General features: G+C 67.2%; 110 protein-coding genes and 4 tRNA genes (1 of these 114 running past the window's edge). 82 read left to right on the top strand and 32 right to left on the bottom strand.

The genetic code is table 11. The annotated features are described in order from the left end of the window. The first annotated feature begins 103 nt into the window (after window positions 1-103). From J2W23_RS06125 to J2W23_RS06080, 10 genes are all read left to right on the top strand, one after another. Window positions 104-2,971, top strand: coding sequence for an aconitate hydratase (locus J2W23_RS06125; protein WP_307648026.1), 2,868 nt, complete (start codon window positions 104-106; stop codon window positions 2,969-2,971). Window positions 2,972-2,986: 15 nt separating this feature from the next. Then, complete coding sequence (locus J2W23_RS06120; protein WP_307648025.1) at window positions 2,987-3,448, top strand: metallophosphoesterase family protein; 462 nt, start codon at window positions 2,987-2,989, stop codon at window positions 3,446-3,448. 132 nt (window positions 3,449-3,580) lie between these two features. Next, window positions 3,581-4,417 (top strand): iron uptake transporter permease EfeU, encoded by an 837-nt coding sequence (gene efeU / locus J2W23_RS06115; protein ID WP_307648024.1) that lies wholly within the window; start codon window positions 3,581-3,583, stop codon window positions 4,415-4,417. Between the two features lie 10 nt (window positions 4,418-4,427). Next, window positions 4,428-5,618, top strand: a complete 1,191-nt coding sequence (efeO, locus tag J2W23_RS06110) for an iron uptake system protein EfeO (RefSeq protein WP_307648023.1) — start codon at window positions 4,428-4,430, stop codon at window positions 5,616-5,618. 16 nt (window positions 5,619-5,634) lie between these two features. Further along, window positions 5,635-6,957, top strand: a complete 1,323-nt coding sequence (gene efeB, locus J2W23_RS06105; protein ID WP_307648022.1) for an iron uptake transporter deferrochelatase/peroxidase subunit — start codon at window positions 5,635-5,637, stop codon at window positions 6,955-6,957. A 47-nt stretch (window positions 6,958-7,004) separates the two neighbouring features. Beyond that, window positions 7,005-7,841 (top strand): iron uptake system protein EfeO, encoded by an 837-nt coding sequence (gene efeO, locus J2W23_RS06100; RefSeq protein WP_307648021.1) that lies wholly within the window; start codon window positions 7,005-7,007, stop codon window positions 7,839-7,841. Between the two features lie 171 nt (window positions 7,842-8,012). After that, the gene (locus tag J2W23_RS06095) at window positions 8,013-8,321 is read left to right on the top strand and encodes a FeoA family protein (protein WP_257858508.1); all 309 of its coding nucleotides are present in this window, start codon (window positions 8,013-8,015) and stop codon (window positions 8,319-8,321) included. Then, window positions 8,314-10,209 (top strand): ferrous iron transporter B, encoded by a 1,896-nt coding sequence (gene feoB, locus J2W23_RS06090; protein ID WP_307648020.1) that lies wholly within the window; start codon window positions 8,314-8,316, stop codon window positions 10,207-10,209. The genes J2W23_RS06095 and feoB overlap by 8 nt, the downstream gene beginning before the upstream one ends. Before the next feature lie 34 nt (window positions 10,210-10,243). After that, complete coding sequence (locus J2W23_RS06085) at window positions 10,244-10,528, top strand: DUF6587 family protein (protein WP_176658928.1); 285 nt, start codon at window positions 10,244-10,246, stop codon at window positions 10,526-10,528. A gap of 5 nt (window positions 10,529-10,533) precedes the next feature. Beyond that, complete coding sequence (locus tag J2W23_RS06080; protein ID WP_176658927.1) at window positions 10,534-11,718, top strand: FAD-dependent monooxygenase; 1,185 nt, start codon at window positions 10,534-10,536, stop codon at window positions 11,716-11,718. Between the two features lie 32 nt (window positions 11,719-11,750). Here J2W23_RS06080 and J2W23_RS06075 read toward each other — a convergent pair whose 3' ends face one another. From J2W23_RS06075 to J2W23_RS06040, 8 genes are all read right to left on the bottom strand, one after another. After that, on the bottom strand, window positions 11,751-13,001 hold the full coding sequence (locus tag J2W23_RS06075; RefSeq protein ID WP_307648019.1) for an SMI1/KNR4 family protein: 1,251 nt from the start codon (window positions 12,999-13,001) through the stop codon (window positions 11,751-11,753). A 257-nt stretch (window positions 13,002-13,258) separates the two neighbouring features. Next, window positions 13,259-14,095: a tryptophan 2,3-dioxygenase gene (gene kynA / locus J2W23_RS06070; protein WP_176658925.1), complete on the bottom strand. Its 837-nt coding sequence runs from the start codon at window positions 14,093-14,095 to the stop codon at window positions 13,259-13,261. A 16-nt stretch (window positions 14,096-14,111) separates the two neighbouring features. Then, window positions 14,112-14,597: a hypothetical protein gene (locus tag J2W23_RS06065; protein ID WP_307648018.1), complete on the bottom strand. Its 486-nt coding sequence runs from the start codon at window positions 14,595-14,597 to the stop codon at window positions 14,112-14,114. Window positions 14,598-14,610: 13 nt separating this feature from the next. Continuing rightward, on the bottom strand, window positions 14,611-15,888 hold the full coding sequence (kynU, locus tag J2W23_RS06060) for a kynureninase (RefSeq protein ID WP_307648017.1): 1,278 nt from the start codon (window positions 15,886-15,888) through the stop codon (window positions 14,611-14,613). A gap of 10 nt (window positions 15,889-15,898) precedes the next feature. Continuing rightward, window positions 15,899-16,552 (bottom strand): arylformamidase, encoded by a 654-nt coding sequence (kynB, locus tag J2W23_RS06055; RefSeq protein WP_307648016.1) that lies wholly within the window; start codon window positions 16,550-16,552, stop codon window positions 15,899-15,901. A gap of 75 nt (window positions 16,553-16,627) precedes the next feature. Then, entirely contained in the window at window positions 16,628-16,945 is a 318-nt protein-coding gene (locus tag J2W23_RS06050; protein WP_307648015.1) for a YkgJ family cysteine cluster protein, read from the bottom strand. Between the two features lie 26 nt (window positions 16,946-16,971). Continuing rightward, complete coding sequence (argF, locus tag J2W23_RS06045) at window positions 16,972-17,907, bottom strand: ornithine carbamoyltransferase (protein ID WP_176658920.1); 936 nt, start codon at window positions 17,905-17,907, stop codon at window positions 16,972-16,974. Then, window positions 17,904-19,112: an aspartate aminotransferase family protein gene (locus J2W23_RS06040; RefSeq protein WP_176658919.1), complete on the bottom strand. Its 1,209-nt coding sequence runs from the start codon at window positions 19,110-19,112 to the stop codon at window positions 17,904-17,906. The genes argF and J2W23_RS06040 overlap by 4 nt, the downstream gene beginning before the upstream one ends. A 160-nt stretch (window positions 19,113-19,272) precedes the next feature. Here J2W23_RS06040 and J2W23_RS06035 point away from each other — a divergent pair, with 160 nt between their 5' ends. Beyond that, on the top strand, window positions 19,273-19,677 hold the full coding sequence (locus J2W23_RS06035) for a DUF3579 domain-containing protein (protein WP_176659021.1): 405 nt from the start codon (window positions 19,273-19,275) through the stop codon (window positions 19,675-19,677). Window positions 19,678-19,801: 124 nt separating this feature from the next. Here J2W23_RS06035 and rpsT read toward each other — a convergent pair whose 3' ends face one another. Then, entirely contained in the window at window positions 19,802-20,116 is a 315-nt protein-coding gene (gene rpsT, locus J2W23_RS06030) for a 30S ribosomal protein S20 (RefSeq protein WP_007831346.1), read from the bottom strand. Window positions 20,117-20,233: 117 nt separating this feature from the next. Between rpsT and murJ the strand changes: the two genes are divergently transcribed. The 5 genes from murJ to J2W23_RS06005 all read left to right on the top strand — a co-directional run bounded on the left by murJ (window position 20,234) and on the right by J2W23_RS06005 (window position 24,162). After that, window positions 20,234-21,787: a murein biosynthesis integral membrane protein MurJ gene (gene murJ / locus J2W23_RS06025; protein ID WP_307648013.1), complete on the top strand. Its 1,554-nt coding sequence runs from the start codon at window positions 20,234-20,236 to the stop codon at window positions 21,785-21,787. A gap of 72 nt (window positions 21,788-21,859) precedes the next feature. Continuing rightward, on the top strand, window positions 21,860-22,714 hold the full coding sequence (locus tag J2W23_RS06020; protein ID WP_176658917.1) for a SirB1 family protein: 855 nt from the start codon (window positions 21,860-21,862) through the stop codon (window positions 22,712-22,714). Further along, window positions 22,711-23,160, top strand: coding sequence for a bleomycin resistance protein (locus J2W23_RS06015; protein WP_307648012.1), 450 nt, complete (start codon window positions 22,711-22,713; stop codon window positions 23,158-23,160). Before J2W23_RS06020 ends, J2W23_RS06015 begins: the two co-directional genes overlap by 4 nt. 129 nt (window positions 23,161-23,289) lie before the next feature. Next, window positions 23,290-23,718 (top strand): YciI family protein, encoded by a 429-nt coding sequence (locus J2W23_RS06010; RefSeq protein WP_176658915.1) that lies wholly within the window; start codon window positions 23,290-23,292, stop codon window positions 23,716-23,718. A 27-nt stretch (window positions 23,719-23,745) separates the two neighbouring features. Beyond that, on the top strand, window positions 23,746-24,162 hold the full coding sequence (locus J2W23_RS06005) for a YciI family protein (RefSeq protein WP_307648011.1): 417 nt from the start codon (window positions 23,746-23,748) through the stop codon (window positions 24,160-24,162). A 24-nt stretch (window positions 24,163-24,186) separates the two neighbouring features. On the opposite strand, the gene J2W23_RS06000 is transcribed toward J2W23_RS06005, so the two are convergent. Then, window positions 24,187-25,167, bottom strand: coding sequence for a formylglycine-generating enzyme family protein (locus tag J2W23_RS06000; protein WP_307648010.1), 981 nt, complete (start codon window positions 25,165-25,167; stop codon window positions 24,187-24,189). Window positions 25,168-25,256: 89 nt separating this feature from the next. On the opposite strand from J2W23_RS06000, the gene J2W23_RS05995 reads away from it, so the two are divergent. Further along, window positions 25,257-26,483, top strand: coding sequence for an RNA polymerase sigma factor (locus tag J2W23_RS05995; RefSeq protein ID WP_307648074.1), 1,227 nt, complete (start codon window positions 25,257-25,259; stop codon window positions 26,481-26,483). Between the two features lie 3 nt (window positions 26,484-26,486). On the opposite strand, the gene J2W23_RS05990 is transcribed toward J2W23_RS05995, so the two are convergent. From J2W23_RS05990 to purM, 5 genes are all read right to left on the bottom strand, one after another. Further along, the gene (locus J2W23_RS05990) at window positions 26,487-27,485 is read right to left on the bottom strand and encodes a GlxA family transcriptional regulator (protein ID WP_176658912.1); all 999 of its coding nucleotides are present in this window, start codon (window positions 27,483-27,485) and stop codon (window positions 26,487-26,489) included. Beyond that, window positions 27,452-28,081 carry a DJ-1/PfpI family protein gene (locus J2W23_RS05985; protein WP_307648009.1) on the bottom strand — a complete coding sequence of 210 codons (630 nt, stop codon included), beginning with the start codon at window positions 28,079-28,081 and terminating at the stop codon, window positions 27,452-27,454. The genes J2W23_RS05990 and J2W23_RS05985 overlap by 34 nt, the downstream gene beginning before the upstream one ends. Next, a complete protein-coding gene (locus J2W23_RS05980; protein WP_176658910.1) occupies window positions 28,078-28,644 on the bottom strand; it encodes an isochorismatase family protein in 567 nt (188 codons plus the stop codon). Before J2W23_RS05980 ends, J2W23_RS05985 begins: the two co-directional genes overlap by 4 nt. A gap of 128 nt (window positions 28,645-28,772) precedes the next feature. Beyond that, entirely contained in the window at window positions 28,773-29,858 is a 1,086-nt protein-coding gene (locus J2W23_RS05975) for an AI-2E family transporter (protein ID WP_307648008.1), read from the bottom strand. Between the two features lie 51 nt (window positions 29,859-29,909). Continuing rightward, window positions 29,910-30,950 carry a phosphoribosylformylglycinamidine cyclo-ligase gene (purM, locus tag J2W23_RS05970; protein WP_307648007.1) on the bottom strand — a complete coding sequence of 347 codons (1,041 nt, stop codon included), beginning with the start codon at window positions 30,948-30,950 and terminating at the stop codon, window positions 29,910-29,912. Between the two features lie 133 nt (window positions 30,951-31,083). On the opposite strand from purM, the gene hda reads away from it, so the two are divergent. The 5 genes from hda to J2W23_RS05945 all read left to right on the top strand — a co-directional run bounded on the left by hda (window position 31,084) and on the right by J2W23_RS05945 (window position 35,876). Continuing rightward, window positions 31,084-31,770: a DnaA regulatory inactivator Hda gene (gene hda, locus J2W23_RS05965; RefSeq protein ID WP_041942819.1), complete on the top strand. Its 687-nt coding sequence runs from the start codon at window positions 31,084-31,086 to the stop codon at window positions 31,768-31,770. An 18-nt stretch (window positions 31,771-31,788) separates the two neighbouring features. Further along, entirely contained in the window at window positions 31,789-33,417 is a 1,629-nt protein-coding gene (gene pcnB, locus J2W23_RS05960) for a polynucleotide adenylyltransferase PcnB (protein ID WP_307648006.1), read from the top strand. Then, the gene (folK, locus tag J2W23_RS05955) at window positions 33,414-34,061 is read left to right on the top strand and encodes a 2-amino-4-hydroxy-6-hydroxymethyldihydropteridine diphosphokinase (RefSeq protein ID WP_307648005.1); all 648 of its coding nucleotides are present in this window, start codon (window positions 33,414-33,416) and stop codon (window positions 34,059-34,061) included. The genes pcnB and folK overlap by 4 nt, the downstream gene beginning before the upstream one ends. A gap of 145 nt (window positions 34,062-34,206) precedes the next feature. Continuing rightward, a complete protein-coding gene (locus J2W23_RS05950) occupies window positions 34,207-34,851 on the top strand; it encodes a DUF47 domain-containing protein (RefSeq protein ID WP_012746613.1) in 645 nt (214 codons plus the stop codon). Window positions 34,852-34,865: 14 nt separating this feature from the next. Next, the gene (locus tag J2W23_RS05945; protein ID WP_176658905.1) at window positions 34,866-35,876 is read left to right on the top strand and encodes an inorganic phosphate transporter; all 1,011 of its coding nucleotides are present in this window, start codon (window positions 34,866-34,868) and stop codon (window positions 35,874-35,876) included. Between the two features lie 3 nt (window positions 35,877-35,879). Here the strand turns inward: J2W23_RS05945 and J2W23_RS05940 are convergent, their stop codons facing one another. After that, on the bottom strand, window positions 35,880-36,326 hold the full coding sequence (locus tag J2W23_RS05940) for a hypothetical protein (RefSeq protein ID WP_307648004.1): 447 nt from the start codon (window positions 36,324-36,326) through the stop codon (window positions 35,880-35,882). Next, on the bottom strand, window positions 36,323-36,847 hold the full coding sequence (locus J2W23_RS05935; protein ID WP_176658903.1) for a GNAT family N-acetyltransferase: 525 nt from the start codon (window positions 36,845-36,847) through the stop codon (window positions 36,323-36,325). Before J2W23_RS05935 ends, J2W23_RS05940 begins: the two co-directional genes overlap by 4 nt. A gap of 180 nt (window positions 36,848-37,027) precedes the next feature. Here J2W23_RS05935 and rpsP point away from each other — a divergent pair, with 180 nt between their 5' ends. The 7 genes from rpsP (at window position 37,028) to hisC (ending at window position 42,126) form a co-directional block, all read left to right on the top strand. Next, window positions 37,028-37,291, top strand: coding sequence for a 30S ribosomal protein S16 (gene rpsP / locus J2W23_RS05930; protein ID WP_013540078.1), 264 nt, complete (start codon window positions 37,028-37,030; stop codon window positions 37,289-37,291). A 16-nt stretch (window positions 37,292-37,307) separates the two neighbouring features. Further along, on the top strand, window positions 37,308-37,862 hold the full coding sequence (rimM, locus tag J2W23_RS05925; protein WP_307648003.1) for a ribosome maturation factor RimM: 555 nt from the start codon (window positions 37,308-37,310) through the stop codon (window positions 37,860-37,862). 16 nt (window positions 37,863-37,878) lie between these two features. Then, window positions 37,879-38,625: a tRNA (guanosine(37)-N1)-methyltransferase TrmD gene (gene trmD / locus J2W23_RS05920; RefSeq protein ID WP_307648002.1), complete on the top strand. Its 747-nt coding sequence runs from the start codon at window positions 37,879-37,881 to the stop codon at window positions 38,623-38,625. Window positions 38,626-38,737: 112 nt separating this feature from the next. Then, complete coding sequence (gene rplS / locus J2W23_RS05915) at window positions 38,738-39,121, top strand: 50S ribosomal protein L19 (RefSeq protein WP_176658900.1); 384 nt, start codon at window positions 38,738-38,740, stop codon at window positions 39,119-39,121. A gap of 122 nt (window positions 39,122-39,243) precedes the next feature. Beyond that, complete coding sequence (locus J2W23_RS05910) at window positions 39,244-39,984, top strand: CoA pyrophosphatase (protein ID WP_307648001.1); 741 nt, start codon at window positions 39,244-39,246, stop codon at window positions 39,982-39,984. Window positions 39,985-40,025: 41 nt separating this feature from the next. Continuing rightward, entirely contained in the window at window positions 40,026-41,027 is a 1,002-nt protein-coding gene (locus tag J2W23_RS05905) for a CobD/CbiB family protein (protein WP_176658898.1), read from the top strand. A 10-nt stretch (window positions 41,028-41,037) separates the two neighbouring features. Next, on the top strand, window positions 41,038-42,126 hold the full coding sequence (gene hisC / locus J2W23_RS05900) for a histidinol-phosphate transaminase (RefSeq protein ID WP_307648000.1): 1,089 nt from the start codon (window positions 41,038-41,040) through the stop codon (window positions 42,124-42,126). Here hisC and rsgA read toward each other — a convergent pair. Genes rsgA through J2W23_RS05885 form a run of 3 tightly spaced genes read right to left on the bottom strand, consistent with a single transcriptional unit; the run spans window position 42,120 to window position 44,743 of the window. Then, window positions 42,120-43,079, bottom strand: a complete 960-nt coding sequence (gene rsgA / locus J2W23_RS05895) for a ribosome small subunit-dependent GTPase A (protein WP_307647999.1) — start codon at window positions 43,077-43,079, stop codon at window positions 42,120-42,122. The two genes, hisC and rsgA, sit on opposite strands and share 7 nt — an antisense overlap. A 12-nt stretch (window positions 43,080-43,091) precedes the next feature. After that, a complete protein-coding gene (locus J2W23_RS05890; protein WP_176658895.1) occupies window positions 43,092-43,442 on the bottom strand; it encodes a 4a-hydroxytetrahydrobiopterin dehydratase in 351 nt (116 codons plus the stop codon). A 35-nt stretch (window positions 43,443-43,477) separates the two neighbouring features. Continuing rightward, a complete protein-coding gene (locus J2W23_RS05885) occupies window positions 43,478-44,743 on the bottom strand; it encodes a M48 family metallopeptidase (protein ID WP_307647998.1) in 1,266 nt (421 codons plus the stop codon). Window positions 44,744-44,802: 59 nt separating this feature from the next. On the opposite strand from J2W23_RS05885, the gene orn reads away from it, so the two are divergent. The 6 genes from orn (at window position 44,803) to J2W23_RS05855 (ending at window position 51,528) form a co-directional block, all read left to right on the top strand. Further along, entirely contained in the window at window positions 44,803-45,399 is a 597-nt protein-coding gene (gene orn / locus J2W23_RS05880) for an oligoribonuclease (protein ID WP_307647997.1), read from the top strand. A gap of 250 nt (window positions 45,400-45,649) precedes the next feature. Then, entirely contained in the window at window positions 45,650-47,578 is a 1,929-nt protein-coding gene (locus J2W23_RS05875; RefSeq protein WP_307647996.1) for a DEAD/DEAH box helicase, read from the top strand. Window positions 47,579-47,791: 213 nt separating this feature from the next. Beyond that, complete coding sequence (locus J2W23_RS05870; RefSeq protein ID WP_307647995.1) at window positions 47,792-48,865, top strand: NAD/NADP-dependent octopine/nopaline dehydrogenase family protein; 1,074 nt, start codon at window positions 47,792-47,794, stop codon at window positions 48,863-48,865. After that, the gene (locus J2W23_RS05865; protein WP_307647994.1) at window positions 48,855-49,859 is read left to right on the top strand and encodes a 3-hydroxybutyryl-CoA dehydrogenase; all 1,005 of its coding nucleotides are present in this window, start codon (window positions 48,855-48,857) and stop codon (window positions 49,857-49,859) included. The genes J2W23_RS05870 and J2W23_RS05865 overlap by 11 nt, the downstream gene beginning before the upstream one ends. Continuing rightward, the gene (locus J2W23_RS05860; RefSeq protein ID WP_307647993.1) at window positions 49,856-50,656 is read left to right on the top strand and encodes an alpha/beta fold hydrolase; all 801 of its coding nucleotides are present in this window, start codon (window positions 49,856-49,858) and stop codon (window positions 50,654-50,656) included. The genes J2W23_RS05865 and J2W23_RS05860 overlap by 4 nt, the downstream gene beginning before the upstream one ends. Continuing rightward, window positions 50,653-51,528, top strand: coding sequence for a quinone oxidoreductase family protein (locus J2W23_RS05855; RefSeq protein WP_307647991.1), 876 nt, complete (start codon window positions 50,653-50,655; stop codon window positions 51,526-51,528). Before J2W23_RS05860 ends, J2W23_RS05855 begins: the two co-directional genes overlap by 4 nt. 6 nt (window positions 51,529-51,534) lie before the next feature. On the opposite strand, the gene J2W23_RS05850 is transcribed toward J2W23_RS05855, so the two are convergent. After that, the gene (locus J2W23_RS05850) at window positions 51,535-52,023 is read right to left on the bottom strand and encodes a MarR family winged helix-turn-helix transcriptional regulator (protein ID WP_176658887.1); all 489 of its coding nucleotides are present in this window, start codon (window positions 52,021-52,023) and stop codon (window positions 51,535-51,537) included. Window positions 52,024-52,182: 159 nt separating this feature from the next. On the opposite strand from J2W23_RS05850, the gene J2W23_RS05845 reads away from it, so the two are divergent. The 22 genes from J2W23_RS05845 to J2W23_RS05740 all read left to right on the top strand — a co-directional run bounded on the left by J2W23_RS05845 (window position 52,183) and on the right by J2W23_RS05740 (window position 76,840). Then, window positions 52,183-54,375 carry an indolepyruvate ferredoxin oxidoreductase subunit alpha gene (locus J2W23_RS05845; protein WP_307647990.1) on the top strand — a complete coding sequence of 731 codons (2,193 nt, stop codon included), beginning with the start codon at window positions 52,183-52,185 and terminating at the stop codon, window positions 54,373-54,375. A gap of 4 nt (window positions 54,376-54,379) precedes the next feature. Continuing rightward, entirely contained in the window at window positions 54,380-55,891 is a 1,512-nt protein-coding gene (locus tag J2W23_RS05840; RefSeq protein WP_307647989.1) for an indolepyruvate oxidoreductase subunit beta family protein, read from the top strand. A gap of 21 nt (window positions 55,892-55,912) precedes the next feature. After that, on the top strand, window positions 55,913-56,905 hold the full coding sequence (locus J2W23_RS05835; protein WP_307647988.1) for a PDR/VanB family oxidoreductase: 993 nt from the start codon (window positions 55,913-55,915) through the stop codon (window positions 56,903-56,905). A gap of 19 nt (window positions 56,906-56,924) precedes the next feature. Continuing rightward, window positions 56,925-58,238, top strand: coding sequence for an aromatic ring-hydroxylating dioxygenase subunit alpha (locus J2W23_RS05830; protein WP_307647987.1), 1,314 nt, complete (start codon window positions 56,925-56,927; stop codon window positions 58,236-58,238). Next, window positions 58,238-58,738 carry an aromatic-ring-hydroxylating dioxygenase subunit beta gene (locus tag J2W23_RS05825; RefSeq protein ID WP_307647986.1) on the top strand — a complete coding sequence of 167 codons (501 nt, stop codon included), beginning with the start codon at window positions 58,238-58,240 and terminating at the stop codon, window positions 58,736-58,738. Before J2W23_RS05830 ends, J2W23_RS05825 begins: the two co-directional genes overlap by 1 nt. A 7-nt stretch (window positions 58,739-58,745) precedes the next feature. Beyond that, window positions 58,746-60,371, top strand: coding sequence for an AMP-binding protein (locus J2W23_RS05820; protein ID WP_307647985.1), 1,626 nt, complete (start codon window positions 58,746-58,748; stop codon window positions 60,369-60,371). After that, window positions 60,368-61,540: a thiolase family protein gene (locus J2W23_RS05815; RefSeq protein WP_307647984.1), complete on the top strand. Its 1,173-nt coding sequence runs from the start codon at window positions 60,368-60,370 to the stop codon at window positions 61,538-61,540. The genes J2W23_RS05820 and J2W23_RS05815 overlap by 4 nt, the downstream gene beginning before the upstream one ends. Then, entirely contained in the window at window positions 61,537-62,790 is a 1,254-nt protein-coding gene (locus J2W23_RS05810; RefSeq protein ID WP_307647983.1) for an SDR family NAD(P)-dependent oxidoreductase, read from the top strand. Before J2W23_RS05815 ends, J2W23_RS05810 begins: the two co-directional genes overlap by 4 nt. A 17-nt stretch (window positions 62,791-62,807) precedes the next feature. Continuing rightward, entirely contained in the window at window positions 62,808-63,620 is an 813-nt protein-coding gene (locus tag J2W23_RS05805) for a cyclase family protein (protein WP_307647982.1), read from the top strand. Beyond that, window positions 63,617-64,348 carry an SDR family oxidoreductase gene (locus J2W23_RS05800; protein ID WP_307647981.1) on the top strand — a complete coding sequence of 244 codons (732 nt, stop codon included), beginning with the start codon at window positions 63,617-63,619 and terminating at the stop codon, window positions 64,346-64,348. Before J2W23_RS05805 ends, J2W23_RS05800 begins: the two co-directional genes overlap by 4 nt. 52 nt (window positions 64,349-64,400) lie before the next feature. Next, window positions 64,401-65,570: an ABC transporter substrate-binding protein gene (locus J2W23_RS05795; RefSeq protein WP_307647980.1), complete on the top strand. Its 1,170-nt coding sequence runs from the start codon at window positions 64,401-64,403 to the stop codon at window positions 65,568-65,570. Window positions 65,571-65,604: 34 nt separating this feature from the next. After that, window positions 65,605-66,750 carry an ABC transporter substrate-binding protein gene (locus tag J2W23_RS05790; RefSeq protein WP_307647979.1) on the top strand — a complete coding sequence of 382 codons (1,146 nt, stop codon included), beginning with the start codon at window positions 65,605-65,607 and terminating at the stop codon, window positions 66,748-66,750. Between the two features lie 24 nt (window positions 66,751-66,774). Then, complete coding sequence (locus J2W23_RS05785; protein WP_307647978.1) at window positions 66,775-68,094, top strand: aromatic ring-hydroxylating dioxygenase subunit alpha; 1,320 nt, start codon at window positions 66,775-66,777, stop codon at window positions 68,092-68,094. Further along, window positions 68,091-68,555, top strand: a complete 465-nt coding sequence (locus tag J2W23_RS05780; protein ID WP_307647977.1) for an aromatic-ring-hydroxylating dioxygenase subunit beta — start codon at window positions 68,091-68,093, stop codon at window positions 68,553-68,555. The genes J2W23_RS05785 and J2W23_RS05780 overlap by 4 nt, the downstream gene beginning before the upstream one ends. 40 nt (window positions 68,556-68,595) lie before the next feature. Further along, window positions 68,596-69,759 carry an ABC transporter substrate-binding protein gene (locus J2W23_RS05775; protein ID WP_307647976.1) on the top strand — a complete coding sequence of 388 codons (1,164 nt, stop codon included), beginning with the start codon at window positions 68,596-68,598 and terminating at the stop codon, window positions 69,757-69,759. A gap of 61 nt (window positions 69,760-69,820) precedes the next feature. Beyond that, window positions 69,821-70,876, top strand: a complete 1,056-nt coding sequence (locus J2W23_RS05770) for a branched-chain amino acid ABC transporter permease (RefSeq protein ID WP_176658871.1) — start codon at window positions 69,821-69,823, stop codon at window positions 70,874-70,876. Beyond that, complete coding sequence (locus J2W23_RS05765; protein WP_307647975.1) at window positions 70,873-72,660, top strand: branched-chain amino acid ABC transporter ATP-binding protein/permease; 1,788 nt, start codon at window positions 70,873-70,875, stop codon at window positions 72,658-72,660. Before J2W23_RS05770 ends, J2W23_RS05765 begins: the two co-directional genes overlap by 4 nt. Next, window positions 72,657-73,388, top strand: coding sequence for an ABC transporter ATP-binding protein (locus tag J2W23_RS05760; protein ID WP_093124379.1), 732 nt, complete (start codon window positions 72,657-72,659; stop codon window positions 73,386-73,388). Before J2W23_RS05765 ends, J2W23_RS05760 begins: the two co-directional genes overlap by 4 nt. After that, entirely contained in the window at window positions 73,378-74,964 is a 1,587-nt protein-coding gene (locus J2W23_RS05755; protein WP_307647974.1) for an ATP-dependent acyl-CoA ligase, read from the top strand. Before J2W23_RS05760 ends, J2W23_RS05755 begins: the two co-directional genes overlap by 11 nt. Window positions 74,965-75,069: 105 nt before the next feature. Continuing rightward, window positions 75,070-75,846: an SDR family NAD(P)-dependent oxidoreductase gene (locus J2W23_RS05750; RefSeq protein ID WP_307647973.1), complete on the top strand. Its 777-nt coding sequence runs from the start codon at window positions 75,070-75,072 to the stop codon at window positions 75,844-75,846. Continuing rightward, entirely contained in the window at window positions 75,843-76,373 is a 531-nt protein-coding gene (locus J2W23_RS05745) for a MarR family winged helix-turn-helix transcriptional regulator (protein WP_176658867.1), read from the top strand. Before J2W23_RS05750 ends, J2W23_RS05745 begins: the two co-directional genes overlap by 4 nt. A gap of 2 nt (window positions 76,374-76,375) precedes the next feature. Beyond that, window positions 76,376-76,840 carry an acyl-CoA thioesterase gene (locus J2W23_RS05740; protein WP_307647972.1) on the top strand — a complete coding sequence of 155 codons (465 nt, stop codon included), beginning with the start codon at window positions 76,376-76,378 and terminating at the stop codon, window positions 76,838-76,840. A 3-nt stretch (window positions 76,841-76,843) separates the two neighbouring features. Here J2W23_RS05740 and J2W23_RS05735 read toward each other — a convergent pair whose 3' ends face one another. Beyond that, window positions 76,844-77,227 carry a hypothetical protein gene (locus J2W23_RS05735; RefSeq protein WP_307647971.1) on the bottom strand — a complete coding sequence of 128 codons (384 nt, stop codon included), beginning with the start codon at window positions 77,225-77,227 and terminating at the stop codon, window positions 76,844-76,846. Between the two features lie 152 nt (window positions 77,228-77,379). Between J2W23_RS05735 and J2W23_RS05730 the strand changes: the two genes are divergently transcribed. The 5 genes from J2W23_RS05730 to J2W23_RS05710 all read left to right on the top strand — a co-directional run bounded on the left by J2W23_RS05730 (window position 77,380) and on the right by J2W23_RS05710 (window position 78,996). Next, window positions 77,380-77,583, top strand: coding sequence for a hypothetical protein (locus J2W23_RS05730; protein ID WP_307647970.1), 204 nt, complete (start codon window positions 77,380-77,382; stop codon window positions 77,581-77,583). Window positions 77,584-77,962: 379 nt separating this feature from the next. Continuing rightward, window positions 77,963-78,039, top strand: a tRNA-Arg gene (locus J2W23_RS05725). 34 nt (window positions 78,040-78,073) lie between these two features. Continuing rightward, window positions 78,074-78,271 (top strand): hypothetical protein, encoded by a 198-nt coding sequence (locus J2W23_RS05720; RefSeq protein ID WP_013540118.1) that lies wholly within the window; start codon window positions 78,074-78,076, stop codon window positions 78,269-78,271. Between the two features lie 25 nt (window positions 78,272-78,296). Next, a tRNA-His gene (locus tag J2W23_RS05715) sits at window positions 78,297-78,370 on the top strand. 62 nt (window positions 78,371-78,432) lie between these two features. Then, window positions 78,433-78,996, top strand: coding sequence for an HNH endonuclease (locus tag J2W23_RS05710; RefSeq protein ID WP_307647969.1), 564 nt, complete (start codon window positions 78,433-78,435; stop codon window positions 78,994-78,996). Window positions 78,997-79,085: 89 nt separating this feature from the next. Here J2W23_RS05710 and J2W23_RS05705 read toward each other — a convergent pair whose 3' ends face one another. Continuing rightward, on the bottom strand, window positions 79,086-79,262 hold the full coding sequence (locus J2W23_RS05705; RefSeq protein WP_176658862.1) for a hypothetical protein: 177 nt from the start codon (window positions 79,260-79,262) through the stop codon (window positions 79,086-79,088). 272 nt (window positions 79,263-79,534) lie between these two features. On the opposite strand from J2W23_RS05705, the gene J2W23_RS05700 reads away from it, so the two are divergent. Continuing rightward, complete coding sequence (locus tag J2W23_RS05700) at window positions 79,535-79,942, top strand: hypothetical protein (protein ID WP_176658861.1); 408 nt, start codon at window positions 79,535-79,537, stop codon at window positions 79,940-79,942. Window positions 79,943-80,027: 85 nt separating this feature from the next. On the opposite strand, the gene J2W23_RS05695 is transcribed toward J2W23_RS05700, so the two are convergent. Then, window positions 80,028-80,103 (bottom strand) — tRNA-Lys (locus J2W23_RS05695). A gap of 142 nt (window positions 80,104-80,245) precedes the next feature. Here J2W23_RS05695 and J2W23_RS05690 point away from each other — a divergent pair. Next, window positions 80,246-80,953, top strand: a complete 708-nt coding sequence (locus tag J2W23_RS05690) for an SDR family NAD(P)-dependent oxidoreductase (RefSeq protein WP_307647968.1) — start codon at window positions 80,246-80,248, stop codon at window positions 80,951-80,953. A 49-nt stretch (window positions 80,954-81,002) separates the two neighbouring features. Here the strand turns inward: J2W23_RS05690 and J2W23_RS05685 are convergent. Continuing rightward, a tRNA-Ala gene (locus J2W23_RS05685) sits at window positions 81,003-81,078 on the bottom strand. A gap of 91 nt (window positions 81,079-81,169) precedes the next feature. Here J2W23_RS05685 and J2W23_RS05680 point away from each other — a divergent pair. Next, entirely contained in the window at window positions 81,170-82,036 is an 867-nt protein-coding gene (locus J2W23_RS05680; protein ID WP_176658859.1) for an alpha/beta hydrolase, read from the top strand. Window positions 82,037-82,060: 24 nt separating this feature from the next. On the opposite strand, the gene J2W23_RS05675 is transcribed toward J2W23_RS05680, so the two are convergent. Further along, window positions 82,061-83,038 (bottom strand): GMP reductase, encoded by a 978-nt coding sequence (locus J2W23_RS05675; protein WP_307647967.1) that lies wholly within the window; start codon window positions 83,036-83,038, stop codon window positions 82,061-82,063. 207 nt (window positions 83,039-83,245) lie between these two features. On the opposite strand from J2W23_RS05675, the gene J2W23_RS05670 reads away from it, so the two are divergent. The 3 genes from J2W23_RS05670 (at window position 83,246) to J2W23_RS05660 (ending at window position 91,119) form a co-directional block, all read left to right on the top strand. Further along, window positions 83,246-85,687, top strand: coding sequence for a UvrD-helicase domain-containing protein (locus J2W23_RS05670; RefSeq protein WP_307647966.1), 2,442 nt, complete (start codon window positions 83,246-83,248; stop codon window positions 85,685-85,687). Window positions 85,688-85,795: 108 nt separating this feature from the next. Continuing rightward, the gene (locus J2W23_RS05665) at window positions 85,796-89,635 is read left to right on the top strand and encodes a DUF2339 domain-containing protein (protein WP_307647965.1); all 3,840 of its coding nucleotides are present in this window, start codon (window positions 85,796-85,798) and stop codon (window positions 89,633-89,635) included. Beyond that, window positions 89,632-91,119, top strand: coding sequence for a DUF3999 domain-containing protein (locus tag J2W23_RS05660; RefSeq protein ID WP_307647964.1), 1,488 nt, complete (start codon window positions 89,632-89,634; stop codon window positions 91,117-91,119). The genes J2W23_RS05665 and J2W23_RS05660 overlap by 4 nt, the downstream gene beginning before the upstream one ends. Before the next feature lie 6 nt (window positions 91,120-91,125). Here J2W23_RS05660 and J2W23_RS05655 read toward each other — a convergent pair whose 3' ends face one another. From J2W23_RS05655 to J2W23_RS05645, 3 genes are read right to left on the bottom strand one after another with little or no spacing between them, the layout of a single operon-like run. After that, window positions 91,126-91,968 carry a BPSS1780 family membrane protein gene (locus J2W23_RS05655; protein WP_176658854.1) on the bottom strand — a complete coding sequence of 281 codons (843 nt, stop codon included), beginning with the start codon at window positions 91,966-91,968 and terminating at the stop codon, window positions 91,126-91,128. Window positions 91,969-91,978: 10 nt separating this feature from the next. Continuing rightward, window positions 91,979-93,028, bottom strand: a complete 1,050-nt coding sequence (locus J2W23_RS05650) for a homoserine kinase (protein ID WP_176658853.1) — start codon at window positions 93,026-93,028, stop codon at window positions 91,979-91,981. 55 nt (window positions 93,029-93,083) lie between these two features. Next, entirely contained in the window at window positions 93,084-93,449 is a 366-nt protein-coding gene (locus tag J2W23_RS05645) for a hypothetical protein (protein ID WP_307647963.1), read from the bottom strand. A gap of 97 nt (window positions 93,450-93,546) precedes the next feature. On the opposite strand from J2W23_RS05645, the gene polA reads away from it, so the two are divergent. The 3 genes from polA (at window position 93,547) to J2W23_RS05630 (ending at window position 98,703) form a co-directional block, all read left to right on the top strand. Next, window positions 93,547-96,363, top strand: coding sequence for a DNA polymerase I (gene polA, locus J2W23_RS05640; protein ID WP_307647962.1), 2,817 nt, complete (start codon window positions 93,547-93,549; stop codon window positions 96,361-96,363). A gap of 29 nt (window positions 96,364-96,392) precedes the next feature. Next, entirely contained in the window at window positions 96,393-97,667 is a 1,275-nt protein-coding gene (locus J2W23_RS05635) for a M20/M25/M40 family metallo-hydrolase (protein WP_307647961.1), read from the top strand. Between the two features lie 133 nt (window positions 97,668-97,800). After that, complete coding sequence (locus tag J2W23_RS05630) at window positions 97,801-98,703, top strand: LysR family transcriptional regulator (protein WP_176658849.1); 903 nt, start codon at window positions 97,801-97,803, stop codon at window positions 98,701-98,703. Here the strand turns inward: J2W23_RS05630 and J2W23_RS05625 are convergent. Further along, window positions 98,700-98,852 carry a hypothetical protein gene (locus J2W23_RS05625; protein ID WP_307647960.1) on the bottom strand — a complete coding sequence of 51 codons (153 nt, stop codon included), beginning with the start codon at window positions 98,850-98,852 and terminating at the stop codon, window positions 98,700-98,702. The genes J2W23_RS05630 and J2W23_RS05625 overlap by 4 nt on opposite strands. 151 nt (window positions 98,853-99,003) lie before the next feature. On the opposite strand from J2W23_RS05625, the gene pdxR reads away from it, so the two are divergent. The 6 genes from pdxR to J2W23_RS05595 all read left to right on the top strand — a co-directional run bounded on the left by pdxR (window position 99,004) and on the right by J2W23_RS05595 (window position 105,620). Then, window positions 99,004-100,425, top strand: a complete 1,422-nt coding sequence (gene pdxR, locus J2W23_RS05620) for a MocR-like pyridoxine biosynthesis transcription factor PdxR (RefSeq protein WP_307647959.1) — start codon at window positions 99,004-99,006, stop codon at window positions 100,423-100,425. Window positions 100,426-100,534: 109 nt separating this feature from the next. Then, window positions 100,535-100,996 carry a carboxymuconolactone decarboxylase family protein gene (locus tag J2W23_RS05615; protein ID WP_307647958.1) on the top strand — a complete coding sequence of 154 codons (462 nt, stop codon included), beginning with the start codon at window positions 100,535-100,537 and terminating at the stop codon, window positions 100,994-100,996. Between the two features lie 5 nt (window positions 100,997-101,001). Continuing rightward, on the top strand, window positions 101,002-101,322 hold the full coding sequence (sugE, locus tag J2W23_RS05610) for a quaternary ammonium compound efflux SMR transporter SugE (protein WP_176658845.1): 321 nt from the start codon (window positions 101,002-101,004) through the stop codon (window positions 101,320-101,322). 44 nt (window positions 101,323-101,366) lie between these two features. After that, complete coding sequence (locus J2W23_RS05605) at window positions 101,367-101,723, top strand: DUF2946 family protein (protein ID WP_307647957.1); 357 nt, start codon at window positions 101,367-101,369, stop codon at window positions 101,721-101,723. A gap of 122 nt (window positions 101,724-101,845) precedes the next feature. Then, on the top strand, window positions 101,846-104,026 hold the full coding sequence (locus J2W23_RS05600; protein WP_307647956.1) for a TonB-dependent receptor: 2,181 nt from the start codon (window positions 101,846-101,848) through the stop codon (window positions 104,024-104,026). A gap of 16 nt (window positions 104,027-104,042) precedes the next feature. Further along, on the top strand, window positions 104,043-105,620 hold the full coding sequence (locus tag J2W23_RS05595; RefSeq protein WP_307647955.1) for a PepSY domain-containing protein: 1,578 nt from the start codon (window positions 104,043-104,045) through the stop codon (window positions 105,618-105,620). Here J2W23_RS05595 and J2W23_RS05590 read toward each other — a convergent pair. After that, complete coding sequence (locus tag J2W23_RS05590) at window positions 105,550-106,779, bottom strand: D-amino acid dehydrogenase (protein WP_307647954.1); 1,230 nt, start codon at window positions 106,777-106,779, stop codon at window positions 105,550-105,552. The two genes, J2W23_RS05595 and J2W23_RS05590, sit on opposite strands and share 71 nt — an antisense overlap. Before the next feature lie 197 nt (window positions 106,780-106,976). Here J2W23_RS05590 and J2W23_RS05585 point away from each other — a divergent pair, with 197 nt between their 5' ends. From J2W23_RS05585 to J2W23_RS05565, 5 genes are all read left to right on the top strand, one after another. Next, window positions 106,977-107,867, top strand: a complete 891-nt coding sequence (locus J2W23_RS05585; protein ID WP_307647953.1) for a transporter substrate-binding domain-containing protein — start codon at window positions 106,977-106,979, stop codon at window positions 107,865-107,867. 113 nt (window positions 107,868-107,980) lie between these two features. Then, the gene (locus J2W23_RS05580) at window positions 107,981-108,748 is read left to right on the top strand and encodes an aspartate/glutamate racemase family protein (protein ID WP_307647952.1); all 768 of its coding nucleotides are present in this window, start codon (window positions 107,981-107,983) and stop codon (window positions 108,746-108,748) included. A gap of 85 nt (window positions 108,749-108,833) precedes the next feature. Further along, window positions 108,834-109,733 (top strand): dienelactone hydrolase family protein, encoded by a 900-nt coding sequence (locus J2W23_RS05575; RefSeq protein ID WP_176658838.1) that lies wholly within the window; start codon window positions 108,834-108,836, stop codon window positions 109,731-109,733. A 109-nt stretch (window positions 109,734-109,842) separates the two neighbouring features. Beyond that, window positions 109,843-110,742, top strand: coding sequence for a ZIP family metal transporter (locus tag J2W23_RS05570; protein ID WP_307647951.1), 900 nt, complete (start codon window positions 109,843-109,845; stop codon window positions 110,740-110,742). A gap of 136 nt (window positions 110,743-110,878) precedes the next feature. Next, window positions 110,879-111,091, top strand: coding sequence for a hypothetical protein (locus J2W23_RS05565; RefSeq protein ID WP_307647950.1), 213 nt, complete (start codon window positions 110,879-110,881; stop codon window positions 111,089-111,091). A gap of 6 nt (window positions 111,092-111,097) precedes the next feature. Here the strand turns inward: J2W23_RS05565 and J2W23_RS05560 are convergent, their stop codons facing one another. Then, window positions 111,098-111,233: the 3' portion of an N-acyl-D-amino-acid deacylase family protein gene (locus tag J2W23_RS05560; protein ID WP_307647949.1), read on the bottom strand. It continues 1,322 nt past the right edge of the window; only the last 136 of its 1,458 coding nucleotides appear in the window; its start codon lies beyond the right edge, outside the window — the gene reads right to left on this strand; its stop codon occupies window positions 111,098-111,100.

Raw genomic sequence — 111,233 nt, 5'->3', positions numbered from 1 at the left:
GAACATGGCGCGGAGGGGGCGTGAGAGGGAAGACCGACTACAACAGCTGACATTGAACCCCGCTATCCTTGAGGAGCTTCCACGAAACAACAGGAGTTCCTCTATGGCCAAAGCACCGGCTCACGCCTTTGCGTCCACCCTCAAGACTTTCAAGACCGCATCGGGCAAATCCGGCAAATACTGGTCCCTGAAGGAGCTGGCCAAGCAATACCCCACCATCGGCCGGCTGCCCGTGTCGATCCGCATCGTGCTCGAATCGGTGCTGCGCAATTGCGATGGCCAGAAGGTCTCGCCCAAGCACGTCGAAGAGCTGGCCCACTGGGCGCCCAATGCAGAGCGCACCGACGAGATTCCCTTTGTCGTCACCCGCGTGGTGTTGCAGGACTTCACTGGCGTTCCGCTCTTGGCCGACCTGGCCGCCATGCGCAGCGTGGCCGCCAAGCTGAACAAGTCGCCCAAGACCATCGAGCCGCTGGTGCCCGTCGACCTGGTGGTCGACCACTCGGTGATGGTCGACTACTACGGCACCCCCAAGGCGCTCGACCTCAACATGAAGCTGGAGTTCCAGCGCAACAACGAGCGCTACCAGTTCATGAAGTGGGGCATGCAGGCCTTCGACACCTTCCGTGTCGTGCCGCCGGGCTTCGGCATCGTGCACCAGGTCAACCTCGAATACTTTGCGCGCGGCGTCTACAAGAGCCCGCACGACAAGGCCGACGTGCCCACCTACTACCCCGACTCGCTGGTCGGCACCGACAGCCACACGACCATGATCAACGGCATCGGCGTGGTCGGTTGGGGCGTGGGCGGCATCGAGGCCGAGGCCGCGATGCTGGGCCAGCCGGTCTACATGCTCACGCCCGACGTGGTGGGCTTCGAGCTCACCGGCAAGCTGCGCGAAGGCGTGACCGCCACCGACCTGGTGCTGTACGTCACCGCGATCCTGCGCGCCGAAAAAGTGGTCGGCAAGTTCGTCGAATTCTTCGGCCCCGGTGCCGCATCGATCGCCGTGCCCGACCGCGCAACCATCGGCAACATGGCGCCCGAATACGGCGCGACCATGGGCTTCTTCCCGGTCGACGAAATGACCGTGGCGTACTTCGAAGGCACCGGCCGCACCAAGGAAGAGGTCGAGCGCTTCGAGGCCTACTACAAGGCGCAGGGCCTGTTCGGCATGCCCGCGCCGGGCGACATCGACTACACCAAGATCGTCAAGCTCGACCTGGGCACCGTGTCGCCAAGCCTCGCGGGCCCCAAGCGCCCGCAGGACCGCATCGACCTGGGCCACCTGGCCACCAAGTTCTCCGAGCTCTACAGCAAGCCCAACGACGCCAACGGCTTCAACCAGCCGGCCGAAAAGCTCAAGCAGCGCTACCCGCTGGTCACCGCCGCCCAGGGCAATGACGACGAGGCCGCCGCGCCGCCCGCGGGCTCGCCGCGCGAACTGGTCGAGATGGTCGCCAACCGCTCGACCAAGGCCGCGGCCCACACGAGTGCCACGGCGCCGCCAGCCCCCAAGGGCCAGGTCACCATCGGCAACGGCGACGTGCTGATCGCGGCCATCACCTCGTGCACCAACACCTCCAACCCGAGCGTGATGCTCGCGGCGGGCCTGCTGGCCAAGAAGGCGGTGGAGGCGGGCCTCACGGTCAAGCCGCATGTGAAGACCTCGCTGGCCCCGGGCTCGCGCATCGTCACCGAATACCTGGAGAAGGCGGGCCTCCTGCCGTACCTGGAGAAGCTGGGTTTCTACCTCGCGGGCTACGGCTGCACCACCTGCATCGGCAATGCCGGCGACCTCACGCCCGAGATCAACGAGGCCATCACCAAGAACGACCTCATCGGCGCGGCCGTGCTCTCGGGCAACCGCAATTTCGAGGCGCGCATCCATCCGAACCTGAAGGCCAACTTCCTGGCCTCGCCGCCGCTGGTGGTGGCCTTCGCGATCGCGGGCAACGTGATGACCGATCTCATGACCGAGCCGGTGGGCAAGGGCAAGAACGGCAAGGACGTGTACCTGGGCGACATCTGGCCGACCCCCAAGGAGATCGACGAGAACCTGCGCTTTGCGATGAACGCCAAGTCGTTCCGCGCGAACTACGACAAGGTCAAGACCGATCCGGGCAAGTTCTGGAGCAGCATCAAGGGCACCGACGGCCAGGTGTACGACTGGCCCAAGTCGACCTACATCGCCGAGCCGCCGTTCTTCGAAGGCTTCAAGATGAAGCCGCATGCCGCCGACGCGGGCTTCAAGGGCGCGCGGATCATGGCGCTGTTCGGAGACTCGATCACCACCGACCACATCTCGCCGGCCGGCTCGATCAAGGAAAGCTCGCCCGCGGGCATCTGGCTCAAGGCGCACGGCGTGCCCAAGGCCGACTTCAACAGCTATGGCTCCCGCCGCGGCAACCACGACGTGATGATGCGCGGCACCTTCGCCAACGTGCGCATCAAGAACCTGATGATTCCGCCGGACGCCAACGGCACGCAGGAAGAGGGCGGCGTCACGCTGTTCCAGCCCGGCAACCAGAAGATGTTCATCTACGACGCCGCCATGAAGTACATGGAAGAAGGCACCCCCACGGTGGTCTTCGGCGGCGAGGAATACGGCACCGGCTCCTCGCGCGACTGGGCCGCCAAGGGCACGCAGCTGCTGGGCATCAAGGCCGTGGTGGCGCGCAGCTTCGAGCGCATTCACCGCGCCAACCTGGTCGGCATGGGCGTGTTGCCGCTGCAGTTCCGCGGTGCCGATTCATGGCAGACGCTGGGCCTCACCGGCGACGAGAAGATCGACGTGGTGATCGGCGGCGAACTCAAGCCGCAGATGGATGTGAAGCTGGTCGTGCACCGCCCCGACGGCACGCACCAGGAGGTGACGGTGCGCCTTCGCATCGACACGCCGATCGAGGTCGACTACTACAAGCACGGCGGCATCCTGCCGTTCGTGCTGCGGCAGCTGCTCGCGGCCTGACGCGCGAAAGAAGGCTTGATCCGCGTCGGGCTCATCTCCGACACCCACGGCCTGCTGCGCCCGCAGGCCGTGGCCGCCTTGCAGGGCAGTGACTTCATCGTGCACGGCGGGGACATCGGCGGCGCCGGCATCCTCGAAGCGCTCTCGGCCATCGCGCCGCTGACGGTCGTGCGGGGCAACAACGACCGGGAGCCGTGGGCCGAGGCCATCGCCGAGACCCAATTCCTGAAGGTCGGCGGCGTGCGCGTCTACGCGATCCACGATCTCTCGCAGATCGATATCGATCCCGCCGCAGCCGGTGTGCGCGTCGTGATCTCCGGCCATTCCCACAAGCCGAAGGTCGAAGAGCGGGGCGGGGTGCTTTACATCAACCCAGGCAGCGCCGGTCCGCGCCGATTCAAATTGCCAATCGCCGTCGGCGAGCTGATCGTCAATGGCGATTCGGTCACGGCACGCATCGTCGAGCTGACGAGCTAAGTGCGCGTCTTTAATGCCCTTAGTTGAGAATCGATCTCATCTGATGGGTTATCCTCGGCCGCTCTTTCCTGAGCGCGCACCACAACGGGGCATCGTTTCGGGAGGGATTTTTTGCCCTGACTTCCGAAGCCGATGCTCATTCCCTTTCTCATCATGCTGCGCGAAGGCATCGAAGCCGCGCTGATCGTCGGCATCGTTGCCAGTTACCTGAAACAGAGCGGACGCGGCGCCTTGATGCCTGCGGTGTGGGTCGGCGTGCTGCTGGCCACCGCCCTCTCGCTGTTCACGGGCGCCGGCCTGCAATTGCTGGCGGCGGAGTTTCCGCAGAAGCAGCAGGAGCTGTTCGAGGGCGTCGTCGGGCTGATCGCGGTGGTCATGCTGACCTCGATGGTGTTCTGGATGCGCAAGGCCGCCCGTTCCATCAAGGGCGAGCTGCATGCCTCCATCGACAAGGCGCTCACCCGCGGCGCGGACGGGCAGGGCTGGGCGCTCATCGGCATGGTGTTTCTCGCCGTGGCGCGCGAAGGGCTGGAGTCGGTGTTCTTCCTGCTGGCCGTGTTCCAGCAGAGCAGCGGCTGGGAGGCGCCCGTGGGCGCGCTGGCCGGCATCGCGGTGTCGGTCGTGATCGGCTGGGGCCTTTACTCGGGCGGCGTGCGGCTTGATCTCCGGCGCTTCTTCCGCTTCACGGGCCTGTTCATCCTGCTGGTGGCCGCCGGCCTGCTGGCGAGCGTGCTGCGCAAGCTGCACGAGGCGGGCGTCTGGAACCACCTGCAGGCGGTGGTGTTCGACATGAGCGAGACCCTGCCGATGGACAGCCCCGCCGGCGCCGTGCTTTCGGGCCTCCTGGGCTACCAGGCCGCGCCGGTGACGGGCGAGGTGATCGTCTACCTGGCCTTCCTCGCGGTGGCGCTGTTCTTCTTCCTGCGTTCGGCCGCCGCGCCGGCGCCACGCGCGGCCGCGGCTCGCTGAAATCTTTCCGATGTCTTCCTCTCCTTCTTCTGAACCCAAATCTTCTTCCGGCCACATGCGCATCGCGGTGGCGGCCTCGGCGCTCCTGGTCGTCGCCGGTCTCGCCGCCTTCTGGTACGCCTCGGGCGTTGCGCGCAAGGCGCCGCCCAAGGCGGCCGACAACGCGGTCACCGTCACGATCCAGGGCAACGTGTGCGAGCCCAACGAGATCACCGTGCCGGCGGGGCGCACCACCTTCACCATCGTCAACAAGTCGAACCGCGCGCTCGAGTGGGAAATTCTCGACGGCGTGATGGTGGTGGAGGAGCGCGAGAACATTGCGCCGGGCTTCTCGCAGACGATGACGGTCAAGCTCTCGCCGGGCGATTTCGCCATCACCTGCGGCCTCTTGAGCAATCCGCGCGGCAAGCTGCATGTCACGCCTTCGGCGGCCTCGATGGCCGAGGCGGCGCGGCCGTCGCTGGTCAACTACGTGGGCGCGCTGGCCGAGTACCAGGTGTTCCTGCGCCTCGAAGCCGGCGGGCTCGACGACGCGGCGCGCGCCTTGGCCGATGCCGTCAAGGCGGGCGACCTGCCGCAGGCGAGGGCGCTCTACGCGCCGGCGCACCAGGCCTACAAGCGCATCGAGCCGATGGCCGAGCTCTTCGCCGACCTCGACACGCGCCTGAACGCCCGCGCCGACTACTTCGAGAAGCGCGAGGCCGATGCGGGCTTCACCGGCTTCCACCGCATCGAGTACGCGCTGTACGGCCAGAACGACCTCAAGGGCCTCGCGCCCGTGGCCGACCAACTGGTCGCCGACATCGGCGTGCTCCAGGGCCGGCTGCGCGGGCTCGACATGCCGCCCGAGCGGCTCGCCGGCTCGGCGTCGAAACTGCTGCGCCGCGTGGCCGACAACCTGCCCGCCGGCGGCGAAGACCACTACGGCCATGCCGAGCTCGTGAACCTGCAAGGCACCTACGAGGGCACGAAGAAGATTTCGGAACTGCTGCAGCCGCTGCTCGTGAAGGCCGCGCCCGCGCTGCAAAAGCGCGTGGACGAACGCTTCGCGGCCTTCGATGCCGCGCTGGCGCCGTACCGCGAAGGCGAAGGCTTCAAGCCCGCGCCACTCGACGAGGCACAAAGAAAGAGCCTGGCAGAACCCGTGCGCGCACTGGCCGAGGAACTCGGCAAGGTCAACGCGGCGCTCGGCCTGGAATGAGTTGAGAGAGCACCCCATGGACACGTCGAAGAACGAATCCGCGCCCGCTACCGGGCAACCCGAGTCGCCGCATCGTCGCCGCATGCTCGGCGCCGCCGGCGTCGCCTTTGCCGGCCTTGCCGCCTCGGCCCATGCCAAGGCCGCGCCTTCGGGGCCGCCCAACAGTCCCGATGCCGGCGCACAGGTCACCGACGCGCCGCAGAGCACCCACACGCAGGACCGCGTGCCCTTCCGCGGCAAGCACCAGGCCGGCATCGTCACGCCGCGGCCGACGGCCGGCATGATCGCCTCGTTCTACGTGCTGGCCGAGAACCGCGCCGATCTGGAGCGGCTGTTCCGCACGCTCACCGAGCGCATCGCCTTTCTCACGCAGGGCGGCGCGCAGACCGATCCCGACCCTCGCCTGCCGCCCGCGGGCTCCGGCATCCTCGGGCCGGTGGTGCAGCCCGATGGCCTGACCGTGACGGTGTCGGTCGGCACCTCGCTGTTCGACGAGCGCTTCGGCCTTGCGAAGAAAAAGCCCGTGCGGCTCAACCAGATGCAGCGCCATCCGAACGACGCGCTCGATGCGGCGCTGTGCCACGGCGACCTGTCGATCCAGTTCTGCGCCAACACGCCCGACACCAACATCCACGCGCTGCGCGACATCATCAAGAACACGCCCGACCTGCTGGTGCTGCACTGGAAGCAGGAAGGCTCCGTGCCGCCGATTCCGGCGGTGCCCGGCAAGCCGGCCGAGAGCGCGCGCAACTTCCTCGGTTTTCGCGACGGTTCGGCCAACCCCGACTCGGCCGACGACAAGCTCATGGACGGCATCGTGTGGGTGCAGCCCGGCAGCGACGAGCCGGCCTGGGCCGTGGGCGGCAGCTACCAGGCGGTGCGGATCATCCGCAACTTCGTCGAGCGCTGGGACCGCACGCCGCTGCAGGAGCAGGAGGCCATCATGGGCCGCCTGAAGCCCACCGGCGCGCCGATGGACGGCGGCAAGACCGAGCACGACGTGCCCGACTACACGAAGGACCCCGAGGGCAAGGCCACGCCGATGGACGCGCACATCCGCCTCGCGAACCCGCGCACCCGGGCCTCGGATGCGAACCTGATCCTGCGCCGGCCCTTCAACTATTCGAACGGCGTCACCAAGTCGGGCCAGCTGGAGATGGGCCTCTTGTTCATCTGCTACCAGGCCGACCTCGAAAAAGGCTTCATCGCCGTGCAGACGCGCCTGGATGGCGAGCCGCTCGAGGAATACATCAAGCCCATCGGCGGCGGTTTCTTCTTCACCCTGCCCGGCGTGCAGGACGAGCAGGACTGGCTCGGCCGCACGCTGCTGGCCGCCTGACGGCCCACCCCCAAGTTTTTTCACGACCCCGAGACCCAAGGAGATCCATGACCGCGCAGTTCCGCCGCCACTTCCTCGCCACTTTCATCGCAGGCTTCGCCGGGCTTTATGCCGCCGGCACGCAGGCCGCCGTGTCGCCGCTCGAACTGGTCGGACCGATCTCCGACTACAAGATCTACGTGGCCGAGAACGTGCGCAAGCTGTCCACGGACACGCGCGCCTTCACCGCCGCGGTGAAGGCCGGCGACATCGAGAAGGCGAAGAAGCTGTACGCGCCGACGCGCACGAGCTACGAGCGCATCGAGCCGGTGGCCGAGCTCTTCAACGACCTGGACAAGTCGATCGACTCGCGCGCGGACGACCATGAAAAGGCCGAGAAGGACCCGGCCTTCGGCGGCTTCCACCGCATCGAGTACGGCCTCTGGACGCAGAAGAGCACCAAGGACCTGAACCCCGTGGCCGACAAGCTGCTGGCCGACGTGCTCGACCTGCAGAAGCGCCTGGTCGCGCTGACCTTTCCGCCCGAGAAGGTGGTGGGGGGCGCCGCGGTGCTGATGGAAGAGGTGGCCGCCACCAAGATTTCCGGCGAGGAAAACCGCTACAGCCACACCGACCTGTGGGATTTCCAGTCCAACTTCGAGGGCGCCTACAAGATCGTCGAACTGCTGCGCCCGCTGGTCTTGAAGGAGAACAAGGCGTTCTCGGACAAGGCCGATGCCAATTTCAAGGTGGTGTTCGACACGCTGGCCAAGTACAAGACGGCCGATGGCGGCTTCGAAACGTACTCCAAGCTCACCGAGCGCGACCGCAAGCTGCTGGCCGGGCGGGTCAATACGCTGGCCGAAGACCTGTCGAAACTGCGCGGGATGCTGGGCCTGAACTAGGCGCCATCCCTCGCCGGGGGCAGCACCTGCGGCCCGGCAAAGCCGGTTCCGCGGTGTTTCTGGCCTGGCAGCCCCCAAATTCGAGGGGGTGGTCAGGTTTTCGAGATTGAGAATTGCTAGCATCTAGGTTTTGCTTACAGGTGCGCCCGGTCTCCAGGGCGCCGCCCCATCGTGCGAACCAACGACTTCGGCACCGCGCCGGCCAACACCACGGCCGTCGCCCTGCGCCTCGACCAGCTTCCGAACAACCAGTGGGCCACCGTGCTCGACGTGGCGCGCCCCGAGGGTGCGGATGACCGCGAACTCGTGCTGCGCCTGACCGAAATCGGCTTCGTGCCGGGCGAGGCGGTGCGTATCGTCGCGAGCGGCATCCCGGGCCGGGAGCCGCTGGCGGTTCGCCTGGGCCACACCACCTTCGCGCTGCGCCGCCACGAGGCCGCGCTCATCCACGTCACGCCGGGAGCCGCCAACCATGGCTGAAGCCGTCATCCAGGGACCCGGCGGCTTCGCCCCCACCGCCCAGCCGGGGCGCATCGCGCTGCTCGGCAACCCCAACTGCGGCAAGACCGCGCTCTTCAACCTCCTGACCGGCAGCCGCCAGAAGGTCGCCAACTACGCCGGCGTGACCGTCGAGCGCAAGGAGGGCACGCTGCGCACGCCCTCGGGCCGTCGCGTCTTCGTGCTCGACCTGCCGGGCGCCTACAGCCTGAACGCGCTCAGCGCCGACGAGGCCGTCACGCGCGACATCGTCACCGGCCAGAGCGCCGAGGCGCTGCCCGACCTGCTGGTGTGCGTGACCGATGCCACCAACCTGCGCCTGAACCTGCGCCTCGTGCTCGAGGCCAAGAAGCTCGGCCTGCCGATGGTGGTGGCGCTCAACATGACCGACATGGCCAAGAAGCAGGGCATCGCGGTCGACACCCCGGTGCTCTCGCGCGAACTCGGCGTGCCGGTGATCGAAACTGTCGGCGTCCACACCGGCGGCGCGAAGAACCTGCTCGAAGCGCTCGATGCCCCCGTGGCCGCCGCCACGCCGCAGCCCTGGCAGGCGCCGGGCCTGGACGACGTGCTCGCCACGCAGCGGGAGGTGCGCCGCATCCTCGGCCTCGCGGTGAAAGAGCCGGTCGGCAGCCTCGCCACCAGCGACCGCATCGACCGCGTGGTCATGCATCCGGTGTGGGGAATGCTGGTGCTGGCCGTCACGATGTTCCTGATGTTCCAGGCCGTGTTCAGCTGGGCCAACGTGCCGATGGACGCCATCAAGGCCGGCACCGAGGCGCTCGGCGGCCTGCTCAAGACAGCCATCCCCGAAGGCATGCTGCAGAGCCTGCTGGTCGACGGCGTGATCGCGGGCGTGGGCGGCGTGATCGTGTTCCTGCCGCAGATCCTGATCCTGTTCCTGTTCATCCTCGCGCTCGAAGACTCGGGCTACCTGCCGCGCGCGGCCTTCCTGCTCGACCGCGTGATGGGCACCGTGGGCCTGTCGGGCCGCTCGTTCATTCCGCTGCTCTCCAGCTTCGCCTGCGCCATTCCCGGCGTGATGGCCACGCGCACCATCAGCAACTGGCGCGACCGCATCACGACCATCATGATCGCGCCGCTCATGACCTGTTCGGCGCGGCTGCCGGTGTATGCGCTGCTCATCGCGGCCTTCATTCCGGCGCGCACCGTGGGCGGCATCTTCAATCTGCAGGGCGTGGTGCTCTTTGCGCTGTATGTGTTCGGCATCGTCTCGGCGATGGCCGTGGCCTGGGTGATGAAGCGCTTTCGCGACAACGCGCAGCATTCGCCGCTCCTGATGGAGCTGCCGGCTTACCGCTGGCCGAACCTGCGCAACCTGGCGCTCGGCCTCTACGAACGGGCGTGGATCTTCATCCAGCGCGTGGGCACGATCATCCTCACGCTCACGATCCTGCTGTGGTTCTTGTCGACCTTCCCGTCGCCGCCCGAAGGCGCGACCGGCCCGGCCATCCAGTACAGCCTGGCCGGCATGATCGGCCGCGGGCTCGAATACATCTTCGCGCCCATCGGCTTCAACTGGCAGATCTCGATCGCGCTGGTGCCCGGCATGGCGGCGCGCGAAGTGGCTGTCGGCGCTCTGGGCACGGTGTACGCGCTCTCGGCCACCGGCGACGACGTGGCAGGCGCGCTCGAACCGCTGATTGCGGGCAGCTGGTCGCTGGCGACGGCGCTGTCGCTCCTGGTCTGGTACGTGTTCGCGCCGCAGTGCATCTCGACGCTGGCCGCCGTGAAGCGCGAGACGGCTTCGTGGAAGTACGTGTGGATCATGGCGGGCTACCTGTTCGCGCTCGCATACCTCGCGTGTTTCATCACCTACCACGTTGCAGTGGCGCTGGGCGCGGGGTAAAACCGGTCCTGACGCTGAAAGGTTTGAAGAAGAAATGACGCAACAACTGATCGTCGGATTGATCGTCGCAGCGGCCGCGTTCTACGCGGTCTGGCGCTGGATGCCCGCGGGCTGGCGGCGCAGCGCGGCTCACAAGCTGGCCGCCGGCACGCAGCGCGCCGGCCTGGTCGACCAGGAGCGCGCCAATCAGCTGGCTGCCTCGCTCGCCAAGACCTCGGGCTGCGGCTCCTGCGATAGCTGCGGCAGCTGCGCGCCCAAGAAACCCGGCAACACCAACGCCACCGAAGCCGACAAGGCCGCCCTCTCGAACAGCCACTGAGCCCGATGCCCACGCACATCCTCGTCGCCGGGGGCGGCATCGGGGGGCTGGCCACGGCACTGGCGCTTTCGCGGGGCCGGCATCGCGCCGATGTCTTCGAGCAGGCGGCGGTCTTCGGCGAGATCGGGGCCGGCGTGCAGCTCGGGCCCAACGTCACGCGGCGCCTTCAACAACTGGACCTGGGCACGGGCCTCGCGAAGATCGCGGCACGCCCCGATGCACTGGTGGTACGCAGCGCCGGCAGCGATGCCGTGCTGGCCCGCCTGCCGCTGGGCGATGCCATGCAGCAGCGCTACGGCGCTCCTTATTTCTGCGCACACCGAGCCGACCTGCATGCACTGCTGCTTGAAGCAGTTCGCGCGCGCGGCACCGGCACGCTCGTGACTGCCGCGCAGATCAGGCAGGTCGAGACCAGCGACGACCTGGTGTGCGTATCGAGCGCCGATGCCCGCGCCTGGGAGGGCGAGGCGCTGGTGGGCGCCGATGGGCTCTGGAGCATGGTGCGGCGTCAACTCGATACCGCCTCGGCGGCGGAGCCGCCACGCGTCACCGGCCACACGGCCTGGCGCGCGCTGGCTTTGCAGGCGGACTTGCCCGCGGCGCTGCGGCGCCAGCAGGTCGATGTGTGGCTGGGCCCGCATCTCCACGCCGTGGCGTACCCGGTGCGTGGCGGCGACTGGCTCAACGTGGTGGTGATCGCCGAATCCGCCCCGGCCGGCGATGCGCGCGACTGGGACCAGTCCAGCAGCATCGCGGCCCTGCAACAGGCCACGGGCCGCAGCGGCGGCGGCCTGCAGGCGCTGCTCGAAGCGATGCCCGGCTGGCGCGCCTGGTCGCTCAGCGACCGCGCGCCGTTGACCTCTGCCGCTGACATGGCGCACGAACGTGTCGCGCTGGTGGGCGACGCTGCGCATCCGATGGTGCCGTACCTCGCGCAGGGCGCAGGCATGGCGATCGAGGACGCGGTCGCGCTGGCCGATGCGCTGGCCGACGCCGGCGCAGCCGATGTGCCCGCAGCCTTCGCGCGCTACGCCGAAGCACGCTGGCAGCGCAATGCGCAGGTGCAGGCACGCGCGCGGCGCAACGGCGAGGTCTTTCATGCCACCGGCCCTGTGCGCCTGGGGCGCGACCTCGTGATGCGCGCGCTCGGCGCGCGATTGCTCGATCAGCCCTGGCTGTACGGCGGCTAGCGGCGGCTGGCGGCGGTTGAACGCCCCGGCCTTCAGAGCCTGAAGGTCTGCAGGTGCTCGATGCGTTCCGCCAGGCCTTCCGGCCCGAGGTAGTGGCCGAGCGAGCCATCGCGCACTTTCACCAACGCCGTTTCCAGTTCGGTCAGCATCGCATCGCGATCCGCGACAAAGGCGGGCGGCACGTCGATGCCGGCTTCGGTGCAGGCGTCGGCGATCAGGTGTGCGCTCGCGGGCGCACCGCATGCCACGCACTTGACGATGGCAGCCACGCTCGGCTCGGCGCCATTGGCCAGCAGCGCACTCGTGAGTTCGGGCGCGATCTGGCCATCGATGTTGCGCAAGGCATCGGCTGCCACCGGCGCGCCCGCGCGCACCAGCGCTGCGGCGGCCGCAAAGGCGCTCTGGCTCAGCGCGACGTCGGTCGCCAGTGCGCTGCCCTGCTGCGGCCCGTCGAAGCTCACGCCCGACGCCGCCAGCTCGACCACCAGCGGCGCATCGTCGGTTGCGATCGCGTGATGCAGCGCCGCGCGCGCGAGCGCCGGATGATGGCGCAGCGTGCCATCCGCGAGCGGCGTGCGCCAATCGACCACGGCGCGGCAGTAGAAGGTGACCAGCTTGTCCATCAGGTCGAGGTCCAGCCCGTGGTCCTGGTGGCGGTCGTCCAGGTACTGCAGCAGGGTCTGGCCCGAGAAGTAGTCGCTCGTGGGCGCCAACGGGTCTTCGTCGAGGTGCAATGCGGCAAAGGCGCCTTGCAGGTCCGGCGCGATGGTGCTCAGGGTGTCTTCGTGCAAGGCGTGCGTCCAGGCCGGCGGCAGGCCCTGCTTCCATGCGATGACCCGGCCGTACGCCTCGCCAGGCTCGACCACGGTGTAGATGCGGTCGAGGTACTCGAAGCCGCCGAAGGGCAGGTGGGTGAGCTTGCCGCTCCAGGGTTCGCCGTTCTCGACGGCGGCGTCTTCGGCCAGTTCCTGCTCGTGCTCGATCCAGCCCTGCAGGTCGCGGTAGCCGTCGCTGCCGTCCCAGAAGAGTTCCGACCAACTCACGCTCTCGATGTTGCCGTTCATCGGCAGCGCGAGGTCGTAGTCGAGGCGCCCGCCCGCCGTCTCTTGCCACAGCACGACCAGTGCCTCGGGAATCGGTCCGGCGCACAGGGCCTGCACGGCTGCGATCTGCTGCGCCGGCATCGGCGGCTGCGCATCGAAGATCACGCGGTCCGCAAACAGCACAACGCCGTGTGCCCGCAAGGTGGAGATCTCGTCGGGTGAGAACCGGATGTTGTGCATGGCAGTGGCCTCCGTCGTTGTTGTCAAAAATGTAGCGCTTTGCGCGGGTGTGGCAAGCAGTACATGCGAGCGTTCAGCCCGCTGATTCCGAGACGATGGGCCATTCGATGCGTTCGAAGAGGCGCATCAGCCGCGCTTTGCGCGTCGGATTGAACTGGCCGATCCACGCGATGTGGCCGAGCAGATGGCCGCGGCCCCCCGGCGGAAGTCGTCCAACAATCTGTTGGACTATGGATGGTCTAACAACCAAGCGTCGTTCATAGATCGGTGCGCAGCTTCCAGATCTCGGGAAACAGCACCACGTCGAGCATCTTGCGCAGGTAGCTCACGCCGCCTGTGCCGCCAGTGCCGCGCTTGAAGCCGATCACGCGTTCGACCGTCGTCACATGGCGAAAGCGCCAGAGACGGAAGGCGTCTTCGAGGTCGGTGAGCTTTTCGCCGAGCTGGTAGAGGTCCCAGTGATCGTGCGGATTGCGGTAGACGGTGAGCCACGCCGCTTCGACGCCGTCGCTCGATTCATAAGGCTGCGTCCAGTCGCGCTCCAGCCGGTCGGCAGGCACCGGCAGGCCATGGCGCGCCAGGAGGCGCAGCGACTCGTCGTACAGCGATGGCGAACGGTAGGCCGCCTCGACCTGCGCAAGCAGATCGGCGCGGTGCGCATGCGGCTTGAGCATCGCGGCGTTCTTGTTGCCGAGCGCGAATTCGATGCAGCGGTACTGCGCGCTCTGGAAGCCGCTGGAGTTCGCGAGGTAGGGGCGCATCGCCGTGTATTCGGGCGGCGTCATGGTCGAGAGCACGGTCCATGCGCTCACCAGCTGTTCCATGATGCGGCTGACCCGCGCGAGCATCTTGAAGGCGTCTGCCAGCTTCTCGTCGGCGATGCAGCTGGTGGCGGCGCGCAGCTCGTGCAGCATGAGCTTCATCCAGAGCTCGCTGGTCTGGTGCTGCACGATGAACAGCATTTCGTCGTGCGCAGGCGAGAGCGGATGCTGGGCGTTGAGGATCTCGTCGAGATGCAGGTAGTCGCCGTAGCTCATGGACTTGCTGAAGTCCAGCTGCGCGTTTTCTTCGTGGACGATTTTTTCGGTGCTCATGATGTCTGCAGGCCGGTCATCGCCAGACCACGGCGGTGTAGGAGGACCGGCCCATGCCGGACTCTTTCTTCGGATAGACGAAGCGCACGACCTCGTTCTTGCGCTTGAACTCCTGGTAGGTCTCGCCGCCCGGGATGCGGCCCTTGTCGGCCGGTGTGTAGCCGGTTGCGCGAGCTTCCTTGACGAGCGCATCGAAGACCGCCTTGTCGGTCGTCGAGAACTGGATGCTGTTCTCGCCGGCGCGGCTCTCCACATAGCTGGACTTCATGACATTGGTGGTGTGGTCGCCCGCGAACTTGTCGTACTCGATCATGCTGACCCACTCGGTGGTGGTCTTGTCGCGGTAAGAGAAGCCCTGGCGCTTGATCTCCTGGCGGAAGGCGTCGGGAGACATGTCGACGAAGGCCTTGAGCTGGGGCAGGGTGAAGTTCGGCTGCTGTGCGAAGGCGGGCGAAGCCAGCATCAGGAGCGACGCTATGAATGCGATCAGTGGGTGTTTCATGGGAAGGCCCTGCTCAGGTCACCGCGTTCTTGCGGTTGAATTCTTCGCGCTTCCACTCGCCGGATTCGAGCACCTGCACGAGGTGTTCGACCGAGTTCCACACGTCTTCGAAGCCGATGTACAGCGGTGTGAAGCCGAAGCGCAGGATGTCGGGCATCTGCGAATCGCCGGCGCGGTAGTCGCCGATGACGCCGCGCGCGATCAGCGCCTGCACGATGGCATAGGCGCCTTCTTCACGGCTCAGGCACACCTGCGAGCCGCGATTGGCGTGGTCGCGCGGCGTGACGAGCGAGAGGCCTTGTCCGGCGCAGCGTTCCTCGACCAGCTGGATGAAGAGATCGGTGAGCGCGAGCGACTTGGCGCGCAGCGCGGCCATCGCGCCCCGGTCCTTGTTGAAGGCCTCGGCTGCGAGCACGGTGTCCAGGCCACATTCGAGGCCCGCCAGCGCGATGATCGGTTGCGTGCCGCAGAGATACCGGCCAACGCCCGGCGCGGGCCGGTAGTGCGGCGTGAATTCGAAGGGCGCCGCATGGCCCCACCAGCCCGACAGCGGCTGCTCGAACTGGCCCGCGTGCTTCGTGTGGACCCAGGCGAAGGCCGGCGCGCCGGGGCCGCCGCTCAGGTACTTGTAGCCGCAGCCGATCGCGTAGTCGGCGTTGCTGTCGTTGAGCGCGACCGGCACGGCGCCCGCGCTGTGCGCGAGGTCCCACACCGTGAGCGCACCCGCGGCGTGCGCGGCGGCGGTAATGGCCTTCATGTCGTGCATGGCGCCGGTGCGGTAGTTGACGTGCGTGAGCATCAGCACGGCCACTTCTTCATTCAGCACAGCGGGAAGTTCGCTCGCATCGATCAGCTTGAGCGTGAAGCCGCGTTCGCGGCACAGCGACTCGGCGATGTAGAGGTCGGTCGGGAAGTTGCTGCGTTCGCTGATCACCAGCTTGCGGCCGCTGTCCTTCTGCTGCGAGAGCGCGGCGAACAGCACCTTGTAGAGATTGACCGAGGTGCTGTCGGTGCACACCACTTCGCCGGGCGCCGCGCCGATGAGCCGGGCCACCTTGTCCCCCAGGCGTTGCGGCAGGTCGAACCAGCTCGCGGTGTTCCACGAGCGGATGAGGCCTTCGCCCCATTCCTTGGTCACGACTTCGGCGATGCGCGCGGGCGCCGCCTTGGGGCAAACGCCCAGCGAGTTGCCGTCCAGGTAGAGCACGTCGGCAGGGATGGTGAACTGGTCGCGCAGGGCGCGCAGCGGGTCTTGCGCGTCGAGCGCGCGGCAGTCTGCAAGGGTTGTCATGGGGCAGGTTTCAGCGGGGAAGATCGCGCAGCACGGCGCGAACGGGGGATGCATCGGCGCTGACCAGCTTGAGCGGCAGCGCGATGAGTTCGTAGTCGCCCTCGGGCACGGCGTCGAGCACGAGGTTCTCGAGCACGCGCAGGTCGAGGCGGCGGATGCGTTGGTGGCTCTCCAGCGTCTTGCTGTCGGCCGGATCGATGCTGGCGGTGTCGATGCCGATGAGCTTCACGCCCATGGCCGCGAGGCGCTCGACGGTGGCGGGCGCGTAGGCCGCGAGCTGCGGGTCCCAGTGTCCGACGGGCATGATGGCGTAGGTGCGCACCAGCACGCGGGGCGGCAGGTCGCTCGTGACGGCATGCGCGATGTGCTCCCACTCGATCAGCGGCCCCTTGGCGATGGCGTGGATCACCCGGCAGGGGCCGAGGAAGGGCGTGAGATCGACGTTGCCGATGGTCTGGCCCTCGGGGTCGTAGTGCAGCGGCGCATCGGCGTGTGCGCCGACGTGGGGCGAGAGCTTGATCTCGCTGACGTTGACCGGGCACTCCGGTGAAATGGTCGCGGCCCAGCGCTGCTGGTAGGGCGTGTCGCCGGGAAACACCGGCGCGCCTTCATGCACCGGAGGAGAAATGTCCCAGACGCGGGGTTGGGGTTGCAGAGAACGCATGGCGCGAAGTTAGCGCCGGGCGAGGGGTCGTGGTGTCGGTTATTTCCAACACACGGCGTGACCAGATGCTGTCGCTCAGAAATGTAGAGACGAGAGGGCAGGGAGGCCGTGCCGGGCGCGCGCCCGTTCGCAGGCGTCGCTGCCGGACTGCAGCTCGTGGCAGGGGTTGGGGCGCCATTCGTAGATGCCGCAGGCGACCGCCTGGCCGATCTTGCCGGTGAGCGCCGCGCAGCGCATTGGCGTGTGGTCGGTGCCGCGCATGCGGCAGAGGGTGTCGTTCACCTCGACCGCGAGGCCCGACGGCACGCGGCCGCCGTTGTCGTCGAGTTCATGCACGCTGAAGTCGACGCGGTAGCTGGCGCAGCAGGCGCCGCATTGCTGGCAATGGGACACGCGGCTGCGCCTTCTTCTTCAGATGCTCAGAGCCTGCCGAGCAGCAGGAACTCCATGAGCGCTTTTTGTGCGTGGAGGCGGTTCTCGGCCTCGTCCCACACCACCGACTGCGGCCCGTCGATCACCTCGGCCTGCACTTCCTCGCCGCGATGCGCGGGCAGGCAGTGCATGAAGAGGGCGCCGGGCTGGGCGATGCGCATCATGTCCTCGTCGACGCACCAGTCGGCGAAGGCCTTGCGGCGCGCCTCGTTCTCGGCTTCGTAGCCCATGCTGGTCCACACGTCGGTGGTGACGAGGTCGGCGCCGCGGCAGGCTTCCATCGGGTCCTTGAAGACCTTGTAGCTGTCGCCCGAGCGGATGCCGGCGATCGACTGGTCGACCTCGTAGCCGCTGGGCGTGCTCACGTGCACCGTGAAGCCCAGGATCTCGGCCGCCTGCAACCAGGTGTTGGCCATGTTGTTGCCGTCGCCCACCCAGGCCACGGTCTTGCCCTGGATCGAGCCGCGATGCTCGATGTAGGTGAAGATGTCCGCCAGGATCTGGCAGGGGTGGAACTCGTTCGTGAGGCCGTTGATGACCGGCACGCGCGAATGCGCGGCGAAGGCATCGATCTTCGTTTGCTCGTAGGTGCGGATCATCACCAGGTCGACCATGCGGCTGATGACCTTGGCGCTGTCCTCGATGGGCTCGGCGCGGCCCAGCTGGCTGTCGCCGGTGGTCAGGTGCACCACGCTGCCGCCCAGTTGGTACATGCCGGCCTCGAAGCTCACGCGGGTGCGCGTGCTGGCCTTCTCGAAGATCATGGCCAGCGTGCGGTCGACCAGCGGCTGGTGCTTTTCATACGTCTTGAACTTCTTCTTGATGATCGCCATGCGATCGAAGAGGTAGACGTACTCGTCGGCCGTGAGGTCGGCGAACTGCAGGTAATGGCGGATGGCAGGCTGTGTCGTGGCGGTCGTCATTGCGCGGCAGGCTCCGACAGGAAGTTTTTGACGATCGGCGCGAGGATCGCGACGATCTCGTCGGCCTCGGCAATGCTCAGGATGAGCGGGGGCACCAGGCGGATCACCTTGTCTGCGGTCACGCTCAGCAGCAGGCCGGCGTCGCAGGCACGGTTCAGGATCACGCCGCAGGGGCGGTCGAGCTCGATGCCCAGCATCAGGCCCTGGCCGCGGATTTCCTTCACGCCGGGCAGGCCGCCGATTTCGCGCTCCAGCGCGGCCTTCAGGTGGGCGCCCACGGTGGCGGCGTTCTCGAGCAGCTTGTGCTCTTCCATGATGCGGATGGTTTCGACGCCGGCACGCATCGCGAGCGGGTTGCCGCCGAAGGTGGTGCCATGGTTGCCCGGGCCGAAGATGTTGGCGGCCTTGGGGCCGGCCACGACGGCGCCGATCGGCACGCCCGAGCCCAGGCCCTTGGCCAGCGGCATCACGTCGGGCTTGATGCCCGCCCACTGGTGGGCGAACCACTTGCCGGTGCGGCCCATGCCGCATTGCACTTCGTCGATCATCATGAGCCAGTCGCGTTCGTCGCAGAGGGCGCGCACTTGCTTCAGGTACTCCCAGCGCATCGGGTTGATGCCGCCTTCGCCCTGGATGGTTTCGAAGAACACGGCCACCACGTTGGGGTTGCCTTCGGTGGCCTTCTTCAGGGCCTCGATGTCGTTCAGCGGCACGCGGATGAAGCCCTCGACCAGCGGGCCGAAACCGGCCTGCACCTTGGGGTTGCCGGTGGCCGACAGCGTGGCGATGCTGCGGCCGTGGAAGGCGGCTTCGTAGACGACGATCTCGGGGCGCTCGATGCCCTTGTCATGGCCGTACTTGCGCGCCAGCTTCAGGGCCGCCTCGTTGGCTTCGAGGCCGGTGCAGCAGAAGAAGACGTTGGTCAGGCCCGACAGTTCGGTCAGCTTGGTAGCCAGCTGCTCCTGGCCGGTTACGTGGTAATAGTTGGAGCTGTGGATCAGCTTGGTCAGCTGGTCCTGCAGCGCGGGCACCAGCTCGGGGTGGTTATGGCCCAGCGTGTTGACGGCGATGCCGCCCAGGCCGTCGATGTAGGCCTTGCCCGTGGTGTCCCAGACTCGGCAGCCCTGGCCATGCGACAGTGCGATCGGCAGGCGACCGTAGGTGTTCATGACGTGGGGCGAGGTGGGTTGGGCGGTAGCGCTCATTGGGTTCTCCAGATAGGGAACGCGGATTCTAGGCGTGCGTTTTGACGGCTTCATTGAGGATTCCGCATTACAGCAATGCCCGCTCTTCAGGATGCAAAAAGTGCCCCGGATAGAATCCGTTGCTGCACCGCAGCACCTGTTTCGGTCGCCTCAATCAACGATGATTTCCCCCACCGCCAAAGAAATCTTCATCCAGGGCATCACCCGTGATGGCCGGACCTTCCGTCCCAGCGATTGGGCCGAGCGGCTGGCGGGCGTCATGAGCTCCTTCCGGCCCGGCGGCGCCTTTCCGGGCAGCTACCTGAGCTATTCGCCGTGGTGTGTGCCGACCACCATCAACGGGGTCAAATGCGTGATCGTGAACCGCGACCTGCGTGACGCCGAGCCCATGGCCTGGGACTTCTGCGTGAACTTCGCAAAAGACAACGACCTGCAGGTGTCCGAGGTGTGCCCGGCGGCGCCAACGCCGGCTGTGCCGAAAGCTGCCCAGACGCCCGTGGCGGCCGTGGTGCGGTCGGAGCCCGCCGCGCCGGTGATTCCCGTTGAGCAGCCCAAAGCCGACTGACCGGCACAACCGAAACCGAGCGCCCATGAAAAAACCGCCCGAAGGCGGTTTTTACACTTTGCTGCAGCGCACCCCGATCAAACGGCGGACTGGAGGATTCCGGTCCGGGCTTGCCTGACAGGTGTCAGGCGGCGGCCTTTTCAGGCGCGAGGGCGAGTGCCTTGACCTTGGCCGACAGGCGGCTCTTGTCGCGGGCGGCCTTGTTCTTGTGGAAGATGCCCTTGTCGGCGACGGTGTCGACGATGCTCTGGGCCTTCGCGAACAGTTCGCTTGCCTTGGTCTTGTCGCCAGCCAGAACAGCCTTTTCGACGTTCTTGACAGCGGTACGGTATTTGGAGCGCAGCGAGGTGTTCGCAGCGTTGAGCTTGGTGTCCTGGCGGACGCGCTTACGGCCGGAGGCGAGGCGCGGGTTCTTTTTCTTGGGCTTGGCGGATGCCATGATTTAGTTCCTTAGGTGTCTGAGGATGATGCAGCAAAGCCCTCCATTATAGGCCGGGTCGGCTTTTCCTCCGAATCGGCTCATTTCGGGCGCTTTCGGGGCCCTACACTCGCCTCCGTGTCCCTGCTCAAATCCGCCTCCACCGTCTCCCTCCTGACCCTCGCCTCGCGCATCACGGGCCTCGTGCGCGACGTGCTTTTTGCCTCGGTGTTCGGCGTCAGCGCACTCACCGACGCCTTCAACGTCGCCTTCCGCATCCCCAACCTGTTCCGGCGGGTGTTCGGCGAAGGCGCCTTCAGCCAGGCCTTCGTGCCTGTGCTGGCCGCGCGCAAGACCGAAGGCGGCGAGGAGGGCGCCAAGGAACTGATCGACCACGTCGCCACGCTCCTGACCTGGACCCTCCTGGTGCTGTGCGTGGCCGGCGTGGTCGGCGCGCCGCTGCTGGTCTGGGCCATGGCCAGCGGCTTGAAGGGATTCGACGCAGCCATCGTCATGACGCGCTGGATGTTCCCCTACATCGGCTTCATGTCGCTGGTGGCGCTGGCGGGCGGCATCCTCAATACATGGCGCAAGTTCGCGGTGCCGGCGGCGTCGCCGGTGCTGTTGAACCTGGCATTGATCTTTTCCATCGTGATCGGCGCGCCATTGTTCCGGCGCTATGGCATCGAGCCGATCTATGCGCAGTGCGTGGGCGTGCTGGTCGGCGGCGTGCTGCAACTGGCGCTGCAGATTCCCGCGCTGCGCGCCCTCAACCTGATGCCGCGCGTCGGGGCGAGCTTCAAGGCGCTGCGTGCCGCCTGGACCGACCCGACCACCCGCAAGGTGATGAAGCTGATGCTTCCCGCCCTGCTGGGCGTGAGCGTCGCGCAGATCTCGCTGCTCATCAACACGCAGATCGCCTCGCACCTGGCGACCGGCAGCGTGACCTGGGTGGTCAATGCCGACCGGCTGATGGAATTCCCCACCGCGATGCTCGGCGTGGCGCTCGGCGTGGTGCTGATGCCGCAGCTCTCCAGCGCTCGCGCCGCCAAGGACGACGCCCGCTATTCGGCCCTGCTCGACTGGGGCCTGCGCCTCGTGGTGCTGCTCTCGGCGCCGTGCGCCATCGCGCTGCTGCTCTTCGCGCAGCCGCTGGTCGCCGTGCTCTTCCACAACGGCGCCTTCGGCGACGAGGACGTCAAGCGCACCACCCTGGCCCTGATGGGCTACGGCGTGGGCCTCATCGGCATCGTGGCCATCAAGATCCTCGCGCCCGGCTACTACGCCAAGCAGGACACGCGCACGCCGATGCTGATCGCCGTGGGCGTGCTCGTCTTCACCCAAGTGCTCAATTTCTTCCTGGTGCCGGTGCTGCAGCACGCGGCGCTCACGCTCACCATCGCCATCGGCGCGCTGGTCAATGCAACCTGGCTGCTGGTGGGGCTCGTGCGCCGTGGCAGCTACAAGCCGGAACCCGGCTGGGGCAAGTTCGTGCTGCAGGTGCTGGCCGGCACGCTGGTGCTGGCGGCTTTCCTGGTGTGGGGCGCGCACGGGTTCGACTGGATCGGCCTGCGCGCGCAGCCCCTGCATCGCATCGGCCTGCTGGCCGCGCTCGTCGCGGGCGCCGCGGTGATCTATTTCGCCATCCTGACGGCGGTCGGGGTGCGGCTGCGCAGTTTCATGCGTCGTTGAGCCCTCGCGATACCTTTGCAATACGCGTGTGTCCCGCCTTGACGCTCCCCGGATGCTCCTCTACAAAGACACATGACGTTCACATTTCAGGTCCCAACCGCTCTGGAATATTTCGAATCGCTCGTTGGCAGCGATGACCATTTCCCTCTGCTCGAGGCCGCCGCCAGCCTGGCGCAGGACGAATACCCCGAACTCGACGTCCAGCAGGTCCTCGGCGATGTCGACCAGCTCCTCGCCCGCCTGAAGCGACGCCTGCCGGCCGATGCAGCACCGCTCGCCCGGCTTCGCGCGCTCAACCAGTTCTTCTTCAACGACCTGAACTTCGGCGGCAACGTCAACGACTACTACGACCCCGACAACAGCTACCTGAACGCCGTGCTGCGCACCCGCCGCGGCATTCCGATCTCGCTGGCGGTGCTGTGGATGGAGCTGGCGCAGGGCCTGGGCCTGCAGGCGCGCGGCATCGGTTTTCCGGGCCATTTCATGCTCAAGGTCACGCTCCCCAAGGGGCAGGTGGTGATCGATCCTTTCACCGGCAAGTCGCTCTCGCGCGAGGAACTGGGCGAGCGGCTGGAGCCCTACAAGCGCAGCAACGGTCTGGTCGGCGACTTCGACGTGCCGCTCGGCCTCTACCTGCAGCCGGCCAGTTCGCGCGAGATCATCGGCCGCATGCTGCGCAACCTGAAGGAAGTGCACCGCGCGCAGGAAGACTGGCAACGCGCCATCGCCGTGCAGGATCGCCTCATCGCGCTCCTGCCCAGCGCCTGGGGCGAGTACCGCGACCGGGGCATCGCGCATGCGGAGCAGGGCAACACCGCGCTGGCGGTACGTGACCTCGAGGTCTACCTGACCCATGCCGAGGACGCCCTGGACATCGACGCCATCGCCGAGCGCGTGGCCGCCTTGCGTCGAACGGCCAACGGATGACCGCCAAGGCCGGCCTGAGCGGCGTGGGCGGCGTGGGCGGCGCGGCGCCCGACCTGGGCACCCTGCACGAATTCCATGGCGTGCAGCCGGTCTTGCCCGTATCGGATGTGTCCCGCGCCGCGCGCTGGTTTCGCGACGTGCTGGGCTTCGAGCTCGACTTCGTCGCCGGCGAGCCGCCCAGCTATGCGCGGGTGAAGAAGGGCGATGGCAGCCACGGCGACCCCGTCTACCTGCGCCTTTGGCAATGCAACACCCGGGGCACCCCGCCCTGGCGCGGCGAAATCGTCATCCATGTGGGCAAGGACATCGACGGCCTGCACGACGCCTATGTGAAGCGCGGCGTGACCGTGATCGAGCCGCCCGTCTCCCAGCCCTGGGGCCTGCGCGAATTCGCGATCCGCGAACCCGATGGCCACGTCCTGCGCTTTTGCGGCTATCTGCCCTGATTTTCTGAAACTCAAAATTACAAATGGACCGGCGCCACCGTGTCGATCCGGCTTCCGCTCGTCCGACGTGAGTACAGGAGCACGCAAGTTCAGCGGCTCCCGACTTCATCAACCTTCAGGAGAAACGACATGCGATTCATGATTCTGGTCAAGGCGAACAAGGATTCCGAAGCGGGCGTGATGCCCAGCACCGAAATCCTCACGGAGATGGGCAAGTTCAACGAGGAGCTGGTCAAGGCCGGCGTGCTGCTGGCGGGCGAGGGCCTGCACCCGAGTTCCAAGGGCGCGCGCGTGCGCTGCGAGGGGCTGAAGCGGACCGTCATCGACGGCCCCTTCGCCGAAACCAAGGAACTGCTCGCCGGCTTCTGGCTGCTGCAAGTCAAGTCGAAGGAGGAGGCCATCGAGTGGATCAAGCGCAGCCCCTTCCAGGAAGGCGAGATCGAGATCCGCCAGGTGTTCGAAGCCACCGACTTCGGCGACTCGATGACGCCCGAGCTGCTGGCACAAGAAGACCGCCTGCGGGCGGAATCCGCCAGGCGCACCGGCGCTGCGGGCTGAGCTCATCGAATCCCAAGGAGACACACCATGCGATTCATGATGCTGATGATTCCCCACGGCTACGAGACGGCCGCCCCCGGCACGATGCCCGAGGACCGCGAGGCGATGGCCGCGATGATGGCCTACAACGAATCCCTGCAGAAAGCCGGCGTGCTGATCAGCTGCGACGGCCTGCATCCGCCCTCGATGGGCGCGCGCGTGAGCTTTCCGGGGCGCAAGCCCAAGGTGGTCGACGGCCCCTTCGCCGAGGTCAAGGAAGTGCTCGGCGGCTACTGGATCATCGAGGTCGCCTCGCGCGCCGAGGCCATCGAATGGGCCACGCGCTGCCCGGGCGGCGAGAACGAGGTCATCGAGGTGCGGCAGATCCAGGAACTGGAGGATTTCTCGCCCGACCTGCAGGCCGTGGCCGAGAGCTTCCCGTCGATGCAGACGGTGAAGAAGTAGGGCTTCCCGCCTTCCTGCTCTTGCCTAGTCTTCCCGGACCAGCCGGATGCCCACGAGCGTGTAGCGCGTGTCCGGCGCGTTCCAGTTGCGATAGGAAGACCGGGCGTAGAAAGGCCAGGTATGCCAGGAGCCGCCGCGGCGCACCCGCACCGTGCCCTCGGCCGGGCCCTGCGGGTCGTCGGCCGGGGAGCCCGCGTAGTATTCGTCGCCATGCCAATCGGCCACCCACTCCCAGGCATTGCCGTGCATGTCGTAGAGGCCCCAGGCGTTCGGCGCGAAGCTGCCGACCGGGGCGGTGAATGCGTAGCCGTCGTCGCCCTCGAGCGCCATCGGCGCCCAGCGCGGCCAGTATTGGGCGGTACGCGCATCGAACACATTGGCCGCGCGGCCCAGCGATTGCGGATCGTCGCCCGCGCTGTAGCGGGTGCGGGTGCCTGCGCGGCAGGCGTATTCCCACTCGGCCTCGGTCGGCAGCCGGTAGCGCTTGCCCTCGGACTTGCTCAGCCACGCGGCCAGCGCCTGTGCGTCGTTCCAGGTCACGTTGACGACCGGGTGGTCGTCGCCCTGCGCAAAGCCCGGATTGCGCCAGGAATAGCGCGGGTCGCGTCCCTCGAAGGCGTCGCCGCGCCGGGTCTTGGCCGGGTCGTAGTCGGCGCGCCAGCCGTAGCCGCCGGTGCCATCGGCGATCGACTCCGGCACATAGCCCGAGGCTTCGATGAAGCGGCGGAACTGGCCGACCGTCACCTCGTGCTGGCCCATCCAGAACGACCGCGTGATGCGCACGCGATGCGCGGGACCTTCGTCGCGCAGCTCGGTGAAACGCGCCTTCGGCAGCTCGGGGTAGGCGGCGGCCAGCGCTTCGGGCGCCTCGTCGCTGCCCATCATGAATTCGCCGGCCGGCAATTTGACGAAGGCCATGCCGAGGCTGTTGCGTTCGAGCTCGACCTCGGCGGCGGCCTGGCCGCAGCCCGCGACGAGGCACAGGATCAGGATGCATCGTTTCATGGCCGCATGCTAGCGAGCGCGAAAGGAGCGGTCGAGTGAGCACCGGCGACGAAACCGCCATCCACCGCGCCATCGACGCCGTCTGGCGCATGGAGTCGGCCAAGATCATCGCCACCGTCGCACGCATGGTGCGCGACGTGGGCCTGGCAGAAGAACTGGCGCAGGACGCGCTGGTCGCCGCCCTCGAGCAATGGCCCGACGCCGGCGTGCCCGACAACCCCGCCGCCTGGCTCACGCAGGTGGCCAAGCACCGTGCCCTCGACCGCCTGCGGCACGGCCAGCTGGCCGAGCGCAAGGCGCCCGAGATCGGCCGCGAACTCGATGCGCAGCACGAGATGGCGCAGGCCGATTTCGCCGAGGCGGTCGATGCCGCCATCGACGACGACATCGGCGACGACCTGCTGCGCCTCGTCTTCACCGCCTGCCACCCGGTGCTCTCGACCGAGGCGCGGGTGGCGCTCACGCTGCGCCTGATGGGCGGCCTCACGACCGACGAGATCGCCCGCGCCTTCCTCGTGCCCGAGGCCACGGTGGCGCAGCGCATCGTGCGCGCCAAGCGCACGCTGCTCGAAGCCCACGTGCCTTTCGAAGTGCCGCGCCGGCACGAGCTCGAAGGCCGCCTGGCCTCGGTGCTCGAGGTGCTCTATCTCATCTTCAACGAGGGCTATTCCGCCACCGCCGGCGACGACTGGATGCGCCCTGCGCTCTGCGACGAGGCGATGCGCCTCGGCCGCATCGTGGCCGAACTGGTGCCCGATGCATCGGAGGTGCACGGCCTCGTGGCGCTGATGGAAATCCAGGCCTCCCGCACGGCCGCGCGCGTCGGCGCCTCGGGCGAGCCGGTGCTGCTGCTCGAGCAGAACCGCGCGCGCTGGGACCAGATGCTCATCCGCCGCGGCCTCGCCGGGCTTGCACGCGCCGAGGCGCTCGGTGCGCTCGGCCCCTACGCCTTGCAAGCCGCCATCGCCGCCTGCCACGGCCGCGCGCGCACCGCCGACGAAACCGACTGGCCGCGCATCGCCGCGCTCTACGACGCGCTGGCCGAACTGGCGCCATCGCCCATCGTCGAGCTCAACCGCGCAGTCGCGCTGTCGATGGCCTTCGGGCCGGCGGCGGGGCTCGAGGTGGTCGATGCGCTCATGGACGAGCCGGCGCTCAAGGGCTACCACCTGCTGCCGACGGTGCGCGGCGATCTGCTCTTCAAGCTCGGCCGGCGCGACGAGGCACGCAAGGAGTTCGACCGCGCTGCCTCGCTCACGCGCAACACGCGCGAGCAGGCGTTGCTGCGCGCGCGTGCGCGGGCCTGCACGGGCTGACCGCTAACTTCTCTGTGGGGTGTTCGCTTCCGACGGCGAGCCCGGCAACCCGAACTGATGCCACGCCCGCCGCAGTTGCGTATCGGAGCCGAAACCCGACAGCTCCGCCGCCCGCGTGACGCTCGCGCCCGACGACAGCGCCAGTTGAGCCGCCGCGAGCCGCAGCCGCCGCAGATACGCCAGCGGCGCCACGCCTGCATGCTCCACGAAGAGCCGCGTGAGGTGCCGCGCCGAGGTGTGGGCCACGTCCGCCATGCGCGGCACGCTCCAGTCGGCCTGCGGCTGTTCGCTCACGGCGTCCTGCACGCGGTGCAGCGCGGCGTGCAGGTGATTGCGGTAGGCCAGGAACGGAGAGAGCTCCGGATCGTGCGGGCCGCGCCGCAGCGCCACCACCATCGTCTGCGCCACCTGGGCTGCGAGCGCTTCGCCGCAGGTCTCGGCGATGCGGTGCAGCACGAGGTCGATGCCGGTCGTGACGCCCGCGCTGCTGTAGAGCGGCGGATCGATCACGAACACGCGGTTGCTCACCACGTCGCAGCGCGGCTCCGCCGCGCGCAGTTCGTCCAGGTGATGGTGGTGCGTGGTGGCGCGCCGTCCGGCGAGCGCACCGGCATGCGCCGCCAGCACCGCGCCCGCGCAGACCGTGACCAGTTCGACGCGGCCGCGCTCGAAGCGCTGGCCGCGCAGCCAGTGCAGCAGGTCCTGCGTCTCGGGGGTGTCGATGGCGATGGTGTCGCCCGGCAGGCCGACGAGCACGACCCAGGCGGGGCCATCCCATTGCGTGGGCAGGGGCGAGAGCCCGGCGAGCGCGACGCCGACCGAGGCCATGGACGTCGGCCGCGGGCTCGCGAACTCGATGGCGAAACGCTCGGGCCGGCCCGACGCCAGCAGCCGCTGGTTCGCGATGCGCAGCGCCTCGGCCGGCCCGGCCCAGTCGAGCACGAGGCTGCCCGGGAGCAGCACGAAGACTACGCGGATGGGTGGCTGCTGTTGTGCGTCCATGCGTAGTCCATCTGGCGCGCGGTGCGCTCGGCCAACGCGCGTCCGGCGAGGCGTTCGACCAGATGCAGGCTCATGTCGATGCCCGCGCTGATGCCGGCGGAACTGACGATGCGGCCGGTGTCCACCCAGCGCACGTCGTCTCGCACGTCGAGTTTCGGGAACTGCGCGCGCAGGTCGGCGATGTCCTCCCAGTGCGTGGTGACGGCCTCCTGCGTGACCACACCGCTCTTCGCGAGCAGGAAGACGCCGGTGCAGACCGAGGCGACCACCTGCGCACCGGCCGCGCATGCGGCGATCCACCGCAGCGTTTCGGGGCTCGCCATCGGCGCATCGACCACGCCGCCGGGAACGATCAGCACATCGGTGGCCGGGTTGCTTGCGAGGGTGTGGTCGGCGAGCAGCTGCAGGCCGGCGCGCGCCTGCACGGACTGGCCGGGCGGTGCAAGCGCGACCGAAGCGACGTCGAACGGCGCCGCCGTGCCCGGCTGCATGCGCTGGCTGACCCGGCTCGCGGTGGTGAACACCTCGAAGGGGCCGGCGAAATCCAGCGCCTCGACGCCGTCGTAGGCCAGGATCCGCACGCGCAAGGCGGTCATGCGGACGTGCCCGCGCGTTCCAGCGCCTGGGGCACGCTGCAGATCGTCGCGAAGCGCCCGGCCAGCACGGCGGCCGTGCGCGACTTGATGTCGGCGGCAAGCAGCGGCCGGCCGTCAGGTTGAACCATGTCGAAGGTCAGCGTGGCGTCGGTCACGTAGTCGACTTCCCAGCCCAGGTCCGAGGCGTGGCGGGTGGTGGTTTCGCAGCACTGCTCCGTGCGGATGCCGCTCACGATCAGCCGTCGGATGCCGTTCGCGGTGAGCCAGACATCGAGCCCGCTGTTGACCAGCGCGCTGTGGCGGTGCTTGGTGAAGGTGGCGGCGGCGTCGAACGCCACGACCCCGTCGATGGGGTGGACGTGGCCCGATTCCACGGCGAACGGGTTGCTCGCGTTGCTGGGCTCGTCGACGTGAAAGATGCGAACGATCGGCAGGCCCGCTGCGGCGGCACCTTCGATCAGCGCGTTCTGGGCTGCGAAGTAGGGCGCTGCGACGCCTTCGTTCCAGTACCCGCGATGGCGGAACGATTGCTGGGCGTCGATCACAATCAGACAGGTTTTCATGGCGGTGGCTGGCTCGCAGCGGCGGAGTGGATGATGCCGCGTATTCTTCTGCGTTGCCAGCGCCCGGTCCGCGCCGAAGCGGACCAGAACCGATCAGATCAGGACATCGCAGCTGTCCTGAGGAGCCATCAGACCAGTGATGCGGCCTGCAGCTCTTTCTTCAGGTAGGCGTAGTACAGCGGCGCCGCCACCAGCCCGGCCGGCCCGAACACCGCCTCGGCCACGAACATCACCGCCAGCAGCTCCCACACGCTCATCTGCGTGCGGGCGCCCACCACCTTGGCGTTGATCACGTACTCGGCCTTGTGGATCACGATCAGAAAGATCAGGCAGGCTGCCGCCGTGACCGGCGACACCGACAGGCCCACCAGCGTGATCACCGAATTGCAGACCAGGTTGCCCACGATCGGCACCAGCCCGGCCAGGAAAGTGAGGGTGATGAGCGCCGGCGTGTAGGGCAGGTGCGCGCCCCACAGCGGCATCAGGAACAGTAGGAAGATGGCGGTCAGCAGCGTGTTGAAGGCGGCGATCCAGAACTGGGCCGCGACGATCTGGGCGAAGGCTTCGCCGAAGGTCTCCACGCGCTGGTGCAGCTGTTCGGCCAGGGGCTTGCGCCGCAGCGGCACGGCCGCCACCGCGGCCAGGCTGCCGACGATCAGCCCGACGTAGGAAAAGAGCAGCCCGTGCAGCCATGCACGCCCCGCCATCGCGAGCGAGCCGGCCTGCGCGCGCAGGTAATTGGCGATCACGCGCTGGATCTCGGCCGCGCCTTCGGGCAGGTAGGTCGCGATGTCGGGCGGCAGTTTGGAGCGCAGCTCGAGCACCGTGCGGGCGGTGTAGTCGAGCAGTTCGCGGTACTGGTCGGGCGCATCGACGATGTACTCGCGCGCCTGCGACAGCCCCAGTGTGACCAGCGCAGCCGGCGCCAGCAGCACCACGATCACCGCCAGCACCCCGGCCCAGCCGGCGGCGCTGGAACGCATGGCCGGAATGCGCAGGAAGCCCTTTTCGAGCAGGCGGGCGAACCGGCGCGTGACCAGGAAGCCGATGCACACGCAGATGAGGCCGGGCAGCAGGTGCTCCCACATCACCAGCATCAGCGCGCCCAGCATCAGCAGGTAGCTGGCGAGCATCACGCCGCGCGAGGCCGTGGGCCGGACGATGGGCGCCGTGGGTGCGGCGGCGGTGAGGGTGGGTTGCGGCTTCTTGGCCATCCGGGGTTCGGGTGCGCTGCTCGGTGTGGTTGTGGCAGGAGCCTGGGGCGATCAGCCCACGACCACCGCGGCGCCTTCGCCGCGCTCGGCGATGACGCCGATCTCGTGCACCTTTTCGCCCGAGGCGCGCAGCGTGGCGGCGCAGGCGGCAGCTTCGGCCGCATCGATGACCACAACCATGCCGATGCCGTTGTTGAAGGTGCGGTTCATCTCGATGTCGTCGATGCCGGCAACTTTTTGCAGCCAGGCGAAGAGCTCGGTCTGCGGCCAGCTGCCCTTCTTGAGGTGGGCGGCGGTGCCTTCGGGCAGCACGCGCGGAATGTTCTCGAGCAGGCCGCCGCCGGTGATGTGGGCGAGGGCCTTGATCGGGTGTTTGGCGAGCGCCTCGAGCACCGGCTTCACATAGAGGTGGGTGGGCTCCATCACGGCTTCGCGGAAGGGCTTGCCGTCGAGCGTGGCGGGCAGATCGGCGCCCGCGCGCTCGATCACCTTGCGCACCAGGCTGAACCCGTTGGAATGCACGCCGGCCGAGGCCAGGCCGAGCACCACGTCGCCGGGCTTCACGTTCTGGCCGGTGAGGATTTTCGATTTTTCGACCGCGCCGACCGCGAAGCCCGCCAGGTCGTACTCGCCGGCCGGGTACATGCCGGGCATTTCGGCGGTTTCGCCGCCGATGAGCGCGCAGCCCGAGAGCTCGCAGCCGCGGGCGATGCCGCCGACGACCGCTGCCGCGGTGTCAACGTCCAGCTTGCCGCAGGCGAAGTAGTCCAGGAAGAAGAGCGGCTCGGCACCCTGCACCAGCACGTCGTTGACGCTCATGGCCACCAGGTCGATGCCGACGGTGTCGTGCATGTTCCATTCGAAAGCCAGCTTGAGCTTGGTGCCCACGCCGTCGGTGCCGCTCACCAGAACCGGCTCCTTGTAGCGCTTGGGCACTTCAAACAGGGCGCCGAAGCCGCCGATGCCGGCCAGCACGCCTTCGCGCATGGTCTTCTTGGCCAGGGGCTTGATGCGGTCGACCAGCGCGTCGCCGGCATCGATATCGACACCGGCATCCTTGTAGCTGAGCGGGGTGGGCGTAGGGGAGGTCATGGGTGTGCGAAAGCGAACAAGAGAGCCCACAAGAGGCGGGGTGGTAGAGGCGCCGGCGACCGAAGCGGCCGGGCCGATAGAATTCCTGTTGATTTTAAGGGCCCCAGCGGCCCCCTCCATGAACCTTCCCGGGATGAAACAGCTCGCGCTCGATATCGGCATTGCGACGGGCCCCAGCTTCGACGCCTTTTTCGCCGGCCCCAACGAGGCGGCACTGCGCCACCTGCAAGTGTGGGTGGGCAGCGCCGGCAGCCCCGCGCTGCACTCGCCGGTGCCCACCTATCTGTGGGGCGAAGGCGGCAGTGGCAAGACCCATCTGCTCGAATCGGTGCGTGTCGCACTGCGCGAGCAGGGCGCGAGCGTGGGCTGGCTGCACGCCGGCCTGCTGGAGCCGCCCGAGTTCGACGAGCGCTGGGGCGCCGTGCTGCTCGACGACGTGCACCTCTATACCGCCGTGCAGCAGCACGCGGCCTTCAACTGGTTCGTGAATGCCCAGACGCTGCAGCGCGGCGTGGTCGCCGCCGGCGCCTTGCCGCCGGCCGACCTGCCGCTGCGCGAAGACCTTCGCACGCGCCTGGGTTGGGGCCACGTGTTCCATCTGCAGGTGCTCAGCGAGACCGAGCGCCGCGCGGTGCTGCGCCAGGCGGCCGACGCGCGCGGCGTGATGCTGTCCGACGACGTGCTCGATTTCATGCTGCACCGCTTCAGCCGCGACCTCGGCAGCCTGATGGAACTGCTCACGCAGCTCGACGGCTACGCCCTCCAGACACAACGCGCGATCACCATCCCGTTGATCCGATCCATGCTCGAAAACGAATAAGAAGAGCTTTCACAACCAATGATCAAGACATTCATCGACAAGCTGCTGGGCAAATCCGCCGGCGGCACGCAGGGCAAGAGCCGCTTCGGCAAGCGCCAGGAGGTGCCGGCAGAGGTTCACAAGATCGATCCGGCCCTGGTCGACGAACGCGCGAAGAACGTGGTCACGACGCTCCAGCAGGCGGGCTACGAGGCGTACGTGGTGGGCGGCGCGGTGCGCGACCTGCTGCTGGGCCTGCGCCCCAAGGACTTCGACGTGGCCACCAACGCCACGCCCGAGCAGGTCAAGTCGCTGTTCCGCCGCGCCTTCATCATCGGGCGGCGATTTCGCATCGTGCACGTGGTGTACGGCCGGGGGCGCGAGCACGAGGTGATCGAGGTCTCTACCTTCCGTGCCTACATGGACAGCGCCGCCGCCGAGCAGGTGGCCGGCAACGAGCGCACCAGCAAGGGCGAGCTCGCAAGCATGAAGCACGCGGTGGACGCCAGCGGCCGGGTGCTGCGCGACAACGTCTGGGGACCGCAGGAAGAAGACGCGGCGCGCCGCGACTTCACGGTCAACGCCATGTACTACGACCCGGCCAACCAGGTGGTGGTCGACTATCACAACGGCATCAAGGACGCCCAGAAGCTCACGCTGCGCATGATCGGCGACCCGGTCACCCGCTACCGCGAGGACCCGGTGCGCATCATTCGCGCGATCCGCTTCTCGGCCAAGCTCGCGGCGCTGGGCTTCAAGATGGAAGCCAAGACCGCCGCGCCGCTGATCGAGTCGAGCAAGCTCCTGGCCGACGTGCCGCAAAGCCGCATGTTCGACGAGATGCTCAAGCTCCTGCAGACCGGCCATGCCATCGCCACGGTCGAGCAGCTGCGAAAGCTGGGGCTCGCCACCGGCATTTATCCGCTGCTGGATGTGGTGGTCGAGCGCGCCGACCAGCCGTTCGTGAAGGCGGCCCTGCAGGACACCGACCGCCGCGTGGGCGAAGGCAAGCCCGTGGCGCCCAGCTTCCTGCTGGCCTGCGTGCTCTGGGCCGACGTGCGCGACGGCTGGGCCCAGCGCCAGGAAGGCCGGCACGGCCAGCGCCCTCAGCCGCCGTTCCCGGCGCTGCAGGACGCGATCGACGACGTGTTCAATTCGCGCATCGGCGACGTCTCGGGCCGCGGCAAGCTGGCGGCGGACATGCGCGAGATCTGGATGATGCAGCCACGCTTCGACAAGCGCACTGGCTCCACGCCCTACAGCCTGGTCGAGCAGGCGCGCTTTCGCGCCGCCTTCGACTTCATGCGGCTGCGCGCCGACGTGGGAGAAGTCGGCGAGGCGATTGCCGAGTGGTGGCAGGAATTCAGCACCGCCGACGACGTACGCCGACAGGACCTGCTGGAGCAGGTGCGCGACGAGCAGAAGACGCGTCAGCGCGTTCGGGTGCGCGAGACGCCGCCGGCGCCGAAGCCTCGTAGCGAGCCGGCCGGCCGGCAGCGCCAGGCCGAGGCACAGGATTCGGCGGAAGACGAAGAGGTCGAAGTCGAATCCGGTGCCGTGCCGCCCGACGGCGAGGCGCCCGTGGCGCGCAAGCGCCGGCGTCGCCGCAAGCCCCGTACAGGAGGTGGCGGTGGCGGTGAGGGCGGCGGGAGCGCCGCAGGCGAATGAGCGCGTCCGACCAGCCGAAGGACGGCAAGAAGAATTCCAAGACCGGTGACAAGGCCAAGGCCGCACCGCTGCGTGCGGGCGGTGCGAGGCCCCCGTCGACCGGCGCCAGGAAGGGGCCGTCTGGCGGCCCTCCGGCGCGCCGTGCTCCCACGAGCCGCCCTCGCGGCCCGCGCGAGGACTACCCGACCGTGCAGGCTTTCGTCGCCATTGGCGCCAACCTGGGCGATGCCGAGGCTTCCGTGAAGGCCGCCATGGCCGCCATCGGTGCGCTGCAGCGCACCACGGTGACCGCTCGTTCGTCGCTCTATCGCAGTGAACCGGTGGATGCGGAGGGCCCCGATTTCGTCAACGCCGTGGTGGCCGTGCGCACCGGCCTGGATGCCGAGCAATTCCTCGTGGCGTTGCAGCGCCTGGAGACGCAGGCCGGTCGCGAAAGGCCGTTCCCCAATGCGCCGCGCACGCTCGATCTCGACCTGCTGATGCACGGAAATTCGGTAATGGATACGCCCACGCTGACCCTGCCGCATCCCCGCATGCGCGAGCGCGCCTTCGTGCTGAAGCCGCTCGCCGAGATCGCCCCCGACAAGGTGCCGCGCGCGGCGCTGGCACGGGTGACGGGTCAGGTGGTCAAGCGCATCGTCTGAAAGCTGCGTCTGTCGGCTTGAATCGAGGCCGCTTCGGCGGCCTTGGAAGCCGGTCCGGCCGGACCGGAACCGCGCGCCCGTTAAACTCCGCGGGTTTTTCATGAAGGTGTCATGAAATTGTGATTGACACACCCCAGGAGTTTCCATGTTCGGCAAGCTGCTGCCCCGCGAGGGCAATTTCTTCGAGATGTTCAACCAGCACGCCGAGCGCATCGTGGAGGCGGCGAGGGCTTTCGAGCAACTCGTTGCCAACTACAGCGACGTGCATCTGCGGGAGCAGTACAACCGCGACGTCGACAACGCCGAGCGCGCCGCCGACCGCGTGACGCACGACGTCAACCGGCTGATCCACAAGACCTTCATCACGCCCATCGACCGCGAGCAGATCCACAAGCTCATCAACACGATGGACGACGTGGCCGACCTGATCCAGGATTCGGCCGAGACCATGGCGCTGTACGACGTGCGCCACATGACCGACGAGATCGTGCGCCTCACCGCCCTGAGCGTGAAGTGCTGCGACCGCCTCAAGGACGCCGTCAAGTTCCTCGGCAAGATCGCCGATCCGGCCGTGGCCGAGGCGACCCTGAAGACGTGCGAGGAAATCGACCGCCTCGAATCGGACGCCGACCGCGTGATGCGCAGCGCCATGAGCAAGCTGTTCCGCGAGGAGCCCGATGTGCGCGAGGTGATCAAGCTGAAGGCGATCTACGAACTGCTCGAGACGATCACCGACAAGTGCGAGGATGTGGCCAACGTGATCGAGGGCATCGTCCTCGAGAATTCCTGAGCGGGTAGCAACCGATGGCAACGGTTCAGGTCGCCCTCTGGGTGGTGATAGTGCTGGTCGCGCTGGCGATCCTGTTCGACTTCATGAACGGGTTTCACGACGCCGCCAATTCGATCGCGACGGTGGTCTCCACCGGTGTGCTCAAGCCCGGACAGGCCGTGGTGTTCGCGGCGTTCTTCAACCTGATCGCGATCTTCATCTTCCATCTGAGCGTGGCGGCCACGGTGGGCAAGGGCATCGCCCAGCCCGGCGTGGTCGATGTGCACGTGGTGTTCGGCGCGCTCATCGGCGCCATCAGCTGGAACCTGGTGACCTGGTACTACGGCATCCCCAGCAGCTCGTCGCATGCGCTGATCGGCGGCATCGTGGGCGCGGTGATCGCCAAGACCGGCACGACGGGCCTCGTGGCCTCGGGCATCTGGAAGACGGTCGCGTTCATCTTCGTGTCGCCGCTGCTGGGCTTCTTGCTGGGCTCGATGATGATGATCGTGGTGGCCTGGGGCTTCCGGCGCGCCACGCCATCGCGGGTGGACCGCTGGTTCCGGCGGCTGCAGCTGGTTTCGGCCGGTGCCTACAGCCTGGGCCACGGCGGCAACGACGCGCAAAAAACCATCGGCATCATCTGGATGCTGCTGATCGCCACTGGCTACGCCTCGGCCGGCGACGCGGCGCCGCCGAACTGGGTCATCATCAGTTGCTATGCCGCGATCGCGCTGGGCACCATGTTCGGCGGCTGGCGCATCGTGAAGACGATGGGCCAGAAGATCACCAAGCTCAAGCCCGTGGGCGGCTTCTGCGCCGAGACCGGCGGCGCGCTGACGCTGTTCCTGGCAACGGCACTGGGCATCCCGGTGTCGACCACCCACACCATCACCGGCGCCATCGTCGGCGTGGGCTCCACGCAGCGCGCAAGCGCGGTGCGCTGGGGCGTGGCGGGGAACATCGTGTGGGCCTGGATCTTCACGATCCCGGCCTCGGCCTTCGTGGCTGCGATTGCCTACTGGCTCAGCATGCAGCTCTTCTGACGGCTACTGGGAGATCTTTCGGCCTTCTTCGATTTGATGCTCGAAGTAGCGCTGGAAGCTGAACACGATGCTGGCCATCAGGATCGTGCTGCCGAAGAAGAGTGACAGCACCACCGCGCCAATGGTGAACCAGTTCGTCTGGCCTGGCGTGGCGTCCGCCGGCGCGCTCGCGTTGAAGCGGGCATTCCATTTCTCTGGCGTCATCAGGCCATAGACGATGGCGGTCAGTGCGCAGCCGGCGATGGTGAAGCCCAGCAGTGGAATCAGCGCCCAGCTCAGGCCGTCGTCCACGCCGTACATGCGCACGCGCTCGATGCCGTAGAGGCCGAGCGCCGTTGGAATCGGCAGCAGCCAGCCCAGCAAATCGCCCATGCCGCGCAGGTAGAAGCGGTGCAGGCCCAGGGGGCCGCCGATGAAGGAGAGCCAGGCTGCGGTAGTTTTGTTTTTCATTCGGGTTTTGTCGTGCTGCCTTCGCCGAGCACCTTTTCCATCAGGACCACGTCGCGCCATTCGCCGAACTTCCAGCCGCAGTCCTTCAGCACGCCCACGTGCGTGAAGCCCTGGCCGCGATGGACGCCGACGGAGCCGGCGTTGGCGGAGTCGCCGATCACAGCGATCAGCTTGCGTACGCCAACGGCTTCCGCGGCGTGCGAGAGCGCCGCCAGCAGCTTGGCACCCAGACCCTTGCCGCGTGCTGACTCGGCCATGTAGATCGAGTCCTCGGCCGAAAAACGGTAGGCCGGGCGCGGCTTGAACCAGTTGCAGTAGGCAAAGCCCAGCACCTCGCCGTCTTCCTCGGCGACCAGGTAGGGCAGGTTCTTGCCGAGCACGTCGGCACGGCGCGCAGCCATGTCGGCGGCGGAGGGCGCCTCTGTCTCGAAGGTGCCCGTGCCGTGCAGCACATGGTGAGCGTAGATGGCCGTGATGGCCGCGACGTCTTCGTCGCGGCTGGGGCGGATGGAGAGGGTCATGGGTGAAAAAGAGACGGCGCGGGGCCGAAAATTCGGAGAAAACGCGTAGCGGGCTATAATCGCAGGCTTTTCAGCGTGTCGCTGGCCGGGTGGCCATGTCGCGTGTCTCGACGCTGGAAGAACATTGTGAGCGGGCCTCTTTCTCATCCAACTGGCTCGTTGACCACCCAAGGATAAATCATGGTCGTCATTCGACTCTCCCGCGGCGGCTCCAAAGGCCGTCCGTTCTTCAACATCGTCGTGTCGGACAAGCGCGTTCGCCGCGATGGCCGTTTCATCGAGCGCCTGGGTTTCTACAACCCGACCGCCAAGGAAAACGAAGAAAGCATCCGCATTGCCCAGGATCGCCTGACCTACTGGAAGAGCGTTGGCGCCCAAGCCTCGCCCACGGTCCTGCGCCTGATCAAGCAAGCTGCAGCCGCAGCCCCCAAGGCGGCAGCCTAAGCCGTCCCGCACGGCGATGTTGCCCGCACTCGAAGCCGCCGAATTGCCGGCGGATGCGATCGAGGTAGGACGCATCGCCGATGCATGGGGCATCAAGGGCTGGTTCAAGGTCCTGCCCCACAGCGCCCAGCCCGAGGCGCTTTTTTCTTCCAAGCGCTGGTTCCTGCAGGCTCCCGGAGCCTCGGCGAACGCTGCTTTCCGGCTCGCGATCCGCGAAGCCAAAGAACATTCCGACTGCATCGTCGCCTCGTCCGAGGATGTGCCCGACCGCAATGCGGCCGAGGCCTTGCGCGGCGCGCGTGTGTTCGTGCCGCGCTCGAGCTTCCCGACGGCCGGCGACGACGAGTACTACTGGGTCGACCTGATCGGCTTGTTGGTCGTCAACCGCGAAGGCGTGACGCTCGGCACCGTGCGCGAACTGCTCGCCACCGGCCCGCAGACCACGCTGGTGCTGGCTGCCGAAGAAGACGGAAAGGCCGTCGAGCGGATGGTGCCTTTCGTCTCGGTCTTCGTCGACAAGGTCGACCTGCCCGCCCGTCTCATCACGGTCGACTGGCAACCTGATTTCTGATCTGGGGCTCGCGCGCATGCGCTTCGACGTCCTCACGCTTTTTCCTGAACTGTTCGCGCCTTTCTTGGCCTGCGGTGTGACGCGTCGCGCCTACGAGTCGAAGCAGGTCGAAGTCGTGCTCTGGAATCCGCGGGATTTTGCCCAGGGCAACTACAAGCGCGTGGACGACCGGCCCTTCGGGGGCGGCCCTGGCATGGTGATGATGGCCGAGCCGCTGGCGGCCTGTCTCGATGCGGCGCTGGCTGCGCGCGGGGCGGATGCGCCGGTCGTGCTGTTTTCGCCCATCGGCGAGGCGCTGCGCCACGAGGCGGTTGAAAAGTGGTCAGCCAGCGAGGGCGCGGTGCTGGTCTGCGGTCGCTACGAAGGCATCGACCAGCGTTTCATTGATGCACGCATCACTCATCAGATCAGCCTTGGTGACTTTGTCCTCTCCGGCGGTGAGATCGCTGCCATGGCGCTGCTCGACGCCGTGGCCCGCCTGCAGCCCGGCGTGCTCGGCGACGAGGCCAGCCATGTGCAGGACAGCTTCAACCCCGCCCTCGACGGCCTGCTCGATTGCCCGCACTACACCCGGCCCGAGCAGTGGAACGGGCAGGGCGTTCCGGCGCCGTTGCTTTCGGGCCACCATGCGCAGATCGAACGCTGGCGGCGCGACCAGCGGCTGGCCATGACGGCCGCCCGGCGCCCCGATCTCATCGACGCCGCCCGTGCCGCCGGCCGCCTGGACAAGACCGACGAGACAGTGCTGAAAAAAAAGCTATAATCTCGGGCTCCCCGATCCTCTGTCCGGCCGCGCCTGGCCTTTTGTCCCCTTGCGGTGGCAGATACCAACGGCGCCTTTTGTGTAGCCCGACACGATCGAATATCAGGAAATCATGAACCTCATCGAAACCCTCGAGCAGGAAGAAATCGCCCGCCTCGGCAAGAAGATCCCCGATTTCATGCCTGGTGACACAGTCATCGTCAGCGTGAGCGTCGTCGAAGGCACCCGCAAGCGCGTGCAGGCCTACGAAGGCGTCGTGATCGCCAAGCGCAATCGCGGCCTCAACAGCGGCTTCACCGTGCGCAAGATTTCCAGCGGCGAAGGCGTGGAACGTACGTTCCAGACCTACAGCCCGCTGATCGCCGGCATCGAAGTCAAGCGTCGTGGCGATGTGCGTCGCGCCAAGCTGTACTACCTGCGCGATCGCAGCGGCCGTTCGGCGCGTATCAAGGAAAAGCTGCCGGGCAAGTCGCAAGCAGCATCGGCCGCGAAGTAAGCCGTTTTCCTGCATTGCAAAAAGCCGCCGTTCTGGCGGCTTTTTGCGTTGTTGCTCCACTCGAAGACAACTTTTCGTTTTTCCGCTCTACTTCTCCTCCCGGCTTCGGTACCTTTCATCTCTTGACCACCTCATCCACATCTCCGCAGGACGCCTCCCTCGAACCCGTCAACGCCGTGGCACCGTCCACGCTGCCGCCGTTCGATCCACGCAAGGCGCCTTTCACGGTGAGGAACGATGGGCTGCCGGCAGTGCCGGTCGCGCAACTGAGGGCGCAGGCCCTGCGCGCGCGTTTCGAAACGCCGCCGGTCTGGACGCCCGAGCTGCGCCGCGAGCCGCGAATGACCGAGCGCGTACCTGCGCAGGCTGCCGTGCTCGTGCCGATCGTGCAGCGCCCGCAAGGGGCGACCGTGCTGCTGACCGAGCGCACCGCGCACCTCTCGACCCATTCGGGTCAGGTCGCTTTCCCTGGCGGCCGCGTTGATCCTGAAGACGCGAACGTCGCAGCCGCCGCGTTGCGCGAGGCCTGGGAAGAGGTCGGCCTCTCGGCGCAATACATCGAGGTGCTGGGCAACCTGCCGACCTACACGACGATTACGTCCTTCATCGTGACGCCGGTGGTTGCGTTGGTGCAGCCCGGCTTCGAACTCGCCATCAACCCCTACGAAGTCGCCGATGCCTTCGAAGTGCCGCTCGCGTGGCTGATGGACCCGGCCAACCACCGCCACCATACCGTGCCGGCACCCGACGGCACGAAACGGCAGTGGTATTCGATGCCCTACCAGGATGGCGCCGACGAACGCTTCGTCTGGGGCGCCACCGCCGGCATGCTGCGCAATCTTTACCGTTTCCTGAGCGCCTGAATCCCGGCTGAATCTGCGGGCTCTCTCGCTATCATCGACGGATGAGCTTCTTTGCCATCCTGTGCGCGTTGCTGATCGAGCAAGTGAGGCCGCTGGGCCCTCACAACCCCGTGTACGGTACCGTTCTCGCGTGGACCCGCTGGACCAGCCGCAACTTCGATGCGGGCAAACCCCATCACGGTTGGATCGCCTGGGGGCTCGCTGTCTTCGTGCCCACGCTCGTGGCCCTCGGCGTGCATTGGCTGCTGGTGCTCACGCTGGGTCTGCCGTTTGCGGTGCTCTGGAGCATCGCGGTGCTCTACGTCACGTTGGGCTTCCGTCAGTTCAGCCATCACTTCACGGACATTCGCGATGCACTCGACGAGGGTGACGAGCCGCTCGCGCGCTCGCTGCTCGCGCATTGGCAGGGCGTCGATGCCGCGGAACTCAAGCGCAGCGAGATCGTGCGCCATGTGATCGAGCATTCGGTGATCGCCGCGCATCGCCATGTGTTCGGCGTGCTGGCGTGGTTCTCGGTGCTCGCCGCGTTTGGTCTCGGACCGGCCGGCGCGGTGTTCTACCGGATGAGCGAATTCGTCGCTCGCTACTGGGCCCACAAGAACGGCGCTGCGGTGCAGCCGTCGAGCGTCTCCGTGCAGCAGGCCGCCGAGAGCGCCTGGCACGGTATCGACTGGCTGCCCGCGCGCATCACGGCGCTGGGCTTCGCGGTGGTCGGCAGTTTCGAGGAAGCCATCGATTGCTGGCGCAACGACGCCCGGCGCTTTCCGAACGAGAACGACGGCGTGATCCTCGCGGCCACCTCCGGCGCGGTCAATGTGCGGTTGGGTGGGGGCTCGCTGAGCCCCATTCCGGTCACCGACCCGCTGCCGCGCGCGCAGGCCGGTGAATCCGTGATCGATGGCCGCAGGCCCGACAGCGGCAGCACGCCGGGGCGCGAGCCGGAGCCCGGGCACCTGCGCAGCGTGGTCGGCCTCGTCTGGCGCTCGGTCGTGATGTGGATGGTGCTGCTGGCGTTGTTGACGCTCGCCCGTCTGCTTGGCTGAGCGGCGCGGCATGACTTCCGCCACGCCGGCGTTCTGGAGCCCGCGCATCGGCGCACTCGAGCCTTATGTGCCGGGCGAGCAGCCGCGCATCGCCAACCTCGTCAAGCTCAACACCAACGAGAACCCGTATCCGCCATCGCCGCTTGCCGTCGATGCAATCCAGCAAGCTGCGGCGAACGGGTTGGAGCGCTACCCCGACCCCACCTCGCTCGCGCTGCGCGAAGCGGTGGCGCGGCGGCACGGCTTGACGGTCGACCAGGTGTTTGCCGGCAACGGCTCGGACGAGGTGCTCGCGCACGCCTTCTTCGCTTTCTTTCAGCAGGCCGAGCCCTTGCTGATGCCCGACGTGAGCTACAGCTTCTACAAGGTCTACGCACAGCTCTACGGGATTGCGTGCGAGCTGCAGCCGGTCGATGAGGGCCTGCGCATCGACATCGAAGCCATTGCGGCCCGTGCACGCAGCGGATGCGCAGGCATCGTGATCGCAAATCCGAACGCGCCCACGGGCATCGGGCTTCCGCTGTCGCAGATCGAACGGCTGCTCGCGGCGTGTCCCGACCGCGTGGTGCTCGTGGACGAAGCGTATGTCGATTTCGGCGGCGAGAGCGCGTTGTCGCTCATCGGCAAATATCCGAACCTGCTCGTGGTGCAGACTCTCTCCAAGTCGCGTTCTCTCGCCGGACTGCGCGTCGGTTTCGCGTGCGGTCAGCCACACCTGATCGACGGCCTGGTGCGTGTGAAGGACAGCTTCAACTCCTACCCGCTCGACCGGCTCGCCACAGCAGGCGCCGTGGCGGCGCTGGAGGACGAGGCGTGGTTCAACACCACGCGCGACAAGATCGTCGACACCCGCGAAGGGCTGCACCTGCAGCTCGAAGACCTGGGTTTCGAGGTGCTGCCTTCACAGACCAACTTCGTGTTCGCGCGCCATCCAGGGCGCGATGCGGCCGAGCTGGCAGCGTTGCTGCGCGAGCGCGCGGTGCTGGTGCGGCATTTCAGGCAGCCGCGCATCGCGCAGTACCTGCGCATCAGCATCGGCACGCGTGAGCAGTGCAGCGCGCTGGTGCAGGCACTGCAAGCCATCCTGGACGCTCAGTAGCGCGTCTGGCTCAACTCGGCGAAGAGCTCGCCGTAAATCCTGTAGCGCGATGCGCTGATCGGGCCCGCGTGCGTTGGGGTCTCGACGTTCGAGATCACACCGCAGCCAGGTTCGTGCAGGTGGGTGCAGTTGTAGAACTTGCAGTCCCCCGTGTGCTCGGCGATGTCGGACATCAACCCGGCGAGCTGCATCGGCTCGATGTGGTTGAGGCCGAATTCCTGGAACCCTGGCGAGTCGATCAGGCCGGTGGTGCGGGCTTCGTCGATCCAGTACCAGGTGGTGCTGGTGGTCGTGTGCTTGCCTGAATTCAGCGCCTGCGAGATCTCTTGAGTCAGCACGGTCGCGCCCGGCACCAGCAGGTTGGTCAGCGTGCTCTTGCCCGAGCCGGAAGGGCCGAGCACGAGGGTGGACTTGCCGGACAGCAGCTTCATCAACGATGCATAGTCCGCCTCGCCCGAGGCCTTGAGCGATAACGGCAGCACGCCGTGGTGCATGCGGCGATAAGGCGCAAGCTTGGCCCAGGCGCGCTCGAAGGGCTCGACCAGGTCGCTTTTGTTGAGCGCGATGATCGGCGTGATGCGCTCGGCCTCCGCTGCGATCAGCGCACGCGCCAGTTGATGCTCGGAAAACTCCGGTTCGGCCGCGATCAGGATCAGCACGTGGTCGAGATTGGCCGCAAACGACTTGGTGCGGATTTCGTCCTGCCGGTAGAAGAGGTTGCGCCGCGGCAGCACCTCTTCGATGGTGCCTTCGTCCTCGGTGGCCTGCCAGCGCACACGGTCGCCGACCACGGCCTGGCTTTTCTTGCCGCGCGGGTGGCAGATCAGCCGCTCGCCTGTGGGCGTTTCGACGAGGCAGTGACGCCCGTGGCTGGCAACGACAAGGCCGTCGTGATGCGCCTTCCCTGAGTTGTGCGCAGCGGGGGTGAAGGCGGCGCGGCCTGGCTTAGCCACAGGCGTGGTTCCTCACGCGGCGGGACTCGCAACCAGCGCGTCGGCCTGCCGCGCGCACTCGAAATCGGTGACCGACAGGCCCTTCACGTCGTGCGTGTTGAAGCGCACCACGCAGCGGTTGTAGTGCACCGACAGGTCGGGATGGTGGTCCTGTGTGTGCGCCACGAGCGCCAGCGCGTTCACGAAGGCGATGGTCTCGAAGTAGTTGGCGAAGGTGAAGGTCTTTTCGATGGCGACATCGGCGCCGTCGCCGGTGAGCTTCCAGCCGTCGAGCTTGGCGAGGCCGGCCACGATCTCGGTGGCGGTCAGTGCCTTGCGGGGAGGAAGGTTCTTCCAGTCCTTGGGTTGGAACATGCTGCTCATGAGGGGCTTCGCAGAAAAAATGGATCGATGGTCACTCAGGCCGCGGTCATGCGCGCAAGGCGTTCGGACGCGGGTGGATGGGAGTAATAGAACTTGACGAACACCGGATCGGGCGTGAGCGTCGATGCATTGTCCTGGTAGAGCTTGAGCAGGGCGGCGGAGAGGTCGGCGCCGCTGGTCTGCGCGACGGCGTAGGCATCGGCCTCGAACTCGTGCTTGCGCGAGAGGCGCGCCGGCAACGGCGCCACGAAGAAGCCGAACACCGGGACCGCGAGCATGAACAGCAGCAGGGCCAGAGCGCTGTTGGGCGCGGTCGGCAACATATTCGGCTGCACGCCCAGCCCGGTATAGAACCAGACCTGGGTCGAGACCCAGCCCAGCAGGGCGAAGCCAGCGAGGCTGAGCGCGAACATCGCGATGAGTCGCTTCACGATGTGACGGTGCTTGAAGTGGCCGAGTTCGTGCGCGAGCACGGCCTCCACTTCGCCGGCATTCAACTGGCGCAGCAGCGTGTCGTAGAACACCACGCGCTTGCTTGCGCCGAAGCCGGTGAAGTACGCATTCGCATGGGCGCTGCGGGTGCTGCCATCCATCACGAACAGGCCCTTGGCTGCGAAGCCGCAGCGCTTCATCAGCGCCGTGACGCGCGCCTTCAGCGTGGGGTCGTCCAGCGGCTTGAACTTGTTGAACAGCGGGGCGATGAAGGTCGGGTAGATCAGCATCAGGAGCAGGTTGAACCCCATCCACGCGGCCCAGGCCCAGAGCCACCAGAGCGTGCCGGCCGCGCCCATGAGCCAGAGGATCAACGCCGCGATCGGCAGGCCGATCAGCGCGCCGAGCAGTGTCGACTTGACGGTGTCAGCCAGCCAGAGCTTGAAGGTCATCTTGTTGAAGCCAAAGCGCTCTTCGAGCCTGAAGGTCTGCCAGAGCGTGAACGGCAATTCGAGCAGGCCGCCGATGGCCGCGAAGGCGGCCAGCAGTATTAATTGCTGCACCATGCCGCCGCCGAGTCCCACCAGCAGCAGCTTGTTCAGCAAGTCGAGCCCGCCGAGCAATGTCCAGCCGAGCAGCAGTGCCGCGCTCCAGGCCATCTCGACCAGGCCGAAGCGAGCCTTGGCGATCGTGTAGTCGGCTGCCTTCTGGTGGGCTGCAAGCGTGATGGTCTGCGCGAAAGCTTCCGGCACGGCGCTGCGGTGCTGTGCGACATGGCGCACTTGCCTGGAAGCGAGCCAGAACTTCACGACGAGGCCTGCAACAAGCGCGGCCGCGAAGGCGATGGTGAAGATGAGCGAATAGGACATGGAGCGGCGAGTTTAGTCCCCGGTAAATCGGGGCGCAGGCCTTGGGCGACAATCCTCCGATGCCCGAATCCCTTGACCAGACGCCCCCCGCAGCCCTGCCCACCCTGAAGAAAAGCGACCAGAACCTGGTCTGGCTGGACTGCGAGATGAGCGGCCTCGACCCAGAGAAAGAGCGTTTGCTCGAGATCGCCGTGGTCGTCACCGGCCCCGACCTCACGCCTCGCATCGACGGCCCCGTGCTCGTCATTCACCAGAGCGACGCCGTGCTCGACGCCATGGACGCCTGGAACAAGGGCACCCACGGTCGCAGCGGCCTGATCGACAAGGTCAAGGCTTCCACGCTGGACGAGGCTGCGGCCGAACAGCAACTGCTGGAATTCATTGCCAAATACATTCCCCGCAGCGGCTCGCCGATGTGCGGCAACACCATTGGGCAAGACCGGCGATTCCTGGTCAAGTTCATGCCCAAGCTGGAGGCGTACTTTCACTATCGCAACCTCGACGTCAGCACCCTCAAGGAACTGGCCAAGCGCTGGAAGCCCTCGGCCTACAGCGCCTTCAAGAAACAGCAGGCCCACACCGCACTGGCCGATGTGCACGAGTCCATCGAGGAGCTCGCCCATTACCGGGAAACCTTCCTTCGCCTGACCGATTGACAGTGGATTAGGTAAAAACCCGAAGCCGTGCCATAATCGCAGGCTTCGCTGATTTGCATTTGTCACAGGACACAGATCAGCGTCTCTTGCATCTCCCTATCTTGCACACCGCGCCCGATCGTATTCGCTGATCAAAAGGGCCGCAGCCTCAGGCGTTAGCCGGAAGCTGAATGTCGTTGGATGGTTGATGTTTTTAACCACCAACGGGGCGCCGCCTACGGCAGCGCTCGCGTTTGAGATTGATATCTACATGACCGACGCTTTTGAAGCGCAGGGCGAGTTCGCGCCTGTGCAATCCGCTACCAACAACGAATTCACCGCCGCTATGGACACCGTGTCCGAAGCGCCGATCCTCGAGGCGCTCGATGCAGCCGCCCCCGAGGCCGCTGCGGTCGAACAGGAACCTAGCCTGCCCAACGGCTTCATCCGCCTGGGCCTCGCCCCCGAGCTGATCGCCGCCGTGGCCGACCTGGGCTTCACCCAGCCGACCACCGTGCAAGACAAGGTGATCCCGCTCGCCATGGGCGGCGAAGCCGGCCAGGACGGCAAGGCCCGTTTTGTCGACCTGATGGTCTCGAGCCAGACCGGTTCGGGCAAGACGGCAGCCTTCCTGCTGCCCGTGCTGCACACCCTCCTGAAGCGTCAGGCCGAAGCCGAGGCGGAAGCCAAGGCTGAATTCCAGCGCCTGGCCGCCGAAGCCGCTGCACGCGGTGAAGCCGCCCCGAAGAAGCCCAAGCGCAAGGACCCGACCAATGCCCGCCATTTCAAGGCCGCCACCCCCGGCGCCCTGATCCTGTGCCCGACGCGTGAACTGGCTCAGCAAGTCGCGCACGACGCCATCGAACTGGTCCGCCATTGCCGCGGCCTTCGCATCGCCAACGTGGTGGGCGGCATGCCTTACCAGCTGCAGATCGCCAAGCTGCAGAACGCCGACCTCGTGGTTGCCACGCCCGGCCGTCTGCTCGACCTGCAGCGCTCGCAGCAACTCAAGCTCGACCAGGTCAAGTTCCTGGTGGTCGACGAAGCCGACCGCATGCTCGACCTCGGGTTCTCCGACGACTTGGCCGAAGTCAACCAGCTCACCATCGAGCGCCAGCAAACGATGATGTTCAGCGCCACCTTCGCGCCGCGCATCCAACAACTGGCCCAGCGCGTGATGCGCGAGCCGCAGCGCGTGACCATCGACAGCCCGCAGGAAAAGCACGCCAACATCAAGCAATCGCTGTACTGGGCCGACAACAGCCAGCACAAGCGCAAGCTGCTGGACCACTGGCTGCGCGACACCAGCATCAACCAGGCAATCGTCTTCGCCAGCACGCAAGTCGAGTGCGACGGCCTTGCCAATGACCTGCAACAAGAAGGCTTCAGCGCCGTAGCGCTGCACGGCGCCCTGAGTCAGGGCCTGCGCAACCGTCGCCTGATGGCGCTGCGCCAGGGCCAGGTGCAGATCCTGGTGGCCACCGACGTTGCCGCCCGCGGCATCGATGTGCCGACCATCACTCACGTCTTCAACTTCGGCCTGCCGATGAAGGCCGAGGACTACACCCACCGCATTGGCCGCACCGGCCGTGCCGGCCGCGATGGCCTCGCCATCACGTTTGCCGAGTTCCGCGATCGCCGCAAGATCATGGACATCGAGCAATACAGCCGCCAGCAGTTCAAGGCTGAAGTGGTTGCCGGCCTCGAGCCGCAGCAGCGCATGCCGCAATCGCGTCCCCCGATGGGCGAGTACCGCGGCGGCCGCGGCGACAACCAGTCGCGCGACCGCAAGTTCGGCAATGGCAATGGCGGTGGCGGCTATCGCGGCAACAACGGTGGCGGCTATGCTGGCGCCAGCGGCTTCAATGACCGCAACGCACGCGGTCCGGCTCCGAGCCAAGGTCACCAAGGCCCGCGCGGTTTTCAGGGCGGTAACAACGCCGGCTTCGGTGGCGGCCGTGATGATGGCGGCAACGCAGGCTACGGCCGCAAGCCGGGTTGGGGCGACAGCGCCCCGCGCGGCGGCCACGGCCAGGGTCACCACGGTGGTGGACGCGGCGACGGCGGCTTCGCGCCCCGTGAAGGCTTTGCACCCCGCGAAGGTTTTGCACCACGCGGCAATGGCGCGGGCCATGGCGGCCCGGGCAAGGTGTTTGTGCCCCGCGACGCCCAAAAGCGTGCGTTCAAGCCCTCACGCTGATCCATTCCAGGGCGGCCCAGCGGCCGTCTCTCCCCAAAAGAAAGCCCGCGCTTCGCAAGAAGCGCGGGCTTTTTCATTGCGGGTTTCCGAGAGGTCTATTGCATCTAAGTTTGATTGACATCTGAATCGATGAAAAGTAATGTAATGACGCATTTCTTCCCGGTCCGCACCGCGGCCGCCGGTTCATCGACATTTGCTTTTCAAATCCCGAACATGAAAATTGCGATTCTTGGCGGTGGTCACGGTGCCTACGCAGCTGCCGCGGACCTGTCTGAGGCCGGTCATGAGGTGCGCCTGTGGCGTCGCGATGCCGCCGCACTCGCGCCGGTTGTGCAAGCCGGTGCGATCACGTTGAAGGATGTCGACGGCGCGCGCGAGGTGCCGCTTGCGCTCGCGACCGCCGACATCGCCGTGGCGCTCAAGGGCGTCGAGTTGATCGTTATTCCCACCCCAGCCATCGCCCAGCACGACATCGCGCTCGCCATGGCCCCGCATCTGGTCGACGGCCAAGTCGTCTTCCTGCCGCCCGGCACTTTCGGCAGCTACGTGATGGCACGGACGGTGCAAGAAGTCGGTAACCGCGCCGACGTGGCCTGGGCCGAGACGGGCACCTTGCCGTACCTCGCACGCAAGCACGGGGAGCGCGAAGTGAACGTCACGATCCGTGCAATTCGCCTGCCGACCGGCGTGTACCCGGCGCGCAACGAGGCCGAGGCGATCACCGTGATCCGCAAGGCCTACCCGGCCGTGCATGGCTGCGGCGATGCGCTCTCGGGTGCGCTCATGAACGCCGGTCCGATCATCCACCCGCCGCTCATGGTGATGAACGCCGCGCCGCTGCAGCACTTCGAGCGCTGGGACATCCACAACGAAGGCACCCAGCACGCGGTGCGCGACGTGACTGACCGGCTCGACCGCGAGCGCATGGCCGTGCGCGAGGCCTTCGGCCAAGGCGCGCCGCACTACCCACTGGCCGACCACTACAACAACGACCAGTGGATGTACGGCGACGCGCACAAGCAGCTCGTCAAGTCTGGCGACTGGCGCGAGAACATCGACCTGCATACGCACCGCTACATCACCGAAGACACCGAACTCGGCCTCGCTTTCCTCGCCTCGGCTGCGCGCCATGCAGGCGTGGATGCGCCCATCGCGCACGGCTTGCTGGCTATCGTTGGCGGCTTTCTCGGCCGCGACCTGCGCCACGGCCCACGCACTTTCGAAAGCCTGGGCCTTGCGGACCTGAGCGCGGCGCAGCTCAAACAGAGGCTGCACGATGGCGAATGAGTCCGCGCGACCCCGCTTCGCAGCCGTGGGCGCCGGTCGCATGGGGCGCGGTATTGCGATCGCGTTCGCGTATGCCGGCCACCGTATCTCGCTGATCGACCTGCGCCCGCGCAGCGACGAGGCTTGGCAGCGCCTCCGCGAAGAAGCGAAGACGGAGATCGAGGCCAGCCTTGCAGGCCTCGCGCAACTCGGCGTGATCGATGTGGCGCAGATCCAGCCCATCGCCGCGCGCGTGGACTTCGTGAGCGCGGCTGGCGCTCCACAGGCATTGGCCGCCGCCGAGCTGGTGTTCGAAGGCGTGCCCGAAACCCTGGAAGCGAAGCGCGAAGCCTTCGAGCACCTCAACCGCCATTGCCGCGACGACGCGATCCTCACCTCGACCACCAGCAGCATCCTCGTGACGCAGCTCGCGGCGTTGGTGCGTTTGCCGGGACGTTTTCTCAACATGCATTGGCTCAACCCGGCCTATGTGATCCCCGTGGTGGAACTGAGCTGCCACCCGGCCACCGACACCGCCGTGCTTGCTCGCACCAAGGCGCTGATGGAAGAGATCGGCAAGCTGCCCGTGGTCTGCGGTGCTTCGCCCGGCTATATCGTGCCGCGCCTGCAGGCGCTGGTGATGAACGAGGCGGCCCGCATGATCGAGGAGGGCGCCGCCACCGCCGAGGAAATCGACAAGGCCACGCGCTACGGCCTCGGCCTGCGCTTCGCCGCGCTCGGCGTGGTCGAGTTCATCGACTTCGGCGGCTGCGACATCCTGTATCACGCAAGCCGCGAGATGTCCTCCTCGATCGACAAGGGCCGCTACACCGCACCGGCCATCGTCGATCGCATGGTTGAGGAAGGGCGGCTTGGACTCAAGAGCGGCAGCGGCTTCTACGACTACGAGGGCCGTGACGTCGCTGCCTATCGGCGCGACGTGCTCTCCCGCACGCTGGGCGAGCTGAAGCACGCGGGCCTCTGGCGCGCACCTGTCGACGGGACGCTCTCATGACGATCCGCCGCGCCTTTGCCGACCTGTCGGTGGGGCAGGTGCACTACGCAGCGTGTGGCGATGCGAATGCGCCTCCCGTGCTGCTGCTGCACCAGTCGCCGCGCAGTTGGGCCGAGTACCGCGAGGTGCTTCCGCTGATCGGTGCGCGGTACCGTGCCATCGCGATGGACACCGCGGGCTTTGGCGATTCCTCGGATGGCGGCGTGCCAGCGAGCATCGAGCAATGGGCGCGCGTGGCGTGCGAGCTGCTCGATGCGCTGGGCATCCGGCAGGCCAATGTCGTGGGGCATCACACGGGCGGTGTGGTCGCAGTCGAACTGGCGGCTGCATTTCCGGATCGAGTGCACGGCCTGGTGCTGTCATCCACGCCATACACCGACGAGTCCTTTCGCATCGCACGGGAGCAGCGACCGCCCATCGACGAGGTTGCGCCGAGCGAAGACGGAAGCCATCTCGCCGCGTTGTGGCAAAAGCGCCAGGGCTTCTATCCGGCGGGGCGCCCCGACTTGCTCGAAGCCCTCGTGCGCGATGCGCTGAAGGTCGGCCATCGCGTGGAAGAGGGCCATCGCGCCGTCGCGTCATATCGCATGGAAGACCGCATCGGCCGCGTGACGCAACCCGTGCTCATCATCCGCGCCACCGACGATCCGTTCGCCGCACCGCATGCCATCGAACTGCAACACCATCTGCCGCAAGCGCGCATCGTTGACATCGAAGGCGGCATGGTGCCCTTGCCAGACCAGATGCCGGAAGCCTTCGCGCAGACCGTACTCGACTTTCTTTCGACGCTGCCATGAAAGCCATCCGCATCCACGGCTTCGATGCAGTGCCCGTATTGGAAGAGGTGGCGGACCCCGTTGCTCGCCCCGGCCGCACCATCGTTCGCATGCAGGCTGCCACGGTCGGCCATATCGATCGCACCGTGTGGCGAGGCAGTTTCCTGCGGCATCTACCGTTGCCCTATACGCCCGGTGTCGAGGCTGCGGGCATCGTCGTCGCAAGCGAACGCTACGAGGTCGGGCAACGCGTGTGGCTGCGCGGCAGCGGCCTGGGCACACTGTTCGACGGCACTTGGTGCGAGCTGATCGATGCGCCTGACGAAGCACTCGGGCTCTTGCCCGACGCGTTGCCGATGACACTCGGCGCCGCGTTCTTCTCGCCCACCACATCGGCATGGGTGGCGCTGCACGAAGTCGCGAAGCTGCAGGCCGGGGAGCAAGTCCTGGTGACGGGTGCGAGCGGTGCGGTGGGCTCTCTTGCAATACAGCTTGCGCGCGATGCAGGGTGCGCGGTGGCGCAGGTCAATCCGAGCATCGCGCCCGCTGTTTCCAGCGCCGACCTGCTCATCGACACGGTTGGCGGCAACGTCCTCGCAGCGTCTCTGCCTGCCGTGCGGCCCGGCGGTCGCGCCGTGCTGATCGGCTATACCGCAGGCTCCACGCTGCAACTGGACATCGCGCACTTCCTGCAGCGTGACGTTGCGCTGTTGCCGCTCAACATGTTCAGGCAGGAGGCCGCTGGCCGTGCCGCCGCGCCTGAACTGCTCGCCCGATTGGCGGATGGCCGATTGCACCTCGAGGTGCAAAGCTTCGCACTGGCCGACGCCGCCATTGCGCTCGATTGGATCTCGCAGCGCGGCCATCGTGGCCGCGCGGTGCTCATACCGTAGTCCGCTTCAGTCTTCTTCCGGCTCCGATTCCTCGAGCGGCACATGCACGTGCAGTTCGATCATCCGCCGCAGTGTCTGCTTGAGCTCCTCGGCCCGCCGGAGGCCGAAGGGTTCGAGCACGCGCCGCTCGTGCTCGCGTGCGAGTTCCATCAGGTGCTCGACGGCCTTCAGCCCCTTGCGCGTGATGCGCACCAGCGTGATGCGGCGATCACTTTCGTGGGGCAGGCGCTCGACCTGTCCGCGCGATTCCATGCGGTCGAGCAGGCGCGTGACCGTCGGCTGCTTGGTCACGGTCACCTGCGCGAGCTGGCCGATGCTGATCGGCTCGCTGCCCGCGAGCGAGGCCATCACACGCCACTCCGATACCGAGAACCCTTGCTGGCGCGCCACCTCGTGGAACTCCGAGGAGATCAGCTGGCTCGCCTGCGCGAGCAGCGCCGGCAGGTAGTCGTCGACGAAGCGATGCGATTCGGTCGGTTGGTCTTGTTCAGCCATGAAGGCACCTCTCAGCCAGGCACGTCAAACCAGCCGTGGGCACGCAGCTTGCATGTCTAGGGTAATTCATGATTGTGGATACATTCATTTGTCAACATTATAGAAAGCGTGATGTGGCACCTGAAGCGCATCCTCCCACGAGAAAGAAGAAGGACCGACATGGCTGAGCGTTCGTTCGTCGAAGAAGTCAAGAAGCTGCGGCTTTCCGGCGGAGATGTATTTCGTGGCGAAGGCATTCTGGCGGTCACCAAGGCCTTGCTCGAATCCGGGGTTTCCTATGTGGCCGGGTACCAGGGGGCCCCCATCTCGCACCTGATGGATGTGCTGGCCGACGCGCAGGACATCCTCGCCGAGCAGGGCATTCGCTTCGAGAACAGCGCGAGCGAAGCCACCGCCGCCGCCACGCTTGCGGCTTCGGTCAACTACCCGCTGCGCGGCGCCGTCACCTTCAAGGCCACCGTGGGCACCAACGTCGCATCGGACGCGCTGGCCAATCTCGCATCGGGCGGCGTGACTGGCGGTGCGCTCATCATCGTGGGCGAGGACTACGGCGAAGGCTCGTCGATCATGCAGGAGCGCAGCCATGCGTTCGCGATGAAGTCGCAGATCTGGCTGCTCGATCCACGCCCCAACCTGCCAAGCATCGTGGATGCGGTGAAGACGGGTTTCGATCTCTCCGAGGCCAGCAATACGCCCGTGATGCTGCAACTGCGCATCCGCGCCTGCCACGTGCACGGCCACTTCATCGCCGGCGACAACAAGCGCGCCAAGTTCACGCTGCAAGAGGCGCTCGAGAACCCGCAGCGCGACGTCAGCCGCATCGTGCTGCCGCCCGCGAGCTTCGTGCACGAACAGGAAAAGGTGAAGGACCGCTGGCCCGCCGCCGTGCGCTTCATCGAAGAGCGCCAGCTCAACGAGTTCTTCTCCGAGGACGCCGACGACATCGGCATCATCGTGCAGGGCGGCAGCTACAACACGCTGCTGCGCGCACTGGAGCGGCTCGATCTCGCCGACGTGTACGGCAACACCAAGGTGCCGCTTTACGTGATGAACGTGGCCTATCCGGTCATCGAGAGCGAAGTCATCCGCTTCTGCGAAGGCAAGCGCGCGGTGCTGATCGTCGAAGAAGGCCAGCCCAACTTCGTCGAGCAGAATCTCGCAACCATCCTGCGCCAGGCGGGCTCCACCACCGCGCTGCACGGCAAGGACATGCTGCCAGTCGCCGGCGAGTACACGTCATCTGAATTGCTGAAGGGCGCGCGCACTTTCTGCGAGCGCTACGAACGCCTCGCGCCGCTGCCGGTGCCCGCGCCGGTGCGCAAGGTGATCCCGCTGAAGGAAGTGGCCGTCATTGGCATCGATGCCGCGCCTGAGCCGGCCATGCCATCCACAGCCCTCGGCGATGTCGTGCACGCCCGCCCGCCGGGCTTCTGCACCGGCTGCCCGGAACGGCCGATCTTCAGCGCGATGAAACTGGTCGAACGAGAACTCGGCGCACACCATGTCAGCGCCGACATCGGCTGCCACCTGTTCTCGATCCTTCCGCCCTTCAACATCGGCAACACCACCATGGGCTACGGCCTCGGTGGCGCGGGCGCCTCGGCGCTCAATGCACCGGCGGGCAAGCGCGCCATCTCGATGATGGGCGACGGCGGCTTCTGGCACAACGGCCTCACCAGCGGCGTGGCGAATTCGGTCTTCAACAAGAGCGACAACCTCACCATCGTCGTCGATAACAACTACACCTCGGCCACCGGCGGGCAGGACATCCTCTCGTCGAACGCCGTCAACAAGACGCGCAGCACCGGCCACGAGATCGAACGCGCCGTGCGCGGCGTGGGCGTCGAGTGGGTGAAGACGCTGCGCCGCACCTACGACGTCGCCGGCATGCGGGATGCGTTGAAAGAGGCGCTCACCACCACGAAGAAGGGCCCCAAGGTCCTGATCGCGCAGTCGGAGTGCATGCTCAACAAGCAGCGCCGCGAGAAGCCGCTGGTGCGCAAGGCCATCGCCGATGGCAAGCGCATGGTGCGCGAGAAGTTCGGCGTCGATTCCGACACCTGCACCGGCGACCACTCGTGCATCCGCCTGTCGGGCTGCCCGTCGCTCTCCATCAAGCCCAACCCCGATCCGCTGCGCACCGACCCGGTCGCAACCGTGCTCGACAGCTGCGTGGGCTGCGGCGTGTGCGGCGAGGTCTCGCACGCCGCGGTGCTGTGCCCCTCGTTCTACAAGGCGCAGATCGTGAGCAACCCGACCGGCTGGGACAAGCTGCGCGAGCGCGTGCGCTCCGCCGTCATTGGCTGGCTGCAGCGCGGCGAAGCACGCCGCCGCGAAGCCTATGCCTTCTGAAGCGATGACGAACACCAGGGCGCAACCCATCAAGATCGCGATCCTCGCCATGGGCGGGGAGGGCGGCGGCGTGCTGGCCGACTGGATCATCGACATGGGCGAGGCGAACGGCTATGTGGCCCAGACTACCTCCGTGCCGGGCGTGGCCCAGCGCACGGGCGCGACCATCTACTACGTCGAGCTCTATCCGATCGCGCGAGCCGAAGCGGACGGCGGCCATCCCGTGCTGGCGTTGATGCCGCTGCCGGGGGACGTGGATGTGGTCCTTGCATCCGAACTCATGGAGGCTGGCCGCGCGGTGCAGCGCGGTCTCGTCACGAACGACCGCACCACGTTGATTGCCTCGACGCACCGCGTGTTCTCCATCGCCGAGAAGAGCGCGCTGGGCGATGGCCGCGTCGACAGTGCTCAACTGCTCGCGCACACGGCCAAGGCCGCCAAGCGCTTCATCCGCTTCGACATGGCACAAGCCGCCGAAGCATCGGGCAGCGTCATCAGTGCGGTGCTCTTCGGTGCGCTGGCGGGCTCGGGTGTGCTGCCGTTCAGCCGTGCGCAATTCGAGGCGACCATCGAGCGCGGCGGCGTGGGCGTGAAGCCCAGCCTGAAGGCCTTCGGCGGTGCGTTCGCCCGCGCGCAGGCCGGCGACGACGGCGAGGCACCGCCGGAACCCGCAGCGGCCGTGCCAACGCCGCAGCCCCGTCACACGGCCGTGCGTGCACTTGTCGAACGTGTGCAGCACGACTTTCCGGTTGCCGCGCACGACTTCCTGCTCGAAGGCGTACGCCGCCTCATCGACTACCAAGACGTGGCCTATGCCGGCCTGTACCTCGACCGCATGGCGGCCGTCGCCACGCTTCCGAGCAATGACGACCACCGCCTCCTGCGCGAAACCGCTCGCCACCTTGCGCTCTGGATGTCCTACGAAGACACCGCCCGCGTCGCCGCGCTCAAGACCCGCGCCACCCGCTTCGAACGCGTACGCGGCGAGGCCCGCGTGCAGCCCGGCCAGGTGCTCGCGATCAACGAATACATGCACCCGCGCCTGCAGGAAATCTGCGAAACGCTGCCGGGCGGCATCGGCCGCTGGCTCATGAATTCCAGGTGGCCCAAGAAGATCGTCGAGCGCTTCACCCAGCACGGCCGCGTGATCCAGACCAGCTCGCTGCGCGGCTACCTGATGCTGCGCACCGTGGCCGCCATGAAGCGCTGGCGCCTCTCCACGATGCGCTATGCCGAAGAAAACCGCCGCATCGAGGAGTGGCTGCAACGCATCGCCGCCACCGCGCAGCGCAATCCCGAGCTGGCCGTCGAACTCGCGCAGTGCCAGCGCCTGGTCAAGGGCTACAGCGACACGCACGAGCGCGGCATCCGCAACTACGACACCGTGATGCGCGCGGTCGAGCGCGCCGGCGCGCAGCTCGCACCCGCCACCTTGCGGGAGCTGCGCGATGCGGCGCTCGCCGACGAACACGGCCACAAGCTGCAAGCCGCGCTGGCGCAGCACGCACTGGCCTGAAGAGACAACGACGGACGCACGATGACCGCTCCCACCGCCACGCTCCAGCTTCGCGTCGCCGAAGCGCGCCAACTCAATCCGCTGATCCGCATGCTGCGCCTCAGCGCGGAAGACGGCCGACCGTTGCCGGGCTTCGCGGCTGGCGCTCACATCCGCGTGCAGGTGTCGCTGCCCGACGGCAAGACCGACTGGCGCCACTACTCGCTGATCAACTTCGCGACCGCGCGCAACGCCACCAATGCGCCGACCGAGTACGTGATCGCCGTGCGCAAGGAGGCCGAAGGCCGCGGCGGCTCTCGCTTCATGCATGAGGGACTGAACGAAGGCGACACGCTCGCCATCGAGGCGCCGAAGAACGACTTCCCCCTGCACACCGGCCCCGGCGGCTCGGTGCTGGTGGCGGGCGGCATCGGCGTCACCCCGCTCGCCACCATGGCTGCGCGCCGCCGCGCCGAGGAGGCGCCGGTGCGCATGCACTACGCCGGCCGCAACCGCGAGCTGATGGCGTTCCTGCCCGAGTTGCAGGCGCTGCTCGGCGACGACCTGCGCGTGCACACCGACGCCGAAGCCGGTGCGCCACTCGACATCGATGCACTGCTGGACGACGTGCCTGCCGGCGACCGCCTCTACGTCTGTGGCCCCAAGGTCATGCTCGACGCCGTGCTCGCCCGTACCCAGGCACGCGGCTGGGAACACGACCGCGTGCACTTCGAACTCTTCACCGAACCGGTTGCGGAAGAAGGCGACCAGCCCTTCGAGGTCGAGCTCGCCCAGTCGGGCCAGCGCTTCACCGTGCCGGCCGACCAGAGCATCCTCGACTGCCTCATCGAGCACGGCTGCGACCCGATGTTCGACTGCAAGCGCGGCGAATGCGGCGTGTGCGCCGTGCCCGTCATCGAGGGCGAGATCGAACACCGCGACTACGTGCTCACCGCCCGCGAGAAGGCGGAGGGCAACGTCATGCAGATCTGCATCTCGCGCGCCAAGGGTGCGCGCCTGGTGCTCGACCTCTGAAGCCAGGAGCCGCCAGACCATGACCTCGTACCGAGACAACCCCGATGCCGTGCGCGCGCTCGTGCAGAACGACCGCGTGCACCGCGACCTGTACACCAGCCAGGAACTCTTCGAGCTGGAGCAGGAGCACTTCTTCGCCAACACCTGGAACTACGTCGGCCACGAAAGCCAGTTGCCCAAGCCCGGCGACTGGATCAGCAACGAGATTGCAGGCCGCCCGCTCGTCGTGGTGCGCCACACCGACGGCAGCGTGCGCGCGATGATGAACCGCTGCGCGCACAAGGGGTCGCGCCTCGTGAGCGCGCCGTGCGGCAACACCGGCAAGTTCTTCCGCTGCCCGTACCACGCCTGGACCTTCAAGACCGACGGCTCGCTGCTGGCGATCCCGCTGAAGACCGGGTACGAAAACACCGCGCTGCACGAGTGCGAATCGGCCAAGGGCCTGACGACGCTCAAGCACGTGCGCAGCCACCGCGGCTTCATCTTCGTGAAGATCAACGACGCGGGCCCCGACTTCGAGGCGTACTTCGGCGACTCGCTGAGCTCCATCGACAACATGGCCGACCGCTCGCCTGAAGGCGAACTCGAAATCGCCGGTGGGTGCCTGCGCTTCATGCACCAGTGCAACTGGAAGATGTTCGTGGAGAACCTCAACGACACCATGCACCCGATGGTGGCGCACGAGTCCTCGGCCGGCACCGCCAAGCGCATGTGGGCCGACAAGCCCGCAGACGAACCCAAGCCGATGGCGGTCGAGCAGTTCGTGCCCTTCATGTCCGACTACAAGTTCTTCGAGGACATGGGCATCCGCACCTACGACCACGGCCACAGCTTCACGGGCGTGCACTTCAGCATCCACAGCAAGTACAAGGCGATCCCCGAGTACGACGACGCCATGAAGGCGCGCTACGGCGAAGAGAAGACCGCGCAGATCCTGGGCATGGCGCGGCACAACACGGTGTACTACCCGAACCTCACGATCAAGGGTGCGATCCAGGCGATTCGCGTGGTGAAGCCGATCTCGGCGGACAAGACGCTGATCGAGAGCTGGACCTTTCGCCTGAAGGGCGCGCCGCCCGAGCTGCTGCAGCGCACCACCATGTACAACCGGCTCATCAATTCGCCGTTCTCGGTGGTGGGGCACGACGACCTGCAGGCGTATCGCGGCATGCAGGCCGGCCTGCACGCGAGCGGCAACGAGTGGGTGAGCCTGCACCGCGACTACGACGCGTCAGAGTTGAAGGGCGGCGAGATCACCACCGGTGGCACCAACGAGCTGCCGATGCGCAACCAGTACCGCAGCTGGGTCGAGCGCATGACGGAGACGATGTGATGACCGGCACCGACACCAACGCCGAAGTCACCCGCCAGGACCTCGTCGACTTCGTCGTGAACGAAGCACACCTGCTCGATACGCGCCGCTACGAGGAGTGGAATGCGCTCTTCACCGACGACGCCTTCTACTGGGTGCCGCTCGTGCCCGACCAGGAAGACGGCCTCAACCACACCTCGCACCTCTACGAAGACAAGCTGCTGCGCGACTTGCGCATCGAGCGCCTGAAGAGCCCGCGCGCGTTTTCGCAGCAGCCGCCGAGCCGCTGCCACCACCTGCTGCAGGTGCCGGTGGTCGAGACCTTCGACGCCGAGGGCAACCGCTTCGTGGTGCGCACCGGATTCCACTACACCGAATCGCAGGGCGACGAGCTGCAGTTCTACGTCGGCACTTTCTTTCATCACCTCACGGTGCAGGACGGTGCGCTGCGCATGACGCTCAAGCGCGTCAACCTGCTCAATTGCGACGCGGCGCTCCCGGCCGTGCAGCTTTTCATCTAGGGACGTGATGCCACACACCACCGTCCATCAGGTCTTCGCGGCGACCGCGCAGCGCACGCCGCAGGCCGAGTTCATGTTCACCGAATCGGTGACTGCGGCCGCCTATGGCGTCGCAGCCGGCGCCATTCACTGGGGCGAAGCTGCTGCCGAGGTAGAGCGGCTACGCGCGGCCTATGCGCACGCCGGCTACGGGCATGGCCACCGCGTCGGCCTGCTGCTGGAGAACCGGCCTGCATTCCTCTTCCACTGGTTCGCGCTCAATGCACTGGGCGTGAGCGTGGTGCCAATCAATGCCGAGATGCGCTCGGCTGAACTGGTCTACCTGATCGGCCACAGCGAAATCGGCCTTGCCGTCACGCTGCCCGAGCGCGCCGCCGACTTGCGTGCAGCCGCGGCACAAGCCGGCGTGGCCTTCGAGACGATGGGCCCCGACGACGCAGTGCCCAGCGCGAAGACCGCTGCGCCGCGTGCGCACGCGCCCATCGGCGTCGACACCGAATGCGGCCTGCTCTACACCTCGGGCACCACCGGACGCCCCAAGGGCTGCATCCTGAGCAATGCCTACTTCCTGCGCGCAGGCGAGTGGTATGCCGCGCTCGATGGCGTCTGCAGCATCCGGCCTGATGCCGAGCGCGTCATCACGCCGCTGCCGCTCAACCACATGAACGCGATGGCGTTCTCCACCATGGTGGTGCTGGTGGCGGGCGGCTGCCTCGTGCAGCTCGACCGCTTCCATCCGAAGACGTGGCTCGCCAGCGCACGCGAAAGCGGTGCGACCATCGTGCACTACCTCGGTGTGATGCCCGCGATGCTGCTGTCCGCACCGCCGTCTGCCGCCGACCGCGACCATGCGATCCGCTGGGGCTTCGGTGCCGGCGTGGACCGCAAGAACCACGCACCCTTCGAGGAGCGCTTCGGCTTTCCGCTGGTCGAGGCCTGGGCCATGACCGAGACCGGCGCGGCCGCCTGCATCATGGCCAACCGCGAACCGCGCCTCGTGGGCACGAGCTGCTTCGGCCGGCAGGAAGATTTCGTCGAACTCCGCCTCGTGGGCGAAGACGGCAACGACGTCGGCACCGATGCACCGGGCGAACTGCTCGTGCGTTCGGCCGGCAGCGACCCGCAGCGCTACTTCTTCTCCGGCTACCTGAAAGACGAAGAGGCCACGCGCGAAGCCTGGGCCGACGGCTGGTTCCACACGGGCGACCTCGTGCGCCGCGATGCCGAGGGCAACTTCTTCTTCGTGGACCGCAAGAAGAACGTGATCCGCCGCAGTGGCGAGAACATCTCGGCCGTCGAGGTCGAGAGCGTGCTCAACCAGCACCCGGCCGTGAAGACCTCGGCCGTGGCCGCGACGCCCGATGCGGTGCGCGGCGACGAAGTGCTGGCCTGCATCGTGGTGCGCGAGGGCGCCGATGCCTCGCAGCGCGCGCAGATCGCCGCGAGCATCGTCCAGCACGCGCTCGACCAGCTCGCCTACTACAAGGCGCCGGGCTACATCGCCTTCGTCGATGCGCTGCCGCTCACGCCTTCGCAAAAGATTCAGCGCGGGCAACTGCGCGAGATGGCGCAGTCGCTGCCGGGGCAGGGGCACTGCATCGACACGCGTGCAATGAAAAAGAGGCAGGCATGATCCGCAACCGACTCTCCTACGAAGGCGTTGCGGTCGCGGTGCCGATCACCGTGCCCTACGTGCGCTACTCCACGCGCACCGCGCACTGGTTCATCGGACAGGCCATCGAGGCGCTGGTCGAAGCCAGCGGCGTCGCCAAGGAGCAGATCGACGGCCTGTGCCTCAGCAGCTTCTCGCTCGCGCCCGACACGGCCGTGGGCGTGACGCAGCACCTGGGGCTCTCGCCGCGCTGGCTCGACCATGTGCCCACGGGTGGCGCATCGGGCGTGATGTGCCTGCGCCGTGCCGCACGTGCCGTGCAGGCGGGCGATGCCGACATCGTGGCTTGCGTGGGCGCCGACACCAACCACGTCGATTCCTTCCGCCAGACGCTCGGCAGCTTCAGCAACTTCGCGCGCGATGCGAGCTATCCCTACGGCTCGGGCGGACCGAACTCGATCTTCGCGTTCATCACCGCCAACTACATGCGCACCTACGGCGCCAAGCGCGAGGACTTCGGCCGCATCTGCGTGGACCAGCGCACCAACGCGCTCGGCAATCCGAACGCGATGTTCAAGAAGGGCCTGACGCTGGACGAGTACATGGCCGCGCGCCCCATCTCCGACCCCATCCACCTCTTCGACTGCGTGATGCCCTGCGCGGGCGCCGACGCCTTCCTCGTGATGAGCGAGGAGCGCGCACGCGACCTGGGCCTGGCCCACGTCGTGATCCGCGGCGCCATCGAGCGTCACAACGCCTACGCAGAAGACCCGGTGATGGTGCAGGGCGGCTGGCGCAAGGACCGCGACGACCTCTACGCGCAGGCCGGCGTCCAGCCCGCCGCGCTCGACTTCGTGCAGACCTACGACGACTACCCCGTCATCGTGATGATGCAGTTCGAGGACCTGGGCTTCTGCGAGAAGGGCGAGGGCCCGGCCTTCGTGCAGTCGCACACCATGACCTTTGATGGCAGCTTTCCGAACAACACCAGCGGCGGCCAGCTCTCGGCCGGGCAGGCGGGTGCGGCGGGCGGCTTCCTCGGCATGGTCGAGGCGATCCGCCAACTGACCGACCAGGCCGGACCGCGCGCAGTGCCCGATGCGCAACTCGGTCTCGTCGCCGGCTTCGGCATGGTGACCTACGACCGCTGCCTGTGCACAGGCGCCGTCATCTTGGGGAGACCCGCATGACCATGCCGATGATGCGCCCCCCGCGCAAGAACCCGGTGCTGCGCACCCGGCAGATGAACCTGCCGCCCGGTGCGCGCGGCCGCGTCGCGCTCGGCCTCACGGCCGCCGCCGCCGAGGGCCGGTTCGAGCTGCAGACCTGCGAGGACTGCGGCACCGTGCAGTACCCGCCGCGCGAGGTCTGCCACAAGTGCCTTTCCGCCGCGCTGCGTTGGCGTGCACAGAGCGGCGAGGGCGAACTGCTCGGCAGCACCACGCTGCATCACAGCAACGACCTGTTCTTCCGCGAGCGGCTGCCCTGGCGGCTGGGCCTCGTACACCTGGATGCAGGGCCGACGCTCATGGTCCACCTGCACGGCGAGGTCGGCGATGCGCCGCAGCGCGTGCGCGTGGGCGCCCGGCTCGACCGCGCCGGCCAGGCCGTTCTCATTGGTTTTCCGAATGAAGGGAGTGCCCACATGGCCGACGACAAGATGCTGCGTGAAATGACCAGCGACCCCAAGTTCCGCAAGGCGCTGGTGACCGACGGCAAGACCGAGACCGGCCAGGCCATCGTGCGCGCGCTGGTGAAGGCCGGCGCCGACATCGTCTGGGTCGGCCATGCCGAGCCCTGGAAGAAGATGGGCGACGGGCTGGACGACATCTCGGCGCTGCCGCAGGTGACGCTGGTGCCGCTGGACCTCACCAACGGTCGCCAGGTGACCGAGCTTGCGGGCTCCATCGGCGGCAAGGTCGACATCGTGATCAACAACGCCGAGGTGCACCGCACCTTCGGCATCGGCGCGCGCCGTGGCACCGACGTGGCCAAGGCCGAGATGGACATCAACTACTTCGGCCTGCTGCGCCTCGCGCAGGAGTTCGGCCCGGCGCTCAAGGGCCGCTCGGCCGATGGCGCGACCGGCGCGACCGCGTGGGTCAATTTGCTGTCGATCTACGCGCTCAGCAACTTTCCGCCGCACGGCACCTTCAGCGCATCGAAGGCGGCGGCGCATTCACTCGCGCAGTGCCTGCGCGCCGAGATGCGGCCCGCGGGCATCCGCGTGATCAACGTGTTCCCCGGCCCCATCGACGACGAATGGAACCAGCACACACCGCCGCCCAAGCTGGCGCCTGCCGCGCTGGCCAACGCCATCGTGAAGGCGCTGCGCGATGGCGTGGAAGACGTCTACCCGGGCGACGTCGCGCAGGAGTGGCTGGAGCGCTGGCGCGACAACCCGAAGGTGCTCGAGCGTGAACTCGCGGCAGGCGGCTGAGAACAGGAGCCACACGAATGACCACGACAACCGAACTGATGTCCGCCGCCGAAATCCTCGGCGGCCTCGTGACCGCGATGGCCAGCGGCCGCATCCGCGTGATCGACCTCACCCAGACGCTCACGCCCGAGTTCCCGCAGATCGCGCTGCCGCCCGAGATGGGCCAGTGCTGGCCTTTCCGCATCGAGGAAGTGTCCAAGTACGACGAGCGCGGCCCGGGCTGGTACTGGAACAACTTCTCCTGCGGCGAGCACACGGGCACGCACTTCGATGCGCCGATCCACTGGATCTCTGGCCGCGACCTGCCGAACAATTCGGTCGACACGATTCCGGTGCAGAACTTCGTGGCCCCTGCCTGTGTGATCGACTGTTCTCCGCAGGTGAAGGACGACCCCGACTACCTGCTGACGCTGGAAGACATCGAGGCCTACGAAGCCGTGCACGGCCGAATCCCGAAGGGTGCGTGGGTGCTGATGCGCACCGACTGGTCCAAGCGCACCGATCCCGAGGCATACCAGAACTTCGACGAGACCGGCCAGCACACGCCCGGCCCGAGCACCGAGGCCGTGCGCTTCCTGGTGGAGCAGCGCGACGTGCTGGGCTTCGGCTCGGAAGCCATCGGCACCGATGCCGGGCAGGGCTATCACCTGCGTCCGCCGTATCCGTGCCACTACTACATGCATGGCGCCGGGCGCTATGGGCTGCAGTGCCTGAGCAACCTCGACCTGCTGCCGCCGTCGGGCGCGGTGCTGATCTGTCCGCCGCTCAAGATCGAGAAGGGCAGCGGCAGCCCGCTGCGCGTGCTGGCGCTGGTGGGAGCTTCGGCATGACCACGGCACCCAAGGTCGCGGCCGTTACCGGTGGCAGCGCCGGCATCGGCAAGGCGATCTGCGAAGACCTGCTCGCGCAAGGCTACGAGGTGGTGTCGCTCGCGCGCCGCAAGGCCGAGATCGATCACCCGAAGCTGCACAGCATCGAGGTCGACCTGAGCGACCGCGCCGCCACGGGCGAGGCGGTGCGCGAGCTGGTCGGGCGCTTTGCGCCGACCACCATCGTCCACAACGCCGGCGTGATTCGTGCCGCGCTGCTGCCCGAAGTGAAGCTCGACGATCTCGACGCACTGGTCGACCTGCACCTGGGCTGCGCGATCCAGCTCGTGCAGGGCGCGTTGCCCGCCATGCGCGCGCAACGCTTCGGCCGCGTGGTGCTGCTGTCGTCGCGCGCGGCGCTGGGTCTTGCGACCCGCACCAGCTATTCCGCGACCAAGGCCGGCATGCTGGGCATGGCCCGCACCTGGGCACTGGAACTCGCGGCGGATGGCATCACGGTGAACGTGGTCGCGCCCGGTCCGATCCGCACCGACATGTTCTACGACGTCGTCGAAGCCGGCAGCGAGAAGGAGAGATCGCTCGCAGCCTCCGTGCCCGTCAAGCGCCTGGGCGAATCGACCGACGTGGCACGCGCCGTGCGGTTCTTCGCCGACGCCGACAACAGCTTCGTCACCGGCCAGGTGCTCTACGTCTGCGGCGGCACCAGCGTCGGCAGTTTGGCCCTCTAGTTTTCAGTCCCGTTCCGTTCCGTTCAAAAAACATCACCTCTGGAGCATCGCCATGAAAGTCCTGAACCGATTCCGTGCCCTCGCGGGCATCGCCGTGGGCCTCGGCGCCCTGAGCGCCGTGGCTGGCGCGTGGGCCGCCGATCTCAAGGTCGGCTTCATCACGTCGCTCTCGGGGCCGGTGTCGTCGCTCGGCATTCCCTATGAGAAGGGCATGAAGGCCGCGCTCGCCTACAAGGCCGACCTCGGCGGTCGCAAGATCCAGCTGGTGCAACTGGACGATGCGTCGGATCCGTCCACGGCCGCCCGCAATGCCCGCAAGATGATCGACGAGGACAAGGTCGACGTCATCATCGGCACCGCGGGCTCGCCCGGTGCGCTGGCCATTGCCGGCGTGGCGCGCGAGACCAAGACGCCGCTCATCTCCATCGCCAACGCCAACCTGCCCGGCGAAGAAGGCTCGTGGATGGTCACGCTGCCTCAGCCCGCACCGCTGATGGTGAGCGCGGTGGTCGAGCGCATGAAGAAGTCGGGCGTGAAGACGGTCGGCTACATCGGCTTTTCTGACGCATGGGGCGACCTGGTGTATGACGCGTTGCAGAAGAGCGCGGAGCCGGCGGGCATCAAGATCGTGTCGAACGAGCGCTATGCGCGCGCCGATTCGTCGGTGACCGGGCAGGTGCTGAAGATCGTGGCGCTGCGCCCCGATGCGGTGATCACCGGCACCTCGGGCACGCCCGGCGCGCTGCCGTATCTCGCGCTGTCGGAGCGCGGCTACAAGGGCCAGATCTACGGCATGCACGCGCTCATCAACCCCGACTTCGTGCGCGTGGGCGGTGCGGCCGTCGAAGGCATGCTCGCACCCACCGGCCCGGTGATCGTGGCGGAGCAATTGCCCAACGACAACCCGATCCGCAAGGTGTCGATGGACTTCCGCGCCGCCTACCAGAAGGCCAACGGCGCCCCGCCGACCGATGCCTTCTCGGCTTACACCTTCGACGCCTGGCTGCTGTACCTCGATGCGGCCCAGCGCGCGCTCGCCACCAAGGCCGAGCCGGGCACGCCGCAGTTTCGGCTTGCACTGCGCGACGCCATCGTCAGCACCAAGGAGCTGGTGGGCACGCACAGCGTCTACAACTTCAAGCCGACCGATCGCTACGGGTCGGACGAGCGCTCGCGTGTGGTCGTGAAGCTGGAAAAGGGCCAGTGGAAGCTGGTTCCCTGAAACAACGCACACAACACACGCTGGAGCAATCTCAATGAAAAAGAACCTGGCCCGAATCCTCGGCCTCACCGCGGTCGCATTGGCCGCCGCACAGGCGATGGCCGCCGATCTCAAGATCGGCTTCATCAGCTCGCTGTCGGGCCCAGTCGCCGCACTCGGCGTGCCTTACGAAAAGGGCATACGCGCCGCCATCGCCGAGCATCCCGAGATCGGCGGCCGCAAGGTCCAGCTGATCGTGCTGGACGACGCCTCCGACCCCACCACCGCCGGCCGCAACGCGCGCAAGCTGGTGACGGAGGACAAGGTCGATGTGCTGATCGGTACCTCGGGCGTGCCGGGCGCGATGGCTATCGCCTCGGTGGCACGCGAACTGAACACGCCGCTGATCTCGCCCACGCCGGTGACCATCGCCGGCCCCGAAGGCGCGTGGACCGTGACGGTGTCGCAGCCGTTCCCGCTCATGGTCGCGGGCGTGGTCGAGCGCATGCAGAAGTCGGGTGTGAAGACGGTGGCCTTCATCGGCTTCTCCGATGCGCTGGGCGACCTGGCCTATGACTCGCTGGTGAAAAGCGCAGCCACGGCCGGCATCAAGGTGGTGGCGAACGAGCGCTATGCGCGCAGCGATTCGTCGGTGGCCGGGCAGATCCTGAAGATCGTCGCGGCACGGCCCGACGCCGTGTTCGCGGGCAACTCCGGCACGCCCGGCGCGCTGCCCTACATCGCGCTCGCCGAGCGCGGCTACAAGGGCAAGATCTACGGCACGCACGGCCTCATCAACGCCGACTTCGTGCGCGTGGGCGGCGCCTCCATCGAAGGCCTGCAGGTGCCCAGCGGCCCGGTGCTGGTGGCGGACCAGTTGCCCGACAGCAACCCCATCAAGAAGGTGTCGATGGGCTTTCGCGCGGCCTACCAGAAGGTGAACGGCGCGGTGCCGACGGACGCGTTCTCCTCGTACACCTACGACGCCTACCTGCTGCTGGCCGACGCCGCCTCGCGCACCAAGGGCGAGCCGGGCACGCCGCAGTACCGCACGGCTCTGCGCGATGCCATCGTGGCTACCCGCGAGCTGGTGGGCACGCACGGCATCTACACCTTCAAGCCCGACGACCGCTACGGCTCCGACCAGCGCGGCGTGGTGATCGTGCAGATGAACAAGGGCCAGTGGAAGCTGGTCCCCTGAAAGAAGCAGCCTGAGCGCCCGCCGATGACCAGCTACCGCCATCATCCCGACCGCATCGCCGCCCTGGTGCAGGACGACCGCGTGCACCGCGACCTGTACCTGAGCGAAGAGATCTTCGCGCTCGAGCAGGAGCGCCTGTTCGCGAACACCTGGGTCTTCCTCGGCCATGCGAGCCAGGTGCCGGAGGCGGGCGACTTCGTGACGCAGGAGGTCGCGGGCCGGCCGCTCCTGATGGTGCGGCAGCCCGATGGCGCGGTGCACGTCATGTACAACCGCTGCGCCCACAAGGGCACGCAGCTGGTGACGGACGAGAGCGGCAACACCGGCCGCTTCTTCCGCTGCCCGTACCACGCGTGGACCTACAAGCTCGACGGCGCGCCGCTCGGCCTGCCGTTGAAGGCGGGCTACGACGGCACGCAGCTCAAGGCCTGCGAATCGGGGCAGGGGCTGTCGGTGGTCAAGCACGTGAAGGTCTACCGCGACTTCGTGTTCGTGCGGCTCTCCGACATCGGCCCCACGTTCGAGGACTACTTCGGCGAAGTGCTCGGCGCCATCGACAACATGGTCGACCGTTCGCCCGAGGGCAAGCTCACCGTGGGCGGTGGCGTGCTGCGCAACATCGTCCATTGCAACTGGAAGATGTACCTGGAGAACATCAACGACACGGTGCATCCGATGTCGACGCACGAGTCGGCCACCAAGGCGGCCGAGGCGCTGTGGGAAGGCCATGGGCCTTCTGATCCCAAGCCGATGGCGATGGAGCAGATCCTGCCCTTCGGCTCCGGCTACGAGTTCTTCGACAGGATGGGCGGGCGCGTGTTCGCCAACGGACACAGCGTGCTGGGCGTGAACTTCAGCATCCACTCCAACTATGCGCAGCTTCCCGAGTACGAGGCCGCAATGCAGGCCGCGCACGGGGTCGAGCGCGCGGCCGACATCCTGCAGCGCTCGCCGCAGAACTCGGTCTTCTATCCGAGCCTGTCGGTGAAGGGCTCGCCGCAGGCGATCCGCGTGATCCGCCCGCTCGCTGCCGACCGCACGCTGATCGAGGCCTGGAGCTTTCGCGCGGCCGGTGCGCCCGCGCTGCTCTTCGAGCGCGCGATGAGTTACAACCGGCTCGTGTTTTCGCCGATGTCGGTGGTCGCGCACGACGACGTGCACCTGTTCGAGAGCATCCAGCAGGGCCTGCGCGCCGGCGGCAACGAATGGGTGAGCCTGCACCGCAACTACGACGCGGCCGAGCTCGCGCAATCGACCGTCACCACCAACGGCACGAACGAGCTGCTCATGCGCAACCAGTTCCGTGCGTGGGCGAAGGCGATGGCCACGGAGGTCGCGGCATGAACGATCCGCGCGATTTCATTGCTCATGAGGCTGCCCTGCTCGACGAGCGGCGCTTCGACGACTGGCTCGCCCTCTTCGCCGAGGACGGCCACTACTGGGTGCCGCTGCTCGGCGCCGCGCAGGCCGATCCGTTCTCGCACAACTCGCTGGCTTTCGAGGACCGCCTGTTGCTGCAGTTGCGCGTCGATCGCCTGAAGAATCCGCGCGCCCATTCGCAGCACCCCGCGAGCCACAGCCAGCATGTGCTGCAGCCCTCGCGCATCGAGAGCGAGACCGGGGACGAGGTGCATCTGCGCACGCCGTTCCTCTACGTCGAGGCGCGCGGCGAGTCCCAGATCCTGCTGAGCGGCACGGCCCGCCACCACCTCGTGCGCACGCCTTCGGGCTGGGCCATCCGCCAGAAGCGCATCGACCTGCTCAACGCCGCACGCGCATTGCCGGCGATCCAGTTGTTCATCTGAGTTACCTGTTCATTCCAACCATCCTCACCGGAGCTACGACATGAAGAGCCTGATGCTGACCCTGACGCGCGGTGCCATCGCCGCGGCGCTGACCGCCTGTGGTGTTGCGAGCGCGCTGGCGGCCGACCTGAAGGTCGGCCTGAGCGTGTCGCTCTCGGGGCCGAACTCTTCGCTGGGCGTGCCCTACGCGAAGGGCATGCAGGCGGCGCTCGCCTACAGGCCCGAGATCAACGGCCGCAAGGTACAGCTCATCGTGCTGGACGACGGCTCCGATCCGACCACGGCCGGGCGCAATGCGCGCAAGCTCGTCGAAGAGGAAAAGGTCGATGTGCTCATGGGCACGTCGGGCGTGCCAGCTGCCATCGCGATGGCGCAGGTCGGCCGCGATGCGAAGACGCCGATGATCGGCCTCACGCCCATCCTGCTCGATCCGAACGAAAACCCGTGGGTCATGACGGTGGCGCAGCCCACCCAGCTGATGATCGATGCGGTGGTCGAGCGCATGAAGCGCAACAACGTCAAGACCGTGGGCTACATCGGCTTCACCGACGCCTGGGGCGACCTGGTGTACGACGCGCTCATGAAGGCCGCGCCCGGCGCCGGCATCAAGGTGGTGAGCAACGAGCGCTATGCGCGCGCCGATGCGTCTGTAACGGGCCAGGTGCTCAAGATCGTGGCGCTGCGCCCAGACGCGGTGATGACCGGCGGCGCCGGCACGCCGGGTGCGCTGCCGTTCCTCGCGCTGCAGGAGCGCGGCTACAAGGGCGGCGTGTACGGGCAGCACGGGCTCATCAACCCCGATTTCGTGCGTGTGGTCGGCGCGGCGGGGCAAAACGCGCTGATGCCCACCGGCCCGGTGATCGTTGCCGAGCAACTGCCCGACAACTACCCGACCAAGAAGATCGCGACCGACTTCCGCGCCGTGTTCCAGAAGGTCAACAACGCGCCGACCAGCGACGCCTTCTCGGCCTATTCCTTCGACGGCTGGCTGGTGTTCGCCGATGCCGCTTCGCGCGCCATGAAGAAAGCCGAGCCGGGAACCGCCGAGTTCCGCCTCGCGCTGCGCGACGCGATCTTCAGCACCAAGGAAGTGGTGGGCACGCACGGTGTCTACAGCTTCAAGCCCGGCAGTCTCTACGGCGTGGACGAGCGCGCCCGCGTGATCGTCAAGCTGGACAACGGCCAATGGAAGCTTGCACCTTGATCGACGCCCCGTTCCCGAAGAAGACAAGAAAAAAGATGAAAGCTACGCCTGAGGTTTTCCTATGACGTGGGACGTCGCGCTGATTCTCATCACCGACGGCCTTGCCAACGGTGCCGTCTATCTGCTGGCCGGGCTCGGGCTGGTATTGATCTTTTCCGTGACGCGGGTGGTGTTCGTACCCTTCGGCGACATCGCGGCCTTCGCGGCGCTGTCGCTCGCGGCCTTCGAGACCGGCCGCGTGCCGGCCACCATAGGCATGGTCGCGGTGCTCGCCGCGCTGGCGTTGGCGACGGAAATCGGCAGCCTGTTGCGGCGCGGCGAGGGCGCGCGCATTCCGAAGGCGGTGCTGATGTGGGGCGTGCTGCCCGCGATTCCGTGCGTGCTCGCATGGCTCGCGGCGCGGCCCGGCGTGCCGGTGGCGGTGCACATCGCCGTCGCGGTGCTGCTGGTGGTGCCCATCGCGCCGCTGCTGGCGCGGGTGGTGTTCCAGCCGATTGCCGATGCCTCGGTGCTGGTGCTGCTCATCGTGTCGCTGGCGCTGCACTTCCTGCTCTCCGGCCTGGGCTTGCTGTTCTTCGGCCCTGAGGGTTCGCGCACCACGCCGCTCACCAGCGCCGTGTTCACGCTCGGCGACGGGTTCACGGTCAGCGGCCAGGTGGTGTTGATGGTGGGCGCGGCCATCGTGCTGAGCGGCCTGTTCTTCCTGGTGTTCGAGCGCACGGTAGCAGGCAAGGCGCTGCGTGCGACCGCGGTGAACCGGGTGGGCGCGCGGCTGGTCGGCATCCGGCCCGTGCGCACCGCGCTGCTGGCCTACGGCTGCGCCTCGCTGCTGGCGGGGCTCATCGGCGTGCTGATCGCACCGGTGACGACCATGTACTACGACTCGGGTTTCATCATCGGCCTGAAGGCCTTCGTGGCCGCGATCATCGGCGGGCTCGTGAGCTACCCGATGACGGCCGTGGGCGCGCTTGCGGTCGGCGTGGTGGAGAGCTTTGCCTCGTTCTGGAGCGGCGCGTTGAAAGACGTGATCGTGTTCAGCCTGCTCATACCGGTGCTCATGCTGCGGTCCTTCATGGCCGCGCATTCCGAAGAGGAAGAAGACGAGGTGGACCAATGAGTGCGAACCGCAAGCGCATGACGTGGATCGCCGCGGTGGTCGTCGTGCTGGCCTTGGTGCCGGCGGTGGCGGGCAGCTTCACGGTTTCGCTGCTGAACGACATCGGCATCGGCGCGCTGGTGGCGCTCGGGCTGGTGCTGCTCACGGGCGTGGGTGGCGCGACTTCGTTCGGGCAAGCGGCCTTCGTGGGCATCGCGGCCTACGCGACCGCGTGGCTCACGACGGCGCAAGGCATGTCGCCCTGGATCGGCCTCTTGTTCGCGCTGCTGCTCACGGGCCTCTCGGCGCTCGCCATCGGCATGCTCACGCTGCGGCTCGGCGGACACTTCCTGCCGCTCAGCACGATCGCGTGGGGGTTGTCGATTGCGATGCTGTTCGGCAACGTCGATGCGCTCGGCCGCCACACGGGGCTGTCGAACATTCCGGCGTTGCAGGTCGCGGGCTGGTCGCTGGCCGATCCGCGCGCGATGTATTACCTGATCTGGGTGGTGGTCGGGCTGGCCTGCCTCTTCAGCCACAACCTGCTGCAGTCGCGGCCGGGCCGCGCGATCCGCGGGCTGCGCGGCGGTGCGACGCTGCTGGCGAGCGTGGGCGCGGATGCGTACCGCGTGCGGCTCACGCTCTTCGTCACGGCGGCGCTCTTCGCGGGGCTGGCGGGTTGGCTCTATGCGCACATGAACCGCTTCGTGAGCCCGTCGCCCTTCGACGTGCGCGCGAGCATCGAGTACCTGCTGATGGCCGTGGCCGGCGGACTCGGGCAACTGGCGGGTGCGCTGGTGGGGGCTGCGCTGGTGCTGGTATTGAAGAACGGCTTGCAGGACGTGCTGCCGATGCTCACGCAGCGCGCAGGGCAACTGGAGGCCGTGGCCTTTGCCGCGCTCTTCATCCTGTTGCTGCACTTTGCGCGCGGCGGGTTGATGGGGTTGCTGCGGCGCTGGACGCGCAGGCGCGGCGCTGCGCAGGGCGCGTCGCGCCACGAGGCGCCTCCGGTCGATCCGCTGCCGCATCGCCAGCTGCCGGCGCGCGGCACGCAGGTGCTGTCGGTGAACGGCGCGGTCAAGCGCTTCGGCGGGCTGGTGGCGGTGAACGACGTGAGCTTCGACGTGAAGGCCGGCGAGATCGTCGGGCTGATCGGGCCGAACGGCGCGGGCAAGTCGACCATGTTCAACCTGCTGACCTGCACGCTGCCGATGACCTCGGGGCAGGTGCGCTTTCTCGACCACGACATCGCCGGCATGCCGCAGCGGCAGGTGGCGCGGCTGGGCCTTGCACGCACCTTCCAGCATGTGAAGCTCAGGCCGCACATGAGCCTGCTCGACAACGTGGCGCTCGGCGCGCATTCGCGCACGCGCTCGGGCATCCTGAAGGCGGGCCTCAGGCTCGATCGCAAAGAGGAGATGCAGATCCTGCAGGAGGCGCAGCGCCAGCTCGACCGCATCGGTCTCGGCGACCGCGCGCATGAGCTCGCGGGCAGCCTGCCGCTGGGCACGCAGCGCATCCTGGAGATCGCGCGCGCGCTGACCGCGGACCCGGTGCTGCTGGTGCTCGACGAGCCCGCGGCCGGTTTGCGCCGCAAGGAAAAGATGGCGCTCGGCGACCTGTTGCGCAAGCTCCGCGAAGAGGGCGTGACCATCCTGATCGTCGAACACGACATGGACTTCGTGATGAAACTGGTGGACCGTCTGGTGGTGATGAATTTCGGCTCCAAGCTGGTGGAGGGCGTGCCGTCGGCGGTGCGCGCCGACGAGCGCGTGCAGGCTGCATACCTGGGGAGCGTTGTATGACCGCGATGCTGGAGATCGGTGACCTGCATGTGTCGTATGGGCAGGTGGAGGCGGTGCGCGGCGTGTCGCTCGACTTGCAACCCGGCCAGATCATCTCGGTAATCGGACCGAACGGCGCAGGCAAGACCACGCTGCTGGCCGCGGCCATGGGCCTCTTGCCGTGCAAGGGCACGCTGCGCTTCGAGGGCGAAGACCTGCAGGGGCTCGACGTGGAAGCGCGCGTGGAGCGCGGCCTGTGCCTCGTGCCCGAGAAGCGCGAGCTGTTCGGCGAACTCACCGTGCTCGACAACCTGCAGCTCGGCGCGTATGCCAAGCGGCTGCGCGGCGATGCGATGAAGAAACGGCTGCAGTCGGTGTACGACCGGTTCCCTCGGCTGGCCGAGCGCCGTTCGCAACGCGCCGACACGCTCTCGGGCGGCGAGCGGCAGATGCTGGCGGTGGGGCGCGCGCTGATGTCGGCGCCGCGCCTGTTGATGCTCGACGAGCCCAGCCTCGGCCTCGCGCCGCTGATCGTGCGGGACATCCTCACTATCGTGCGCAAGCTGCGGGACGACGGCGTCTCGATCCTGCTGGTCGAGCAGAACGCGCGCGCCGCACTCGAAAGCTCGGACGAGGGCTATGTGCTGGAGACCGGAGAGATCGCGCTCTCAGGTGCCTCGGCCGAACTCGCAAGCGACCCGCGCGTGCAGGCGACCTATCTGGGCGGGGGCACGCACGATGACGAGTGAGGTGCGCGCACTGCCGCCGGCGCAGCGCACGCTGCCCGCGATGCTGCAGCGGCAGTCGGCGTTGTTCGCCGGTCGCCCGCTGCTGCGGATTGCGGGGCGGCAGTGGACGCACGGCGATGCGGCCGAGGCTGCCGGGGTGCGTGCCGCGGCGCTCGTGCAAGCCGGCGTGGCGCGCGGCGACCGCATCGCGGTGATGTGCGGCAACCGCATCGAGTTTCTCGAAACCTTTCTTGGCGCGGGATGGATGGGCGCGTCGGTCGTGCCGGTGAACACGGCGTCGATGGGACCGCAGATCGCGTACTTCCTCGAGAACAGCACGGCGAAGTTGCTGGTGATCGAGGCGGGTTTTCTCGAACGTCTGAAGACGGCGGACCTCGCTCGCACGGCCCTGCGAGAAGTATGGGTGGTGGGCGAGGGCGGCGCTGAGTGGGAGCCGCCTGCCGGCGTGCGCGTGTCGGTCTACCCGCAAGGATCGGAGGCCATCGCGCCCGCCGCGGTGCAACCGGGCGACCCGCTCGCCATCCTCTACACCTCGGGTACCACCGGCCCGGCCAAGGGCGTGATTTGCCCGCACGCGCAGTATTTCTGGTGGGGCGTGAACAGCGCCGAGGTGCTCGGCGTGGGGCGAGACGACGTGCTGTGCACCACGCTGCCGCTCTTTCACATCAACGCGCTCAACACCTTCGCGCAGGCTGCGCTGACCGGGGCCGAGGTGGTTTTCGAATCGCGCTTCTCGGCGTCGGGTTTCTGGCCGTCGATGCGCGCGAACGGCGCGACCGTGGTCTACCTGCTGGGGGCGATGGTGCCGATCCTGCTCGCGCAGCCCGAGGGCGAAGGCGAGCGCGATCACCGCGTGCGCATCGGGCTCGGGCCGGGTGTGCCCGCGACGGCGGGGCAGGCGTTCAAGGCGCGCACGGGCGTGTCGTTGCTCGAGGGCTACGGCTCGACGGAAACCAACTTCGCGATCGCCACGTCGCCCGATTCGCCGCGCGGCGGTGTCATGGGCTGGCTGCGGCCGGGCTTCCAGGCCTGCGTGGCTGACGAGGACGACGTGGCATTGCCGCCCGGCGAGGCCGGTGAACTGCTGCTGCGCGCGGACGAGCCCTACGCCTTTGCGAGCGGCTACTTCAACATGCCGGAGAAGACGGTCGAAGCCTGGCGCAACCTGTGGTTTCACACGGGCGATCGCGTGGTGCGGGATGCAGACGGCGCGTTTCGCTTCGTGGACCGCATCAAGGACGCGATCCGCCGGCGCGGGGAAAACATCTCTTCGTTCGAGGTCGAGCAGGTGTTGCTGAGTCACCCCGGCGTGGCTTCGTGCGCGGTGTATCCCGTGCGCTCCGAGCTGGCCGAGGACGAGGTGATGGCCGCGCTGGTGGCTCGCGACGGGGAGCGCATCGATCCCGTGGAACTGTCGCGCTTCTGCGAGAGCCGCCTGCCGTACTTCGCGGTGCCGCGCTACATCGACGTGCTGCCCGACCTGCCGCGCACCGAGAACGGCAAGGTGCAGAAGTTCAAGCTGCGCGAGCGCGGCGTGGGGCCGCAGACCTGGGATGGGCGGCCCGCGAGGCCATAGGCCCGTGCGCACCGCAGCACTGGAACTGAATGGCGGGCGTTTCACGCGGTGACAGCCTCGGTCGTGGAGCGCCGTTAAAATAATTCAGAACTAAACAATTCAGGTATGCAGTCAAATCTACTCATTGGCCGGCACGCGCTTGTGACCGGCGCTGCACGCGGCATCGGTGCGGAGATCGCGCGCACCCTGGCGGCCGAGGGCGCCGTGCTGACCCTGCTCGGGCGCGACCGTGAGGCGCTTCAGCGCGTGGCCGATACGCTCGCTGGCAGCGGGCATGGCGTTGCCGCCGCCGATGTGGCCGATCCGGAAGGCGTGCAAGCCGCCTTCGCGCAGGCTCGCGCAGCGCGAGGGCCGATTGCGATCCTCGTCAACAACGCTGGCGCTGCCGAGAGCGCGCCGTTCCTGAAGACCTCGGTCGCGCTCTGGCAGCGCATGCTGGCGGTGAACCTCACTGGCAGCTTCCTGTGCGCGCAGGCGGCGCTGCCCGACATGCTCGATGCGGGCTGGGGCCGTATCGTCAACATCGCGAGCACGGCGGGCCAGAAGGGCTATGCCTATGTCTCGGCCTACACGGCCGCCAAGCACGGCGTGATCGGCCTCACGCGCTCGCTGGCGCTCGAAGTGGCGCGCAAGGGCATCACGGTGAATGCCGTGTGCCCGGGCTACACCGACACCGACATCCTGCGCAACAGCGTCGCCAACGTGGTCGGCAAGACCGGGCGCAGCGAGGCCGATGCGCTGGCGGAGTTCTCCAGCGTGAACCCGCAGAAGCGCATCGTGCAGCCGTCCGAGGTGGCCGACACGGTGCGCTGGCTGTGCGGCGAAGGTGCAGCGTCGGTCACGGGTCAGTCGATTTCGGTTTCGGGAGGAGAAGTGACATGACACGCAACGACGCCTCGCACGCCGCGCTCAGCGACGCCGAAGAACTCGGTCATGAAGCACGCGCCGGTCACGAAGACCACGCGATGCTCAAGCTGTGGTTGCGCATGCTCGCGAGCACCACGCAGATCGAAGCGGAGATCCGGCGCCGGCTGCGCGAGCGCTTCGGCATCTCGCTCGCGCGCTTCGACTACATGGCGCAGCTTTATCGCTACAAGGACGGGCTCAAGATGCGCGTGCTGTCGCGCTACCTCATGGTGACCGGCGGCAATGTGACGGGCCTGACCGACGAACTCGAGCGCGAAGGCATGGTGGCGCGCGCACCCAGCCCCGACGACCGCCGCGCATGGATCGTGAGCCTCACGCCCGCGGGGCGGCGCACCTTCGAGACGATGGCGAGCGAGCACGAGCAGTGGATCCTCGAAATGTTCTCGGGCCTCGACATGAAGACGGTCAAGCAGATGCACAGCCAGCTCGGACTGCTGCGCGTGCACGTGATGCGCGGTGAGGCGACGGGCGAGGAGGGCTGAGCATGAGCGATGCCACGCATGTCGACCTGGAGGCGCCGAGCGCGGAGTTCCGGCGGCCGCGATTGATCCGGTTTTCGGACTGCGATCCGGCGGGCATCGTGTTCTATCCGCAGTACTTCGTGATGCTCAACGGGCTCGTCGAAGACTGGGTGAACGACGGGCTGGGCCTGAGCTACCACGGGCTCGTGGCGCAGCGCCGCATCGGCCTGCCGACCGTGAAGCTCGATGTGGACTTTCGCGCCGTGAGCCGCATGGGTGATCCGGTGATGCTCGGGCTCGCCGTGGAACGGCTGGGCTCGCGCTCGATGACGCTGGCGGTGCGCTGCTTCGGTGCCGAGTCCGGTGAAGTGCGCATGCAGATGACGCAGGTGATCGTGACGACGTCACTGGAGACCCATCGCGCCGTTGCCATTCCCGACGACATGCGCGCGGCGATCCTGCGCGACGCGCCGGTGTTGGCGGGTTGAACTTCAAGGCGCCGGGTCGGCGTCCTGCGCAGTTTTCTTCAGCCAGCCGCTGAGTTCTCGCTTCCCTTTGGCATTGGCCGAGCGCCACGCCTCGCGTGCGGCCGCAATGAAGCGCTCTTCCGCCGCATCGGGCACCTCGGAGGGCCGGTCTTCCTTGTCGAGCCAACCGGGCTCCACGTCGCAGTGCCTCTCGATCTGCCGCGCGAGGTTGTCGCCGATGGGCCGAGAGCTCTTGATCTGGCTCCACATGCTCGGAGAGATTTCGATCTTCTTCGCAAAGGCCTGGTCCAGCCCCTTGGCTGGCAGGCCCGCAGCAACGGCGCCCTCGAGAAAGCGGCGATGCAGCGCAAGGACATTGCGACGGCGCGCGACGGTGATATTGGGCACTGTTCAAAAACAACAACAAGACAAGAAAAGATTGTCCCGGTTGTTGACGTCGCCGTAAACACTATTTACAGTTGCCCTCATTCGCGGCCTAGGCCGTCCCTTTTTCCAACCCCTCACAGCCGACAGCGGCAATTTTTGACCCAGGAACCATCGTGAACACCGCATTGACCCTCACCAACATTCGACCCGCATCGGGCCGGGCGTTCGTGCGCGTGTGGTCGTGCGGTGGTGGGTTCGGCATGCCGTCGTCGAAATCGAATCTGCGCCAGAACTACGTGCATGCCACGCAAACCGCAGCCCGCCTGCGCGTTGGCAAGTTCGAGGATCAGGTGCTACCGGGTGGAGGTTGCGCATAGGCGCATACCTTCCAAGCTCTCTCCAGCAGAGGCCCGGACACCGAAAGGTTTCCGGGCCTTTTTTTGTTTTGTTTTTTTGTTTGCCGTGCCTTGCCATTTCGGGTGTGCCTTCACCACACCGCCAGGAACCACCGCGTAGACGGTCTGGCGGGATGTGCAGGAACTGATCCCTCCTGTGCAGCGACGTCGTACGGGGCAGCGCCCAGCGCGCTGTCCGTCGCGTGAGGACACAACCGAAATGGAAAAGCGGTCAGTCGTTTTTTCGCACCGAACCCGAGCGGAACCGGGCCATTGCAGATGGTCCTTCCGCGGAAACCGGCCGCAAAGATTGGGCGGCGCCGGAACTCGTAACCGGACACTTTTTGTCTTTGCTTTTCATCCCGCGTTAGCTCAATGGATCAGAGCACTTGCCTACGAAGCAAGGGGTTGCACGTTCGAGTCGTGCACGTGGGGCCATTTTGTTTTCCGTCACAACAACCAAGGAGTCACCATGCGCAAGCGCAACACCCCGATCCGGATGATCACCGTGCGCCCGGCACAGCCGCGCAGGCACATGGTGCTGGCATTGGCGCAACGCTTCGGCATTGGCAGGCGCGCGACTGATGGCCTGTCCGCCTCGACCGGCCGCGAGCGTTTGCTCGAAGTGCTCGACCTCGACCAGCGCGTGCGCGAAGTGGGCGAGTGGTAGCCGGCCGATCGGTTTTCTTTTCACGGTGTGCGTAGCTCAACGGCAGAGCCGCGGGTTGTGGTCCCGCTGACGACGGTTCGATTCCGTTCGTGCACCCCATCGCTTTCTTTTACTTCTTCTTCAACCCATTCACCTATCGCCGCGAAAGGAGGCGAGCCACCATGCACCCTCACGTCCTGCAACTCGATATTCAGGGCACGCCGCAAGCCTGGATTTCTCTGGAGCAGGCGGTGCTGCACTACGCCACCGGCTCGGTCGCGTGGGAAGACGGCGTCCTGCCGCTGGCCACGCTACGCGGCGGCTTCAACGTGGCGCGCGGTGCGCAGTCGCGCATCGACGTGGCGCCCATCATCGCGCTGCGCGGAGCCTCGAAGATCAACCTGTTCGACGTGGTGCCCGGCGTCACCAAGGGCAAGCTGGTGCGTCGCGACCGCTACACCTGCGCGTACTGCGCGGGCGTGTTCCACGAGCGCGACCTGCAATGCGAGCACGTCCTGCCCGAATCGCGCGGCGGTCCGTGGACCTGGACCAACTTGGTGAGTGCGTGCGCCGCCTGCAACAACAGGAAGGCCGCGCGCACGCCGGAGGAAGCCGGCATGCCGCTGGTCTATCTGCCCTACGTGCCGAGCCGCTTCGAGAACTTCCTGCTCGAAGGCCGCAACATCCGCGCAGACGTGCACGAGTGGCTGGCGAGGCGGCTTCCCAAGGGCTCGCGGCTTCAGTGAAAGGGGGCGCTGCTGTGCATTGGCTCGACCCTCAAGAAAAAAGCCCGCTGTCTTCGGACGGCGGGCTTTGTATTGTGCGGATGGGGCGTTCAGCGCCCGACGCCGAAGAAGCGATAGGCAATCACCCCGGCAGCCGCAATGCCACCGACGATGATGCAGAGCACTTTGGTGACCCGACCATTGCCGCGCCTGGAGCGACCCCAGTGTTCCGGCCCGATCAGGTCGATGGGGACGGTGGGTTTGCCTATGTCGGAAGCCTTTTCCATGGGAAGAAATATAGCGCAGGCCGGAAATCACTTTGCCCGGGCGTGGATTGTGTTGTCGTCGGACATCGCCGATCGCGCTGGATGCAGGAGGGCAAAAAATAACCCGCCGAAGCGGGTTCAACGAGCTTTTTTGCTTCGATGTGATGTCCCTGAAATCCTGGTTGTTGTGCTGTGTGACAGCGGGTACAAGATGCCATGTCATGCATCGGACTTTGTGGATACGGGGCATCGTCGACCGAAGTCGTCATCTGTAAATGTGAAATAGTGCATATATGAACCAAGAAATCATCCTTGAGAGCCTGGCCCGCGCGCTCGAAAGCTGGATCCGCCATGCTTCGGCAGACCAGCTCTGGCAGGTGCATCGGGCCGGCGGCCTTGGTGCCTCCATTCATGTGGACGCAGACATCGTCCGGGTGCGCGTCACGCTCGGCGAGCCGCGCAATGTGCTGTCGGACATCGGCAAGACGGATGGGCGATTGCCAGTCACCGAGGCGTTTCTCGGTAAGAGCATCACGGCCTGGGGCGCGCCACCGCCGCAGGGCAGTCCTGAGCGAGAGCAATGGTTCTTGTCGAACGAACTGGCGCAGACGCATGCACGACAGTACCTGATGGCGGAAGTCGCGGAGAAGCGCGACGTGCTCACGCGGTTTGTCGACGACTGGATCGCGCGCAACGGCTGAGCGGGTTCATGTGATGCCGTTGGACAAATAAAAAAGCCTGCTACCGGTGAGGTAGCAGGCTTTTTCAGCGTTTCCGCCATGTTGGTGGTGGGCCCTGAGTGACTCGAACACTCGACCTACGGATTAAGAGTCCGCTGCTCTACCAACTGAGCTAAGAGCCCCTGCGCTGTAAGCGACTAGCGTTTTCAGGCAAGACCACGAGTATATCCCAGAATTTTCGGGTGTCCAAAAAATTTGTGAAATGCGGCGTTAGGATGCGCCACCGACGGGGCCACGCCCCTCCTCAATCAGGAGCATTTTCTTATGAGCGATGCAAACACCACGCCGCACGTCGTGATCACCGGTGCCGCGGGCGCGCTGGGTCGTGCTGTGGCGCAGCAGTTCCTTGACCAGGGTGCGCGCCTTGCACTGGTCGATCACCATGCCGGGCGATTGACCGAGGTTTTTCCGGGGCTCGACAACTCGCAGCACCTGCTGCTCGCAGGCGACGTGACTTCTGCACCCGACATGGCTGAGCTGACCAGCCAGGTGCTCAAGGCTTTTGGCCGGGTCGACGCACTCGTGCACATCGCCGGCGGTTTCGAAATGGGGGAGGCAACGCATGCCCTGTCGCGCGCAAGCTGGGACCGCATGATGAATCTCAACGCATGGTCGTTCGTCGCGGTGACGCAGGCCGTGCTGCCTTCGATGATTGAGCGCAAGGCCGGCCGCATCGTCGCCGTGACGGCGAAGGTCGCGGCACGCGGCGTGCCGGCAATGGCCGCGTACATCGCATCGAAGAGCGCGCTGCAACGCCTGGTGGAAGCGATGGCGGCCGAAGCCGCACCGCACGGCGTCAGCGTGAACAGCGTTGCGCCGAGCGTGCTGGACACGCCGGCGAATCGCCAGGCGATGCCCGATGCCAATCCTGCAGAGTGGGTGTCGACGTCGGTCGCGGCGCAGACCATCGGCTTCCTCGCATCGCCCGCCGCGGCGGCGTTGCATGGCCAGCACTTGACACTCGATACCTGAGCGCCAAAAAGAAAAGGCCCTGGCGGTTGCCAAGGCCTTTCGAATCGGTTGGTGGAGAGGATGAGGATCGAACTCACGACCTCCGCATTGCGAACGCGGCGCTCTCCCAGCTGAGCTACCCCCCCAACACGGGGTAAATTCTAACCAGACTCCCGTGCCGCCGCAGGTTGTGTCGTGCCAAGATTCGCGCCTCGCAAAACCAAGAGCAGCAATCGCATGGCCTCGTACGACCCCGCCTGGCTGGAAGGCATGTACAACAATCTCGCGCGGGTGAAAAACCACCCCGTGTACTTCGAGCGTTGGGCGCGCGAATCGGCGGCGGTGCGCGACGCCTTGCCCGGCCGGATCGACCTTCGCTACGGCAAGGACCCGAGCGAAACGCTCGACATTTTTCCGGCGCCGATCCCCGACGCGCCGGTCCTGGTCTTCATCCACGGCGGCTACTGGCGTGCGATGGACAAGAGTCAGCATTCCTTCATCGCACCGTCGTTCAACGACCGCGGCATCTGCGTCGTCGTGCCCAACTACGCGTTGTGTCCCGGACCGGTCGAGGCGCCCGTCACCGTGCCGGGCATCCTCATGCAGATGGTGCGTGCGCTCGAGTGGACCTGGCGCCACGTCGCGGCCTATGGCGGCGACCCCTCGCGCATCACCGTCGCGGGTCATTCGGCCGGCGGCCACATGGCGGCGGCGCTGTTGGCGTGCGGCTGGAAAGCGGTCTCGCCCGATCTGCCCGCACAGTTGGTGCGCAACGCGCTCTCGATCTCGGGCCTCTACGACCTGCGCCCGCTGCAGCGAACACCGTTCCTGGAAAACACGCTGAAACTGACCGACGCAGACGCTCGCCGCGCGAGCCCTGCGCTCTGGCCCGCACCGCCGCGGGGCCAGCTCTACACCGTCGCCGGCGGCGAGGAGAGCCCCGAATTCCTCCGTCACAACGCGATGATCCGCGACGCCTGGGGGCGCAACACCGTGCCGGTGTGCGAGGTGCTTCCGGGCCTCGACCACTTCGGCGTGGTCGATGCATTCGCCGATCCGGCCCACTCGCTGCACCGCCACGCGGTGCAACTGCTCGAAGCCTGAACGACAGCGCCCGGGGCAGGGCGCTTACATCAGCAGGTGTTCGCCCGCGTTGTCGCCACCCAGCGTGACGTAGTTGACCTTGCGGATGTCCATCAGCGTGCGGCCGCCCGCGTAGCTGATGGAGCTCTGCACATCCTGCTCCATCTCGACCAGCGTGTCGGCCAGCTTGCCCTTGATGGGTTCGAGGATGCGCTTGCCCTCGACGTGCTTGTACTCGCCCTTGTTGAAGTCGCTGGCCGAGCCGTAGTACTCCTTGAAGAGCGCCCCATCGACTTCCACCGTCTTCCCCGGCGACTCTTCGTGACCCGCGAACAGCGAGCCGATCATCACCATCGAGGCGCCAAAACGCACGCTCTTGGCGATGTCGCCGTGGTCGCGGATGCCACCGTCCGCAATGATCGGCTTGGTCGCCACGCGCGCGCACCACTTGAGCGCCGACAGCTGCCAGCCGCCCGTGCCGAAGCCCGTCTTGAGCTTGGTGATGCAGACCTTGCCCGGGCCGATGCCGACCTTGGTTGCGTCCGCGCCCCAGTTCTCCAGGTCGATCACCGCTTCGGGCGTGCCGACGTTGCCGGCGATCACGAAGGTCTTCGGCAGCTTCTCCTTGAGGTAGCCGATCATGTTCTTCACGCTGTCGGCATGGCCGTGCGCGATGTCGATCGTGATGTATTCGGGGGTGAGTCCTTGGGCGACCAACTGGTCGACGGTCTCGTAGTCGGGCTTCTTCACGCCGAGCGAGATGGAGGCGAACACGCCCTTGCCCTGCATGTCCTTGACGAACTTCACGTTGTCCAGGTCGAAGCGGTGCATCACGTAGAAGTAGCCGTTCTGCGCGAGCCACAGGCAGATCGACTCGTCGACCACCGTCTTCATGTTGGCCGGCACCACCGGCAGGCGGAAGGTGCGCTCGCCCAGCGTCACGCTGGCATCGCATTCCGAACGGCTCTCCACGCGGCACTTGCGGGGAAGCAAAAGGATGTTGTCGTAATCGAAGATTTGCATGACCAGGCTCCTGAAAGGAATCGTTGAAAGAAACGAATGAGCGCTTGGTCCGGCCGGCCTTTGCGGTGCTTCTCGAAAAAGAAAACGCCCACAAAAAACCGGGCGCAAGAAACTTGGGCCCGGTGATTGATTTTACGCGGGGTCCCGAAGGCAGGTCTTCCAGTTCTTCATATAACCCGCATACGCGGTGGTTTCTACAATCGGTGGATGTTGTTTAACGATCCTGCGGCTGACGCCCACTCCCCGAATCCTTCGGACCTGCCGCTGCTGCACAACCTGAACGCGGAACAGCTCGCCGCGGTCACCTTGCCCCAGGGCAATGCGCTCATCCTCGCGGGCGCTGGTTCCGGCAAGACGCGGGTGCTCACCACCCGCATCGCCTGGCTGCTCCAGACCGGGCAGGTCTCCGCCGGCGGCATCCTCGCCGTGACCTTCACGAACAAGGCTGCCAAGGAAATGATGACGCGGCTGACGGCGATCCTGCCGGTCAACGTGCGCGGCATGTGGATCGGCACCTTCCACGGCCTGTGCAACCGCCTGCTGCGCGCGCACTGGAAACTCGCGAACCTGCCTTCGACCTTCCAGATCCTCGACACGCAAGACCAGCTCTCTGCCATCAAGCGCCTGATGAAGCAGTTCAATGTCGACGACGAGCGTTTCCCCGCCAAGCAGACCCAGTGGTTCATCGCCGGGGCCAAGGAGGACGGCCTGCGCCCGAAGGACGTGGAAATCCGCAGCGACGACGACCGCAAGAAGGTCGAGCTCTACCAGCTCTACGAGGAGCAGTGCCAACGCGAAGGCGTGGTCGATTTCGGCGAGCTCATGCTGCGCAGCTACGAACTGCTGCGCGACAACGATCCGGTGCGCGAGCACTACCAGCGGCGCTTTCGCCACATCCTGATCGACGAGTTCCAGGACACCAACCGCCTGCAGTACGCGTGGATCAAGATGCTCTCGGGCAACACCGTCGGCGGCCAGTTCACCCCGAACCCGAACAACAGCGTGATCGCCGTGGGCGACGACGACCAGAGCATCTACGCCTTCCGCGGTGCGCGCGTGGGCAACATGGTCGACTTCGTGCGCGAGTTCGACGTGCAGCACCAGATCAAGCTGGAGCAGAACTACCGCAGCTACAGCAACATCCTCGACTCCGCCAACGAGCTCATCAGCCACAACAAGAAGCGCCTGGGCAAGAACCTGCGCACCGACCAGGGCCCCGGCGAACCGGTGCGGGTGTACGAGTCGCCGACCGACCTCGCCGAGGCGCAGTGGATGGTCGAGGAAATGCGCCAGCTCGTGCGCGACGGCTTCGACCGCAAGGAGATGGCCGTGCTCTACCGCAGCAACGCGCAGAGCCGGGTGATCGAAACGGCGCTCTTCAATGCCTCGGTGCCGTACCGCGTGTATGGCGGCCTGCGCTTCTTCGAGCGCGCCGAAATCAAGCACGCGCTGGCCTACCTGCGCTTGCTCGAGAACAAGGACGACGACACGAGCTTCCTGCGCGTCGTCAACTTCCCGCCGCGTGGCATCGGCGCGCGCACGCTCGAAACCCTGCAGGACGCGGCGCGTGCGGCCGGGCGTTCGTTGCACGACGCGGTCAGCGTGGTCGGCGGCAAGGCGGGTGCGAACCTCACGGGCTTCGTCGCCAAGATCGACGTGCTGCGCGAGCAGACCCAGGGCGTGAGCCTGCGCGAGATCATCGAGCTGGTGCTCGACCACAGCGGCCTCGTCGAACACTACAAGGCCGACCGCGAAGGCGCGGACCGCCTGGAGAATCTGGACGAACTGGTGAACGCGGCCGAGAGCTTCGTCACGCAGGAAGGCTTCGGCCGCGATGCCGTGGCGCTGCCGGTTGACGAACTGCGCCAGTCGCCCGCGAGCCAGGGGGTCGATCCGAGCCGCCCGGTGCTCGACGAGCCGCTCGCCCCCGACGCCGAGACCGGCGAAACGCTGAGCCCGCTGGCCGCGTTCCTCACGCACGCCGCGCTCGAATCGGGCGACAACCAGGCGCAGGCCGGCCAGGACGCGGTGCAGCTCATGACCGTGCATGCCGCCAAGGGCCTGGAGTTCGACTGCGTGTTCATCACCGGCATGGAAGAGGGCCTGTTCCCGCACGAGAACTCGATGAGCGATTTCGAGAGCCTGGAGGAAGAGCGCCGCCTGATGTACGTGGCGATCACGCGCGCCCGCAAGCGCCTGTACCTGAGCCATTCGCAGACGCGCATGCTGCACGGGCAGACCCGCTACAACGTCAAGAGCCGCTTCTTCGACGAGCTGCCCGAAGGCGCGCTCAAGTGGCTCACGCCCAAGAACCAGGGCTTCACGCCCTCGGCCTTCGGCTATGGCGGCGGCTACGCGAGCACGCGCGGCGGCAGTGGCAGCTATGGCGGCGGAAGCAGCGGTTATGGCGGCGGAAGTGGTGGCTACGGCGGCAGCAAGGACACCTTCGCGAGTCCGCCGGTGCCGCCGCAGAAGGCCGCGCCCTCGCATGGCCTGCGCTCGGGCATGCAGGTGTTCCACAACAAGTTCGGCGAAGGCACGGTGCTGGCCCTCGAAGGAACGGGCGACGACGCGCGAGCGCAGGTCAAGTTCACCCGCCACGGCGTGAAGTGGCTGGCGCTGTCGGTGGCCAAGCTCACGCCGGTTTGATGCTGCTACTAAACCTATAGCTAACAGCATAGGCCGGGCGGGCGCCACAGCGGTTTCAGCCGGGATCAGCCGTACACTCCGGACTCGCCAAAACACGGGGAGTCAGGGATGTGGTTCATAGGCATGATGGCCGGCCTGTTCATTGGGGCGCTGTTCGAATCGGTGCCGGTGGCGCTGGTTCTCGCACTCGTCGGCGCGTACGCGTTCTCGCAGCTGTTCGGCAAGAAGAAAAAGGACGCGCCGCAGCGCACCGAGGCTGAAGGCGGCCTGGCGGATGGCCGCGCTGTCGGCACGCCGGCCGCGACCGCACCCGCAGGCGGCGTGCTGAAGCTGCAGCAGCGGGTGACCGAACTCGAGGAGCGCGTCAGCCAGCTCGAGCGCCGGCTCGCGCAGGGCGTGGGCGACGCGGCCGCCGCCCCAGCGGCTGCTGCGCCGGTCGCCGATCTCGCCACCTCCATGGCCAGCACGCCGGTTGCGGAGTCGCCTTCATTGCCGCTGGGCCAACCAGCGACCGCACGCGCCAACGAAATGGTGCGGCCCCGCATCTCGACCATGCAGGTTTCGCGGCCCGTCGTCGTTGCCAAGGAGCCCGCTGCGGAAGCACCGGCCGCATCCGCCATTCCCGTTGTCGACAAACCCGCCGCGCCACGTCCGCCGGAAACCGTCACTGCCCCTGCGCCGGTCGCCGTGCCGCCGCTGGTTCGCCGGCCACCCCCTCCGCCGCCGCCGCCACCGGTTCCGTTGCGCGACCACCTGCCCGCACCGATCGCCAATCTGATCTTCGGCGGCAACATGCTGGTCAAGCTCGGCGTGCTGATCCTGTTTCTCGGCCTGGCCTTCCTGCTGCGCTACACGGCCGAACGCGTCACGGTGCCGATCGAACTGCGCTATGCCGCGGTCGCCTTGGTCGGCGCGGGCCTGCTGGTGCTGGGCTGGCTGTTGCGCCACAAGCGCGCGGGCTATGCGCTGATATTGCAGGGCGCGGGCATCGGCGTCTTCTATCTCACGACACTCGCGGCCATGAAGCTGAGCGGACTGCTGCCGGCCAGCGTGGGCTTCGCGTTCCTCTTCGGCGTGGCGGTGCTCAGTGCCGCGCTCGCGGTGCTCCAGAACGCGCCTTTGCTCGCGATCGTCGCGGCGCTCGAAGGCTTCGCGGCACCGGTGCTGGCATCGACCGGCTCCAACCAGCCGGTCGGCCTCTTCACCTACCTCTTGGTGCTCGACGTGGGCATCGTGCTGATCGCCTGGTTCAAGGCCTGGCGCGTGCTCAACCTGATCGGCTTCGTGGGCACCTTCACCCTCGCGGCCGGCTGGGCGCACAAGTACTACAGCGACGACCAGTACGGCATCGTGCAGCCGTTCCTCGTCGTGTTCTTCCTTCTCTTCACAGACATTGGCTTGTTCTTCGCGCGCCGCACGTTGTTCGATGCGCCGGTGCAGCCTGCGCAGCCGCTGGCCACGCGCGCGCTCGACACCTTGCGCCGCGCCGGCCGGGTCGACAGTTCGCTGGTGTTCGGCACGCCGATGGTCGCCTTCGGCATGCAGTACCTGCTGATGCGCCCGTGGGAACACGGCGCCGCCTTCTCGGCGATGGTGCTCGCGGCCTTCTATCTCGTGATGGGCCGGCTGGTGTTCGCCACGCAGCCCAAGGGCCTGGCGCTGCTGGCGGAGGCCTATGCCATCGTCGGTGTGATCTTCGGCACGCTCGCCATTCCGCTCGGCCTCGAGGGGCGGTGGACCGGCGCGGCATGGGCGGTCGAAGCGGCCGGCATGTACTGGCTGGGCGCGCGGCAAGGGCGTGTCTATGCGCGGGCCTTCTCGTTCCTGGTGTTCGCCGGCGCGGTGTGGAAACTGCTCGAAGCCACGCAACTCGACGGGGCGGCGGGGCATCCGCTGCTGCAAGGCTCGGTGATCGGCCCGCTGCTGGTGGCGGCGAGCGCCTTCGCGATGTGGGCCATGCACCGCCGCGCCAAGCTCGATGACGGCAACGGCCTCGAAGCCATCGTCGGCAGCGCCTTGCCGTGGCTCGGCATGGCCGCGCTCACGCTGCTCCCGTGGCAGTGGTTCACGCCGCCCTGGGCCGCGGCGGCGACGGCCGTGCTCGCATCGGTCACCTTCGCGGTCGCCGTGCGCTTCGCGCTGCTGCCACTCACCTACGTGAGCTTCGGCATGCAGGCGCTGGCGGTGGCGGGCTTCATTGCCACGCTGCACCGCACAGGCGATGGCCTCGATGCCGGGCAGGCGCTCGAAAGCGGCTGGCAGGGCGCCGCGGCCGCCTGCCTGATCGCGCTCAGCGTGCTCGGCAGCGCCGCCTGGTCGATGCTGCAGGCGCATCGTGCGGCACTGGCGCGCGGCGTGCAGCCCGAGTGGTCGATCGGCAATGTGGTGGGCGTGATCGCGGGCGTGGGCCTGCTGCATCTCGCGATGCTGTTCCAGATCAGCTTCGGCCAGGCCGCGCTGCTGTGGCCGCTGACCGCCACCGTCGTGCTGTGGGTGGCGCTGCGCATGGCGCACCTGCCGCTCGCGGCGTTCGCGGGCGGGCTGCATGCGGTCTCGGCGATTCTTTTCGTCATGCTGGCGGAAATGGGCGGCGACATGCGCGTGCTGCGTCCCGCTTTCGGACATCTTGGTTTCTGGACGCCGGTGGTGATGGGCCTCACTGCGCTGCTGGCCGGCGACTGGCTGCGCGACGAAGCGCGCCCGCGCGCGGGCGAGCCCGCTGGCGTGGCGCGCAAGCGCTGGGTCAATGCCTGGTGTGCCCTTCCCGCGGTGCTGTGGACGCCGGTGGTCTGGGGCCTGTTCTGGTGGCTGTTCGGCGCGCTGGACGAGAGCGTCCGGGTGCTGAACCTCCATGCGCTGGCGAGCCACGTGCCCGCGGTCGCGATGGCGGTCGTGCTCCTGACGTCCGTGCTGTCGGCGCTCGTGGCGCACCGGCGCGACTGGCCGCAGCTCGGCCGGGCGACCCTGGCCACGCTGCCGGGCTTCGGCTTGATCGCCGCCTATGGCATTGCAGGCGGGCCGACGCTGTTCTACGTGCCGTCGAGCGCGCTCGGCTGGATCGCGTGGCCGCTGGCGCTCGTGTGGCACCTGCGCCTGCTGCGCACGCAAAAACGCTGGGTCGACGTCTCGGCGCTGACGCCATTCCATGTCGCGGGCTTCTGGCTGTTCCTGCTGCTCGCGGCACGCGAATGCCAGTGGCTGTTCGGCCGCATCGCCGCCGAGTGGTCGAGTTGGCAACTGCTGGGCTGGGCCATCGTGCCGGCGCTGGTGCTGTGGGCGCTGCGCTCTCGCGTGCTGCTGCAGCGCTGGCCGCTCGATGAATACCGCAGCGCCTACCTGGAGTTCGCCGCAACGCCGGTGGCGGTGTATCTGTTCGCATGGGTCTGGGTCACCAACGCGGTGAGCCCCGGCGATGCGGCGCCGTTGCCGTATGTGCCGCTGCTCAACCCGCTCGAACTCGCGCAATGGCTCGTGCTGTTCGCGATGGTGCTCTGGTGGCGCGCGCTGCCGCCGGGCTCGTTCGCGCGCGTGCAGCCGATGGTCGCCAAGGGCGCGGCCGGCTTCACCGGCCTCGCGCTGCTGACCGGCATGGTGCTGCGCACCTGCCATCACTACGCGGGCGTGGAATGGCGCTTCGATGCGCTCTACGCCTCGTGGCTCACGCAGGCGGCGCTGTCGATCACCTGGGCGATCTGCGGCGTGGTCGCGATGGTGCTCGGCCACGGACGCCGGGTGCGGACGTTGTGGATCGCGGGTGCCGCGCTGCTCGGCGTGGTGGTGCTGAAGCTGTTCTTCGTCGAACTGGCGGACCGCGGCGGGCTGTTCCGCATCGTGTCGTTCATTGCCGTCGGAGCCTTGCTGTTGCTGGTGGGGTACTTCGCGCCGGTGCCGCCGAAGAAGGAAGTGGCGGAGCCGAAAACGGCGCCGGCCGAAGGAGGTGCGACATGAGCGGTCGTTCGATTCGCGTGGTTCTCGCCGCGCTGACAGCCGCGGCAGGCGTGGCACAGGCGCAGCCGGTCACTTCCGCCCCCATCGCGCTGCAGGGTGCCGGGCCGTACCACCGGCTCACGCTGCCGCTCGCCATCTACGGCCGTGCCGCCTATGGCGATCTCGGCGACCTGCGGGTCCGCAATGCGGCCGGGCACGCGGTGCCCTATGCCTGGCTGCGCAACGAAGCCGCCGCGCCGCGCACGGCTTCGCAGGCGGTGCCGATCTTCGCGCTGCCCGGCAATGCCGCGACAGGCGACACCGCGCTTGCGTTCACCGTGCGACCCGACGGCTCGCTGGCGCTGGACAACAAGGCTACCGCCAAGCCGAACGATGCGACGCAGTGGCTCATCGACGTGAGCCAGGTCAAAGGCAGCCTGTTGCAGGCGCGCTTCGAGGTCGCGCCCGATGCGCGCGGCCTGTTCGCCTTCCGGCTGGAGGCCAGCGACGACCTCCGGCAGTGGCGTCCAGTGGGCGGCGAAGAGCAACTGGTGCGCCTCGCCCACGGCGGCCAGGCCATCGAGCGCATGGCGGTTGAATTGGGCAACCTGCGCACGCGCTTCCTGCGCCTGCGCTGGAGCGATCCGCAACAGGGCGCGCCGCTCGCCAAGGTGGAGATCGACAGCGTGCAGGAGATCGAGCCGGTGGCGCCGATCGAATGGTCCGGCGCGCTGAAGCCGGAGCGTTGCGCCGAGGACTACTGCGACTACGTTCTGCCGCGCGGCTTGCCGGTGCAGAGCTTGCGCATCGACCTGCCCGACATCAACACGCTGGCGCAGGTCGGCGTGTCGGGCCTGCTCGATGCCGCGCCGGCATCGGCGACGCCGCCGCAATTCGTGCCGCGCAACCCGCTCTACGCGTTGCGGCACCCGCAGCGTCGAACGACCCCGTTGCCCACTGGCCCGGGCGAGGCGCCGCTGCTCGACACGGTGGTGTATCGCCTCGCGCAGGCGGGCGGCGAAGCGCGTTCGCCGGTGCTGGCGCTCGACGGCGCTGTGTATTCGCGCCTCAGGCTGCGTACTTCAGGCCCGGTGAGCGTGCTCGGCGCGACGCCGCCGACGATTGCGGTGGGCGCCACGCCGCGCATGCTGGTGTTTCTTGCACAGGGTGGCGCGCCGTTCTCGCTGGCATGGAGCGCGGCACCGGACAAGGGCGCGGTTCAAGGCACGGTGCCGGGCGCGCCGCTCGCGTTGTCGACGCTGATCCCGGGCTACGCCGCGGACAAGCCCGTCGTGGCGGACGACGCTTCTGTCACCCTGCCTGTGGCGGCGGTGGAGGCTGCCGTCGCCGCTGCCGCGCTTGCGCCCGTTCCCGAGGCGGCGCCGAACGATCCGTCGCGCAAATGGTGGCTCTGGGGTGCGCTGGGGGTCGGCCTGCTGTTGCTTGCAGGCATGGCGTGGTCGCTGTTCGCGAGCCTGCGCAAGGACAGGGCTGCGAACGGCTGACCGGGGTCAGTTCGGATCGAAGCTGTCGCGGAAGGTGAACCAGGTCGAGCTCAGCGACATGGCCGCCAGCACCAGCGCCGTGCCGATCATCAGGATGTTTCCGACCGCCACGGCAGCGCCGCCCGCGCCCAGCGCGCCGACGCCCACCAGCACGGTGGCGACCAGGCCCATCGCGATCCCGGCCAGCAGGAACACGCCGAACCACGCGAGCACGAACAACGCGTAGGCGCTGAAGTTGCGGAACAGCGCGACGATGCTGAAGAAGATGCTCTTGACCGGCTCCACGCGGTGCCAGTGCACCAGCGCCGGCGCGTGCCACATGGCCAGCGACAGCGGCAGGTTCAGGCACATCAGGAGCACGCGGGCCAGCTGGAAATCGCTGCTGGCCATCACCTCGGGCGAGATCGCGTCGTCGAGCAGGTAGGCACGCATGAGCTGCCCGCCGTCGACCAGCGCGGTGACCATCACCGCGAACACGAAATACACCGCCGAGATCGCGCCCAGCACCACCAGCGAGCGCCATTCGGCGCGCATGGCACCGAACACCTCGACGAACATCGCGGAGCCCGTGGGCCGCTGCAGATCGCCGGGGCGGGTCGCACGGCTGAGGCCGTCGGGGTTGCCGTCCTCGTGCGCCACCGAGGTCGCCACCATCAGGCCCAGTGTCATGAAGGGCAGCAGCACCGGCGCGATCACGCTGCCGATGAGCGGCAGCACCGACACCATCGAGATCGCCGCCATGAACAGGAAGAACAGCGAGATGAAGGCGAGCGGCTGTCGCCAGAAGGTTTTGAGTCCGGAGCGGACCCAGGCGGCGCCGGTTCGCGCCGGCACGAGGTTGAGTTTCATGGGGTCCGGATCATGCGGCCATGAGCGGCTCGAGAGCCTGCGCCATGGCATGCGGATGGGTGGCGCGCCAGCGCAGCACGCGCTCGAAGTGCGTGGGGTCGTGGGGCTTGAGCATGCTGGCCTCGCGCGGCAGGTGGAAATCCCACAGGCGCGAGATCCAGAAGCGCAGCGCCGCGGCGCGCAGCATCGCAGGCAGCAGGGCGCGTTCGGAGGCGTTCAGCGGGCGCACGGTCTCGTAGGCGGAGAGCAGGGCGTCGGCACGCGCGGCATCGTGCACGCCGGTGGCGAGGTCGATGGCCCAGTCGTTCAGGCACACCGAGAGGTCGAAGAGCCAGGTGTCGGTGCCGGCGAAGTAGAAGTCGAACACGCCGGTCAGGCGAGGTGCCGAGCCGGGCTCGCCGTCGGTCGCGAACATCACGTTGTCGCGGAACATGTCGGCATGCACCGGCCCGCGCGGCAGCGCCGCGTAGGCCGACGATTCGGCGATGTGGTTCTGGTAGGCGAGCTCTGCGCGCAAGAGCGCGGCCTGCGGCTCGTCGATGTAGGGCAGCACCACCGGAACGGTCTCGTTCCACCATGCGAGGCCGCGCAGGTTCGGCTGGATGCGCGGGAAGTCGCGCGCGGCGATGTGCATGCGTGCCAGCATCTCGCCCAGCTCGGCGCAGTGCGCCGCGGTCGGGGCGAGCTCGCTATGGCCCGACAGGCGCTGCACCAGCGCAGCCGGCTTGCCCGCCACGACGTGCAGAAGCTCGCAGGGCGCATTGGCGGGAACCGTCAGTGCGTGGCCCTTGGGGGCTTCCACGGCCGGGTCGGCCACGGGTTCCGGCACCGGGAGGCCGCGGGCCGCCAAGTGCTTCATGAGGCAAAGGTAGTAGGGCAACTGCTCGGCATGGAGGCGCTCGAACAGCGTGAGCACGAACTCGCCGGACTCGGTGGTCGCGAAGTAGTTGGTGTTCTCGATGCCGCCCTCGATGCCGCGCAGGTCGCGCAATGCGCCCATGCCCAGACGCTGGACGAGCGCGTCTGCCTCGCCGAACTCGACTTCGGTAAAAACTGCCATGGGGGTGCTCAGCGACGAGCCGGGAATGCGGGGGACTGGAACGACGGCGGCACGGTCAGAACTTCATCACGTTCCAGACGCGTGCACCGCTGCCACCGGAATTCGCGTCGTTCGAGCCGCGGGCGGTGCCTGCGTCGTTGGGCAGCACCTCGTAGCCCGGCATGTTCGACTTCGGCTTGACGTTGATGCTCTGGGTGCGGCCGCCGTAGCGGACTTCATCGACCGAGGCGCCGCTGTCTTCCGTGTGGATGTGCTCGATCTTCTGGTTGCGGCGGCCGTCGGCCCGCTCCTGATTTTGTAGCGGCTCCGCCGGAGCCGGGGTGGCAGCGGGCGCGGACTGCGCCTGCGCGGCGGCGAAGGGGGCTGCAAAGGCCAGCGCCAGCAGGATGCGGCGGGCAATCAGGAGTGTGGAGCTAGGCATGCCTTCATTGTAGGCGCGCACCCGCTCCAGGGGTGTCGGTGCGCAGCGCATGGCGCCGTGGTTCTGTGCGCCGGTCCGGGCACGGCAAAATGGCCCGATGACCGACAAGAAAACGCTGCTGCTCGTCGATGGCTCGAGCTATCTCTACCGAGCCTTCCACGCCATGCCCGACCTGCGCGCCGTGCCCGGCGACCCGAAGAGTCCGGCCACCGGCGCCATCCGGGGAATGATCAACATGATGACGGCGCTGCGCCGTGAGGTGCGCGCCGATTACGCGGCCTGCATCTTCGATGCGCCTGGCAAGACCTTCCGCGACGACTGGTACCCCGAATACAAGGCCAACCGCTCGCCGATGCCCGACGACCTGCGCAGCCAGATCGACCCCATCCACGAAGTGGTGAAACTGCTGGGCTGGCCGGTGCTCAGCGTGCCCGACGTGGAGGCCGACGACGTGATCGGCACGCTCGCCAAGATTGCCGCCGGGCAGGGCATCGAGGTGATCGTCTCCAGCGGCGACAAGGACCTGAGCCAGCTGGTCGACGAGCACATCACCATCATCGACACGATGAATGGCAAGAAGCGCGACGTCGCCGGCGTGACGGCCGAGTTCGGCGTGCCGCCGAACCTCATGGTCGACTACCAGACGCTGGTGGGGGATTCGGTCGACAACGTGCCCGGCGTACCCAAGGTCGGCCCCAAGACTGCTGCCAAGTGGCTGCTCGAATACGGCTCGCTCGACGCGCTGGTCGAACGCGCTGCGGAAGTGAAGGGCGCCGCCGGCGAAAACCTCCGTGGCGCCATCGACAAGCTGCCGCTGAGCAAGCGTCTGGTGACGATCCGCACCGATTGCGACCTCGACGGCCACGTCACAGGCCTGCCGTCGCTCGAAGGCCTGCCGGTCGGCGCACCGCAGACCGAGGAACTCAAGCCCTTCTACGAGAAGTTCGGCTTCAAGAGCCTCGTCAAGTCGCTCGAAGCGCAGGCAGTTCCGCCCGAGTTGATCGAGGAAAACGCCAAGAAGAAGTCTGCCAAGGCCGCCAACACCGACCAGGGCGGCCTGTTCGACGAGCCTTCGGACCTGAGCGCGCTCGATGCCGCCGCGCCCGCGAGCAACCTCAAGTACGACACCATCACCACCTGGGAGCAGTTCGACAGCTGGCTCGCAAGGCTCGAGGCCGCCGAGCTTGCAGCGATCGACACCGAGACCACCTCGCTGGACGAAATGGTCGCGCAGATCGTCGGCGTGAGCTTCAGCGTCGAGCCCGGCGAGGCGGCCTACATTCCGCTCACGCACAACTACCCCGACGCGCCCGCGCAACTGCCCATCGACGAGGTACTCGCCAAGCTGAAGCCCTGGCTCGAGAACCCCGACAAGAAAAAGCTCGGCCAGCACATCAAGTACGACCGCCATGTGTTCGCCAACCACGGCATCGAGGTGCAGGGCTACGCGCACGACACCATGCTGCAGAGCTATGTGCTCGAAGTGCACAAGCCGCACGGCCTCGCGTCCCTGGCCGAGCGCCACCTGGGCCGCAGCGGCATCTCCTACGAAGACCTGTGCGGCAAGGGCGCGCACCAGATTTCCTTCAGCCAGGTCGACATCGCCAAGGCCGCCGAATATTCGTGCGAGGACAGCGACCAGACCCTGGACGTGCACCGCACGCTGTGGCCCCAGCTCGAAGCCGACGAGAAGCTGCGCTTCGTCTACCAGCTCGAGATGGATTCGAGCGAGGCGCTTTACCGTGTCGAACGCAACGGCGTGATGATCGACAGCGCCACGCTCGCCGCGCAAAGCCACGAACTCGGCACGCGCATCATGGCGCTGGAGCAGGAGGCCTACGAGATCGCGGGCCAGCCCTTCAACCTCGGTTCGCCCAAGCAGATCGGCGAGATCTTCTTCACCAAGCTGGGGCTGCCGGTGGTCAAGAAAACGCCGAGCGGCGCGCCCAGCACCGACGAAGAAGTGCTGGAGAAACTGGCGGAAGACTATCCGCTTCCCGCCAAGATCCTCGAGCACCGCGGCCTGTCGAAACTCAAGGGCACCTACACCGACAAGCTCGGCCAGTTGGCCAACCCGCGCACCGGGCGCGTGCACACGCACTATGCGCAGGCCGTGGCTGTCACGGGGCGCCTCAGCAGCAACGACCCGAACCTGCAGAACATCCCGATCCGCACGCCCGAAGGCCGCCGCGTGCGCGAGGCCTTCGTGGCGCCGGCGGGCAGCGTGATCGCCAGCGCCGACTACTCGCAGATCGAGCTGCGCATCATGGCCCACATCAGCGGCGACGAGTCGCTGCTGCGCGCCTTCACCGAAGGCATCGACGTGCACCGCGCGACCGCCGCCGAAGTGTTCGGCTCCACGCCCGACCAGGTGTCGAGCGAGCAGCGCCGCTATGCGAAGGTCATCAACTTCGGGCTCATCTACGGCATGAGCAGCTTCGGCCTGGCGAAGAACCTGGGCATCGAGACCAAGGCCGCGGCCTCCTACATCGAACGCTACTTCGCGCGCTACCCGGGCGTGAAGGCGTACATGGACGAGACCAAGGCGCTTGCCAAGGAACAAGGCTATGTCGAGACCGTGTTCGGCCGGCGCCTCTACCTGCCCGAGATCAACTCGCCCAACGGCCCGCGCCGCGGCGGCGCCGAGCGCGCGGCCATCAACGCGCCGATGCAGGGCACGGCGGCAGACCTCATCAAGCTGAGCATGGTCAAGGTACAGAACGTGCTTGACGAAGAGAAGCGCGCCACCCGGATGATCATGCAGGTGCACGACGAACTGGTGTTCGAAGTGCCCGAGGCCGAAGTCGAATGGGTGCGCACCGAAATCCCGCGCCTGATGGCCGGCGTGGCGGCGCTCAAGGTGCCGCTGCTCGCCGAGATCGGCATCGGTCCCAACTGGGACAAGGCTCACTGAATAGACAAGACCCAAGAAGAATCGCACCCATGAAAATCCAGCCCCGCAAATTCCTGCTTGCCGCCGTCTGCGCCGCCTTCCTCGGCACCGCCTTCGCAGCGCCCGATGCCCGCATCGCTTCGCTCGCCGCGAAAGAAAAGCCCGCGCTGCTCGACACGCTCAAGGAGCTGGTCTCCATCGAATCGGGCAGCCGCGACCTCGAAGGCCTCGAAAAGATCTCCGACCTCATCGCCGCGAAGTTCAAGGCGCTGGGCGGCGAGGTCGAGCTGATCGATCCGAGCGCCGAGGCCTACCGCATGGACGACACGCCCGAAAAAATCGGTCGCGTCGTGCGCGCCACCTTCAAGGGCATGGGCACGAAGAAGATCATGCTCATTGCGCACATGGATACGGTCTACACCGTGGGCATGCTCAACCGGCAGCCGTTCCGCATCGAGGGCGACAAGGCCTACGGCCTGGGCATCGCCGACGACAAGCAGGGCGTGGCGGTCATCACCCACACGGTGGCGATGCTGCAGGCGCTGAAGTTCAAGGAATACGGCACGCTCACCGTGCTGATCAACGGCGACGAGGAAATCAGCTCGCCGGGCGCGCGCGCGCTCATCACGCGGCTGGGCGGCGAGCACGATGCGGTGATGTCGTTCGAGGGCGCCTCCATCAAGGACGACAAGCTTTCGCTGGCCACCGCGGGCATCGCCTCGGTCACGCTGAACGTCACCGGCAAGGCCTCGCATGCGGGCTCGGCACCCGAGCTGGGTGTGAATGCGCTGTACGAACTCTCGCACCAGATCCTGCAGATGCGAGACCTCTCCGACCCGGCTACGGGCCTGAAGATGAACTGGACCATTTCCAAGTCGGGCACCAACCGCAACGTGATCCCGGCATCGGCCACAGCGAGCGCCGACGTGCGCGTGCTCAAGGTGGCCGACTACGACCGCATCGAGCAGCAGGTCAACGAGCGCGTGAAGAAGCAGCTGATTCCCGAGGCCAAGGTCGAGCTGAAGTTCGAGCGCCGCCGCCCGCCGCTCGAGGCCACCGCCGCCTCGATCGCGTTCGCCAAGCATGCGCAGGCGATCTACAAGGACGAGCTTGGCCGTCCGCTGGGCGCCGACGACAAGGCCGCCGGTGGCGGCACCGATGCCGCCTTCGCCTCGCTCAAGACCAAGGCGCCCGTTGTCGAGCGCTTCGGCCTGCAGGGCTTTGGCGCGCACTCGGCCGATGCCGAATACGTGCTGATCGATTCCATCGAGCCGCGCCTGTATCTCGCCACGCGCATGGTGATGGACATTTCGCGCGGAAAATGAGCTCATCCCCAGGCTTCGCGCACTTCGTGTCGCTTTCGCCAACCCCTTCCGGGGGCAACACCAGTGGCCCGGCAAAGCCGGCTCCACGGTGTTCCCGGAAGGGAGCATGACCCGCTGTCACTGATTGATCGTCATGCGGCTGCGCCACATCGAGGTCTTCAACGCGATCATGCTGACCGGCAGCGTGAGCGCTGCGGCGCGGCTCATCAACATCACGCAGCCGGCGGTGAGCCGCACCTTGCAGCACGCGGAACTGCAGCTGGGCTTTCCGCTGTTCCAGCGCGCGAAGGGGCGGCTCTCGCCGACCACCGAGGCCCTCACGCTGTACCCGCACATCGAACGCCTGTTCGCGCAGCTCGACGAAGTGCAGCGGCTGGCCGCCAACCTCAAGGCCGGCAGCGACACGGGCGAGCTGCGCATCCTGAGCGTGCTCGCGCTGAGCTATGAGATATTGCCGCGCGCGCTCAAGGCCTTCCGCGAAAAGCATCCGGGCTACGCGATCACCGTCGAGTCGCTGCATTCGCCGCAGATCATGTCGGCGCTGCTGCTGCAGGAAGCCGACGTGGGCTTCGCCTTCAGCCCCGTGGTGCATCCCTCGCTCACGCAGGAGACGCTGGCCGACAGCCGCATGGTGTGCATCGCGCCCAAGGGCTTGCTGCCGCGCGCGCTGGTGCGCAACGGTTCGGTGGCGCTGCACGACCTGGTCGATCGCCCGGTGATCGGCCTGGACAGCCGCGACCCGGTCGGCACGAGTCTCAGCCAGGCCTGCCGACAGGCTGGCGTCGGCTTCCAGCAGGCCGTGGTGACGGTGCAGACCTACCACGCGGCGCTGGCCATGGCGCATCACGGCCTCGGCGTGGCGCTGGTCGACGGCTGCACCGCGCGTTCCGCGGATCGCGAAAAGGTCGATGTGCTCACGCTCGAGCCGCACATCCCGGTGCCGGTGCGCGCGCTGCGCTTCACCGGCCGGCCCGATTCGGTGGCGGTGCGCGGCATCACGCGCTGCATGCAGCAGGCGATCCAGGAAGTGCTTTAGATACTTTGGGTCCGCAACGGGAAGTACGCCTGAAGCGCCTCGTCGGCGCGCAGCCTCGATTTCTCCAGGATCTCCGGCCCGAGGCCCGTTCCCTGAACCGAGAAGAAGTGCAGGTCCTTCAAACCGATCTGGGCCAGGATGACCGTCATTGCGACCACTTCCAGATTCTTGTGAAAGCGGAAGTCTAGGAAGCGCATGGCCTATGCCATAGATCCATGAATGAAGATTGGCACTGATCCATAATTTGCCGTCACCACCACGGCGCGTTCATCCCGAGCGGGCCGAGAAAGAAGGCCCTTCATGACCGCCGGGAAGACCAGCAACCTCTCGCCCCTGGACCCCGGCGCGGCCGAGCCTTACTACCGGCAGATCTACGAGCGGTTCCGCAGCGCCATCGCCGGCGGGTTGCTCAAGCCCGGCGACCGGATTCCCTCGGCGCGCGCGCTGACCAAGGAGCTGGGCCTGGCCCGGGGCACCATCGACACCGCGTATTCCCTGCTGGCCGCCGAGGGCTACATCCAGGCTCGCGGCCAGGCCGGCACCATCGTCACGCCGGGCCTCAAGCCGCGCACGCCCGTGGCCATCCCGTCGCCCGTGATCGACAACGGGACTTCCTCGATCGGCTTTCGTCCCTATTCGATCCTTCCGTTCCAGATGGGCTTGCCCGCGCTGGACGAATTTCCCCGAAAGATATGGGCCCGCCTCGGCGCGCGGTGCGCGCGGGCGATGCAGCCGTCGGACATGACGCATCCCTCCGTCTACGGACAGCCCGCATTGCGCGCGGAAATCGCCGCCTACCTGCAGGTCTCGCGCGGGATCCATTGCGCTGCGTCGCAAGTGTTCGTGACCTCGGGATACCGTCACTCCATCGAGCTGATCGGGCTCGCCTTGCTGAAGGCGGGCGACCGCGTCTGGCTCGAAGACCCGGGCTATCCGCCCACGCGCGAATTGCTCGCGCACATGCAGATCGCCTCCGTTCCGGTGCCGGTCGACGCAGACGGCATGGTCGTTGCCGAAGGCGTCCGCTCGGCGCCGCGTGCGCGCATGGCCGTGGTCACGCCGGCGCACCAGAGCCCGCTGGGTGTCTCCCTGTCCTTGCAGCGGCGCCTCGCGCTGCTCGACTGGGCGGGGCGGAACAACGCATGGATCGTGGAGGACGACTATGACGGCGAGTACCGCTATGTGAGCCGCCCCCTGCCTGCGCTCAAGAGCCTGGACCGCGACGGGCGCGTGCTCTATGCGGGCACCTTCAGCAAGGTGCTTTTTCCGAGCCTTCGGCTGGCGTACCTCGTGGTGCCGCAAGCGCAGGTCGAGCGCTTCGAGCAGATCATCCAGACCTTCGCGGGCGGCAGCCCCGAACTCACGCAGTCCATCGTCACGGCCTTCATCAAGGAGGGCCACTTCGCGCGCCACATCCAGCGCATGCGCAAGCTCTACGCCGAACGCCGCGAGGCGACCAGCGCGGGCCTGGCAAACGTGCTGGGCAAGCGCGTGCGCATCGACGCGCTGCCCGGCGGCATGCACCTCATCCTGCGGCTTTCCGGCCGCCAGTCGGACCGCAAGCTCATGCTGCGCATGCGGGAGGAGGGCCTGTTCGCGGAGGCGCTGTCGGAATGGACGCAGCGCGGGAAGGGCGCCTCGGCATTGCTCGTCAACTTCACGAACATCGATTCGCGGGCCACGGCCGAGAAGCTGGGAAAGCGCATCCTGTCCCTGATGTGATCCGAGGAATCATGGTCTAGAACCGAATGCCATTCTTGGCTCTTCTGAACTGGACCAAGATCTCCGACGATGGAGTCCTTCCCAATCAGCAAACATACAAGGATTCCTCATGAGCAATCGCATCGACTACGCCAGGATTTCGCCCGACGTCTACAAGGCCTTCGGCGGGGTGTACGTCACCGTCCAGAAGAGCGGCCTGCCCAAGCAACTGGTCGATCTGGTCTACCTGCGGGTGTCGCAGATCAACGGCTGCGCCTACTGCATCGACATGCATTCGCGCGATCTGCTGAAGTCCGGCCTCGCGGTCGACAAGCTGGTGCTGGTGCCGGTGTGGCACGACGCGGGCGCGGTGTTCAGTGCCCGCGAGCGCGCGGCGCTCGCCTGGGCGGAAACCGTGACGCGCGTCGCCGAGACGGGCGTGCCCGATACCGACTACGAAGCCGCCACCGCCGAATTCGGCGACAAGGAACTGGCGGATCTCACCTATGCGATCAGCCTGATGAACGCCTTCAACCGCTTCGGCGTCACCTTCCGCTCGACGCCTGCAGCCACGGCCGCTGCCGAGGCCTGAGCGCCATGGCATGGACCCTGCTCGGCATCGCCGGGCTTCTCGAGATCGTCTTCGCCTTCGCGATGAAATCGTCCGAAGGCTTCACACGGCTGGTGCCCGCGCTGTTCACGGTCGGTGCCGGCTTGTCGAGCGTGGTGCTTCTGGCCCTGTCGATGCGCACGCTGCCGATGGGCACGGGCTACGCGGTGTGGACCGGCATCGGCGCGGCTGGCAGCGCGATCGTGGGCATGGTGGTGCTGGGCGACTCCGCCGCGCCGATGCGGCTCTTGTGCATCGCGCTCATCCTGGCGGGTGTGATCGGGCTGAAGCTGGTCACGGCCGACTGACGAAGCGAAGGAGCGGGCATCGGCCCGCGCCATAATCCGCCGCCATGCACGTCCTTCGAACCCTCTGCTTCCTGCGCCGCCTGGCGCTGGCATGGTTCATGGCCTCGCTGCTGGTCGCGGGGGCGTCGCCCCTCGTGAACCCGCAGGCGATGGAGCTGGTGTGCTCCGCCACCGGCAGCGTCAAGCTCATCGTGCAGGGTGACGATGGCCCCACCGAGATGGGCATGGCGGCGATGGACTGTCCGCTGTGCATGGTCTCCGCGCCGCCGCCTCCCGCCGCGCAGGTGGCGCTGCCCACGCCGTTGCCTTTGGGCCGCGCGCTGCAATCGATTCCCGCTGCCCGCATCGCGGCAGCCACGGCCTCGCCGCTGCCGGCGCGCGGGCCGCCCGCACTCTCCTGAACTCCCGCACTTCCTCCACCTGACGTGGCCTTCGGGCGCGCGGTGGGCCTTCGGTCGTTCCGCGGCCGGCGCAGCGTTGTCGCCCCTGTCGGGCTTGCGCGCGCCGCCGCCAGAGAGATTCCATGTCCCGTATTCCTTCCGCCCCCACGCTGGGGCTCGCGGCCTTGTTCGGCGCCGCCTGCGCGCCCGGTCTCGCGGTCGCACAAGAAGCCGATGCGGCAGCACGGTCCCTGCCGCAGGTCGAAGTGACCGACGACGCGCCCAGCCCCAACGGCCGGCTCGACCTCGACACCCCCGCCGACACCGCGAGCCGCCTGGGCCTCACGCCGCGCGAGACGCCGGCCTCGGTCACCGTGGTGAACCGCTCGGTCATCGATGCGCGCGGCGCGCAGAACACGCAGGAGATCCTGCGCGCCATTCCCGGCGTGACCGCACACGATGCGCCCGGCAACATCGGCGTGAGCTACCGCGGCTTCGGCGCCAACTCGATCGGCCAGCTTTTCAACGGCATCAACGTGCAGTATTCGATTGCTGCACGGCCGGTGGACAGCTGGATCTACGACCGCGTCGAGGCCATCGGCGGGCCGTCGAGCTTCCTGTTCGGCTCGGGCGCGCTGGGCGGCTCGATCAACTACATCACCAAGACGCCCGAGCGCAGCGACTTCGCCGAGGCGCGGCTGCGCCTGGGCACGCAGCACCTGCAGGAAGCCTCCTTCGGGCTGAACCGCCGCGTGGCCGGCGACGGCGGCGCGGGCAGCCACTACGCGCGCATCGACGTGAACCACCGCGATGCCAACGGCTGGACCGACGGCACCGGCAGCCGGTCGACGCAGCTTGCGGCCTCGCTGCTCTCGGACCTTGGCGGCGGCCTCAGGCACACGCTGGCCTACGAGTTCCAGGACGAGAGCGTCGACCGGCCCTACTGGGGCACACCGGTGCTCAACCCGGTGGCCGGCACGATGCGCATCGACCCCGGCATCCGCTTCAAGAACTTCAACAGCAGCGACGGCCTTTATGCGCAGCGCGTGCAGTGGTTGCGCTCGGTCACCGAATGGCAGGCCACCGATGCGCTGCAGCTGAAGAACACCTTCTATGCCTACGACGCGCTGCGCGACTACCGCAACGTCGAGAGCTACCGCTACAACCCGGGCAACACCGCGGTGATCCGCTCCGGCGCGTTTCTGCAGCGGCACGACCAGGACGTGTGGGGCAACCGCATCGAGGGGCTCTACAAGGGGCGGCTCGGCGAGCTGAAGAGCGACTGGTCCTTCGGGCTGGACTTCAGCGTGAACCGGCAGACGCGCTTTCCCAACAGCCTGACCGGCACGGTGAGCACGGTGAACCCGTATGCCTTCACCGTCGAGCGCTTCTTCGAAGTGAAGGGCATGGTGCCCGGCTTCCGGCCCGACCGCGACAACAAGGTGCGGACCACCGCGCTCTACCTGGAGAACCGCACGGCCCTGATGCCTGCGCTGCACCTGATCACGGCGCTGCGCCACGAGCGCATCGACCTGGACCTGGTGAACCGTCGCACGGTGGATGCGGCCAACCCCACCACCTTCCATCGCGGCTACAAGCCCACGACCGGTCGCATCGGGCTGGTGTGGGATGTGGCGCCGGGCGCGAGCCTGTATGCGCAGTACGCCACGGCGGCCGATCCGCCCTCGGGTGTGCTCTCCACCGCGTCGTTCGCCGACGTGCGCAACAACAGCGAGCTCACCACCGGCCGGCAGGTGGAAATCGGCACCAAGCTCGATTTCTGGCAGGGCAAGGGCACGGCCACGCTCGCGGCCTACGGCATCCGCCGCAAGAACATCGCGTCGCAGGACCCGAACAACAGCACGCTCACCGTGCTCGTCGGCGAGCAGTCGTCCAAGGGCGTGGAGCTGGCGGTGGGCCTGCAGCCGACGCGGCAATGGTCGCTGCAGGGCAACCTCACGTATGTCGATGCGCGCTACGAACGCTTCACGCAGGGCGGCGTGTCGCTCGCGGGCCGCACGCCGACCAACACGCCGGCCGTGGTCGCGAACCTCTGGGTGTCGTACGCGTTCACGCCGCGCCTCACGGCCAGCGCGGGCGTGCGGCACGTGGGCAAGGTGTACGCCGATGCGGCGAACACCGCGAGCTGGCCGGGCTACACGCTGCTCGACCTCGGGCTGAGCTGGAAGGTGAGCAACACCGTCACCGTGGTCGGCCGCATCCGCAACGCGACGGACCGCATCCACGCCGTGAACGTCGGCAGCACCTTCGCCTACCTCGGTGCGCCGCGCACGGCGGACGTCTCGCTGCGCGTGGCGTTCTGATTCGGGGACAGACACCATGCATGCCAAACGCTGGTTGTTCCTGATCCACCGCTGGCTGGGCGTGGTCGTCTGCGCCTTCTTCGCGATGTGGTTCGTCTCGGGCGTGGTGATGATGTACGTGGGCTACCCGAAGCTCACCGAGGCCGAGCGGCTGCAGCATCTGCCGCCGCTCGATGCGGCGGCGCCTTTGCTGGGACCCCGGCAGGCGCTCGATGCCGCCGGTATCGACGGGCCGCTGCGCGAACTGCGGCTGGCGGCGGCCAGCGGCGGGCGCGCGGTGTACCTGGCGGTGCCTGCCCGCGAGGCGGAGGCCGGCCGGCGCCGCGCGCCGCCGGGCAGCGGCACGGTGGTGGTCGATGCCGAAACCGGCGCCGTGCTGCGCGAGGTGGACCGTGCCCGCGTGCTCGCGAGCGCACAGGCGTACGCGGGTGCCGGCGTGCCGCTCGACTACCGCGGCGCCATCGGCGAAGACGCCTTCACCCATTCGCGCGGGCTCGACGCCCATCGCCCGCTGCATGTGGTCGACCTCGGCGATGCGGAGGCCACGCGGCTCTATGTGTCGGGCAAGACCGGCGAGGTGGTGCGCGATGCGCCGCGCGCCGAGCGGCTCTGGAACTATGCGGGCGCGTGGATCCACTGGCTGTATCCGCTGCGCGGCACGGGCCTGGACCGCTACTGGGCGGACATCGTCAACTGGCTCTCCATCGTCGGCATCGCCGTCACGCTCACCGGCACCGTGGTGGGCGTGATGCGCTGGCGCTTCCGGCGCACCTACAAGAGCGGGTCGCACTCGCCGTACCAGGGCTTCATGATGCGGTGGCATCACATCACCGGGTTGCTCGTCGCGCTGGTGACGCTGACGTGGATCTTCAGCGGGCTCATGTCGATGAACCCCTGGCGCGTGTTCGACAGCGGCGCGCCGGCCCTGCGCACCGAAGCGATGAACGGCGGGCCGCTCGTTGTCGCCGCAGGGGGCGCAACGCCCGCCGCGCTGCTGGCCGCCACCGGCGGCGGCGTGCGCGAACTGCGCTGGGTGCGTGTGGCAGGGCAGACCCTGGTGCTCGCGAGCGCGGGCACTGGCCGGCCGACGGTGCGCGACGCGCAAAGCGCCCAGCCGCACACGCCCGACCCCGAGGTGCTGCGCACCGCGGCCGCCCGCCTGCTGCCCGATGCCGTCGAACGCATCGACGTCCTCACCGCCTACGACAGCCACTACTACACGCGCGAGCCGCACACCATGACAGGCGGCACCGACAAGCCCCTGCCGGTCTGGCGCGTGGTGTTCGCCGATGCGCATGCCACCTGGGTGCATGTCGATCCGCACACCGGCGCGGTGATCGGCCGCTCCGACCACCTGCGCCGGCTGAGCCGCTGGCTGTTCGCGATGCTGCACAGCTGGGACTGGCTGCCGCTGCTCGACCACCGCCCCCTGTGGGACGTGCTGCTCGTGGCACTGAGTCTGGGCGGTGCGCTGCTGAGCCTGACCGGCGTGGTGATCGGCTGGCGGCGCCTGGGCCGCAAGCTCAGGGCGTCGGCGCGGAAGGCGCCACCAGCGCCTGTGCGACCCGCAGCGCGGAGCCGAAGGCCAGCGTGAAGCCCAGCGCACCATGGCCGGTGTTGAACAGCATGTTCGACGGTGCGCTGTCCAGCCGGCCGATGATCGGCAACCCCTTCGGCGTGGCGGGCCGCATGCCGGTCCACGGATGCAGCTCTTCGAGCCGGCTCGCATGCGGGAAGAGGGCGCGCGTGGCGGCTGCCAGCGTCTCGATGCGCGTGGCCGGAATGCTCGCGTCGTGCCCCACCAGCTCGGCCATGCCCGCCACGCGCAGGCGCGAGCCGATGCGCGCGAACACCACCTTGCGTGCGCTGTCGGTCACGTTCACGGTCGGCGCGGCGCCCGGCGAAGGATCGACCTCCACCGTGATGCTGTAGCCCTTGAGCGGGTACACCGGCAGGTATGCGCCCAGCGCGCGGCCGAGCTTGTGCGAGGCCGAGCCCAGCGCCATCACGAAGGCATCGGCCTCGATGTCGCCCTGGCTCGTGTTCATCGCCGCGACCTGGTGGCCGTTGCGCGCGAAGCCGTGCACGTCGGTGCCGAGCAGGAAGCGCACGCCGCGTGCCTGCAGCGCGCGCATCAGTTCCGCGCACACCTTGAGGCAATCGGCCGCGCATTCGCTCGGCGTATGGACCGCCCCTGCCATCTGGCCGCGGTAGCCCGCGAGCGCGGGTTCGATGGCGATGCACTCGTCGGGCGAGACGATGCGCTGCTCGCTGCCCATGGTGCGCTGCAGTTCGAGCTGCGCACGCGCTCCCTCGAGCGAGGCGGAGCTGGCGTACAGCACCAGTTTGCCGGTGGCCGAGAAGTCGCAGTCGGGTGCGATGTCGGCCTGCATCGCCTCGAACTCGGTGCGGCTCGATGCGGCCAGTGCCAGGAGCTTGGCCGTGGTGTCGCGCGAAGTCCCCGCATTGCAGGCCGCGAGAAATTCAATGCCCCAGCGCCATTGCAGCGGGTCGAGCTGCGGGCGCAGCTTGAGCGGGGAGGTGGGCGAGAACAGCAGCTTGGGCAACTGCTTCCAGATCGACGGATCGGCCAGCGGCTGCACGTACGAATAGCTCAGTTGCGCGCCGTTGCCGCCGCTCGCGCCGGCACCGGGCGCCGCGCGGTCGATCACAGTGACCTGGTGGCCCCGGCGTTCGAGCTGCCAGGCGGTGGCCAGGCCTACGATGCCGGCACCGAGCACACACACATGCATGAAGGCAACTTTCGGGGAGTGAAGAGAAACTGAAGAGATTGCCTGCGACTGTAGGGGCGCCCCGCGCCGCCCGGAAATGCCAAAAGAACCCCCGCCCATAACCTTTGGGCATGACCCCGGGGTTAATTGGAATTGTCGCGATGTGTCACTCCTTCTTACACTGCGCTTCTGTTCAATCCAACCGAATGAAGGCTCGAATGAAACTCTCCGTCTTGATGGCATCCATGGCTGCCGCGGTGCTCTTCACCGCCACCGGCGCGCAAGCCGCCGACACGCTCGCCAAGATCGCCGAATCCGGCAAGATCACGCTCGCCTACCGCGAGTCGTCGGTGCCCTTCAGCTACCTGGACGGCCCCAACAAGCCGATCGGGTTCTCGGTGGAACTCTCCAACGCCGTGGTCGAAGCGGTGAAGAAGAAGTTGAACAAGCCCAACCTGCAGGTCGCGCTGATGCCGGTCACCTCGCAGAACCGCATTCCGCTCATCACCAACGGCACCGTCGACCTGGAGTGCGGCTCCACCACCAACAACACCGCGCGCGGCAAGGACGTGGCCTTCGCGGTCAATCACTTCTACACGGGCACGCGCCTCCTGACGAAGAAGTCCTCCAAGATCAAGGACTACGCCGACCTCGCCAAGAAGACTGTGGCCAGCACCACCGGCACCACCAACGCGCTGGTCATGCGCAAGTACAACGCCGACAAGAACCTCGGCATGGACATCGTGCTCGGCAAGGACCACGCCGATGCGTTCCTGCTGGTCGAGAGCGACCGCGCCGTCGCCTTCGCCATGGACGACATCCTGCTGTTCGGCCTGATCGCCAACTCCAAGAACCCGGCCGACTACGAAGTGGTGGGCGAATCGCTGCAGGTCGAGCCCTACGCCTGCATGCTGCCCAAGGACGACCCGGCTTTCAAGAAGCTGGTGGACGACACCTTCATCAACATGATGAAGAGCGGCGAGTTCGAGAAGCTCTACACCAAGTGGTTCATGCAGCCGATTCCGCCGAAGAACATGCCGCTGAACCTGCCGATGAGCGATCAGCTGAAGGAAAACCTCAAGGCCTTCAGCGACAAACCCGCCACTTGAGCTCGCCACCAGGCTGCGCGCACTTCGTGTCGCGCGCGCCTTCCCCCTACCGGGGGCAATACCTGCGGCCCGGCAAAGCCGGTTCCGCGGTATTCCTGAAACAGAGAAAGATCATGGTCTCGACGAACGTAGTTGGCATCTTGGGGGGCATGGGCCCCGCGGCGGGCGCCGATTTCGTCCGGCTCTTCGTGCAGGCCTGCGCGCAGCAGATGCGTGCGCGCGGCGAGCCGGTGCGCGACCAGTCGTTTCCCGAACACTGGCTCGCGCAGGTGCCGGTGCCCGACCGCACCGGCGCGCTGGCCTCGGACACGAGCGGCGCGCACCAGCCGCTGGAGCCGATGCTGCAGGCGCTGGGCCGGCTGGCCGCGCTCGGGAGCCGCGCCGTGGCCATCGCCTGCAACACAGCGCATGCCTGGCACGCGAACCTGCAAGAGCGCTTTCCGCAGATCGAGCTGTTGCACATGGCGCGCGAAACCGCGCAGCAGCTGGCCGCAGGGGGCGCGACCGAGGTGGCGCTGATGGCCACCGAAGGCACCTACCGCGTGCGTCTTTACGAACAGGCGCTGGCCGAAGCCGGCCTCGGCTGCCATGTGCCGCTGGCCGACGAGCGCCAGACCATCATGCGCGGCATCTTCGACGGCGTGAAGGCCGGCAACATGCCGCTGGCCGAGCGGTGCTTCTCCGAGGTCGCGCTGCGGCTGGCCGAGCGGCACGGGTCCGTCAGCATCATCATGGGCTGCACCGAGGTGCCGCTCGGGCTTCAGGGCTCGGCCGCGGTGGCCGGGCTGAGCCTGGTCGATCCGGCAGCGGTGCTGGCGGCCGCGTTGGCCCGCCGCGCGTACGGGGGCGGCGCCCCGACCCCACTGAATTCCCGGACATAGAGGCGCCCGGTCGATTTCGCCTACATTGCGGCGTGCGTTTTTTCGCGCAACGCCCCTTGTCCGACGATCAACTGGAGCCCCTCCAATGTCCCAACTCGACGACAGCCGTTCCGACTTCGATTCGCTTCGCCCCGGCGACAGCACCGAGCAGGGCGCCACGCGCCGCACCGCCCTGAAGGCCGCCATCGGCGTCGGCTATGCAGCCGCCGTGATGCCGGTGATGGCGCAGACCGCCATCACCACCTCGGCCGAAGGCCTGAAGGCCGGGCCGATCAAGTACACCGTCAACGGCTTCGAGGTGCCAGCCTATGCCGCTGCCCCGGCCGGCAAGACCGGCCTGCCGGTCGTCCTGGTGATCCAGGAGATCTTCGGCGTGCACGAATACATCGCCGACACCTGCCGCCGCTTCGCCAAGCTGGGCTACCTCGCCATCGCTCCCGAGCTGTATGCGCGCCAGGGCGATCCGCGCGGCTACACCGACATCCCGAAGCTCCAGGCCGACATCGTCAGCAAGGTGCCCGATGCGCAGGTCATCGCCGACCTGGACGGCGCGCTGGCCTATGCCAAGGCCAACGGCGGCGACACCAGCAAGGCCGGCATCACCGGTTTCTGCTGGGGCGGGCGCATCACCTGGCTCTACGCGGCCACCGGCAAGGTCAAGGCCGGCGTGGCCTGGTACGGCCGGCTGGTCGGCCAGGCGAGCGATCTGACCCCCAAGCACCCCGTCGACATCGCCGCCAGCCTGCAGGCGCCGGTGCTCGGCCTCTACGGCGGAAAAGACCAGGGGATCCCCCTTGACACGGTTGATAAGATGAAAGCAGCTCTGGCCAATGGGACTCCGGCGGCCAAGGCATCGAGCTTCGTCGTGTATCCCGAAGCAGGCCACGCGTTCCATGCCGACTACCGCCCCAGCTATGTAAAGAGCGCGGCGGACGACGGCTGGCAGCGCGCCACGGCCTGGTTCAAAGCCAATGGCGTCGCCTGACGACGGCGCCTTGTAGCCACTCTCCGCCGAAGGCCGTCCTGTGTGACGGCCTTTCTCTTTTTATGAACGGTACGCGGTCCTGACGACCGCTCCTCTTGCGCAAGCAGCTATGAATTTGATAGTGATCATCGCCGCGACCCTGGTCGCCGGCATCGGAAGTGTCTGGTTGGCGGCATTGCTGCTTCGCGTGGGCGTGCGCAGCGGCTCCGGCGGGGTGAATTCGCAGCACCTGTTGAGCCTGGCGGCCGGCGCGCTGCTCGCCACCGCCTTCATGCACCTCTTGCCCGAGGCCTTCGAAAGCCGCATCGAGCCCGCGCTGCTGTTCGCGGTGCTGCTCTTTGGCCTCGTGTTCTTCTTCCTGCTCGACAAGGCCGAGCTGTGGCACCACGGGCACGAGCACCATCATGGCGACGCGCCCGACAAGCCGGATGCGCACAACGGCCATGACCACGCGCACGACCACCACGGTCATGCACACAACCACGCCCCCAAGGGCGGCGGCAGCTGGGCCGTGCTCACCGGCGACAGCGTGCACTGCTTCGGCGACGGCATCCTGATCGCTTCCGCTTTCATCGCCGACATTCGCCTGGGCCTCGTGGCCGCCCTTGCCGTGCTCGCGCACGAGGTGCCGCACCACATCGGCGACCTCGTCGTGTTGCGCCAGAGTTCGGCCAACCAGCGCGCGGCGCTCATCAAGGTCTCGCTCGCGGGCACCATGACCATGCTCGGCGGCATCGCCGGCTGGTGGCTGGTCGACCAGTTGCACGGCTGGCTGCCGTACTTCCTGGTGCTGGCCGGCAGCAGCTTTGTCTATGTGGCGCTGGCCGACCTGATTCCGCAACTGCAAAAACGCTTGCCTGCTCGCCAGACCGCCGCGCAGATCCTGTGGCTGGTCGCGGGCATCGTGCTGGTCACGCTGGTGAGCCGGCTCGCGCACGGCGAGCATGGCCATGACCACGGCCACGACGATCCCGGACATGGCGAGCACGGGCACGTCCACAAGGACTGACGGCGCGGTTTTTTCGCAGGGTGAGGGCAGGGCGGGAAACTTTCCGACACCGACGCTGCCGATCGGATGAACCGGAACGGCCCAAACAGGCGCACCATAGGGGGCCGTACAGCATTCATCTGCCGAGGAGCCGATCATGAATCACGTCGACGCCACCGCGCGTTCCGCCTCGCCATCCGAAGACGATGACGACAACACGCCAGCCGACGATTTCGAGGAAACCGACAGCGACGTCACGGACGACCTCTCGGAAGAAACCGGCATCGACCTCACCGATGCCAGCGAGCTCGATGCCGACAACGTTCCCGCGGACGAAGAGTTCGACCGGGTGATGAACGCGCCCGACTGATCTTCTTCAGGCCGCTTCGCGCCGCACGATCACCTGCCCGTTGCGCGCACCGCTGTGCACGCCGTGCTGCCAGGTGACGGCGCCATTCACGATCACCGCATCGATGCCTTCGGCCGGCTGCGTCGGCGTTTCGTAGTTCGCG

It is taken from the genome of Variovorax boronicumulans (genome assembly GCF_030812215.1).
GTDB classification, from domain to species: domain Bacteria; phylum Pseudomonadota; class Gammaproteobacteria; order Burkholderiales; family Burkholderiaceae_C; genus Variovorax; species Variovorax boronicumulans_C.
This window is presented reverse-complemented; position numbering and strand designations above follow the sequence as displayed.

Coding starts and splice junctions, on each gene's coding strand:
- J2W23_RS05600 (WP_307647956.1), top strand. CDS start 101,846: ATGTCCCGTATTCCTTCCGCCCCCACGCTGGGGCTCGCGGCCTTGTTC.
- J2W23_RS05595 (WP_307647955.1), top strand. CDS start 104,043: ATGCATGCCAAACGCTGGTTGTTCCTGATCCACCGCTGGCTGGGCGTG.
- J2W23_RS05690 (WP_307647968.1), top strand. CDS start 80,246: ATGAGCGATGCAAACACCACGCCGCACGTCGTGATCACCGGTGCCGCG.
- folK (WP_307648005.1), top strand. CDS start 33,414: ATGAGCGCGTCCGACCAGCCGAAGGACGGCAAGAAGAATTCCAAGACC.
- J2W23_RS05700 (WP_176658861.1), top strand. CDS start 79,535: ATGAACCAAGAAATCATCCTTGAGAGCCTGGCCCGCGCGCTCGAAAGC.
- J2W23_RS06010 (WP_176658915.1), top strand. CDS start 23,290: ATGCGATTCATGATTCTGGTCAAGGCGAACAAGGATTCCGAAGCGGGC.
- J2W23_RS05810 (WP_307647983.1), top strand. CDS start 61,537: ATGACCATGCCGATGATGCGCCCCCCGCGCAAGAACCCGGTGCTGCGC.
- J2W23_RS05945 (WP_176658905.1), top strand. CDS start 34,866: ATGGCAACGGTTCAGGTCGCCCTCTGGGTGGTGATAGTGCTGGTCGCG.
- J2W23_RS06080 (WP_176658927.1), top strand. CDS start 10,534: ATGCCCACGCACATCCTCGTCGCCGGGGGCGGCATCGGGGGGCTGGCC.
- J2W23_RS05680 (WP_176658859.1), top strand. CDS start 81,170: ATGGCCTCGTACGACCCCGCCTGGCTGGAAGGCATGTACAACAATCTC.
- J2W23_RS06075 (WP_307648019.1), bottom strand. CDS start 13,001: ATGCACAACATCCGGTTCTCACCCGACGAGATCTCCACCTTGCGGGCA.
- J2W23_RS05710 (WP_307647969.1), top strand. CDS start 78,433: ATGCACCCTCACGTCCTGCAACTCGATATTCAGGGCACGCCGCAAGCC.
- J2W23_RS06000 (WP_307648010.1), bottom strand. CDS start 25,167: ATGAAACGATGCATCCTGATCCTGTGCCTCGTCGCGGGCTGCGGCCAG.
- J2W23_RS05575 (WP_176658838.1), top strand. CDS start 108,834: ATGTCCCAACTCGACGACAGCCGTTCCGACTTCGATTCGCTTCGCCCC.
- J2W23_RS05625 (WP_307647960.1), bottom strand. CDS start 98,852: ATGACGGTCATCCTGGCCCAGATCGGTTTGAAGGACCTGCACTTCTTC.
- J2W23_RS05830 (WP_307647987.1), top strand. CDS start 56,925: ATGACCTCGTACCGAGACAACCCCGATGCCGTGCGCGCGCTCGTGCAG.
- J2W23_RS05705 (WP_176658862.1), bottom strand. CDS start 79,262: ATGGAAAAGGCTTCCGACATAGGCAAACCCACCGTCCCCATCGACCTG.
- polA (WP_307647962.1), top strand. CDS start 93,547: ATGACCGACAAGAAAACGCTGCTGCTCGTCGATGGCTCGAGCTATCTC.
- J2W23_RS05720 (WP_013540118.1), top strand. CDS start 78,074: ATGCGCAAGCGCAACACCCCGATCCGGATGATCACCGTGCGCCCGGCA.
- argF (WP_176658920.1), bottom strand. CDS start 17,907: ATGACGACCGCCACGACACAGCCTGCCATCCGCCATTACCTGCAGTTC.
- J2W23_RS05815 (WP_307647984.1), top strand. CDS start 60,368: ATGATCCGCAACCGACTCTCCTACGAAGGCGTTGCGGTCGCGGTGCCG.
- J2W23_RS05740 (WP_307647972.1), top strand. CDS start 76,376: ATGAGCGATGCCACGCATGTCGACCTGGAGGCGCCGAGCGCGGAGTTC.
- J2W23_RS05635 (WP_307647961.1), top strand. CDS start 96,393: ATGAAAATCCAGCCCCGCAAATTCCTGCTTGCCGCCGTCTGCGCCGCC.
- J2W23_RS05605 (WP_307647957.1), top strand. CDS start 101,367: ATGCACGTCCTTCGAACCCTCTGCTTCCTGCGCCGCCTGGCGCTGGCA.
- sugE (WP_176658845.1), top strand. CDS start 101,002: ATGGCATGGACCCTGCTCGGCATCGCCGGGCTTCTCGAGATCGTCTTC.
- J2W23_RS05875 (WP_307647996.1), top strand. CDS start 45,650: ATGACCGACGCTTTTGAAGCGCAGGGCGAGTTCGCGCCTGTGCAATCC.
- J2W23_RS05840 (WP_307647989.1), top strand. CDS start 54,380: ATGACGAACACCAGGGCGCAACCCATCAAGATCGCGATCCTCGCCATG.
- efeO (WP_307648021.1), top strand. CDS start 7,005: ATGACCGCGCAGTTCCGCCGCCACTTCCTCGCCACTTTCATCGCAGGC.
- J2W23_RS05860 (WP_307647993.1), top strand. CDS start 49,856: ATGACGATCCGCCGCGCCTTTGCCGACCTGTCGGTGGGGCAGGTGCAC.
- J2W23_RS05785 (WP_307647978.1), top strand. CDS start 66,775: ATGACCAGCTACCGCCATCATCCCGACCGCATCGCCGCCCTGGTGCAG.
- pcnB (WP_307648006.1), top strand. CDS start 31,789: ATGATCAAGACATTCATCGACAAGCTGCTGGGCAAATCCGCCGGCGGC.
- trmD (WP_307648002.1), top strand. CDS start 37,879: ATGCGCTTCGACGTCCTCACGCTTTTTCCTGAACTGTTCGCGCCTTTC.
- J2W23_RS05660 (WP_307647964.1), top strand. CDS start 89,632: ATGAGCGGTCGTTCGATTCGCGTGGTTCTCGCCGCGCTGACAGCCGCG.
- rimM (WP_307648003.1), top strand. CDS start 37,308: ATGTTGCCCGCACTCGAAGCCGCCGAATTGCCGGCGGATGCGATCGAG.
- hisC (WP_307648000.1), top strand. CDS start 41,038: ATGACTTCCGCCACGCCGGCGTTCTGGAGCCCGCGCATCGGCGCACTC.
- J2W23_RS05765 (WP_307647975.1), top strand. CDS start 70,873: ATGAGTGCGAACCGCAAGCGCATGACGTGGATCGCCGCGGTGGTCGTC.
- J2W23_RS05750 (WP_307647973.1), top strand. CDS start 75,070: ATGCAGTCAAATCTACTCATTGGCCGGCACGCGCTTGTGACCGGCGCT.
- J2W23_RS05760 (WP_093124379.1), top strand. CDS start 72,657: ATGACCGCGATGCTGGAGATCGGTGACCTGCATGTGTCGTATGGGCAG.
- J2W23_RS06085 (WP_176658928.1), top strand. CDS start 10,244: ATGACGCAACAACTGATCGTCGGATTGATCGTCGCAGCGGCCGCGTTC.
- J2W23_RS05845 (WP_307647990.1), top strand. CDS start 52,183: ATGGCTGAGCGTTCGTTCGTCGAAGAAGTCAAGAAGCTGCGGCTTTCC.
- J2W23_RS05820 (WP_307647985.1), top strand. CDS start 58,746: ATGCCACACACCACCGTCCATCAGGTCTTCGCGGCGACCGCGCAGCGC.
- rpsP (WP_013540078.1), top strand. CDS start 37,028: ATGGTCGTCATTCGACTCTCCCGCGGCGGCTCCAAAGGCCGTCCGTTC.
- kynA (WP_176658925.1), bottom strand. CDS start 14,095: ATGAGCACCGAAAAAATCGTCCACGAAGAAAACGCGCAGCTGGACTTC.
- purM (WP_307648007.1), bottom strand. CDS start 30,950: ATGACCTCCCCTACGCCCACCCCGCTCAGCTACAAGGATGCCGGTGTC.
- J2W23_RS05590 (WP_307647954.1), bottom strand. CDS start 106,779: ATGCATGTGTGTGTGCTCGGTGCCGGCATCGTAGGCCTGGCCACCGCC.
- J2W23_RS05975 (WP_307648008.1), bottom strand. CDS start 29,858: ATGGCCAAGAAGCCGCAACCCACCCTCACCGCCGCCGCACCCACGGCG.
- J2W23_RS05650 (WP_176658853.1), bottom strand. CDS start 93,028: ATGGCAGTTTTTACCGAAGTCGAGTTCGGCGAGGCAGACGCGCTCGTC.
- kynU (WP_307648017.1), bottom strand. CDS start 15,888: ATGACAACCCTTGCAGACTGCCGCGCGCTCGACGCGCAAGACCCGCTG.
- J2W23_RS05775 (WP_307647976.1), top strand. CDS start 68,596: ATGAAGAGCCTGATGCTGACCCTGACGCGCGGTGCCATCGCCGCGGCG.
- orn (WP_307647997.1), top strand. CDS start 44,803: ATGCCCGAATCCCTTGACCAGACGCCCCCCGCAGCCCTGCCCACCCTG.
- J2W23_RS05630 (WP_176658849.1), top strand. CDS start 97,801: ATGCGGCTGCGCCACATCGAGGTCTTCAACGCGATCATGCTGACCGGC.
- J2W23_RS05770 (WP_176658871.1), top strand. CDS start 69,821: ATGACGTGGGACGTCGCGCTGATTCTCATCACCGACGGCCTTGCCAAC.
- J2W23_RS05950 (WP_012746613.1), top strand. CDS start 34,207: ATGTTCGGCAAGCTGCTGCCCCGCGAGGGCAATTTCTTCGAGATGTTC.
- J2W23_RS05670 (WP_307647966.1), top strand. CDS start 83,246: ATGTTGTTTAACGATCCTGCGGCTGACGCCCACTCCCCGAATCCTTCG.
- J2W23_RS05825 (WP_307647986.1), top strand. CDS start 58,238: ATGACCGGCACCGACACCAACGCCGAAGTCACCCGCCAGGACCTCGTC.
- J2W23_RS05790 (WP_307647979.1), top strand. CDS start 65,605: ATGAAAAAGAACCTGGCCCGAATCCTCGGCCTCACCGCGGTCGCATTG.
- J2W23_RS06065 (WP_307648018.1), bottom strand. CDS start 14,597: ATGAAACACCCACTGATCGCATTCATAGCGTCGCTCCTGATGCTGGCT.
- J2W23_RS05870 (WP_307647995.1), top strand. CDS start 47,792: ATGAAAATTGCGATTCTTGGCGGTGGTCACGGTGCCTACGCAGCTGCC.
- J2W23_RS06125 (WP_307648026.1), top strand. CDS start 104: ATGGCCAAAGCACCGGCTCACGCCTTTGCGTCCACCCTCAAGACTTTC.
- rplS (WP_176658900.1), top strand. CDS start 38,738: ATGAACCTCATCGAAACCCTCGAGCAGGAAGAAATCGCCCGCCTCGGC.
- J2W23_RS05800 (WP_307647981.1), top strand. CDS start 63,617: ATGACCACGGCACCCAAGGTCGCGGCCGTTACCGGTGGCAGCGCCGGC.
- J2W23_RS05675 (WP_307647967.1), bottom strand. CDS start 83,038: ATGCAAATCTTCGATTACGACAACATCCTTTTGCTTCCCCGCAAGTGC.
- J2W23_RS05890 (WP_176658895.1), bottom strand. CDS start 43,442: ATGAGCAGCATGTTCCAACCCAAGGACTGGAAGAACCTTCCTCCCCGC.
- J2W23_RS05850 (WP_176658887.1), bottom strand. CDS start 52,023: ATGGCTGAACAAGACCAACCGACCGAATCGCATCGCTTCGTCGACGAC.
- J2W23_RS05885 (WP_307647998.1), bottom strand. CDS start 44,743: ATGTCCTATTCGCTCATCTTCACCATCGCCTTCGCGGCCGCGCTTGTT.
- feoB (WP_307648020.1), top strand. CDS start 8,314: ATGGCTGAAGCCGTCATCCAGGGACCCGGCGGCTTCGCCCCCACCGCC.
- J2W23_RS05985 (WP_307648009.1), bottom strand. CDS start 28,081: ATGACCGCCTTGCGCGTGCGGATCCTGGCCTACGACGGCGTCGAGGCG.
- J2W23_RS05665 (WP_307647965.1), top strand. CDS start 85,796: ATGTGGTTCATAGGCATGATGGCCGGCCTGTTCATTGGGGCGCTGTTC.
- J2W23_RS06040 (WP_176658919.1), bottom strand. CDS start 19,112: ATGAGCGCTACCGCCCAACCCACCTCGCCCCACGTCATGAACACCTAC.
- J2W23_RS05615 (WP_307647958.1), top strand. CDS start 100,535: ATGAGCAATCGCATCGACTACGCCAGGATTTCGCCCGACGTCTACAAG.
- J2W23_RS05655 (WP_176658854.1), bottom strand. CDS start 91,968: ATGAAACTCAACCTCGTGCCGGCGCGAACCGGCGCCGCCTGGGTCCGC.
- J2W23_RS05995 (WP_307648074.1), top strand. CDS start 25,257: ATGGAGTCGGCCAAGATCATCGCCACCGTCGCACGCATGGTGCGCGAC.
- J2W23_RS05805 (WP_307647982.1), top strand. CDS start 62,808: ATGACCACGACAACCGAACTGATGTCCGCCGCCGAAATCCTCGGCGGC.
- J2W23_RS05835 (WP_307647988.1), top strand. CDS start 55,913: ATGACCGCTCCCACCGCCACGCTCCAGCTTCGCGTCGCCGAAGCGCGC.
- J2W23_RS05565 (WP_307647950.1), top strand. CDS start 110,879: ATGAATCACGTCGACGCCACCGCGCGTTCCGCCTCGCCATCCGAAGAC.
- J2W23_RS05570 (WP_307647951.1), top strand. CDS start 109,843: ATGAATTTGATAGTGATCATCGCCGCGACCCTGGTCGCCGGCATCGGA.
- efeO (WP_307648023.1), top strand. CDS start 4,428: ATGTCTTCCTCTCCTTCTTCTGAACCCAAATCTTCTTCCGGCCACATG.
- J2W23_RS06020 (WP_176658917.1), top strand. CDS start 21,860: ATGACGTTCACATTTCAGGTCCCAACCGCTCTGGAATATTTCGAATCG.
- efeB (WP_307648022.1), top strand. CDS start 5,635: ATGGACACGTCGAAGAACGAATCCGCGCCCGCTACCGGGCAACCCGAG.
- J2W23_RS05990 (WP_176658912.1), bottom strand. CDS start 27,485: ATGGACGCACAACAGCAGCCACCCATCCGCGTAGTCTTCGTGCTGCTC.
- J2W23_RS06035 (WP_176659021.1), top strand. CDS start 19,273: ATGATTTCCCCCACCGCCAAAGAAATCTTCATCCAGGGCATCACCCGT.
- J2W23_RS05780 (WP_307647977.1), top strand. CDS start 68,091: ATGAACGATCCGCGCGATTTCATTGCTCATGAGGCTGCCCTGCTCGAC.
- J2W23_RS05585 (WP_307647953.1), top strand. CDS start 106,977: ATGAAACTCTCCGTCTTGATGGCATCCATGGCTGCCGCGGTGCTCTTC.
- J2W23_RS05855 (WP_307647991.1), top strand. CDS start 50,653: ATGAAAGCCATCCGCATCCACGGCTTCGATGCAGTGCCCGTATTGGAA.
- hda (WP_041942819.1), top strand. CDS start 31,084: ATGAAACAGCTCGCGCTCGATATCGGCATTGCGACGGGCCCCAGCTTC.
- pdxR (WP_307647959.1), top strand. CDS start 99,004: ATGACCGCCGGGAAGACCAGCAACCTCTCGCCCCTGGACCCCGGCGCG.
- J2W23_RS06015 (WP_307648012.1), top strand. CDS start 22,711: ATGACCGCCAAGGCCGGCCTGAGCGGCGTGGGCGGCGTGGGCGGCGCG.
- J2W23_RS05980 (WP_176658910.1), bottom strand. CDS start 28,644: ATGAAAACCTGTCTGATTGTGATCGACGCCCAGCAATCGTTCCGCCAT.
- J2W23_RS05865 (WP_307647994.1), top strand. CDS start 48,855: ATGGCGAATGAGTCCGCGCGACCCCGCTTCGCAGCCGTGGGCGCCGGT.
- J2W23_RS05795 (WP_307647980.1), top strand. CDS start 64,401: ATGAAAGTCCTGAACCGATTCCGTGCCCTCGCGGGCATCGCCGTGGGC.
- J2W23_RS06005 (WP_307648011.1), top strand. CDS start 23,746: ATGCGATTCATGATGCTGATGATTCCCCACGGCTACGAGACGGCCGCC.
- rpsT (WP_007831346.1), bottom strand. CDS start 20,116: ATGGCATCCGCCAAGCCCAAGAAAAAGAACCCGCGCCTCGCCTCCGGC.
- J2W23_RS05755 (WP_307647974.1), top strand. CDS start 73,378: ATGACGAGTGAGGTGCGCGCACTGCCGCCGGCGCAGCGCACGCTGCCC.
- J2W23_RS05940 (WP_307648004.1), bottom strand. CDS start 36,326: ATGAAAAACAAAACTACCGCAGCCTGGCTCTCCTTCATCGGCGGCCCC.
- J2W23_RS05580 (WP_307647952.1), top strand. CDS start 107,981: ATGGTCTCGACGAACGTAGTTGGCATCTTGGGGGGCATGGGCCCCGCG.
- J2W23_RS05645 (WP_307647963.1), bottom strand. CDS start 93,449: ATGCCTAGCTCCACACTCCTGATTGCCCGCCGCATCCTGCTGGCGCTG.
- kynB (WP_307648016.1), bottom strand. CDS start 16,552: ATGCGTTCTCTGCAACCCCAACCCCGCGTCTGGGACATTTCTCCTCCG.
- J2W23_RS05905 (WP_176658898.1), top strand. CDS start 40,026: ATGAGCTTCTTTGCCATCCTGTGCGCGTTGCTGATCGAGCAAGTGAGG.
- J2W23_RS05935 (WP_176658903.1), bottom strand. CDS start 36,847: ATGACCCTCTCCATCCGCCCCAGCCGCGACGAAGACGTCGCGGCCATC.
- efeU (WP_307648024.1), top strand. CDS start 3,581: ATGCTCATTCCCTTTCTCATCATGCTGCGCGAAGGCATCGAAGCCGCG.
- J2W23_RS05745 (WP_176658867.1), top strand. CDS start 75,843: ATGACACGCAACGACGCCTCGCACGCCGCGCTCAGCGACGCCGAAGAA.